The sequence below is a fragment of the Halomonas sp. AOP22-C1-8 genome (genome assembly GCF_052378905.1).
Classification (GTDB): domain Bacteria; phylum Pseudomonadota; class Gammaproteobacteria; order Pseudomonadales; family Halomonadaceae; genus Vreelandella; species Vreelandella citrativorans.
Genome location: NZ_JBQSYD010000006.1, coordinates 1 through 115,343 on the forward strand (window position 1 = coordinate 1; position 115,343 = coordinate 115,343).

The 115,343-nt window shown below is 54.6% G+C and carries 98 protein-coding genes and 2 pseudogenes (1 of these 100 running past the window's edge); 36 read left to right on the plus strand and 64 right to left on the minus strand.

Annotated elements, in window-relative coordinates; genetic code table 11:
- A partial coding sequence (locus ACT3TY_RS04725) for an integrase core domain-containing protein (RefSeq protein WP_444627490.1) occupies positions 1-384 on the plus strand: 384 nt, incomplete at its 5' end.
- A gap of 444 nt (positions 385-828) precedes the next feature.
- Here the strand turns inward: ACT3TY_RS04725 and ACT3TY_RS04730 are convergent.
- The gene (locus ACT3TY_RS04730) at positions 829-1,485 is read right to left on the minus strand and encodes an SOS response-associated peptidase (RefSeq protein ID WP_096277108.1); all 657 of its coding nucleotides are present in this window, start codon (positions 1,483-1,485) and stop codon (positions 829-831) included.
- Between the two features lie 427 nt (positions 1,486-1,912).
- Between ACT3TY_RS04730 and ACT3TY_RS04735 the strand changes: the two genes are divergently transcribed.
- A complete protein-coding gene (locus ACT3TY_RS04735) occupies positions 1,913-2,362 on the plus strand; it encodes a LexA family protein (RefSeq protein WP_225734540.1) in 450 nt (149 codons plus the stop codon).
- Positions 2,359-3,633: a Y-family DNA polymerase gene (locus ACT3TY_RS04740; protein WP_096277112.1), complete on the plus strand. Its 1,275-nt coding sequence runs from the start codon at positions 2,359-2,361 to the stop codon at positions 3,631-3,633. The genes ACT3TY_RS04735 and ACT3TY_RS04740 overlap by 4 nt, the downstream gene beginning before the upstream one ends.
- A 467-nt stretch (positions 3,634-4,100) precedes the next feature.
- Here the strand turns inward: ACT3TY_RS04740 and ACT3TY_RS04745 are convergent, their stop codons facing one another.
- Genes ACT3TY_RS04745 through ACT3TY_RS04755 form a run of 3 tightly spaced genes read right to left on the minus strand, consistent with a single transcriptional unit; the run spans position 4,101 to position 6,513 of the window.
- Positions 4,101-4,544 (minus strand): TIR domain-containing protein, encoded by a 444-nt coding sequence (locus ACT3TY_RS04745; protein ID WP_096277114.1) that lies wholly within the window; start codon positions 4,542-4,544, stop codon positions 4,101-4,103.
- Positions 4,545-4,553: 9 nt separating this feature from the next.
- On the minus strand, positions 4,554-5,984 hold the full coding sequence (locus tag ACT3TY_RS04750; RefSeq protein WP_192526915.1) for an SIR2 family protein: 1,431 nt from the start codon (positions 5,982-5,984) through the stop codon (positions 4,554-4,556).
- A 34-nt stretch (positions 5,985-6,018) separates the two neighbouring features.
- On the minus strand, positions 6,019-6,513 hold the full coding sequence (locus ACT3TY_RS04755; protein WP_096277120.1) for a toll/interleukin-1 receptor domain-containing protein: 495 nt from the start codon (positions 6,511-6,513) through the stop codon (positions 6,019-6,021).
- 295 nt (positions 6,514-6,808) lie between these two features.
- On the opposite strand from ACT3TY_RS04755, the gene ACT3TY_RS04760 reads away from it, so the two are divergent.
- Positions 6,809-7,138 (plus strand): hypothetical protein, encoded by a 330-nt coding sequence (locus ACT3TY_RS04760; RefSeq protein WP_086961195.1) that lies wholly within the window; start codon positions 6,809-6,811, stop codon positions 7,136-7,138.
- Positions 7,139-7,451: 313 nt separating this feature from the next.
- Here the strand turns inward: ACT3TY_RS04760 and ACT3TY_RS04765 are convergent, their stop codons facing one another.
- The gene (locus ACT3TY_RS04765) at positions 7,452-8,444 is read right to left on the minus strand and encodes an IS30 family transposase (RefSeq protein WP_096277122.1); all 993 of its coding nucleotides are present in this window, start codon (positions 8,442-8,444) and stop codon (positions 7,452-7,454) included.
- A 231-nt stretch (positions 8,445-8,675) separates the two neighbouring features.
- On the opposite strand from ACT3TY_RS04765, the gene ACT3TY_RS04770 reads away from it, so the two are divergent.
- Both ACT3TY_RS04770 and ACT3TY_RS04775 read left to right on the plus strand, forming a co-directional pair.
- Positions 8,676-9,674 (plus strand): DNA-processing protein DprA, encoded by a 999-nt coding sequence (locus ACT3TY_RS04770; RefSeq protein WP_086961193.1) that lies wholly within the window; start codon positions 8,676-8,678, stop codon positions 9,672-9,674.
- A gap of 38 nt (positions 9,675-9,712) precedes the next feature.
- A complete protein-coding gene (locus ACT3TY_RS04775) occupies positions 9,713-10,849 on the plus strand; it encodes a hypothetical protein (protein WP_192526916.1) in 1,137 nt (378 codons plus the stop codon).
- Positions 10,850-10,952: 103 nt separating this feature from the next.
- Here the strand turns inward: ACT3TY_RS04775 and ACT3TY_RS04780 are convergent, their stop codons facing one another.
- From ACT3TY_RS04780 to ACT3TY_RS04810, 7 genes and pseudogenes are all read right to left on the minus strand, one after another.
- Positions 10,953-11,240, minus strand: a complete 288-nt coding sequence (locus ACT3TY_RS04780; protein WP_096277124.1) for a hypothetical protein — start codon at positions 11,238-11,240, stop codon at positions 10,953-10,955.
- 112 nt (positions 11,241-11,352) lie between these two features.
- Complete coding sequence (locus ACT3TY_RS04785) at positions 11,353-13,137, minus strand: hypothetical protein (protein WP_096277126.1); 1,785 nt, start codon at positions 13,135-13,137, stop codon at positions 11,353-11,355.
- Positions 13,138-13,224: 87 nt separating this feature from the next.
- A pseudogene (locus tag ACT3TY_RS04790) lies at positions 13,225-14,073 on the minus strand (YifB family Mg chelatase-like AAA ATPase); the annotation flags it as partial.
- A 137-nt stretch (positions 14,074-14,210) separates the two neighbouring features.
- Positions 14,211-15,092, minus strand: a complete 882-nt coding sequence (locus ACT3TY_RS04795; RefSeq protein ID WP_193054106.1) for an ABC transporter substrate-binding protein — start codon at positions 15,090-15,092, stop codon at positions 14,211-14,213.
- A gap of 141 nt (positions 15,093-15,233) precedes the next feature.
- Positions 15,234-17,351: a TonB-dependent siderophore receptor gene (locus ACT3TY_RS04800; protein ID WP_444627492.1), complete on the minus strand. Its 2,118-nt coding sequence runs from the start codon at positions 17,349-17,351 to the stop codon at positions 15,234-15,236.
- Between the two features lie 111 nt (positions 17,352-17,462).
- On the minus strand, positions 17,463-18,386 hold the full coding sequence (locus ACT3TY_RS04805; RefSeq protein WP_444627494.1) for a helix-turn-helix transcriptional regulator: 924 nt from the start codon (positions 18,384-18,386) through the stop codon (positions 17,463-17,465).
- Between the two features lie 199 nt (positions 18,387-18,585).
- Positions 18,586-18,960: an accessory factor UbiK family protein gene (locus ACT3TY_RS04810; RefSeq protein WP_444627495.1), complete on the minus strand. Its 375-nt coding sequence runs from the start codon at positions 18,958-18,960 to the stop codon at positions 18,586-18,588.
- A gap of 352 nt (positions 18,961-19,312) precedes the next feature.
- On the opposite strand from ACT3TY_RS04810, the gene ACT3TY_RS04815 reads away from it, so the two are divergent.
- The 3 genes from ACT3TY_RS04815 to glnK all read left to right on the plus strand — a co-directional run bounded on the left by ACT3TY_RS04815 (position 19,313) and on the right by glnK (position 21,447).
- Positions 19,313-19,651 carry a P-II family nitrogen regulator gene (locus ACT3TY_RS04815; protein ID WP_172116897.1) on the plus strand — a complete coding sequence of 113 codons (339 nt, stop codon included), beginning with the start codon at positions 19,313-19,315 and terminating at the stop codon, positions 19,649-19,651.
- A gap of 46 nt (positions 19,652-19,697) precedes the next feature.
- Complete coding sequence (locus tag ACT3TY_RS04820) at positions 19,698-20,945, plus strand: ammonium transporter (protein WP_193057139.1); 1,248 nt, start codon at positions 19,698-19,700, stop codon at positions 20,943-20,945.
- 163 nt (positions 20,946-21,108) lie between these two features.
- Positions 21,109-21,447, plus strand: a complete 339-nt coding sequence (glnK, locus tag ACT3TY_RS04825) for a P-II family nitrogen regulator (protein ID WP_027337179.1) — start codon at positions 21,109-21,111, stop codon at positions 21,445-21,447.
- Between the two features lie 155 nt (positions 21,448-21,602).
- Here glnK and ACT3TY_RS04830 read toward each other — a convergent pair whose 3' ends face one another.
- Positions 21,603-22,379, minus strand: coding sequence for a ferredoxin--NADP reductase (locus ACT3TY_RS04830; protein ID WP_087110558.1), 777 nt, complete (start codon positions 22,377-22,379; stop codon positions 21,603-21,605).
- A 166-nt stretch (positions 22,380-22,545) separates the two neighbouring features.
- On the opposite strand from ACT3TY_RS04830, the gene ACT3TY_RS04835 reads away from it, so the two are divergent.
- Positions 22,546-23,472, plus strand: a complete 927-nt coding sequence (locus tag ACT3TY_RS04835; RefSeq protein WP_087110560.1) for a LysR family transcriptional regulator — start codon at positions 22,546-22,548, stop codon at positions 23,470-23,472.
- Positions 23,473-23,476: 4 nt separating this feature from the next.
- Here the strand turns inward: ACT3TY_RS04835 and ACT3TY_RS04840 are convergent.
- From ACT3TY_RS04840 to phnD, 8 genes and pseudogenes are all read right to left on the minus strand, one after another.
- Positions 23,477-25,323: pseudogene (locus tag ACT3TY_RS04840) on the minus strand (methyl-accepting chemotaxis protein).
- 96 nt (positions 25,324-25,419) lie between these two features.
- Complete coding sequence (locus ACT3TY_RS04845) at positions 25,420-27,531, minus strand: methyl-accepting chemotaxis protein (protein ID WP_444627496.1); 2,112 nt, start codon at positions 27,529-27,531, stop codon at positions 25,420-25,422.
- 50 nt (positions 27,532-27,581) lie between these two features.
- Complete coding sequence (locus tag ACT3TY_RS04850; RefSeq protein ID WP_444627497.1) at positions 27,582-29,453, minus strand: methyl-accepting chemotaxis protein; 1,872 nt, start codon at positions 29,451-29,453, stop codon at positions 27,582-27,584.
- Positions 29,454-29,572: 119 nt separating this feature from the next.
- A complete protein-coding gene (locus ACT3TY_RS04855; RefSeq protein WP_172116903.1) occupies positions 29,573-30,004 on the minus strand; it encodes a host attachment protein in 432 nt (143 codons plus the stop codon).
- A gap of 65 nt (positions 30,005-30,069) precedes the next feature.
- The gene (gene phnE / locus ACT3TY_RS04860; protein ID WP_172116904.1) at positions 30,070-30,879 is read right to left on the minus strand and encodes a phosphonate ABC transporter, permease protein PhnE; all 810 of its coding nucleotides are present in this window, start codon (positions 30,877-30,879) and stop codon (positions 30,070-30,072) included.
- Entirely contained in the window at positions 30,873-31,685 is an 813-nt protein-coding gene (gene phnE / locus ACT3TY_RS04865) for a phosphonate ABC transporter, permease protein PhnE (RefSeq protein ID WP_193054097.1), read from the minus strand. The genes phnE (ACT3TY_RS04860) and phnE (ACT3TY_RS04865) overlap by 7 nt, the downstream gene beginning before the upstream one ends.
- Complete coding sequence (gene phnC / locus ACT3TY_RS04870) at positions 31,672-32,469, minus strand: phosphonate ABC transporter ATP-binding protein (RefSeq protein ID WP_172116906.1); 798 nt, start codon at positions 32,467-32,469, stop codon at positions 31,672-31,674. Before phnC ends, phnE (ACT3TY_RS04865) begins: the two co-directional genes overlap by 14 nt.
- A 53-nt stretch (positions 32,470-32,522) precedes the next feature.
- On the minus strand, positions 32,523-33,509 hold the full coding sequence (gene phnD / locus ACT3TY_RS04875) for a phosphate/phosphite/phosphonate ABC transporter substrate-binding protein (RefSeq protein ID WP_172116907.1): 987 nt from the start codon (positions 33,507-33,509) through the stop codon (positions 32,523-32,525).
- Between the two features lie 182 nt (positions 33,510-33,691).
- Between phnD and ACT3TY_RS04880 the strand changes: the two genes are divergently transcribed.
- The gene (locus ACT3TY_RS04880) at positions 33,692-34,288 is read left to right on the plus strand and encodes a histidine phosphatase family protein (protein WP_193054096.1); all 597 of its coding nucleotides are present in this window, start codon (positions 33,692-33,694) and stop codon (positions 34,286-34,288) included.
- 20 nt (positions 34,289-34,308) lie between these two features.
- Here ACT3TY_RS04880 and ACT3TY_RS04885 read toward each other — a convergent pair whose 3' ends face one another.
- The 19 genes from ACT3TY_RS04885 to ACT3TY_RS04975 all read right to left on the minus strand — a co-directional run bounded on the left by ACT3TY_RS04885 (position 34,309) and on the right by ACT3TY_RS04975 (position 53,845).
- On the minus strand, positions 34,309-35,037 hold the full coding sequence (locus ACT3TY_RS04885) for an amino acid ABC transporter ATP-binding protein (protein WP_193054108.1): 729 nt from the start codon (positions 35,035-35,037) through the stop codon (positions 34,309-34,311).
- A 95-nt stretch (positions 35,038-35,132) separates the two neighbouring features.
- Complete coding sequence (locus ACT3TY_RS04890) at positions 35,133-36,233, minus strand: amino acid ABC transporter permease (RefSeq protein WP_193054095.1); 1,101 nt, start codon at positions 36,231-36,233, stop codon at positions 35,133-35,135.
- 20 nt (positions 36,234-36,253) lie between these two features.
- Positions 36,254-37,444, minus strand: a complete 1,191-nt coding sequence (locus ACT3TY_RS04895) for an amino acid ABC transporter permease (RefSeq protein ID WP_193054094.1) — start codon at positions 37,442-37,444, stop codon at positions 36,254-36,256.
- Between the two features lie 88 nt (positions 37,445-37,532).
- Positions 37,533-38,558 (minus strand): amino acid ABC transporter substrate-binding protein, encoded by a 1,026-nt coding sequence (locus ACT3TY_RS04900; protein ID WP_193054093.1) that lies wholly within the window; start codon positions 38,556-38,558, stop codon positions 37,533-37,535.
- A gap of 236 nt (positions 38,559-38,794) precedes the next feature.
- Positions 38,795-39,793 carry a hypothetical protein gene (locus ACT3TY_RS04905; RefSeq protein WP_444627498.1) on the minus strand — a complete coding sequence of 333 codons (999 nt, stop codon included), beginning with the start codon at positions 39,791-39,793 and terminating at the stop codon, positions 38,795-38,797.
- A gap of 533 nt (positions 39,794-40,326) precedes the next feature.
- Positions 40,327-41,235 carry a hypothetical protein gene (locus ACT3TY_RS04910; RefSeq protein WP_444627499.1) on the minus strand — a complete coding sequence of 303 codons (909 nt, stop codon included), beginning with the start codon at positions 41,233-41,235 and terminating at the stop codon, positions 40,327-40,329.
- Positions 41,236-41,291: 56 nt separating this feature from the next.
- On the minus strand, positions 41,292-41,459 hold the full coding sequence (locus ACT3TY_RS04915) for a hypothetical protein (protein ID WP_441678099.1): 168 nt from the start codon (positions 41,457-41,459) through the stop codon (positions 41,292-41,294).
- A complete protein-coding gene (locus ACT3TY_RS04920) occupies positions 41,452-42,165 on the minus strand; it encodes a hypothetical protein (protein ID WP_444627501.1) in 714 nt (237 codons plus the stop codon). Before ACT3TY_RS04920 ends, ACT3TY_RS04915 begins: the two co-directional genes overlap by 8 nt.
- Before the next feature lie 209 nt (positions 42,166-42,374).
- A complete protein-coding gene (locus ACT3TY_RS04925; protein WP_444627503.1) occupies positions 42,375-43,157 on the minus strand; it encodes a hypothetical protein in 783 nt (260 codons plus the stop codon).
- Positions 43,158-43,455: 298 nt separating this feature from the next.
- On the minus strand, positions 43,456-44,238 hold the full coding sequence (locus tag ACT3TY_RS04930; protein WP_444627505.1) for a hypothetical protein: 783 nt from the start codon (positions 44,236-44,238) through the stop codon (positions 43,456-43,458).
- 263 nt (positions 44,239-44,501) lie between these two features.
- A complete protein-coding gene (locus ACT3TY_RS04935; protein WP_444627506.1) occupies positions 44,502-45,512 on the minus strand; it encodes an amino acid ABC transporter substrate-binding protein in 1,011 nt (336 codons plus the stop codon).
- 83 nt (positions 45,513-45,595) lie between these two features.
- The gene (gene speE, locus ACT3TY_RS04940) at positions 45,596-46,456 is read right to left on the minus strand and encodes a polyamine aminopropyltransferase (protein ID WP_172116912.1); all 861 of its coding nucleotides are present in this window, start codon (positions 46,454-46,456) and stop codon (positions 45,596-45,598) included.
- Complete coding sequence (gene hemE, locus ACT3TY_RS04945) at positions 46,456-47,568, minus strand: uroporphyrinogen decarboxylase (RefSeq protein WP_193054090.1); 1,113 nt, start codon at positions 47,566-47,568, stop codon at positions 46,456-46,458. The genes speE and hemE overlap by 1 nt, the downstream gene beginning before the upstream one ends.
- 221 nt (positions 47,569-47,789) lie before the next feature.
- Entirely contained in the window at positions 47,790-48,197 is a 408-nt protein-coding gene (gene mnhG, locus ACT3TY_RS04950; RefSeq protein ID WP_444627507.1) for a monovalent cation/H(+) antiporter subunit G, read from the minus strand.
- Positions 48,194-48,472, minus strand: a complete 279-nt coding sequence (locus ACT3TY_RS04955) for a K+/H+ antiporter subunit F (protein WP_444627509.1) — start codon at positions 48,470-48,472, stop codon at positions 48,194-48,196. Before ACT3TY_RS04955 ends, mnhG begins: the two co-directional genes overlap by 4 nt.
- Positions 48,473-48,484: 12 nt before the next feature.
- Positions 48,485-48,982: a Na+/H+ antiporter subunit E gene (locus ACT3TY_RS04960; protein ID WP_444627510.1), complete on the minus strand. Its 498-nt coding sequence runs from the start codon at positions 48,980-48,982 to the stop codon at positions 48,485-48,487.
- Entirely contained in the window at positions 48,979-50,598 is a 1,620-nt protein-coding gene (locus tag ACT3TY_RS04965) for a monovalent cation/H+ antiporter subunit D (RefSeq protein WP_444627512.1), read from the minus strand. Before ACT3TY_RS04965 ends, ACT3TY_RS04960 begins: the two co-directional genes overlap by 4 nt.
- Positions 50,598-50,939: a Na+/H+ antiporter subunit C gene (locus ACT3TY_RS04970; protein WP_172116917.1), complete on the minus strand. Its 342-nt coding sequence runs from the start codon at positions 50,937-50,939 to the stop codon at positions 50,598-50,600. The genes ACT3TY_RS04965 and ACT3TY_RS04970 overlap by 1 nt, the downstream gene beginning before the upstream one ends.
- Positions 50,939-53,845: a monovalent cation/H+ antiporter subunit A gene (locus tag ACT3TY_RS04975; protein WP_444627513.1), complete on the minus strand. Its 2,907-nt coding sequence runs from the start codon at positions 53,843-53,845 to the stop codon at positions 50,939-50,941. Before ACT3TY_RS04975 ends, ACT3TY_RS04970 begins: the two co-directional genes overlap by 1 nt.
- 345 nt (positions 53,846-54,190) lie before the next feature.
- On the opposite strand from ACT3TY_RS04975, the gene ribA reads away from it, so the two are divergent.
- The 3 genes from ribA to trhA all read left to right on the plus strand — a co-directional run bounded on the left by ribA (position 54,191) and on the right by trhA (position 56,128).
- Entirely contained in the window at positions 54,191-54,826 is a 636-nt protein-coding gene (gene ribA, locus ACT3TY_RS04980) for a GTP cyclohydrolase II (RefSeq protein WP_087110611.1), read from the plus strand.
- A 176-nt stretch (positions 54,827-55,002) separates the two neighbouring features.
- Positions 55,003-55,266 (plus strand): hypothetical protein, encoded by a 264-nt coding sequence (locus ACT3TY_RS04985; protein ID WP_444627516.1) that lies wholly within the window; start codon positions 55,003-55,005, stop codon positions 55,264-55,266.
- Between the two features lie 190 nt (positions 55,267-55,456).
- The gene (gene trhA / locus ACT3TY_RS04990) at positions 55,457-56,128 is read left to right on the plus strand and encodes a PAQR family membrane homeostasis protein TrhA (protein WP_444627518.1); all 672 of its coding nucleotides are present in this window, start codon (positions 55,457-55,459) and stop codon (positions 56,126-56,128) included.
- 14 nt (positions 56,129-56,142) lie between these two features.
- Here trhA and ACT3TY_RS04995 read toward each other — a convergent pair whose 3' ends face one another.
- Together ACT3TY_RS04995 and djlA are read right to left on the minus strand one after the other, a co-directional pair.
- Positions 56,143-56,763 carry a glutathione S-transferase family protein gene (locus tag ACT3TY_RS04995; protein WP_444627519.1) on the minus strand — a complete coding sequence of 207 codons (621 nt, stop codon included), beginning with the start codon at positions 56,761-56,763 and terminating at the stop codon, positions 56,143-56,145.
- A 153-nt stretch (positions 56,764-56,916) separates the two neighbouring features.
- Positions 56,917-57,684: a co-chaperone DjlA gene (gene djlA / locus ACT3TY_RS05000; RefSeq protein ID WP_172116922.1), complete on the minus strand. Its 768-nt coding sequence runs from the start codon at positions 57,682-57,684 to the stop codon at positions 56,917-56,919.
- A gap of 663 nt (positions 57,685-58,347) precedes the next feature.
- On the opposite strand from djlA, the gene cheZ reads away from it, so the two are divergent.
- Entirely contained in the window at positions 58,348-59,031 is a 684-nt protein-coding gene (gene cheZ / locus ACT3TY_RS05005) for a protein phosphatase CheZ (RefSeq protein ID WP_192527760.1), read from the plus strand.
- A 125-nt stretch (positions 59,032-59,156) separates the two neighbouring features.
- On the opposite strand, the gene dxs is transcribed toward cheZ, so the two are convergent.
- Genes dxs through ACT3TY_RS05020 form a run of 3 tightly spaced genes read right to left on the minus strand, consistent with a single transcriptional unit; the run spans position 59,157 to position 62,251 of the window.
- Positions 59,157-61,079 carry a 1-deoxy-D-xylulose-5-phosphate synthase gene (gene dxs / locus ACT3TY_RS05010; RefSeq protein WP_444627520.1) on the minus strand — a complete coding sequence of 641 codons (1,923 nt, stop codon included), beginning with the start codon at positions 61,077-61,079 and terminating at the stop codon, positions 59,157-59,159.
- Positions 61,080-61,970, minus strand: a complete 891-nt coding sequence (ispA, locus tag ACT3TY_RS05015; RefSeq protein ID WP_444627521.1) for a (2E,6E)-farnesyl diphosphate synthase — start codon at positions 61,968-61,970, stop codon at positions 61,080-61,082. It abuts the gene before it with no gap.
- On the minus strand, positions 61,964-62,251 hold the full coding sequence (locus ACT3TY_RS05020) for an exodeoxyribonuclease VII small subunit (protein WP_172116926.1): 288 nt from the start codon (positions 62,249-62,251) through the stop codon (positions 61,964-61,966). The genes ispA and ACT3TY_RS05020 overlap by 7 nt, the downstream gene beginning before the upstream one ends.
- A 262-nt stretch (positions 62,252-62,513) precedes the next feature.
- On the opposite strand from ACT3TY_RS05020, the gene serA reads away from it, so the two are divergent.
- A complete protein-coding gene (gene serA, locus ACT3TY_RS05025; protein WP_172116927.1) occupies positions 62,514-63,758 on the plus strand; it encodes a phosphoglycerate dehydrogenase in 1,245 nt (414 codons plus the stop codon).
- Between the two features lie 142 nt (positions 63,759-63,900).
- Here the strand turns inward: serA and ACT3TY_RS05030 are convergent, their stop codons facing one another.
- Complete coding sequence (locus tag ACT3TY_RS05030; protein ID WP_444627523.1) at positions 63,901-64,590, minus strand: pirin family protein; 690 nt, start codon at positions 64,588-64,590, stop codon at positions 63,901-63,903.
- 240 nt (positions 64,591-64,830) lie between these two features.
- Here ACT3TY_RS05030 and trhO point away from each other — a divergent pair, with 240 nt between their 5' ends.
- The 4 genes from trhO (at position 64,831) to ybiO (ending at position 69,805) form a co-directional block, all read left to right on the plus strand.
- Complete coding sequence (gene trhO / locus ACT3TY_RS05035; RefSeq protein WP_444627524.1) at positions 64,831-65,790, plus strand: oxygen-dependent tRNA uridine(34) hydroxylase TrhO; 960 nt, start codon at positions 64,831-64,833, stop codon at positions 65,788-65,790.
- Positions 65,791-65,967: 177 nt separating this feature from the next.
- Positions 65,968-66,789, plus strand: coding sequence for an IclR family transcriptional regulator (locus ACT3TY_RS05040; RefSeq protein WP_444627526.1), 822 nt, complete (start codon positions 65,968-65,970; stop codon positions 66,787-66,789).
- Between the two features lie 18 nt (positions 66,790-66,807).
- Positions 66,808-67,245 (plus strand): YqaA family protein, encoded by a 438-nt coding sequence (locus tag ACT3TY_RS05045; RefSeq protein ID WP_444627527.1) that lies wholly within the window; start codon positions 66,808-66,810, stop codon positions 67,243-67,245.
- A gap of 172 nt (positions 67,246-67,417) precedes the next feature.
- Complete coding sequence (ybiO, locus tag ACT3TY_RS05050) at positions 67,418-69,805, plus strand: mechanosensitive channel protein (protein WP_444627528.1); 2,388 nt, start codon at positions 67,418-67,420, stop codon at positions 69,803-69,805.
- A gap of 108 nt (positions 69,806-69,913) precedes the next feature.
- Here the strand turns inward: ybiO and ACT3TY_RS05055 are convergent, their stop codons facing one another.
- Positions 69,914-70,660, minus strand: coding sequence for an SDR family oxidoreductase (locus ACT3TY_RS05055; RefSeq protein ID WP_444627529.1), 747 nt, complete (start codon positions 70,658-70,660; stop codon positions 69,914-69,916).
- A 160-nt stretch (positions 70,661-70,820) separates the two neighbouring features.
- On the opposite strand from ACT3TY_RS05055, the gene folK reads away from it, so the two are divergent.
- The 5 genes from folK (at position 70,821) to hglS (ending at position 78,116) form a co-directional block, all read left to right on the plus strand.
- Positions 70,821-71,267 carry a 2-amino-4-hydroxy-6-hydroxymethyldihydropteridine diphosphokinase gene (folK, locus tag ACT3TY_RS05060; RefSeq protein WP_444627530.1) on the plus strand — a complete coding sequence of 149 codons (447 nt, stop codon included), beginning with the start codon at positions 70,821-70,823 and terminating at the stop codon, positions 71,265-71,267.
- Between the two features lie 104 nt (positions 71,268-71,371).
- Entirely contained in the window at positions 71,372-72,190 is an 819-nt protein-coding gene (locus tag ACT3TY_RS05065) for a flagellin N-terminal helical domain-containing protein (RefSeq protein ID WP_444627532.1), read from the plus strand.
- A 190-nt stretch (positions 72,191-72,380) separates the two neighbouring features.
- Positions 72,381-73,640, plus strand: a complete 1,260-nt coding sequence (locus ACT3TY_RS05070; protein ID WP_444627533.1) for a 2-aminoadipate transaminase — start codon at positions 72,381-72,383, stop codon at positions 73,638-73,640.
- Entirely contained in the window at positions 73,637-76,753 is a 3,117-nt protein-coding gene (gene ydiJ / locus ACT3TY_RS05075; protein ID WP_444627535.1) for a D-2-hydroxyglutarate dehydrogenase YdiJ, read from the plus strand. Before ACT3TY_RS05070 ends, ydiJ begins: the two co-directional genes overlap by 4 nt.
- 1 nt (position 76,754) lies before the next feature.
- Positions 76,755-78,116, plus strand: a complete 1,362-nt coding sequence (gene hglS, locus ACT3TY_RS05080) for a 2-oxoadipate dioxygenase/decarboxylase HglS (protein WP_444627536.1) — start codon at positions 76,755-76,757, stop codon at positions 78,114-78,116.
- Here the strand turns inward: hglS and ACT3TY_RS05085 are convergent.
- The 5 genes from ACT3TY_RS05085 to ACT3TY_RS05105 all read right to left on the minus strand — a co-directional run bounded on the left by ACT3TY_RS05085 (position 78,105) and on the right by ACT3TY_RS05105 (position 85,089).
- Complete coding sequence (locus ACT3TY_RS05085; RefSeq protein WP_444627537.1) at positions 78,105-79,058, minus strand: LysR substrate-binding domain-containing protein; 954 nt, start codon at positions 79,056-79,058, stop codon at positions 78,105-78,107. The genes hglS and ACT3TY_RS05085 overlap by 12 nt on opposite strands.
- A gap of 71 nt (positions 79,059-79,129) precedes the next feature.
- Positions 79,130-81,025, minus strand: coding sequence for a TRAP transporter permease (locus tag ACT3TY_RS05090; protein ID WP_444627571.1), 1,896 nt, complete (start codon positions 81,023-81,025; stop codon positions 79,130-79,132).
- A 121-nt stretch (positions 81,026-81,146) separates the two neighbouring features.
- Positions 81,147-82,142: a TAXI family TRAP transporter solute-binding subunit gene (locus ACT3TY_RS05095; RefSeq protein ID WP_444627538.1), complete on the minus strand. Its 996-nt coding sequence runs from the start codon at positions 82,140-82,142 to the stop codon at positions 81,147-81,149.
- 394 nt (positions 82,143-82,536) lie between these two features.
- The gene (locus ACT3TY_RS05100; protein WP_444627539.1) at positions 82,537-84,093 is read right to left on the minus strand and encodes a BCCT family transporter; all 1,557 of its coding nucleotides are present in this window, start codon (positions 84,091-84,093) and stop codon (positions 82,537-82,539) included.
- 261 nt (positions 84,094-84,354) lie between these two features.
- Positions 84,355-85,089 (minus strand): DUF481 domain-containing protein, encoded by a 735-nt coding sequence (locus tag ACT3TY_RS05105; RefSeq protein WP_444627572.1) that lies wholly within the window; start codon positions 85,087-85,089, stop codon positions 84,355-84,357.
- 133 nt (positions 85,090-85,222) lie between these two features.
- On the opposite strand from ACT3TY_RS05105, the gene ACT3TY_RS05110 reads away from it, so the two are divergent.
- From ACT3TY_RS05110 to ACT3TY_RS05130, 5 genes are all read left to right on the plus strand, one after another.
- A complete protein-coding gene (locus tag ACT3TY_RS05110; RefSeq protein ID WP_444627540.1) occupies positions 85,223-86,914 on the plus strand; it encodes an ATP-binding protein in 1,692 nt (563 codons plus the stop codon).
- 26 nt (positions 86,915-86,940) lie between these two features.
- Positions 86,941-87,672, plus strand: a complete 732-nt coding sequence (locus ACT3TY_RS05115) for a response regulator (RefSeq protein ID WP_172116947.1) — start codon at positions 86,941-86,943, stop codon at positions 87,670-87,672.
- A gap of 181 nt (positions 87,673-87,853) precedes the next feature.
- Positions 87,854-88,852 (plus strand): Bug family tripartite tricarboxylate transporter substrate binding protein, encoded by a 999-nt coding sequence (locus ACT3TY_RS05120; protein WP_444627541.1) that lies wholly within the window; start codon positions 87,854-87,856, stop codon positions 88,850-88,852.
- Positions 88,853-88,952: 100 nt separating this feature from the next.
- Positions 88,953-89,435, plus strand: a complete 483-nt coding sequence (locus ACT3TY_RS05125; RefSeq protein ID WP_087110671.1) for a tripartite tricarboxylate transporter TctB family protein — start codon at positions 88,953-88,955, stop codon at positions 89,433-89,435.
- Between the two features lie 84 nt (positions 89,436-89,519).
- Complete coding sequence (locus tag ACT3TY_RS05130) at positions 89,520-91,013, plus strand: tripartite tricarboxylate transporter permease (RefSeq protein ID WP_087110673.1); 1,494 nt, start codon at positions 89,520-89,522, stop codon at positions 91,011-91,013.
- A 64-nt stretch (positions 91,014-91,077) separates the two neighbouring features.
- On the opposite strand, the gene ACT3TY_RS05135 is transcribed toward ACT3TY_RS05130, so the two are convergent.
- The 3 genes from ACT3TY_RS05135 to atzF form a co-directional block, all read right to left on the minus strand.
- A complete protein-coding gene (locus tag ACT3TY_RS05135) occupies positions 91,078-91,773 on the minus strand; it encodes a GntR family transcriptional regulator (protein WP_087110675.1) in 696 nt (231 codons plus the stop codon).
- 67 nt (positions 91,774-91,840) lie between these two features.
- Positions 91,841-95,473 carry an urea carboxylase gene (gene uca, locus ACT3TY_RS05140; RefSeq protein WP_444627543.1) on the minus strand — a complete coding sequence of 1,211 codons (3,633 nt, stop codon included), beginning with the start codon at positions 95,471-95,473 and terminating at the stop codon, positions 91,841-91,843.
- A gap of 14 nt (positions 95,474-95,487) precedes the next feature.
- The gene (gene atzF, locus ACT3TY_RS05145) at positions 95,488-97,329 is read right to left on the minus strand and encodes an allophanate hydrolase (RefSeq protein ID WP_444627544.1); all 1,842 of its coding nucleotides are present in this window, start codon (positions 97,327-97,329) and stop codon (positions 95,488-95,490) included.
- 371 nt (positions 97,330-97,700) lie between these two features.
- Between atzF and urtA the strand changes: the two genes are divergently transcribed.
- The 5 genes from urtA to urtE all read left to right on the plus strand — a co-directional run bounded on the left by urtA (position 97,701) and on the right by urtE (position 103,407).
- On the plus strand, positions 97,701-99,020 hold the full coding sequence (gene urtA, locus ACT3TY_RS05150) for an urea ABC transporter substrate-binding protein (RefSeq protein WP_140398999.1): 1,320 nt from the start codon (positions 97,701-97,703) through the stop codon (positions 99,018-99,020).
- Between the two features lie 84 nt (positions 99,021-99,104).
- Positions 99,105-100,715 carry an urea ABC transporter permease subunit UrtB gene (gene urtB / locus ACT3TY_RS05155; protein WP_087110683.1) on the plus strand — a complete coding sequence of 537 codons (1,611 nt, stop codon included), beginning with the start codon at positions 99,105-99,107 and terminating at the stop codon, positions 100,713-100,715.
- Positions 100,716-100,718: 3 nt separating this feature from the next.
- Positions 100,719-101,867, plus strand: coding sequence for an urea ABC transporter permease subunit UrtC (gene urtC, locus ACT3TY_RS05160; protein WP_087110685.1), 1,149 nt, complete (start codon positions 100,719-100,721; stop codon positions 101,865-101,867).
- Positions 101,864-102,700: an urea ABC transporter ATP-binding protein UrtD gene (urtD, locus tag ACT3TY_RS05165; RefSeq protein WP_087110687.1), complete on the plus strand. Its 837-nt coding sequence runs from the start codon at positions 101,864-101,866 to the stop codon at positions 102,698-102,700. The genes urtC and urtD overlap by 4 nt, the downstream gene beginning before the upstream one ends.
- Positions 102,700-103,407 carry an urea ABC transporter ATP-binding subunit UrtE gene (gene urtE, locus ACT3TY_RS05170; RefSeq protein ID WP_087110689.1) on the plus strand — a complete coding sequence of 236 codons (708 nt, stop codon included), beginning with the start codon at positions 102,700-102,702 and terminating at the stop codon, positions 103,405-103,407. The genes urtD and urtE overlap by 1 nt, the downstream gene beginning before the upstream one ends.
- A gap of 107 nt (positions 103,408-103,514) precedes the next feature.
- Here urtE and ACT3TY_RS05175 read toward each other — a convergent pair whose 3' ends face one another.
- The 7 genes from ACT3TY_RS05175 to ACT3TY_RS05205 form a co-directional block, all read right to left on the minus strand.
- On the minus strand, positions 103,515-105,617 hold the full coding sequence (locus ACT3TY_RS05175; protein WP_303393867.1) for a TonB-dependent receptor: 2,103 nt from the start codon (positions 105,615-105,617) through the stop codon (positions 103,515-103,517).
- 248 nt (positions 105,618-105,865) lie between these two features.
- Positions 105,866-106,837: a siderophore ABC transporter substrate-binding protein gene (locus tag ACT3TY_RS05180; RefSeq protein ID WP_172116955.1), complete on the minus strand. Its 972-nt coding sequence runs from the start codon at positions 106,835-106,837 to the stop codon at positions 105,866-105,868.
- Positions 106,834-107,610, minus strand: a complete 777-nt coding sequence (locus ACT3TY_RS05185; protein WP_087110694.1) for an iron ABC transporter ATP-binding protein — start codon at positions 107,608-107,610, stop codon at positions 106,834-106,836. The genes ACT3TY_RS05180 and ACT3TY_RS05185 overlap by 4 nt, the downstream gene beginning before the upstream one ends.
- Positions 107,607-108,554 (minus strand): iron chelate uptake ABC transporter family permease subunit, encoded by a 948-nt coding sequence (locus ACT3TY_RS05190; RefSeq protein WP_087110697.1) that lies wholly within the window; start codon positions 108,552-108,554, stop codon positions 107,607-107,609. The genes ACT3TY_RS05185 and ACT3TY_RS05190 overlap by 4 nt, the downstream gene beginning before the upstream one ends.
- Positions 108,554-109,495 (minus strand): ABC transporter permease, encoded by a 942-nt coding sequence (locus ACT3TY_RS05195; RefSeq protein WP_087110699.1) that lies wholly within the window; start codon positions 109,493-109,495, stop codon positions 108,554-108,556. Before ACT3TY_RS05195 ends, ACT3TY_RS05190 begins: the two co-directional genes overlap by 1 nt.
- Positions 109,495-111,255 carry an ABC transporter ATP-binding protein gene (locus ACT3TY_RS05200; RefSeq protein WP_225733845.1) on the minus strand — a complete coding sequence of 587 codons (1,761 nt, stop codon included), beginning with the start codon at positions 111,253-111,255 and terminating at the stop codon, positions 109,495-109,497. The genes ACT3TY_RS05195 and ACT3TY_RS05200 overlap by 1 nt, the downstream gene beginning before the upstream one ends.
- Before the next feature lie 2 nt (positions 111,256-111,257).
- Positions 111,258-113,060 carry an ABC transporter ATP-binding protein gene (locus tag ACT3TY_RS05205; protein ID WP_087110703.1) on the minus strand — a complete coding sequence of 601 codons (1,803 nt, stop codon included), beginning with the start codon at positions 113,058-113,060 and terminating at the stop codon, positions 111,258-111,260.
- Between the two features lie 201 nt (positions 113,061-113,261).
- Here ACT3TY_RS05205 and ACT3TY_RS05210 point away from each other — a divergent pair, with 201 nt between their 5' ends.
- Positions 113,262-113,879 (plus strand): TetR/AcrR family transcriptional regulator, encoded by a 618-nt coding sequence (locus tag ACT3TY_RS05210; RefSeq protein WP_087110705.1) that lies wholly within the window; start codon positions 113,262-113,264, stop codon positions 113,877-113,879.
- A gap of 63 nt (positions 113,880-113,942) precedes the next feature.
- Here ACT3TY_RS05210 and ACT3TY_RS05215 read toward each other — a convergent pair whose 3' ends face one another.
- Together ACT3TY_RS05215 and ACT3TY_RS05220 are read right to left on the minus strand one after the other, a co-directional pair.
- On the minus strand, positions 113,943-114,863 hold the full coding sequence (locus tag ACT3TY_RS05215) for a metal ABC transporter permease (RefSeq protein WP_087110707.1): 921 nt from the start codon (positions 114,861-114,863) through the stop codon (positions 113,943-113,945).
- Positions 114,860-115,343 carry the 3' end of a metal ABC transporter permease gene (locus ACT3TY_RS05220; protein ID WP_087110709.1) on the minus strand. The gene runs 608 nt beyond the window's last position, so only the last 484 of its 1,092 coding nucleotides appear in the window; its start codon lies off the right edge, out of view; it ends in the stop codon at positions 114,860-114,862. The genes ACT3TY_RS05215 and ACT3TY_RS05220 overlap by 4 nt, the downstream gene beginning before the upstream one ends.

The window sequence follows — 115,343 nt, forward strand, 5'->3', positions numbered from 1 at the left end:
GGGATGTTGATGTCTTACAGTCGACCGAGAGTAAGCAACGACAACCCTTACTCGGAAGCGCTGTTCCGTACCGTCAAATACTGCCCAGCATGGCCCACCAAGGGCTTTACATCGCTGAGCGCGGTACGAGAATGGATGTTGGTGTTCGAGCGGGCTTACAACGAACAGCACCTTCACAGTGGCATCCAATATGTCACGCCAGCTGACCGGCATCGTGGCGTTGATCGAAAACGCCTTGAACGTCGTAAAGCGGTTTATGAAAGCGCTAAGCGTCGCTATCCGAAACGCTGGTCGGGCAGCACCCGAAACTGGGAGGTCACTGGTTCAGTGTCGCTTAACCCAGGGAAAGTGCAGGAAATCGAGCGTAATAAAAAGGCTGCTTAAGTGCAGCCATTTGGACAACTGGGTTGAAAATCACCGCTATCACCACGTGAGCGGACGCCTGGCAACTGCAATATCTCATCGACAGTTAACCAATCGCCGCTTTCCATCACGGCTCGACGCGCTCTTGCTTCCATCTCAGCTTCGCGCAAACTAGTTGGCGTGGTCATAATCTTAGGCACCCTTATTTTGGGTATGTACTCTGGTCCATTATCCTGGGGGCTATACTAATAAGTTAGCCGTCGCGGAAGTGATCGTCGTGGTACTTGAGGCTAGCCATGCATAAGCGGCCGATGATGGATAACGTCTAACCACCTTACGGTGTTCAACCTACCAGTGAGATAGCTTTGTTGGCTCCTCACTTTGAATTTGTTCTTCCTTCCTATGGCTACAACCTAGCGGATAGATAAAAGCGCTGGAAAACTATCAATCTCAAGATCAGAAACGCTAGAGAGGATTGATCAGCTCATCACCTTGTCCCTCGGAAGGTTTGTTAACAGCCGTGCTAACCGGCCAATGTTCAACTAGTCCCGCATCGATATGCCGCACCATGCTGCGGATTGTCTCTTTATCCGTCAGGTCAGTAGCAAGCCAGTGTTCAAGACTGTCGTCGTCCAAAATTAACGGCATCCTGTCATGCACATCGGCAGCACTGCCTCGAGCTGGCTCGGTGAGAATGGCACATCCTAGACCTCCATCATCCCGTTCTGCGTAGATAGCGGCGAAGTATAGGGGCTCTCGATCCCTTCGGCACAGATAATGAGGCTGCTTAGGGGGCGTGTTCTTGATCCATTCGTACCATCCGTCAGCGAGTACGAGGCACCGGTGTTTAGCAAATGCCGATTTGAAAAAGTTATTAGTCGCAACGGTTTCAACTCGCGCATTTATGGGTTGCGTGCCTTTCCCTTTGGCCCACGATGGGCGAAATCCCCACCACACCTCTTCAAGCGTGGGAGCAGAGTCCTCAGACGCCTGCCGTATGCTCGCGATCCAGGTACCCGGCGCCACATTGTAGCGCGGTCGAATGTCGCGCTCAGACATAACCGCACCGACCTTTTTGGTCAGCTCAGGTATCGGGGTGAATAAAGCAAATCGTCCGCACATAGCTGCAGGATAGACGAGAATTGGCCATCCAAGTCAGCCTACGCACCAAAATCGCGGTGCCCTCATCTAACCACCGTCAAAATAAGGTGGGCTTGCCAACACGATAAGACCAACGAATGAAGAAGAGTGCTTGCGATTCACTAGGCTGATCGCTTATTGTCAGCCCTTAATACTGTATATATTAACAGCTATATAGGGAGGCGCTTATGAGCAAGAAAACTTACCCACGGTCTATGCAACGGCCATTCAGTAGTCCCCGTACTCTTCCAGTTATCGTTGGAGGATTTCCTCTTCAACGGGATGATTTGAGAGAGGAAGGTACGCAGTTGTTGGCGGTTTGGGGGACTGAACAAGACGCGCTACTCGCACCGCTTGAAAACATTGAGGTGCATCTACCAGGCACATGGCGAGCGATGGGGAGCATGGCATGAGTATGCATTTCACCATTCTTGGACGCGTCGACACCATGGCTCGACCGCTAAGGCTGCCTTTAGCGGGTGGCGAAGTCCGCGCTGGTTTCCCGAGTCCCGCAGACGATTATGTCGAGGTCGAATTAGATCTTATTGCCCATTTGATTAAGCACCCTAGTGCAACGTTCTTTCTGCGAGCCAAAGGCACCTCCATGGAAGGCGATGGCATTAAAGATAATGCGTTGTTAATTGTCGACCGGTCTATCAATCCTCAGCCAGGCCATATCGTGATCATGAGCGTGGACGGCGAGCTGACGTGTAAAAAGCTAAGCATCATGGGCAGTCGGCCGTATTTGGTGGCCTCTAACCCAGAGTTTAAGCCCATCCCTCTCACTGGGCATGATTGTCACAATTGGGGTGTGGCCACCCATAGCATCCAACCGCTAGCACCCGGTTTCACCGTATGATTGCCTTGGTCGACTGCAATAATTTCTATGTCTCCTGCGAACGAGTCTTTGCTCCCAGGTTGGAAGGCCAAGCTGTCGGCGTTTTGTCGAATAACGACGGCTGCGTGGTCGCGCGTTCGCAAGAAATCAAAAACTTAGGTGTGGCAATGGGAATGCCTGCCCATCAGATTGATCCGCATATTCGTCGACAATGCACATTGCTCAGCTCAAATTATGCGCTTTACGGTGATATGAGCAGCCGCGTTACTGATGTTCTCTCACAGCATACGCCTCACGTGGATGTATATAGCATTGATGAGTCATTTCTATCGTTTGAGGGCTTTGAACCAGACACATTAGAAGAACGATGCCAATTAATGCGACAGCAAGTTAAGCGAGATACAGGTATTCCGGTTAGCGTTGGCTTAAGCACTAGCAAAACGCTTGCAAAAATTGCCAATCACCGCGCTAAAAAAGAAAGTGTTTTCAATGGCGTGGCCATGATGGACCCTAACAGCAGCGACACCCGGGAATTCCTGGAGCAGCTACCCGTTAATGAGATATGGGGGGTAGCAGGTCGCAGTGCAGCGCGGCTTCATACTCTAGGCATAGAGAATGCTTGGCAGCTGCGCACCGCCAGCTCTAAGCATTTGCGGCGCCATTTCAGTGTGGTCATGGAACGTCTGGTTTATGAGTTGAGGGGCGAAAACTGCATATCACTCGACGACATGAGCCAACCAAAAAAACAGATCATGGTGTCCCGCTCCTTCGGCCGGCTCACGACGAACAAAACCGATCTGCACGAAGCCCTACGCGTGCACGCATCACGTGCTGGTGAAAAGCTACGACGACAAAACGGCTTGGCGCAGGCATTGATGGTGTTTGTTCACACCAATCGCTTTCGGCAAGATCTGCCGAGCTACAGTAAACGGTTAGTAATACCGCTACCTCACCCCACCGATGATAGCCGCGAGCTCATCAAAGCTGCCATGGCAGGGCTAGAAAGAATTTTTAAAAAAGACATCTGGTACCAAAAATGCGGGATTATGCTCATTGATTTGTGCGATCACGACAATGAACAACTAGGGCTGCTCGCCGAACCGATCAGTGACGAGAAACGTGCTCGTAATGAAAAATTGATGGCCACGCTCGATAAGCTCAATCGCGAACACGGAAAAAATACCGTCCGGATTGGCATGCCTCGCAAACAGAATGCTTGGGAATTGCGTTGCGAGCACCGTACACCACGCTACACCACACGCTGGGAAGAGCTAGCAGTGGCCAAAACCTAGAAAAGAGCTGCCATCCCTGGCACTCCTACCTCTTTTCACTACCAATAATCACATCCCTGTTGTGACGCATTCGACGTGCTAAAGCGGCGATCCTGGGCGTCACACTTTCACCCTAGCCTTTATCAAGCCATTTTTATGTAAGCGATTGACCACAGCGTTTGTAAGCAATGGCTTACAACAATCCGTTATGCAATGAAACTAAAAACGATTGGCGATATGTGTGCCACTAACCCAATTGGCAGCAACTAAGCCAGTGGTACTTCAGCTTATTCTGATGGATGGCAAAGACACCTGATCCGATTCAGGATAATTCGAGCAGTTAGCACGTGACATTTTTCCGCTAAAACAAGGGTTCAAACGCAGGATCGCTTGGTGAATAGGTCCCCTGGTAGCCTGTATGATTTCAGGCGGGGCATCAGAATTCATCTTCGTTAATTAGCTCAAAGGTGTGGTCGCTTAAATATCGCTCAAGGTTTTCCAGCAGCCTTGGCGGCTTCTTCAACCCATACTCCAAGGTTTTCACGACCATTATCTGTATTCCAGCGGTAGTGCTTGTATCCTTGGATCTTCATGCCGCAGAAGTCACTTGTTTGTTTATTGAAATCTGGGATTTTACTAATATCTATAGTCAACAATCCGTTGCCCCGTTTGATACTTTTCTCTATTTCGTATTTTACCCATTTACTTTTATCAGTATTGGCACCTATAAGTACGACTGTCACAGTCGTACCGATAAGCTGGGCATCTATCCATGCTTTTACCGTGCTATCACCTGTGCGCTCTAACTTCTCGAACTCTGCTTTGTCGATGAATCCAACTTTAGGGTTGGCATTGATCACGTTACTGTTACGGACATTCATCGCTCTCAGAACGTCGTCGTACTGGAAACTAAAGAAAACCTTTCTAGCCATGGGGACACCTTAGATGAGCCGTAAGAGGAGGAGGATGACTTCTTGAGCGCGTTCAAGTGATGTAGATTTATCGCCTAGTTCACCCAACAAGGGTGTAATCTTTTTACCATTCTCGTGCTGAGATTCTTGATAAGACTTCATAACCTCATTCCACAGTAATTTCGACATCGAGCCTGTAATACCTACAGGAATTACAAAAACGCCTTTCGCTACAGCGATATCGAATTCTTCACGCATTCCGTCAGAAAGGATTAACTCGCCATTTTCCAGCTTATTGCCAAACATAAAAATAGCAACGCCTGCATGAGCGAGCATATTGCGTCGATATTCTGTCCACAGTTCCTTCAGAGGCCTTTCCCCAGTCTTGCTTTGTGGAAAGGGCCTAAGAATTAACTGGTCGTTGTCGAGACGGCCACCATTCATAACAGTTTGTTCAAGCACGCCAGTGATGATTGCGCTACCTATACCGAGGCCAAACCCTGAGATCACTCGGTACTGTTCTTTGCAAATGGCCCTGCTCAGATGATAAACGAATTGCTCTGATTCAGCCTTGCACCACGGGTTATAGTCATGAGCAGCACCAGAGATAAAGATTGTATTTCTTTTGTGGCGATGCTCGATGGCACGCAGAATGTCAGTAATTTCAGAAAACTCATCAACATAAACGGCTTTGATCCCTACACGGAGCAGCTCTCCTGTGAAAAGCTCTTCCTTACGTTGGCGATACTCGAAGTCAGCAAGGTCTTCATTCTCTCCCTTGCTAGCTCTTCTCAGGATGCAGTAGTGCTGTCGTTGATCTCGAGTAAACTGAATCCTGACGCGGCTAAGAATATATTCTAGATTAGGGTCGGTGAAGCTGAAGCCGAGAAAGAGGAAGGTTTTAGAAACCAAGTCACCGCTTAAAGCTGTAATGAACGGCTGCATATTGACGTGGTAACGCTCATAGTCATCGCGAGTCAACACCGCGTCAGCGGCATGCTCGATGTCACCATGCATCTTATAAACAATTGCATCACGTTTCGGCCGTGTCGTTGCCAATTGCTTATTGGTATGTTTGATGTCAGCTATCTTTTCGTTTTTTTCAAGCGCCGTTTCGATCAAACGATCATAATTGGTTGTCCAGTAGGTCGGAATAGGCAGCCTTGCCAGAATCGCGTGGTTTTCAGTGGGCTCCGCCGTCATTGAGAACTCAGTCACCAGTAGCTGATTGAGTTTTGCTCGGTTGGTCGCATTGACGTTTGTGTGGTATTGCGCCAACGTAACTAGATCCCATTCTTTATCGACGTCTAAATCAAGCTCATCAGCTATTGGCTTGAGCAATGACTTCCAGTCGACATAACCTGCTGCTCTTGAAAAGCCTGCACCCGCAAAAATAGCCAGATTTCCTTCTTCTAGCTCTTTTGAAAGGGTGTCAACGAGCCGTAACTGATCACGTTTCATTCTGAGCTTCCCGTCAGGTTTTTGTAAGGCATAATCAGATATTTCTCAGCCAACGACTGTGCCCTTGAAGGTCGTATAGGGCTAATGCTCCGTTTGGTGTGGTGTCGATACGGGAATAAAGCTGTAAATATTCATTGCCATGATGACGACCTGATGAGTCGACGGTAGGAACGATGACGATGTTATTGAGATTCTTCTTTCCATCAGCGTAACCAATCTCCCAAGGGCACCATCGTGATGACATGGAGTTCTCAGTAGCCAGGAAAAGGAACCAATTGGCATGCACAATGGCATTCTTGATTCGCCTTGCGGTTTCTGCATCAGGGCGTTCCGGCATCTTTTGGTCTTGCCAATCGATGTAGATATCCCACCCTTGTTCAATGAGCATTTGCTGAAGGCCTAATGCTTGCTGGTTATCTTTGTGACTATGGCTCAAGAAAGCAGTCGGTCGACCGATGCTTGGTGATGAAAAAACCCGTTGTTGCTTACGAAATGAAGCATTGCTGAGCTCATATTGGTAAATTGCCATACGTTACCATTCCCTACTATTTCTTAGTGTTTCAAGGGAAAGTGTCATTATTTTCATTCATTCGCAAGCCGTTTCTGAGCGTATTCTGATAGCGGAAGCGTTCAGCGTAATAGGCGGCGATGAAAGGCTTAGTGAATCCTGTTAGGCCTAACCGGGTGCTGTACGAAATAGCGACTACCACCCTCATTGGGGTTCCATCATGATCTAGTGGCAGCCAATGGTGTAACCGGATCATTCAATTCTTCAGATTATTGGGCCTGGGAGATAGATGATTGAATAATGTAGGAGAATCAAAATGAAAATTATTGAAAAGGTGGAAATCGATTCCGTCACCGATGTGATGTGCGATGTATGCCTATGCTCCACTCGGGTAGCGAATGTTGGGCTTGAATTTGCGACGCTCCAAGCTCATTGGGGATACGGGGCTAAGCACGATGGCGAGCGCTACGAACTACATCTCTGTGAGAGTTGCTTTTTTGGCACAGTTGCGTACCTAAAACAGGAGCGACGTATACAAAATTTATTCAGTGAGGAGGTTGGGATAGAGGCTAACGAGCCGAACAGCACATTTGGCCTAGTTGCATCAGAGGATTATTTTCGTGACGACGTCGGAAGCAAACTCTAATCATGATCTGCTCTGAAGTGGCCAATAAAGCGCTTTTAGCGCGAGGCTGTTGGACATTTTTGAGCAAGATGTGTCGTAAAAAAGAGTCAGGGCGGGCCTTGATCAAAGGCCATTGTCACTACCGGATGCGCCTTCTTGGCCTGGGTAACATGAACTAACTAGGCCGTATTGTTGTAGGCATGAAGCTGCCTTCGTCATTTAACAATATTGCTAATATCTGTCACCCATGGGGGCTTATGGGCTAGGGTCATTACTGGCATTGCCAAGAATACAAAAGTTCTAAATTGCAGTGGAATGACCTTCAGTCCTGGATTCAACTAATAAGTGCAGCACCTGCGGTTTCTAGTGCTCCTGAGTATTCACCTAAGAACACCTGGGCTGGGGTTCGGTATCCCAGCCGCTTTCTTGGTCTATCGTTTAGCTTATTGACGACACTTCGTAGCTCGGCATTGGTCACTTTGCGGAAGTCAGTACCTTTAGGAAAATACTGCCTAATCAGACCATTGGTGTTTTCATTAGTACCACGCTGGCATGAGCGGTACGGGTCGCAAAAATAGGTCTTAGCCGAGACGGCCTTGGCAACTTTCCGGTGCTCAGCGAATTCCGACCCATTATCCAAAGTGATGGTGTGCACTGCCCCTCGGCGTGGTGCCAATAACCGCGTCATTGCCTGAGCCGTTCTAGTGGCGGTGATTGTTGGCAGCCGCGCTGCCAAGAGGTAGCCACTGCGTCTTTCGACCAGGGTCACCAGTCCAGATTCTTTGTGGCCCTTAAGCACCGTGTCGCCTTCCCAATGTCCGATATGGCGCCGTTCTTCCACCTTGGCAGGGCGCTGCTCAATGCCTACTCGGTGCGGGATTTTGCCTAACCCCGCCCGCTTAGCCAATTGGCGCTGGTAGCGCCGCTGGCGTGGCAGTCGGAGCCGTTTCCATAATGTTCCACCGTGCTTCTTGTCGTCCCAGATTAACGCATAGATCCATTGATGGCTTACGCAGGCCCCGTTGGCATTGGCCATGAAGCCACTGATTTGCTGAGGGCTCCATTCGTCCATCAATTGGTCAGTGACCCAGCGAATCAGGCTGGGCAGCCGCTTCGTCACTTTCCAGGCAGTGCGTCGGCGCTGATCACTTGCCGATTGAGCCTGTTCAGGCGCATAACCACTGGTCAGACCGTTGCGCTTTATCTCGCGACTAATGGTGCTGCTATGGACACCAATGGCCTTAGCTATCTTTCGCTGGCTAATGCCGGTCTCAAGATAGGCAAAAATTTGGTATCGTTGGATCTGGGTCAGTTGTCGGTATCCCATGCTCTGCTTCACTTTGGTAGGTAAGGCAGAGAGGGTACCGGCGCTGGCCCTCCTGCCTCTACCTTGTGGTCCAAAGTGCTGCGCTTATTCTATGAATCCAGGGTACGTGCTTAATAAGAAAAAGTGACGTGAAAGGTACGACTGGCGTAGGCAGGTTCTTCTGCGCGAACCCGAATTCAAGTAGTCTCTACTATGGATAACGAAAAAAGCGGCTAACTGGGAATGTAAGGCATGGATCGTGGTGCCAATTTTTGGCGTAATGAAGTCGTAGCTTTTCTTGCGCTATCGACTATCAAAGGTGTTGGGTACTGGACGCTATTTCGTCTGATGTTGCCCGGGAAAGGGTTCAAAGACTTTCTCAAAAATTCACCGATTTCTGTTCTTGAAAAAGAGCTGAAGGTATCACTTTTGCTGGACGGTGAAAGTCCTGAAGAGTGGCAGCATAGAGTCTGGGAGGCTGGCCTTCAGCTAGCCAGGGAACTGGCCAAATATAGAGCACGGCTAGTCTTTCGGGATCAGGAGGAGTTCCCAGGCAGGCTTAAAGAAATTGAAGATGGGCCGCGCTGGCTATTTATCCAAGGGGATATTCGAACCCTTTATAATCGTCCAATTGCTGTTGTGGGCACTCGTAAGCCTTCAAAGGATGGTGAGTTCTTGGCTCGCTACGTTGTCGCAACACTTGCACATTCAGAGAGAACGGTAGTATCTGGCCTCGCTTTTGGCATCGACCAAGTTGCTCATCAGGAGTCTCTCAGGTATGGCTTGCCCACAGTGGCGGTTTTAGGAAATGGAATATTCCTTGATTACCCCAAAGGCTCTCAAGAGATCCGTGAGAAAATTTTGATGAATGGCGGGGCAGTCATAACAGAATACCTGCCACATCAATCTTATTCTGGTGAGAACTTTGTGAGGCGAAATCGAATCCAGGCAGGCCTTTCTGAGTTTGTTATTCCAGTTGAATGGAAAATAAAGAGCGGCACAGCTCACACTGTTGAATATGCTTCAAAATACCAAAGAAAAGTGGTCAATATATTCCTGCCAGGAACAGCAAAAGCCCGACCAGAAATGGTTTTTTCGGAGCGTGCACGTGGCGCAACATCGTTTGAGATACCTAGAGAAACCGAGCAGCTTATAGCGCTACTGGATTTGGATACCTCCTCATTGCAAGTGGATTCCGAGCAATCAGAAGATATCGCGACCGAACCAGTGCAACAGAATTTAGAAATTTAGGTAGTTCCTAGTCACTTTAACAATATGAAAAGAAGCCTATGTTGATAGTAACCTCTCCCAGTGCGCTGCTAATTAATGGTGACCCCGATCCCTCTATTGCACAGGTTTTGATAGAAGCAGCTCAAAATAATCATAAGGTTGGGATTGTCTCAAATAACGCCAAACCGGGTTGGTTTGATGAGTTATTTGCCGAAACCGGTGTAATATTTAAGCAAGAGCTAGGACGGCAAAATGGAGGGATTATTAAAAGAACTGCCGAAAAGCTAAAAATCGCGCCGCAAGATGTCTTAGTGCTAGTTGGATCGCAAGCTGACATTGCCATGGGTAAGAATGGTAAAGCGGTTATGGTTGCAGCCGGTTGGTCAAATGACCCAAGAGTGTCTGAGCTCGGTATTCAAGTGGATTGTGCACGTTCTCTTAAGGAAACCCTTCGATTAACTTCGGAGTGGGATGGCAAGTGGTGGTTCAATGGCCAAGGCGCTTCGTATTCTGTACATGCTCTTTCAGATCTATCTACTTTCGGAAAAGACTTTGATCAAAAACAATTTCGCGCGCATCTAACTAGTACTATAAAACAAGGGGGGCCTCGATTGAATGCCTTACTTGCAATGGTTGCGAGATCTCTGCTAACTCAGGGTGTTGACTCGTTTCCAAAGCTTTTTTGGGGAGTGTTTCCTTCGTCAGCTAGCGATAACAGTGATAGCGAGGTACTCAGCGATTTTACGCATCGCTTAAGGACAACTGTATCAAAAGTTCGTATGGCGAGAAAGGGAGAGCCCTTGTTTGTGCGTCATAAACCATCAACTAAGCGGTCGTCAGCTGGTTCAAGAACAGATCGACTTGATCCCACCGAACAGATAGAAACTATTCATTTAAACCCTAAATATCGCGGTAACCTCACCGGGCGTAATGTCATAGTGGTAGATGACTGTACTACTCATGGGGTGTCTTTCGGTGTAGCCGCCGCACTTTTGCGTAAAGCAGGCGCTAATTCTGTCACATGCATTGCACTGGGTAAGTTTGGTAGATCTCTGAGGGACTATCAGATTGATATTACCTCAGATCCATTCCAACCACTCAATCTAGCGAAAAACGCTGTTATAAAAGATAATCCTTTTTTTGTGGGGCACGAAAATAATGCTGCACAAGAAGCGCTTAAGGGCTTGTTGGGCTAGATAGGTCATTAACTTTTTTGTAAAGTAATTATAACCTTACTGTGACCTGCCACTTGAAGGTTTAAATCTAGGCAGGTCACTTACTCTTATCGAAACAAGGAAGTTACCCGCTGACCGGCGTAACTCGTGTTGCTTGTCTCGAAGCAATCATGTTCGCGGGACGCTGAATTTCACTCAGCGTAGCGTCGTCTAAAAGCCCTTCTTCGCGTACAAGATCTAGTACTCCTCGCCCGCTCTGTAGTGCCTGTTTGGCGATTCGTGTTGAGTCGATGCATCCCACATAGCTTCGCTGGATATCTGTCTCTTCTGGCACGCAGAGGCTGACCAAATCGTCGCATAGTGAATCTGGCAGGATTGTTTGAAGGTGCAAGAGGGCAATGCTGTTTAGCATGAATTGCGGCTTTCGGAAGGGCTGCTAAAGTAGCCTCTTACAAAAACCGCCCTCTGGATGACGTCTTTCGGTACGTTTCACCTAGCTTATATATTTTAAATTACTTTAGTCTTTATTCGCCTGTGAGCGTTCTTAAAGCTTTGGTGAAGCTTACATGGTTAAGTGGCTTTATAGATGAACTGCTATCTTGCTTTTTATTATATGCGTGTACCCATGTTTTCATATCTAAAACACCCGAAGAAGCTCGAATTTTACTTTCAGCTCCTTTTAAATTTCCACGGAAAAATGCTATGTGGTTTATAACTTTTTTGATAGTCGCTTGATGGTTTTCTTCTGTTATCTCAAGCAGTAACGCACAGTACCCACCCTCATTTTCTCTACATTCAATTTCAAGAAGAAATACTCTACTTCCGCTGTAGTCAAAATGATAAACTAAAACGCTTCTATGTTTTGAAAGTGTTAACGTGGTCCATTTGTCCCTTCTGTGTTTTTTTTGATACTCGTCTATAACTCTTTTGGGTAATGGCCAAGTCAGAATGTTATCTCTAAACAGACCGCCTTCTTGTGGCTGATAGCAGAAAAGATTACTTATTATTTTTTTATTGCGAAGCAGATTCAACATTTTCTTTAACTGCAAAAACCTATAAGGCATGTTTGTTTGGCCGACCTGTTCCGCAGAAACCTCCTTTGTTTCTGTATTTCCATGCGTCGGTAATCCAGAAGTGCCATACTTGAAAAATTGATTTTCAATAGGCGTTACTTTTCCTGTAAGGTATTTATAACTAACCTCTTTTTCAATTTTTTTTAATTCTGGTTTGTTTTTCCAAGCAACCCCTAAAGAGCTGATTTCATCAAGCCCAGAATTCGCTGCAGGATCTTCTTTAGAAGAAATCGCTAAATCATCATTTGGGCTGCTGTTGTTCTGACTGCCATTTGGCCAAGGCTTATCTTTATCTGAATCTATAGTGTCTTTGCCTGTCTCGCCACTATTGTCGCGACCATGGTGGATTGTCAAGTTACTAAAAGGCCACGTTGCTGAGATTATCTCCAAGCAAAGATATTTGTTAGGTTCTGATTGTATTTGAACTGCACGTACAGAAAATTTAAAATTGTTAACTAGAAAAGGAATGCCTGCATATATATAAGACTCACCAGTAGCCCTTAAGGCATTAGCATAAATAGCATTAGCTGCTTGAATGCCATGTTCAGAAATAGTGAGATTCGCTGCATTATCAGCAAACTTATCCTTAATTCTCTTTCTTAAAATTACCAACCATTCGTCATCGGAAATTGTTCCAGTTTTTTGTATATTAACAATTCTTTCCCTAGTTGTTGCCCATGGCCCCGTTGTTAATGCTAGTGCGAACTCAGAAGAGGGTGCCATGAGGGCCCTAAAAACTTCGTGGCAAGGGATTATATAGGTACTTTGTGCTTGCTGAATTACAACGCAGTAGCTGTTAGAAAAGTCTTTTCCAAGATTGTATTCTGACTGCCCTATCCAACGGTATGGGAATTCATCTTTCCACCAACTTGGCCTTTCAGGCATGATATCGTTTGCTTTAACAATTCTAGAACTGTTATCTGTTAAATCTGCATTAATATTAATAGTTTGAGCATTAGCGCGACCAATTAGGCGCCCATTTTTGTATATGGTACCTAAAACAAGCTCTGGAACTATTCCCGTATGTGCGCGTACCAGGATCTCTTCACTCAGGCTGGCAGGCTTGCAGATTTCTTGTTTGTTTGGGTTCGAGCTTACTGGACAAAGCTTGACGCCAACAGAGGGGGTTGATGTTCGTCCCTCATGCGATTGGTACCCATCTACCCACCGTATCATCCAGTGGCGACCATCGTGAGGAAATTCTTCAAAATTAGTGATTAGATTTCGACTAGCCATGCAAATATTAGCACCTATTTTTTTCTTAAGTGCAGTATGCCAGTCGTGCAGTTTTTTGTTTAGTCGTTTTTATTAATGTAATTCACAGCCACCGCCCACCAGCGCAGCGGCGCTGGCGCTATGATGCGGTTGGCGAAATGGGCGCTTGCCCCAGTCAGCATCCAGCGACAGCCCACATACCGAGCGCACGGCGGCGACCGCCAAGGCGTCTTCTTCTGAAAGCGGCGGTAGAATGCCCGGCAGGCGGCTGGCCAGCATGGTTTTACCCGTGCCAGGCGGGCCTGCGAACAATAAATTGTGGCCTCCCGCCGCGGCGACTTCCAGCGCGCGACGCGCCTGTTGCTGGCCGCGTACATCGGCTAAATCGGCCATTGGCGTGGTGGTTTTTACTGAGGCGGGTAGGCGGTGGGGCAGGATTTTCTCCTGCCCAAGTAGGTGAGCAACGACCTGCCAAAGCGTATCCGCTGGTAGTACCGATAAGTCACCGGCTAGTGCGGCTTCGTCGGCGCAGGCGCGAGGAATGATCAGAGCGTTTCCGGCCCGGCGCGTTGCCAGCGCGAAAGGAAGCATACCGGGTACGGCGCGCAGCTTGCCGTCCAGCGCCAATTCGCCCGCGCACTCCATGCCTTCTAGCGCGTCTACTGGAATCTGGCCTGAGGCCGCAAGAATGCCGAGTGCGATGGGCAAATCGAACCGGCCTCCCTCCTTGGGAAGGTCCGCAGGCGCCAGGTTGAGCGTAATGCGCCGGGTGTTGGGAAAATCAAACCCGGCATTAACCAATGCGCTACGCACGCGTTCACGACTTTCCTTGACTGCTGTTTCGGGTAACCCAACCAGCGTAAGCCCCGGTAAGCCGTTGGCAAGATGTACTTCTACATGGACGGCTGGTGCATCCAGGCCCACGCCCGCACGCGTGGCCACAATGGCTAAGGTCATTCCGCTTCCTCGCTTATTTCCTAATTCTACTTGACGTTAGCGGTTAACTTAACGCAACTAAGAAAACTTTGATAGCAGGCAGGGTTTTCAGCGTTATGATTTTGGCGGGAATATGACGCGAAGTGCGAACGTCATTTCTAAGGAGTGGGCTGGTTGTGGCGGGAAAAGTCATCCAGGGCGGTAGCCAACACACGGGCAAAGCGCTGGGCTGAGGGCAGTGCGCCAAAGCTCCATACGGGTGGCAGGCGCAAAAAGTTGCCGCTTTGCACAACGGGCAGCTGTTGCCACAGGCCACTTTCTGCCAGCTCTTCTTCTACGCCCATGGGCACCGGGTCAACAATTACCAGCGTCGCTTCTGAATAGCGGGCAAGCACTTCGATACCTGCTAAGGCGAACCCCCAGGCGTTGGTGGGTTGGTCCCAGGCATTGTCCAGGCCAAGCTGCTCAAGCACCGCATTGTAAAGGCTGTTATCCCCGAAGATCCGCACATGGCGTGCATCCATAAACTGCACCATCAATAGCGGTGCGGTGTCAGGTTGCGCTTCACGTAGTGATGCCATTAGCGTCTGTGTGTCGGCAATTAACTGTTCTGCCTGGGGCTGTCGCTCGGTGAGCTCACCCAGTTGGCGCGTTAATGCCTGGATTTCCTGCCAGGTATCGGCGCCGGGAGAGTAAAGCGGAATGGAGGTTACCGGTGCGATGCGCTCCAGACGAGGCGTGAGTGCAGCAAACATCGGCGAGATCAATATCTGCTCGGGAGCCAGCTGGGCCAACAATTCAAAATTGGGCTGGGTGCGCAGCCCAAGGTCGGCCACACCTTCTGGAAGTCGCGGCTCGCCGACCCAGTCGTAGTAGTCCTTCTGTTGGGCCACGCCGCTGATCGGCGCGTCGATAGCCACCAACGTCTCGGCAATGGTCCAATCCACCGTGGCAAACTGGGCATGGGCGCTGGTAAATGCTAGCAGGCTGGTGAGCAGAAGCGCGGCTCGGGCGAAAAAAAGCGTCACGGTACGGCGCATGAGAAAGAGCCATTTTGAAAGAAGAGCTTTATTTAAACGATAATCTTTCTTGCTTGCAACGCCGTGCAGGCTTGTCGTTAGCTAAACCCCGACGACGTGTGGTTAAACAGGGCGACGGGGCTCAGCGGCTCTCTTAAGTGTTTAGAAACGGTAGTGAACGCTTGCTGTAATCCCGCGCTCAGCGCCAAAGTAGCAGTAATCCAGCGAGTTGCATGACGCTACGTAGGATTTATCCAGTACGTTGTTGACGTTAAGGCGGGTTTCGACGTCGTTAACGCCCACATGGCTGAGGTCGTAGCCGATGGTGGCATCGACCAGCGTGTAGTCGGGTACGCTTTCGGTATTTGCGCGGTCTGCGGCGATATCCGCGTAATGCCTCACACCAACGCCTACATCCACGCCGTTTAGCCAGCCGCTGTTCGCTTCATAATGTCCCCATGCCTGTAGCTGGTGCCGGGGCGAGTAAATCGCATTGTTGCCCTGGTTGCCGTCGTCACTTTTAGCGTAGGTAATATCGGTAAAGCTATAGCCTGCCTGAAGCGAGAGCGTTTCGGTCAGTTGGGTCTGGGCTTCCAGCTCAAGTCCTTGGGATTCAATTTCACCCACGGCGCGGTAAGGGTCAGAGGGCTGCTCTTTGGTGGCTACGTTTTCCTGGCTGATATGGAAAATGGCCGCGCTGTACTGGTTGGCGCTACCGCTGGGTTGGTACTTCACCCCGGTTTCCCACTGCTCGCCTTCCATGGGCGAGAGCAAATCGCCGCTTTCATCCACAAAGCTTGTGGGCGTAAACGCGGTGGAGTAACTCAAGTAAGGCGCTACGCCGTTATCGAATAGATACACCACGCCCGCACGGCCGCTAAGTTGAGTATCGTTTAACGAGCTTGAAGCGTCGGTATCCTTGTTCGTGTTATCAATGCTTACCCAGTCATAGCGTCCGCCCAGCGTGAAGCGCCAGTTATTAAGCGCAATTTGGTCCTGTAGATAAACACCGGTCTGTTCAATGTTATGTTGTTCCCGAGTAGGGGCATAAAATGCGACGGGATCATCGCCATAAACGGGCTCAAAGGCGTTAATGGGCTGGAAGGCACCGGAAGGCCATGACACGTTGTTTTCGCGCTGCTGGTAGTCCACGCCAAAGAGCAGTGTATGCGCCATAGCAGCGCTATCAAATCGAGCTTCAAGCTGATTGTCGATGGTCCATGCTTCAAGGGACTCGTCGCTGCCGGAGTAATAGCGGGTTAACTCATTGGAAGTGGGCGATGTCCAGCCAAAGCCATATACCTGATTGAGTACTACGTCCGAATTCAGGTAACGCAGCATCTGACGGCCAGTGACCTGGTCATTAAAGCGGTGCTCAAGCGAGTAGCCGAACATACGCTGGGTGCGCTCGTAGGCGTCGTAATCTTCTTCTCCGTCAAAGAAATTATTGCTGATTTTACGCCCATTGCGGGGTGTTACGGCACCTTCATAAGGCACGCCGGAGTGATAGCCGCCTTCAGGTTCATCCTGCAGGTAGGCTTCAACCGTTAGGCTGGTGTCGTCGGTCATGTCCCATGTCAGGCGTGGTGCGATGGCGTAGCGCTGCTCTTCGGCGGACCCGAACTGGGTGTCCGCACCGCTGGCAATACCCGTTAAGCGAAATGCTATGCGCTGCTGCTCGTCAATCGGCCCGGTGAGATCGAACGCAGCGCTACGCTGGTTATTGTTGCCCACTCGCAAGCGCAGCTCGCCGCCTTGCTCAAACTCAGGACGCTTGCTGTTCAGCGCTACCATGCCGCCCGGAGAGGCGCGGCCATAGAGCACGGAGGCAGGTCCGCGAACGACTTCGATGCTTTCCAAAAACCAGGGGTCGATACGCATCGAACTGTGGGAGTTGGCATCGCCCATCACTTTCAGGCCATCCAGAAACGTATTGCTTAAGCTGCCATCGGAAAAGCCGCGCAACACTAAATAGTCGAAGCGGTTTGAAGCGCCCACCTGATTGGAGTAAACGCCTGGCGTGTAGTCGGTTGCGCGCTGGACGGTCGTTACGCCACGCTCTTCCATCTGCTTCTGGGTAATGGTTGACACACTTTGCGGCGTCTCGATAAAGGGTGTTTCTACCTTGGTGGCAGCCTGCTGAGCAGTGACAGTGACCGTCGTTAACTGATGAGCAGCATCCGGTGATGTTTGGGCGTAGGCGGCAGATACCGAGCCGCCTGCCAAGGCAATGGACAGCGCAAGGTGGCGATAGGAAAAGCGGTGCGGGAGCATAAGCATGACAATAATTCTCTACCGGTTATAGTAATGAGAATTATTGCTTTTTAAGGGTCTGTTGAGCTATGCAATATGCCAAATCAGCTATGCGTTATGCCAGTGTTGATGATGCGCTTAATGTGTTTTGGCCCTGCTGCTCACTTCTGTTGGCGCAACACCGAAGTGGCGTTTGAAAGCCGTCGTAAAATTGGTGGCATGGCGATAGCCACAGGCATGGGCTGTCTGTTGAACACTATAGCCTTTTTCCAAGTGGCTGTAGGCTTGTTGAAGCCGACAGTGGCGTAAGTGATCAAAAATTGAGCAGCCGTAAAGTGCACTAAATTTCTGGCGCAAGCTGCTGGAGCTCATCGCCGCACGACGAGCCAGGCCGCTCAGGCAGTAATCGGTCATTGGGTTATTGCGCAGCTCGGCATGCAATTGAGCAAGCTGTTCGCGTTCGCGGGCTTTGATGCCTCGTGCAGGTTTACCCTCTCTGGCAGGCGGCGCGGGTAAGCCGTGCCCAAGAAGCTGTAGGGCAAGCCCCTGCCAGACTAGTGAATGCCGCCAGTCGTCCAGTGGCGCTTCGCAACTCGCGCGTAGCTGAGCAAAGAGTGTGGAAGGTGGCGCCCAGGCATGCAGCTGAGGCGCTTGAGCGCTAGGCAACGCATTAGGAATTGTGGCCAGTACCGCAATATTGAGGGTACGCAGCCGTGGCTGTGCCGGTTGTTCAACGATCAACGGCGCCTGCGGGGTAAAGTGCGCGCAAAGTCCCTGCCCCGCGCCTATAGTCAGCCGCTTCTGGCCTTGGGCGATGTCAATCCAGCCTTCCAAAACAACACTTAGAAACCAGGGCACTGTCTGCGTGGAACGTGAGGCGTAGCGTTGGCGTACTTCAAGGTCGGAGAGTGTGAGATGCAGCGCAGAAGAGAGCGGCAAATCACTGACGCTGCCTTGGGCAATGGGATCGTCAATTCCCTCCCCGGCATACAGGTAGTCAATGCCGAACGTTTGGCCCAGTTGGCTAAGTGTCGATGGCGTTAACGACGTAAAGGTTGGCATCAATAAGGACCCTGCGGCTTGGTAATCCAGTGATCAACCCAGCGAGAAAACGCCGCCCAAAAGAGCGACGCTTGAAAAGAGGAGCGGTTCGTGGGTTATCCAGAGAACGCGTAAATCATCGTGATCCTACCATCAGTAGATTAAAACGCAATGATAGGTGTTCTCATTTTGGTGGCGGCAGGCGTTACCAGTGCTGTGCTTATGTATCGCTTTTCTTATCGTCGTTCAGTGTTCTGCTGGCAGCCGGTTTTGGGGCAGCGGGCGTATCGGCGTTGGGCTGAGCGCTTTCAGCGGCCTTAGTGGCGACTGGCAGGTGCTTCTCAGGCTGATTCGCTTCCATCGTAGCTTCCAACTGCGCTACTTGCCTCTCCAGGGCTTCTACCCGCGAACGCGTGCGCTGTAGAACGTCCATCAGGATATCGAAGTCTTCCCGCGATACGAGCTCCAGCCGATCAAAGGCACCACGAACCACCTGTTGAACGCCTTTCTGAATATCTTCGGGCGCTTGTGACGCATTTTGTAAGCGGTCGCCAATCTGTTGTGCCAAACGGCTAATACGATCCTGGGGCGTCATGGTTCTCTCCTTAAATAATGATGCTTTAAAAGTGGGCACTATTTTAAGGATACGCAACCCGCCGCCAGTACGCATGTATTGCGTATGGCATTGGCGCATTTATTCGTTTATCTCGTCGCCCAATCATGGTGCGCCAACCGTTCGTGCCGGTTCTTTTTTGGTGCAATCGGTTGCGCCCTACGCCTTTCGCGATCTTGGGGTGTGCGTAAAAGCGCCTTATTTTTTGTTAAGCCACTAAAAATTAAAAAGAAATTGGCTAATGGCACGGTATGCGCATTAGTAGAGCATCGCCATTTTCAGCGGCAATGCCGCTAGCCATCTAGCAGGACTTATCCAGCAGGAGAGATATGGGATGAAACTCATCACCGCCATCATTAAGCCATTCAAACTTGACGATGTTCGCGAAGCACTGGCCGACAACGGCGTGCAGGGCATTACCGTGACAGAGGTAAAAGGTTTTGGGCGTCAGAAAGGGCATACCGAGCTCTACCGGGGTGCTGAGTACGTGGTCGATTTTCTGCCCAAGGTAAAAGTAGAAGTAGCGGTTGACGATGCGCGCCTGGAAAGCGTGATGGATGCCATTTGTAATGCCGCTAACAGTGGAAAAATCGGCGATGGCAAAGTATTCGTCACGCCGCTCGACGATGTTATCCGAATTCGTACCGGTGAACGCGGCGTTGATGCCGTTTAAACAGGGGCTTACCGGGCTACTTCGTAGTTCAACGGGGAACTAACAAATGAACGAACTGGCTGATCTGAGCTACGCGCTCGACACGTTTTACTTCTTGATGTGCGGTGTATTGGTCATGTGGATGGCCGCAGGCTTCTCCATGCTTGAAGCAGGCATGGTGCGCGCTAAAAACACCGCTGAAATTCTGACGAAAAACATCGCGCTGTTTGCGATTGCCTGCACCATGTATCTGCTGGTGGGGTATCACCTCATGTACTCCAGCGGCGAAGGCGGCTTCTTGCCAAGCCTGGGCTTTCTGCTGGGTACTGAGAACAGCGTCGATTCAGTGCTGGCGGGTGGCGAAGATGCGCCGTACTACTCCATGCGCGCTGATTACTTCTTCCAGGTTGTCTTTGTGGCTACTGCCATGTCGATTGTTTCCGGTGCGGTCGCTGAGCGCATGAAACTATGGGCCTTTTTGGCCTTCGCTGTGGTCATGACCGCCTTTATCTATCCGGTTTCTGGCTACTGGACGTGGGGTGGCGGATGGCTGAGCAGCGTGGGTTACTCGGATTATGCTGGCTCGGGTATTGTTCACATGGCAGGCGCTGCCGCTGCTCTGGCAGGCGTGCTGATTCTGGGGCCGCGTAAAGGTAAGTACGGTAAAGATGGCGCTATCCATGCCATTCCCGGTGCCAACATGCCGTTGGCAACGCTGGGTACGTTCATTTTGTGGATGGGTTGGTTCGGTTTCAACGGTGGCTCTGAGCTAAAAGTCTCGGATATCGAGTCGGCCAACAACGTCGCCCAGGTGTTTGCCAATACCAATGCGGCCGCTGCTGGCGGTGTGATTGCCGCGCTGGTCCTGGCCAAACTGTGGTTCCGTAAAGCGGACCTGACCATGGCGCTTAACGGTGCGCTGGCTGGCCTGGTGGCGATTACCGCTGACCCGCTCTCGCCAACGGCATTAGGTGCCACCATTATCGGTGCGGTGGGCGGTGCTATTGTGGTCGTAGCGATTGTATCGCTTGATAAGCTCAAGCTGGATGATCCGGTCGGTGCTATTTCCGTTCACGGCGTGGCGGGTATCTGGGGCGTGCTGGCGGTGCCTATCACCAATGATGGCGCGTCCTTCAGTGCTCAAATGATGGGTATTGCGGGTATCTTCGGTTGGGTGTTTCTGACAAGCCTGGTGGTCTGGCTGGTGCTGAAAGCCATCATGGGCATCCGGGTGAGCGAAGAAGAAGAGTATGAAGGCGTGGATATCGCAGAATGCGGTCTTGAAGCCTACCCTGAGTTTAGCGTTAAGAAATAAGCATAATACTAAGCAAGTGAGCTGGCGTGCTCCTTATGGCCTTCCTTTCGGGGAAGGCCTTTTTATTCTCCGCCTGTAGCGGTGTATGCTTAGCACCAGAGGTGGCTGGCTTTCGCCGCACCCAATAGACAAGACAATGGCCACCAAGCTAGAGGATGTCTCAATGAAATTGATCTCAGCCATTATCAAGCCGTTTAAGCTTGATGACGTACGCGAATCGCTCTCCGATATCGGCGTGCAGGGCATTACTGTCACAGAAGTAAAAGGGTTTGGTCGTCAAAAGGGCCACACAGAGCTTTATCGTGGCGCTGAGTACGTGGTGGATTTCCTGCCCAAAGTGAAGCTGGAAGTCGCTGTCGATGACGATATGGTTGAGCAGGTAATTGATGCGATTACCCAAGTCGCCAACACGGGTAAAATCGGCGATGGTAAAATCTTTGTGATGCCGCTTGAGCAGGTCATTCGTATTCGTACCGGCGAAACGGGTAAAGACGCGGTTTAAGCGGGTGAAGGGTGAGTCGTGAGGGATAAGTAGTAAGTCATGAATCAAAGCCCTGCGGAGTATCTCCGCAGGGCTTTTTATCAGCGAGTGACGTATGAGAGGGCAGTGATCAGGTTCGGCTATTCATACCTCGCTCTTCACGCCTCGCCAATCCATCACTTCTCAACAAACGCACGCTCAATCACGTAGTCACCAGGCTCACCCATGCGCGGTGAGATATTCAGCCCCAGCTCATCCAGCAGCGCGCTGGTGTCATCCAGCATTGCGGGGCTGCCACAAATCATGGCGCGGTCCTGGCGCGGGTCGATCGGCGGAAGGCCGGTATCCTCGAAGATTTTACCGCTGCGGATATGGTCGGTTAAGCGACCCATGGTATGGAACTCTTCACGGGTTACCGTGGGGTAATAGACCAGCTTATTGGTGATATCTTCGCCCAGATACTCGTGGGCAGGCAGCTCTTTGGTAATAAAATCAGCGTAGGCCAGCTCAGACACTTCACGCACACCGTGTACCAGCACGACTTTCTCATAGCGCTCATAGACTTCCGGGTCCTGAATCAGGCTCATAAACGGTGCAAGGCCCGTTCCGGTCGAGAGCATATACAGGTTGCGACCCGGCAGCAGGTCGTCGCACACCAGCGTACCGGTCGGCTTACGGCTGACCATGATTTGATCGCCTACTTTCAGATGCTGTAAGCGTGAGGTCAGCGGGCCATCGGGCACCTTGATGCTGAAAAACTCAAGGTGATCTTCATAGTTCGGGCTGGCGATGGAGTAAGCACGCATTAGCGGTTTGCCGTTCACTTCCAGACCGATCATGACAAACTGGCCGGTTTTAAAGCGCAGGCTGCGCTCACGTGTAGTGCGGAAGCTAAACAGGGTATCGTTCCAGTGGTGAACGCTGAGAACTTCTTCCAGAGCAAACTTACTCATACCAATGTCTCCCTATAGCGATGCTGGCAGGAAATCACAGCATCTATATTCTTTAAAAGAATAAAAAATCATGAAATATGTTGTCATCAATTCTAAGTAAAGGTGGTATATCTGTTAAGCGAATTATATTGATAACACTTATCTTTAAAATCGATATAGGCCCTGTATGCACTATACCCTCCGGCAATTGGAAGTCTTTGTCGCGGTCGCTCAGCACGAGAGCGTCTCGCAAGCGGCGCGTGCGCTGGCCATGTCTCAATCGGCCACCAGCACGGCGCTTGCCGAGCTTGAGCGCCAGTTCGACTGCCAACTGCTTGACCGCATGGGAAAGCGGTTAAAATTAAATGCGCTGGGCTTTCAACTGCTGCCCAAGGCGGTAGCACTGCTTGATCGCGGCGAGGAGATCGAAGAGCTTCTTCGTGGCCAGCAGGGCGTTGGGGCGCTGGACGTGGGGGCCACACTAACCATTGGCAACTACCTGGCAACGCTTCTGATCAGTGATTTTATGCAGCGTTACCCCGGCAGCCGGGTGCGCCTTTCGGTGCGTAATACGCGCCATATTATTGAGGGCGTGCGCCAGCACTCGCTGGATCTGGGCCTGATTGAAGGCCAGTGCGATGACGAAATGATCATCAGCCAGCCTTGGGTTGAGGATGAGCTGTGTGTTTTCTGCTCGCCGCGCCACCCACTGGCGGGAAAAGAGCACCTCGAACTTGAACAGCTGCTGCGCGAAGACTGGATCATGCGTGAAGAGGGGTCAGGCACCCGCATGACACTAGAGCACGCCGCACGCCACCGGCGCAGCCGGTTTAATACGTTGCTGGAGCTGGAGCATACGGAAGGGATTAAGCGGGCGGTAGAGTCGGGGCTTGGCATCGGTTGTGTCTCGCGGCTAGCGCTACGCGATGCCTTCCGGCGAGGAAGCCTGGTACCGCTTCCCACGCCGGAGCTGGATCTAAAGCGTCAGTTCACCTTTATCTGGCACCGCCATAAATACCTCACCACGGGCGTGCGTGAGTTCCTGCGCCTGTGTCGTGAAATGACCGCAGGCGCTAAACGCAGTGACGATATTGAGCTGCCGCCGGTGCCTTAAGTGCTCAATGCTCGGTCACCGCGTTGGGCGAGTGCAATGCCAGGGGCGCTGATGCGTGCTGCGATAATTTAAAGCTGCCAATGGTGGTGGCTAAATGATCGGCCTGCTCTTTTAACTGCTCGGCGGCGGTGGTGGACTCCTCCACCATAGCGGCGTTCTCTTGGGTCATGCGGTCCAGTTCGGCAACCGCGATGTTGACCTGGTTGATACCGTCGCTTTGCTCGCTGGTGGCCGCTCGTATCTCTTCCAGTACGTCCGAGACGCGCGTGATGTGGGCCACAATATCCTTCATGGTGGTCCCCGCATTACGAACAAGCGTAGTGCCGTTATTGACTTTGCTTTGTGAATCTTCAATCAGTTTTTGAATATCGTTGGCCGCTTCGCTGCTGCGCCTGGCAAGCTTGCGTACTTCCTCGGCGACCACTGCAAAACCTCGTCCATGTTCGCCTGCTCGGGCGGCCTCCACAGAGGCATTCAGCGCCAGCAGGTTGGTCTGGAAGGAAATGCTGTTCATCAACGTAACGATATCACCGATTTTATCGGACGCTTGGGTAATATCTTCCATGGTGGTGACTACATTCGCGACCACTTGGCCGCCTTCATTAGCGACTTCAGAGGCGGTTTGCGAGAGCTTGTTGGCTTCTTGAGCCGAGGCAGCGGTGTGCTGTACGGTACTGGTGATCTCTTCAATAGACGCCGACGTTTGCTGCAGGCTGGCCGCGGTGTTGTCGGTGCGGCGGGATAGGTCCTGACCACCCATGGCGATTTCATTCGCTGCATGATGCACCGATACGCTGCTGGTGCGTACATCGATCAACACAGCCTCCATTTTGCCGACAAAACGGTTGAAGGCACCACTTATCTGGGCGACTTCATCACGCCCATGTTCTGGCAGTCGGCGGGTCAGGTCTCCTTCGCCGCTGGCAATATCGTCCAGTGCATCCCGTGCCCGCTCAAGGCCAGAAAAGGTGCGTTTGAGCCACAGGCTTAGCAGCAGCGTCGTCACGGCGATGATGACCAGCAGGGTGATCAGCGAAGAGCTTAGAATGGCGCGCAGGCCAGAGGTCGCTTCATACTCATCAAGCGCGACACCTAGTTCCCAATCGGTACCGGCGATTGATGTTGCAGACAAGCGTTTGGTCTGGCTGCTAACGTCAATAGGCTCCCAGATGCCCCGGGTAGCGCTCAGCCGTTGAAGGGTACTAGGCGTTAAGGCATTGCTGATTTGGCTTAGCGGTTCAAGCGTTAGCGCTGCATCAGGGTGCGCAATCACCGTCTCGCCACCGCTACTTAGAAAAGCGAAGCTTGAGGGGGTGGGTTGAATAGCGTTGACCTGGTTAACCAGATTATCAATCACCACATCACCGCCGATGACACCGTAAAGACGGCCGTCGCGTTTGACCGGTGTTGCGAACGTAACGACCAATTGATTGCTGTTGGCATCCACGTAGGGTAGCGAAACGATAGTGTCATCCTGGGCCACCGCCGTCTGGTACCAGTCGCGCTCGCGTGGGTCATAATCATCACCGGGTATCCAACCATCGGACGAGAGAAGGCTGCCATCAGGCTGGCCAAAAAACGCCGCCAGAAACCCGCCAGATTCCGCTAGTTGCATCAGCGGCGCTTATCCATCACCGGCGTGCGCGCTGCCTCCAGCATGGCTACACGGGCGGTCACCCACTCCTCAATGGCCAGCGCGTTACCCTGTGCGATGGATTCGAGCTGTTGGGCAACCTGCTCATCGTTATGAGCTTGTAGGGTCGAATAGTTGACAAAAGCGTTGATGGTTAAGGCCAGAGTGATCACAACCAACGTAATCACCAGAATGCGCAAGCGCAGGGACGACAGCATGAGTAGAGCCTCATTAATAAGGAAGACAAGGGAGAAGGCTTCGTGCATCCATCCAATACGGCGGCGATATAGCAACCTATCGCCGCCGCTGATGGGTTAGTCGGACGAAGAGGGTGGAGACGGCAACTGATGGCGAGAAGAAGTATTGCTGGCTTCAAGCGTAAAGCCACCGACGAGTGCCGAGAGCCGTTCAGACTGATCCTTGAGCTGCTCGGCAGCCGTGGAGGACTCTTCTACCAGCGCCGCGTTTTGCTGGGTCATCTGGTCCAGGTCGGTCACCGCGATGCTGACCTGGCTGATACCGTCGCTCTGTTCGCTTGCTGCGGTGCTTATCTCGGCCAGCATTTGGGTGACGCGTGTGACGCTTTCCGCCAGCTCATGCATGGCCGTTTCAGCACCCTTGACCAGTTGGGTGCCACTTTCCACCTTGCCCGTTGAGGCATGAATGCGCTGGCGGATATCGGCGGCGGCGTCGCTACTGCGAGACGCCAGTTTGCGAACTTCATCAGCCACCACCGCAAACCCACGGCCATGTTCTCCCGCACGTGCTGCTTCTACCGATGCGTTCAAGGCCAGCAGGTTGGTCTGGAAGGCGATGCCGTCAATCACGGTCACAATTTCCTGAATTTCAGCCGACGTCGTGCGGATGTCATCCATGGTGACCACCACCTGCTCAAACGCCGAGTTGGTCCGCGAGGCCAGCTGTGATGCCGTTTGAGAAAGCCCGCTGGCTTCCTGGGACGCACTGGAGGTATGGCCGACGGTGCTGCTGATTTGCTCCATGGCCGAGGACGTTTGTTGCAAGCTGGCCGCGGCCTGGTCGGTGCGCCGTGAAAGGTCCTGGCCGCCCTGGGTAATCTCACTGGCGGCATGGTGAACGGATTCACTGCTGGCGCGTACATCCACCAGTACATCGTGGATCTTGACCGCAAAGGCGTTGAACTGAATGGCAAGTTCGGCGCTTTCATTGCGTCCACGCACTGGTAGGCGTTGGGTTAAGTCGCCATCGCCTGAGGCAATGTCACGCATACGCTCGGCGAGGGTTCGCAGCGGGCGAGAAATGCTGCTGCCCAACACCCAACTGGCCAGCAAGCCCAGAAACGCGATGACAAGGCCCATGCCCAGCATGCTCAACATGGAGGCCGTGCGTTGCTCATGCATCTGCTCCTGCATGTTGTTTAAGCCAGCAAACACGGCTTGCTCAGGTAAGCGAAGCATCAATACCCAGGGCGCTTCAGTACCGCCGATGGTAAAGGGCCAATAGAGTTCGATCATTCCCTGCGCTTGGTCAACGTTACGGACCACGTCGCCCTGTTGGGCGCTGCGAATATGTGCCTGTAGGGAGGGGGTAAAGGCTTCGTTTGCTGATTTTCCAACCAAGGAGGCATCGCCGGTGTAGGCCGTGACGCCTCCCTGTGAGGCGATAAGTGCTATTTCGCCCGCGCCGTTGTATAGCGTTTGGTTGGCCTCGTTAAGTATCGACTGAATAAAGTCGACCGTATAATCAACGCCTGCAACGCCACGAAACTCTCCATCAACAACGATAGGGGCATTGAACGAGGTGACCAACGTGAGCTTGCCGTCGTAATCGAACTGCGCCGGGTCAACGATACAGGGGGCTAGCGTTTCACGCGGGCATAGATAGTACTCGCCGCTGCGCACGCCGCTTGCCTGAATAGCCTCACTCTCCATAGTCTCTCCTAGAGGAAGCGCGGCTAAATCACCGTTCTCGGTGCGATACCACCAAGGGCGGAAGCGCCCATCGTCACCATAGCCAAGTCCCTCGCGCCCGGCAAAACGCGCGTCCAGACCAAAGGCGTTTGGCTCCCAGCCGATATAGGCATCCAATATTTCGGGATTGGTGATCACCGTTTGGCGTACCAGCAGCGACATTTCGCGGCGGCTGAGGTTCAGTGCCGGTCGGCCGTTGTCATCCAACTGGCCCAACATGGCATTGGTGGCGGCCAGGCTTTCGGCAATCTTGAGGGTTTTTTCAAACTGACCCTGAATACGCTCGGCCTGTGCTGAGGCGACCGCCGTTAGGCGCTCTTCAATGTTGCGCTCAAGCAGCTCTTTGGTTTGGTCTTCTACCAGCGCCTGAGAGCGCTCATTGGCAACCAGTGAATAGACCACCAATGCCGCCACCACCAGCAGGATACAGCCGCCTACCAGGAGGGTAATTAACGTACGGACTGACTTGAAGTTCATGTTTTTATTGCTCTCAGTACTTGGTTATGCCGTGATTAGCTATGGCGTGATTAACTATGGCGTGACGCGAGGGTGGGAGAGGGCGGTATAAGCCGACCATGTTGGGATGCTGAACCGTTTGATAGGGTGAAACCGCCAACGACATCGGCAAGGCGGAGTGACTGCTCTTTTAGATGCTCGGCGGCGGTAGTGGACTCTTCCACCATCGCGGCGTTTTGTTGGGTCATGCGGTCAAGCTCAGCCACCGCGATATTAACCTGATGGATGCCGTCGCTCTGCTCGCGCGTGGCGGCACCAATCTCACCCAACACATCGGTGACACGGGTAATACTCTCCACAATGTCACGCATGGTGGCACCGGCGCTTTGAACAAGTTCGGTGCCGTTGGTGACCGTCTGGTGTGAGGTATCGATCAGCGTTTTGATGTCGTTGGAAGCATCGCTGCTGCGCTGTGCAAGCTTACGAACCTCATCCGCCACGACCGCAAAGCCCCGACCATGTTCACCGGCACGGGCTGCTTCAACGGAGGCATTCAGGGCTAGCAAGTTGGTCTGGAAAGCAATGCCATCCATCAGTGACACAATATCACTGATTTTATGCGACGCTGCCGAGATGTCGCCCATGGTGGCCACTACCTGATCAACTACTTGACCGCCTTTGTTGGCCACTTCAGAGGCATTCATCGAAAGCTGGTTGGCCTGTTGTGCAGCCTCTGCCGTGTGTTCAATGGTGCTGGTAATCTCTTCAATAGATGCCGAGCTTTGTTGCAGGCTGGATGCGGCATTATCGGTGCGGCGAGACAGGTCCTGCCCGCCCATGGAAATTTCATTGGCGGCGGTCTGTACCGACTGACTACTATCGCGAATGGTCAGCATCACCTCATCCATTCTGGCGACGAATCGATTGAAAGAGTGGGCGATTTGGGTGACTTCATCGTTGCCTTCTTCAGGCAGGCGTTGGGTCAGGTCCCCCTCACCAGAGGCGATATTGTCCATGGCGTTACGCACACCCAACAGGCGGCGCAGCAGCAGCGACAGCAGTAGGCCAAAGGCGAGCGCCGTTATAACCGCGACCACCACCAGGATAATAAGGGAAGAGGTAGCAATGGCGCGTAATCCTGCGGTGGCTTCGTACTCGTCCAACGCGACAATAAGGCGCCAGCCGTTTTCACCGCCAATCACGTGGCCTAGCAATAGCTTGTTGTCGCCTTGCAGGGCAAGAGGCAGAGGCGTGGTAGCGCCCATTAATTGATTGATGGAGCCTGCCGTAAGCTGTTCGTTAATGGCTGACACAGGCGTCAGTATCAAGTCAGCATCGGGGTGGGCGACCAGCGTGCCATCGTGGGTGGTGAGAAAGCCAAAGCTTGAAAGGGTCGGCGAAATGCCTGTCACTGTCTCGACGATGTTGCTGATAGGAATATCAGCACCTACCACGGCAGTCAGTTCACCATTCAGGTAGAACGGGCGAGCGAACGTGACCACCAGCTCGCGAGTTTGAGCGTCAATATAGGGCGCGGTAATAATCGCTTCTTGTGTGCTTACTGCCGCTTTGTACCAAGGGCGTTCTCGTGCGTCGTAGCCGCTTGGGGGCTGAAAGTCGTTATCATAGGTAATCTCTCCCGCCCCAGGGTAGCCAATATAGGTGGAAATAAACCCACCTGAAGTAAGGAGCTGACGAAGTGCCGGGCCGGGGGCGTTACTGGTGGCTGCTGTTTCCATGCTTTCCAGCATATCCAGTCGAGCGTTAAACCACTCGTTCAAGGCTTTGGCATTGCCGCTGACCACCGCTTTAAGGTTACGTGCTATCTGTTCATCGTTGTGATGTTTTACCGTTGCGTAGTTGACCACGCCATTGATTATCAAGCCAAGGGTGATCGCTGCAAGAGCGGCCAGAAGAATACGTACACGAAGGGAGGAAAACATGATCGCTCTCTTTGTCGATAAGCAACCGTATGCGCTGCTGCATACGGAGTAAGGGTGATTAGCTTATCGGCGAAAGCGACCACTACTTTAGTAGAAACCCCATCATTGCCAGAAATTATTTACCGCATGTCGCTAACGGCTTCCTGGATGTCGTTAAGTGATGCTTTGCTAAGATCTTTCGAGAGCGTATGGAGTACCAGTTTCTGGGTTGGCGCATCAAGCTTTTCGCGCAGCAGGCCCAGGAATTTGGGCGGTGCGACGATAATCAGTTTTTCCATACTGTTATTGACGCGGGCATTATAAAGGCATTGAGCCACCTCTTTGGCAAACAGCTCGTTCTCATGTTTTAACGCTGTCCCCCCTTCGGCAGACGAACGTGAACTCGATGACATGGACTCATGTACATCCGCGCCTGCACTGTCTGTAATCAGATCCCCCTCATGCAGGCGCCCTTCGGCATGAACCAGGCTCTCTTTCTCCTTCAGATGAAGAAAGTCACGAGTGAAAATGCGTGCTCGAGCGGCATCCGCTACCACGATATAGGTTGTCATCAGTCAACGTCCTCCATGCCGTTAGGGATATATTAACCATGGCAAGCGTTTGGCATTCGGTCAAACTAGAGCACTTTACGTCGTAAGAGACTGGTTATTGCTTCACCAATCAGCACTAGCACAATAATTGCGATCAGAATGGTCGCCACGGTAGGCCAGGCAAAGGTATCAATGGCACCCTGCAGAATGACGCCGATCCCGCCTGCGCCCACCAGTCCCAGCACGGTAGATTCGCGAATGTTGATATCCCAGCGCAGGATCACGATGGCGAAAAACGCTGGCATCACCTGGGGCACGATGGCATAGACAATTACCTTGGCCTTGGAGGCGCCGGTGGCTTCCATGGCTTCGACCGGTCGCTTATCGATTTCTTCGATTGCTTCGCCCATCAACTTGCCGATAAACCCGATAGAGCGAAACACAATGGCGAGAATGCCTGCCAGCACGCCGGGGCCGAAGATCGCCACGAACAAGAGCGCCCAGATGATGGTGTTCACCGAGCGGCTGGAAACCAGAATGAACCGCCCCAGCCACAGGCAGGCCCGGTTGGGCGTAGTATTCTGTGCGGCGATATAGGCCACCGGCAATGCCAGAAAAATGGTCAGGAAGGTGGCAAGCGTGGCTATGTGTACCGTTTCGATCAGGGCATTTACGATATTGCCAAGCCCGGCAGCGCTGGGGGGCCACATGCGCGCGCCCAGCCCGGAAATCTGGTTGGGCGCATCCCACACCCAGGGCCAGAAGATATCGATATCGCGAACCGCCCATACCACCACCATCAGAGTGATGAGCAGCACGGCAAAGCGAATAAGACGTTCCTTGCGATCAAAACGTTGCCAAACGTGGTCGGCGAGTTTCTGTGCATGATCTACCATATTTTTTTCCTCACCCAGCCGCTGATACCTTCACTGAGTAAAATGACCGCGATGATGACCAGCAGGATCGCAAAGGCGAAGTCATAGTCATAGCGCCCGAAGGCGTTCATCAGCGTGCCGCCAATGCCGCCGGCACCCACGATACCCACCACGGCAGACGCCCGCAGGTTGCTGTCCAGCTGGTACATGGAAAGCCCTACCTGGCGCGGTAGAATCTGCGGGAATACGGCGTAGAAGAGCGTGGCCAGATACCCGGCGCCAGCGGCGCGCATGGCCTCTACTTGGCCCCAGTCTATCTCCTCGATCTCCTCGGCCAGAAGCTTGCCGACAAAGCCGATGGAGTAGAGCGTGAGCGTCAAGATGCCCGCCAGTGGGCCAAACCCCACGGCGGCAACGAACAGAATCGCCACGATCACCGGGTGAAAGCTACGCGAGATAATGATGACTGCACGGCCAATCAGGTAGATCGGCATGGGCGCAATATTACGCGCCGCCATCACGGCAAAAGGGATCGACAGGAAGACGCCCAGTAGCGTGGCCAAAATGGCGATCTGAAAACTCTCCTTGAAGCCGGTCAGGAGAAGTTCGTAGCGCTCGAGGTTGGGTGGAAAGCCGCCGCTGAAGATACGTGCGGCGCGGGGCAATCCTTCAGAGATGCGCGCCCAGTTGAACGGTAGCGAACCAAATGCCCACACCAGATACACTGCCACGACGATGATCAGCCCGTAGCGAAGTAGAGGATTGGCAATGAACGGCGGTTTCTTCCAGGTGCGCGGCGTGCTGGATGAAGCCTCAGGCGGGGTCATGGGCGCGCTCCTCTGATGGGGCGTCGCTTATCGCATCGTCCGGTGCTTCGATGCCGCCGTAAATGGCGTCCAGCGCGTCTTTATTGAAATCACTTGGCACGCCATCAAAAATCATCTTGCCGTGGCGCAAACCCACAATGCGCTCTGTGTAGGTTTTGGCCTGGGCCACGTTGTGGATATTGATCAGCACCGGCAGTGAAAGCTCGCTTGCCAAGCTCTGCAGTAGCATCATGATCTGCTCGGAGGTGCGCGGGTCAAGCGAGGCGGTGGGTTCGTCGGCCAGCAACACGTCGGGCTCCTGCATCAGCGCCCGTACCACGCCTACCCGCTGGCGCTCGCCACCGGAAAGCTCATCGGCGCGCTTGTTGGCGTAGTGGGCAATGCCCACACGCTCCATCAGCATAAATGCGCGCTCAATATCCGCCTGCGGGTAGCGGCGGGTAATTGCCTGATAGAGATTCACGTAGCCCAGCCGCCCAGCCAGCACGTTCTCCATTACCGTCAGGCGGTCCAGCAGGTTGAAGCCCTGAAACACCATGCCGATCTTGCGGCGCGCACGGCGCAGGTCAGCGCCCCTGAGATGCACAAGCTCGGTACCGTTGAGAGTAATGGAGCCGGAGGTCGGCTCCACTAGGCGATTGATACATCGCAGCATGGTACTTTTACCGGCGCCGGAGGCGCCCACAATCGATACCACGCTATTGCCCTCAACCTTCAGGTCGAGACCTTCCAGCACGGCTTTGTCGCGGCCATACCGTTTGACCAGATTCTTGATTTCCAGCATGTTTTCGCTTCCATCGGTAGCTAACAAACCGCGCCACGCGGGCGCGGTACGTTTTACTCTTCCAGATTGTCAGGCGTATAGCTCACGCCATTGGCAGCCTGGATGGTGCGAATTACCTGCCAGTTATCCTTGTAATTGATGGGAATGAACTTCTCGACACCCTCAAACTCTTCGCCAAGCTCTGTGCCTTTAAAATCGAAGCTGAAGAAGGCCTCTTCGATCTTCTCGACCAGGTCCGGGTGCAGATTGTAGGCGTAGTTATAGGAGGTGGTGGGGAAGCGGTCGGATTCAAAAATCATGCGGACGTCGTCGGTGTCGTAAAGCCCGCGCGCGGCCATTCGATCAACCACTTCCGAGGCCACTGGGGCGGCGTCGTAATCGCGCGCCACGACGCCCAACATGGATTGGTCGTGGCTGCCAGAGTAGACCACTTCGTAATCTTCGTCAGGTGTTATACCCAGTTCAGGCAGTAGTGCCCGAGGCGCCAGATTGCCTGAATTAGAAGTGGGTGATGTATGGGCAACCCGTTTACCTTTCAGGTCTTCCAGTTCATGGATGTCGGAGTCTGCGTGGGTGAAAAGCTGTAGGGTATAGCCAAACTGGCCGCTATCTGAGCCCATTAATGCAAAGGGAACTGCCCCTGCCAGGTTGACTGCAAAGGGCGTGGGACCGGTAGAAAAGCCCGCGATATGCAGTCGCCCGCTGCGCATTGCCTCCACTTGGGCCGCGTTGGACTGAACGGCGAAGAAGCGCACATCGCGGCCGGTCACCTCTGACAGGTGGTCGATAAAGGGCTGCCATATATCGGAATAGATGGCTGGATCTTCCACCGGGGTATAGGCAAAGATAAGCGTGTCGGGATTTAGCCATTGCGCCTCATCGGCGGGACGGTCCGCGACCATATCGGAGTTTTCGTCACAGTAAAGCGCATCAAGGTCGCCGCGTTCGCATTCGGCGTAGGCATGACTGGAAAGCAGTGCCAAGAGCGTAGTTGTGGTCAGTAGGGCAAGCGGACGCTTGCAAAACGTCATGGAAGTCATAAGGGGCCTCATTCATGAATTATTTTTGTGTTCTTGCAGTTGCTCAGCAGGCTAATGATGTTCTTTTATATACTTTGTGCCATGATCAAAAGGCGTCAAGTGTTTCGAAAATGTACATTTAGCCATCAAAATATTTATTTTTCGAAAATCGACACTCTCAATCTAGGGTTTGTTACAAAGTTATGTCAAACACTTTTCTTGCCGCCTCCTACCATTGGCGTAATCGTTACCTGTTGATGCGTCATGGTCATAGCCAGGCAAACCAGCAAGCGTTGATTATCAGTAGTCCCGGGCGGGGTGTTGAAGCGTTTGGACTCTCCACTATCGGCGAGCAGCAACTGGCGAGCGCCGTGCATGCATGGGCCTGGCCGGTGCCAACGCAGGTGGTGCATTCTGATTTTTTGCGCACCACCCAAACGGCTGCCCGCGTGGCCGAGGCCTTTAAGCTTACGATGACGGCCGACAGGCGCCTTAGAGAGCGTTCCTTCGGTGAGTTGGAGGGCGGCTCGGACGAGCGTTATCCGGATGTGTGGGCGCTGGATGCCCAGAATGCCGACCACACTTCACACCAAGTGGAGGCTGTGAGCGCGGTGGCTGCGCGCATGATGGCGGTGATAGAGGAGCGGGAGCAGCAGTGCGAGGGAGAAACCATCCTGGTCGTTAGTCACGGCGACCCGCTACAGATACTGCTGACCGCCTTGCAAGACAGGCCACTCACCCAACACCGTGAGCAGCCTGCTCTGTTACCGGCCAGCATTACCCAAGTGGGCGCGCCTTAGATCGCGCCTCCCCGTATGCCTTAGTGCCCCAGGATCTGGCTCAGGAACAGCTGGGTGCGCTCGGACTGCGGGTTATTGAAGAGCGGCTCCGGCGCATTTTCTTCGATGATCTGCCCCTGATCCATGAAAATCACTCGGTCGGCGACGGTTTTGGCAAAGCCCATCTCGTGGGTCACGCAGAGCATGGTCATGCCCTCTTCGGCAAGCTCGACCATGACGTCCAGCACCTCTTTGATCATCTCCGGGTCGAGTGCCGAGGTAGGCTCATCAAATAGCATCACATCCGGGTGCATGCACAGCGAGCGGGCAATCGCCACGCGCTGTTGCTGGCCGCCGGAGAGTTGGCCGGGGTACTTTTGAGCCTGCTCGGCGATGCGTACGCGCTCCAGGTAGCGCATGGCCTGCTCTTCGGCCTCCCTGCGCGGCTTCTTTTGAACCCACATGGGCGCGATGCAGCAGTTCTCCAGCACTGTCAGGTGGGGGAACAGGTTGAAGTGCTGAAACACCATACCCACGCTGCGGCGTATCTGCTCAATACGTTTTACGTCTTGGGTCAGCGGCACCCCGCCGACTACGATATCGCCCTGCTGGTGCTCTTCCAAGTGATTAATGCAGCGAATCAGCGTTGATTTACCCGAACCGGACGGGCCACAGATAACGATCCGCTCGCCGCGTTTTACTTCGAAATCTATATCGCGCAGTACGTGAAAGTCGCCATACCACTTGTTAACGCCGCGCATTTCGACCATTAGGTCAGACGTGCTTTTAGACATGCTGTTGCCAGAGAGGTTGGTGGCTGCTTGTGTCATGATTAAATCCTGCTCAAATTCTTGAAAAAGCGGCGTTAGCGCTTGTGGCCGGTGTTCAACTTGCGTTCCAGATACTGGCTATAGCGCGACATGCTGAAACAGAAAATCCAGAACACAAACGCGGCAAACACGTAGCCTTCCAGCGAAAAGCCCAGCCAGTTGGAGTCGGAAAGCGCCGCCTGCACGATCCCCAGCAGGTCAAACAGCCCAATGATCATGACCAGCGTGGTGTCTTTAAATAGCGAGATAAACGTATTCACGATGCCTGGAATCATCATCTTCAGCGCCTGGGGCAAAACGATCAGGCCCATGCGCTTCCAGTAGGTCATGCCCAGTGCCGCGGCGGCCTCCTCTTGGCCCTTGGGGATCGCCTGAAGACCGCCACGAATGACCTCGGCCATGTAGGCACTTTGAAACAGCGTTAAGCCAATCAGCGCCCGCACCAAGCGGTCAACGCTAATACCAGAGGGTAGAAACAGCGGCAGCATCACCGAGGCCATGAACAGTACGGTGATTAGCGGTACACCGCGCCAGAACTCAATGAAAATCACACAGAAGCTTTTCACGATGGGCATGTTAGAGCGCCGCCCCAGAGCCAGCACGATGCCAATCGGCAGCGCCCCGATCATGCCTACAGATGCCAGCAGCAGGGTCAACATCAAACCGCCCCAGCGATGGGTAGGTACGCGTGGCAGGTCAAAGTAGCCGCCGTGAAGCAATACGTAGGCCGCGATGGGAAAGCCCACCAAGGCAAACACGGCTACCCAGCGCTTGAATGGCAGGCGCGGGATAGCAAGCCAGGCGATCAGGGAGAAAAAGCCGCCAAACACAATATTGGCGCGCCAGATCTCGTCACGCGGGTAAAGCCCATAGATGAACTGCGTAAAGCGCGCATTAACGAACACCCAACAGGCGCCCTCTCGCGAGCAGTCGTCCCGGGTGGTGCCTACCCAATCGGCGTTGATGAACGCCCACTGAATGGTCGGTACCAAAAGCAGGTAAAGAACGTACAGCCCTACCAGCGTAAACAGCGTATTGAGCGGGCCGCTGAACAGGTTGGCGCGCAGCCAGGCCACGGGCCCCAGGGTATTGCTGGGGGCAGGCCGCTGATCAATCATTGTTTGATTATGAATCATAAAGCTATCCTCACCGGCGCCTAGCGCTCAACCAACGCTACGCGGGCGTTGAACCAGTTCATGAACATGGAAACCAACAGGCTGATGGTCAAATACACCGCCATGGTCATGGCGATTACCTCAATGGCCTGCCCCGTTTGGTTAAGCGTGGTGCCCGCAAACACGGAGACCAGGTCGGGGTAGCCGATGGCCGTGGCAAGTGAGGAGTTCTTGATCAGGTTCAGGTACTGGCTGGTGAGGGGCGGAATAATGACCCTCAGCGCCTGCGGAATGACCACTAAGCGCAACACCAGGTTACGCGGCAGGCTCAGTGCCTGGGCGGCTTCGGTCTGGCCATGGGAAATGGCCTGAATACCCGAACGGACAATTTCAGCAATGAACGCGGCGGTATAGATGGAAAGTGCCAGCCACAGCGCCAGAAATTCCGGGATCACGGTAAAGCCACCGCGGAAGTTAAAGCCGCGCAGTTCCGGAATATCCCAGGTGATCGGTACGCCGGTGGCGACCGTAATCAGCAGCGGCAGCCCCAGAATCAGCGCAAGCGATATCCACCCGGCTGGGATGCGTTTACCGGTTGCCTCTTGGCGACGCTTGTTCCACACACACAGCGCAATACTGGCGATAATCGCGACGATAAAGGTCGCTGGAATCATCCCAAAGCCTGACTCAAAAAGCGGCTCAGGCAGATACAGACCGCGCACGTTAAGAAAAATAACCTCGCCAAACGAGAGGCTGTCCCTTGCACTGGGTAGCGTGCGCAGCACGGCGAAGTACCAGAAAAAAATCTGTAGCAGTAACGGGATATTGCGGAAAGTTTCGATATAGGCGGTGGCCAGGCGTGCCAGTAGCCAGTTGGGCGACAGGCGAGCAATGCCGACAATAAAGCCAATCAGCGTCGCGGCCACCACACCCAAGGCGCCGACCAATAGCGTATTGAGCAAGCCCACCAAAAAGGTGCGGCCGTAGGTATCCTGAGAGGAGTAGTCGATCAGGCTTTGTACGATACCAAAGCCTGCGGTGTTATTTAAAAAGCCAAAACCGGTGGTGATACCCCGGGCGGATAGGTTGTCCTGAGTATTGCCGACGATATACAGCAAAAATACGACAACGGCTGCCGTTAAAAGCAGCTGAAAAACAAGTGCGCGTTTGGCACGGTCTCGCCAAAACGGTGGCTTGTGGCCAGCGGGGCGAGTGTTGGGTCTTACGGACATGGGTGGCGTCTCCGCTACACGGAAGGTCAATCAAATGGCCCGTCGGCACTCATCTGCTAAGCGCGACGGGCCGGGTCAAGCGAGACGCTTAGCGAATCGGCGGTGCGTACTGGAAACCACCCTGGTTCCATAACGCGTTGGCACCGCGTTCAATCTCAAGCGGTGAGTCCATGCCAACGTTGCGCTCAAAGCTTTCGGCGTAGTTACCGACCTGGCTAATAATGTTGTAAGCCCAGTCAGCGTCAAGCCCCATGCCTTCACCGTAGTTACCGTCTTGGCCAAGCAGGCGGGCGATGTCGGGGTTTTCGGAGCTGGTCATTTCCTCTACGTTTTCACTGGTCACGCCGTACTCTTCAGCATTAAGCATGGCAAACAGTGACCATTTCACGATGTTGAACCAGGTGTCATCGCCCTGGCGAACCACCGGGCCCAGCGGCTCCTTGGAAATGATATCGGGCAGAATGACGGCGCCATCCGGGTCATCTAACTGAATGCGCAGCGCCGCCAGCTGAGAAGTATCCGAGGTTAGAACGTCACAGCGGCCAGCCTGGAAGCCGCCCACGGTCTGCTCTGAGGTATCAAACACGATAGGATCAAATTCCATATCGTTGGCGCGGAAGTAATCGGCCACGTTAAGTTCGGTGGTGGTGCCCGTTTGGATACAGATCGCCGCACCGTCCAGCTCATCAGCACCGCCGATGCCCAGGTCACGGCTAACCATAAAGCCGATACCGTCGTAGAAGTTGACGCCTGCGAAGTTCAGGCCCAGCGTGGTATCGCGGGTGGTGGTCCAGGTCGTGTTACGAGAAAGCAAATCGACTTCGCCAGACTGCAGCGCAGTGAAACGCTCAACGGCATTGAGAGAGATGTAGTTGACGGCATCCGCATCACCCAGCACGGCAGCGGCGACCGCACGGCAAACATCGACATCCAGCCCTTGCCAGTTGCCATCACCATCGGGTGCTGAAAAGCCTGGCAAACCGTCGCTGACGCCACACTGCACGGCTCCACGTTCAATGGTTTCTTCAAGTGTTGCTGCGTTAGCGTTAGTGGCGCCTGTCAGTGTGATGGCGCCTGCAGAGGCCAGTAATACCCAGTGTTTCTTGTTCAACATGGTAATTCCCTTCCTCGATTAATATTGTTATGCATGCGAAGGCATGACATATAAAGCTAGCAAGGAAGATGCCAATGTGGGTACAACGCCAAATTCAGCGCTTTTCAACGCAAAATGATTCTGCTTCTACGAAAGTTTAGGTGCAAAAAATAAGAAGTGGTTACTGCGCGCCCCGTTTTGGTGCGCGCCATGTTATTTGTTTACTTTTTTTTATAGATGGTGGCTGTTTTATCTTACTAACGCTCTTGCGAGTCTTTCTGCTCAAGATTACGCAGCGCCATCTTTAACAGGCTCATGCCTTCTTCTTCGTTTTTAATCAGCGTTTGGATATCGATACTGCGCAACACGCCCCCGTCCTCATCGCCCATGACGACGAAAACACTGTCCGGCGATGTTTTAACGCCATTTGTATAGGCCGGTAATTCAGCAAGATTCCCATTAGCTGCTTGGGCAAGCGTAGCCTCTTCGTAAGCAGCCGATACGCCGCGCCAGGCTCTCTCCGCCTCTGTCATGCCAGAAACCAATTTGGCATCTACTCGCCTGGCCATGTGACTAGGGTCGGCGCCAGCGTGGCCATCTTCCGCTACATAGGCGTTGTCACGCAATTCAAACGCCTGGTTTCTGAAATCAGTATCGTTTTCCGTCATCTGTAAAAACGCCAGATAACGCTCTGCCGACGTAAAATCACCAGAGTCATCAAAGGCGATTGTGGAGAGCGAGTGTCTATCCAGTGTGGCAAAAGGGTTTTCGGAAGATGTTTGCGGGTACGGCTCTTCGCTATTATAAAATTTCGACATCAAGTGGTTTGCCGCCTGCTCGGCGATAGAACGCCGAGTTGTGTCGGCGCTGTTCGGGCGCTCCAGCAGTATCTCCGCTATATTGCCCGCTTCCTGCTCGACCATTTCCTGAAGTTGCCCATGTATTTCTTCCAGGAAAGCGTCAAATTCGGCGGGCGAGACGGTTGCTGCATTCTCCTTTGAAAGGAGCCTGGACATCTCCGTCGCCAGGGAGGAAAGATTGACCACGGCGCTTTTTTCTTCACCCTTGGTCAGAGAAAGGCTGTTGCTAATCCTGGATGAACCTTGTACCAAAGGAGAATCGCCAGCCTGTAATCCATAATAACTTGGTGAATTGATGTGGCTGGCGCTCATGATGCCGCGCCCTAGCACTTTTTCGTTGTAATGGTTATTGGTATTCAAAAGGCTGCTGGCATAGGTATAAGAGAGTGTTTTCATAATTTGTTTTCGCTTAAAAATTAACGACGAATAGTGCCCTCGGCTTTACTAAGCCGAGGGCAGTCGGTTATCAGTAGACCGTAAACGTTGCGTTATATTGGTAAGGCTCAGACCATGTTTCCCTACTCAGTCTATCTGTGCAACTAGAGCCGCCTCCCACTCTATTGGAGCTACTTTAGCGCGGTAAAACACGTTGCGCTGGTTTTCCAAAGTATTTTTCTTTCACCAATACTAAACGGCTCGTTGAGCGATCAAGACGTCGACTATTTCTTGATGCCTACATAAAGTATCGGCAGGCAAGCGATAAAGTTAAGTAAATATTGTCATTTTTATTGGCTGCCGCTAATTTTATTTTAATTCTCCGCATTCAATATTAGCGCCTGTGAACGTTTCACTTAGGTAGCTGCTGCTCGCTCATTTACTGTAATTGATGGCAGGCCTGGTTTTAAAACGCGCTTCTGCAATATCTCCGCTGCCTTCTATTCTTTCTCAACCGTTTCCTTCATAAGCTATTCAAGAGTTAGTAGTTACAGTTATTTAGTCGCTGGAGGTTTCAGCCAATCAAACATTTTCATTATAAAGCCACGTTCTGTGGGTTTTTCATCGCTCTTGCCAATAAAAGCCTCAAGCAGGCTTTTATTAAGCTGCTGAGGGAGTGCTTTGGCATCGGCTACGAGTGCTTCGCGTGACGTATCTTTCACCGCATTGGAAGTGTCTCGGGGAATATTGAGCGTCACCTCATCCGCTGTATGCATGATGTAGTTGTTTTCGTTATAAGCAAAGGTGGAGAACTTCGGGTCGAGTGGGATGGTGTCGTTGCCCTTGGTTGAAAATCTAGAAACCATTTGCTCAAGAAACTCAAAATCGCTGCTGTGAGTAAAGCCATAGCCTGGATCAAGAATGTAATTCAGAAAACCTTTGTCTAACCTTGTAGAGCTAATATCGCCGCTGCTTTGAATGCGTTCTACAGTAGCCGCATCTTCATCGGTAAAGCTGGCGGTTCTTACTCGGCCTTCGAGATCATAGCTACGGCCATCGTTAAAATTTGCTACCGCTTCGCCATTATTACGTTGGCGATATAGTCCGATATCCCAGGCTAGCCGATCCACGTGCTTTAAATCTGCCCCTTGTTCCTGAGAAAACTCATACATGTCTGCCAGTAGATTTCGATCATCCTGAGTCAGGAAGTTATGAGGGAGCATCATCCCGTATTCATTCATACCTTTAGAGCCAGATAGTACAGATGGCTCACTGGTGATGTCTTCAGTAAGAAAAAGCCGTGACAATAATAAGGCTTTTCCACTTAGGGAGACGCTAGTGCTTTCGCTAGGCTGGGGCATCCTAACGTCATTGGTACGCTTAACGACACCGGTACCATCCTGGGTGTCGGATACTTGCTTAGCTCCTTGATTGTATGTAGAAATCGGGCCTTCGACTTTCATCGTTCAATCTCTCTGGCATGCAACCTCTCCGTATTCGGGGAGACTGGTATGAGTTCTTAATAAGCATAATGGAAGCTAGCTATAATTTTGTCTGCAAGTTGTATAACATTTCTTCCACCATTAACTTGATGAGAAATAGTTACTTTAACACCATTGCCAAATCGCCGGTTATTGAAGTTATTAATTGTTCCAGATGAATTTGGCGGGTTAGCTTCTTCAAACATTGTCTATCTCACCGTTATCACTAATCCGCTTGGCTTTTGCTGCGTCTTCCAGCTCCTCCAGAAGAAGGGCCAGTTTCAGCTCTTCGGGCAACTCAATCTCTTTCTCTTCCCGCCCTGACAGTTGCTTGGCAAGTTCAGAAAGTTCGACATGAAAGCTTTGGCTATCCCCCTTTGCAACGGCCCTATCCAAATCCTGTTGTGCAAAGACTTGGGAAGAGACAGTTTCGCCGGTGATGGGGGAAGCATTAGCGATAGCTGCCACCAGCTTCATTGCGCCAATCGCGATATGCCGCGTTGCAGGTAAATCAGCATATTTGGGTAGTGTTTGCCGCTGATACTCAAGTTGGTTGTACTTAACGTCGCGGTTGATTTCATTGCCTCCGATTGGAGAGGAGAACTCCGCTGGCCCAAGGCTTGTACCAATCACTCCCTGTGGAGTCTCTAAGCCAGCCTCACGCAAGCGACGACTCATGGTCGACATCTCGCCAATACTGGCATCCTTGACGTTGAGATCCTTCACGATACCCATGAAAGTGTCATAATCTTTTTGGCTAAGCACGCCGCCCAGTAAACCTTCATCCCCTGTTTTTTCACCTACCTTGATGGTGAAGTTTTCATATCTTGCAGGGTCAAGCAACGTTCCATGACTCATGCTCGCATTCAAATTGCTGAGCATTGAGGCAACAGCCGATGTATTTGAGATCATGGTTGTTTTCCTAGGTTAACAGTATATCTGTTTGGTGCTTTTCATTAATAACTTAAGGCTCATCGGATAGGAAAAAAGCTAATAGTAGGAATACTCCCAGTCATAGACCAATTTCGCACTGTATTATCTTCAATCCGATATCTATATTTACCGGTAGGCATGGGCATGAAGGCTCGTGTGGCTTGCCTCGCATTTACTATTATCTCTTTTCAACTAATCGTTGAGTTTGCAAAGCGTTTACCAAGGTTAGCGAAGTCTTCACTTGACATTAGTATGTCAAAAATATCTTCAGGTGCCCCTTTGCCTTCGGCGCGGTGAGTCATAAAGTTGAAGTCCAACTCAATTAAGTGTTCAAGGCGCGGCGCATAGAAATCGGGGTATTGCGCCTGCATGATAGGGGGCAGCTCGTTATAATTCCCCAGCACTTCTTTGAAGAAGTTGGTCATCTTACCTGTTTGGCTGTACTCCAGCTGGCCTCGAGCAACAACAGCCTGTTTCCATACCTGTCGCTGGTCATAATCTTCTTGCCAAGCTGCGTGCCGCTCATTGGCCGTAAATGTGCCGCTATCGTCATAAATAATCAGTGCTAGCTGATCTTGTGATAGGCCGCTAAAGGGGTTGCTGCCCCTGCCATTGGCAAAGGAAGTGGCCTGTTTAGCCCGCTCCAATAGTTCGGGGTCGTCTGTATTGGGGACTTCAGCATCATATTTGGCACGGTGAAGATGAAAGTCCCGGACAATTGGCTGGAGCAGTGCATCGGCTTTTTGCCCTAACGCTTTACGATCCAGGCTGGCATCACGCTCTTCCGCACGCAGTGCGCTGTCGCTTAACTGCTGGGCCAACGTGGAAAGTTGGCTTGATGGCTTCGAAGAACCAGAAGTAGGCGTTGTGCTTCCGCCTTGTTCAGTTCCCTTGGTTGATACATCCTGGGTGCGGCTACCAGATGTTGTCTGTGGTGTGGCCGGAGTGGATGGTCCAATACCGATTCCCATTCGAGCACCTCCTTATCGTTTTTTGAACCGCCATCAATGATGTGGTCGGTGATAATGATCGAGTCACTGCCTCTTTCTCGATGCCTCTATGAGTTATCGGCATTGAAAACTAAAAATTAAGTAAATATTGCTTTTTTGTGCATTTTTAACATAAAAAGTTTTTGCTACGAATTATTTTATTTTTATCGAGTTACGATAAGAGGGGCTTGTTGGCTACTATTTTTTGATATGTTGATAAAAAGCTCCGCTTAGCAGCGTTTTCGTTATTTATACGATTAAAGTCTTCAGTAGACTCTGATTAAACTTTTGAGTTAACAAAGCGTTTACCAAGGTTAGCGAAGTCTTCACTGGACATTAATATTTCAAAAATATCTTCAGGTGCTCCTTTGCCTTCGGCGCGATGGGTTATAAAGTTGAAGTCCATCTCGATCAGGTGTTCAAGGCGTGGGGCATAGAAGTCGGGGTATTGTGCCTGCATGATAGGTGGCAGATTATTGTAATTCCCCAGCACTTCTTTGAAGAAGTCGGTCATCTTGCCGGTTTGGCTGTACTCCAATTTACCTCGAGCTACGACGGCTTGATTCCATGCCTCCCGCTGATCATAATCTTCTCGCCAAGCTGCACGTCGCTCATTGGTCGTAAATGTTCCGCTATCGTCATAAATAATCAGTACTAATTGATCTTGAGATAAGCCGCTAAAGGGATTGCTACCTCTGCCATTAACAAAGGAGGTGGCCTGTTTTGCTCGCTCCAAGAGTTCTGGGTCATCGGTGTTGGGCACTTCGGCGTCGTATCGTGCTCGGTTATTATGGTAGCCTTGGCCGGTAATCTGGCTGAGCAGCGCATCGGCTTTTTGCCCTAACGCTTTACGATCCAGGCTGGCATCACGCTCTTCGGCACGCAGGGCGCTGTCGCTTAACTGCTGGGCCAACGTGGAAAGTTGGCTTGATGGCTTCGGTGAGCTAGAAGAAGGTTCTGTGTTCTGCCCCTGCACGGCTTTAGTCGCTGACACGCCTTGAGTACGGCTATCAGACGTTGTTTGAGAAACCACCGGAGTAGATGGCCCGATACCCATTGTCATTGCGAGACCTCCTTGCCGCTTTGTTTAGCTGCCATCAATATGTGGCCGATGGTAGTGTCTTGGATGCTTACTATTGTTTGATGCTTAGAATAATAATCGGCGGTAGGAATCAAATCATTAATTATATTTCGTTTTTTTCGGCTTCTTGGGTAATCCTCCCTTTCTAACGAGGTGCAAGAGTAGTTCTCAGACCACGATGGACAGCACCTTTCACATTGCTAAATGGCATTGGCCGCCCTTGGGGTGGCCAATGCCAGAAGATGTCAGCGAATGGGCGGGGCGTACTGAATGCCGCCATCGCGCCACAGAGCATTTAAACCACGGGTAATATTGAAGTTAGAGTCCACGCCCACGTTGCGATCATACATTTCGGCGTAGTTGCCCACCTGTTTGACGATTTGGTAAGCCCAGTCGTCATTGAGTCCCATGCCTTCACCAAAACTGCCGTTCTGGCCCAGCAGGCGGGCAATATCTGGATTATCGGAATCCGCGTGTTCATCAATATTGGTGCTTGAGATGCCCAGTTCTTCAGCATTGAGCATGGCAAACAGCGACCATTTCACGATGTTGAACCACTGGTCATCGCCCTGGCGTACGGCGGGGCCAAGCGGTTCCTTGGAAATAATCTCGGGCAGCACTACCGCCATGTCGGGGTTGGCAAGCTGCATGCGTTGGGCATACAACTGAGAAGCATCGGAGCTTAAGACATCGCAGCGCCCGGCTTCAAAACCGGCAATCGACTGTTCGGGAGAATCAAACACCACTGCGTCATAGTGCATGTCGTTAACACGGAAATAGTCTGAAAGGTTCAGCTCGCTGGTCGTGCCTGACTGCGTGCACACCGCCGCGCCGTCCAGGTCTTCGGCACTTTGTACGCCCAGGTCGCTTGCGACCATGAATGCTTGGCCATCGTAATAGCTCACCCCGGTAAAGTGCATACCTTGGGTGGTATCGCGGCTAGAGGTCCAGGTCGTCGTGCGCGAGAGCAGATCCACTTCGCCGGACTGCAGGGCGGTAAAACGCTCCACCGAATCGAGCGGTACGAAATCAACCTTGCTGGCATCGCCTAATGCCGCCGCGGCAATCGCGCGGCAGACATCGGTATCCAGGCCGCGATATGTATCGTTATCGTCCAGTGAGGAGAAGCCGGGCTGGGCGGCGTTCACCCCGCAGCGTACGCTATCGCGGGATTGAACGGTTTCTAATGTGGTGCCCAAGGCAACCGTCGGGACCAGGGCGCACGCGCCAATGCTTATCCATTTAAGGGTTTTCATTGTTGGTTCCTTAACGTGGTGACACAAAAAAGGCCGAGCAGTGCCCGGCCTCATCGCTTGCTGGCGTGCTATTCAAATAAACGTCAGCTGAACGCTTTACGCATGAACGGTGGCAACGCCAGGGCGCCCCGGTGGGCATCCACTGTGTAGTACTGTAGCGGCATTTCGTGACTAGCGGCAGCCTCTTCGCGGAAGGTTTCCACGTTGGTGCCTTTACCGGCAAGCGTCACGCTCCACCAGCCGGAAGGATAAACCGGCTGGGGGAAGGGCAACGTGGCGACACTGGCAAAGCCCGCTTCGCGCATGTCATGGCGCAGCTCACGAATAATCGAGCCACTGTGATAAAGCGGTGATTCGCTCTGCTGCACCATCACGCCATCGGCTTTCAGAATGCGGTGGCAGCGCTTAAGGAAGTCAGTCTTGAACAACCCTTCGGCGGGGCCGACCGGGTCGGTAGAGTCGATAATCAGCACGTCGATGCTTTCATCGGCAGCGTCATCTACCCACTTCACACCGTCGGCGAACAGCAGCTCGGCGCGTGGGTCGTCGTTGGCTTCCACCAGTGCCGGGAAGAAACGCTCGGAGGCCTTGGTGACTTCTTCATCGATATCGATCTGGGTGACTTTTTCAACGCCCGGGTGACGCAGCACTTCTTTCAGTGTGCCGCAGTCGCCGCCGCCGATAATCACCACGCGCTTGGGCGCCGGATGAGTAAACAGTGCCGGGTGGGCGATCATTTCGTGATACAGGAAGTTGTCGCGGTCGGTGAGCATCACGCAGCCGTCCAGCACCATTAGGTTGCCGTAGGTCTCGGTGGCGTACACTTCCAGGTGCTGGTACTCACTCTGCACATCCAACAGCTTTTCAGAGATCTTCAGCGAGAAGGCACTGCCGTGGCTATCAAACACTTCGGTAAACCACTGGTCGTCGCGTAATTCGCTCATCAATTGGCTCCTGGTTGTGATGGGGTGGATTGGGCCGGAATGCCTTGGTGATACTGCGGGCTTAACTCGTGCAGCGCTTCCATAAAGGCGGTGACGTTATCCGGATTGGTAAACTGGCTGATGCCGTGGCCCAGGTTGAACACGTGGCCCGGCCCGTGACCGTAGCTTTCCAGCACGCGGGCGACTTCGGCACGAATCGCCGACGGGCGTGCAAACAGCACGTTAGGGTCGAGGTTGCCCTGAAGCGCAACCTTGTGGCCCACACGGGCACGGGCGCTGGAGAGCTCGGTCGACCAGTCGATACCCAGTGCATCAGCACCAGCGCAGGCGATGTCTTCAAGCCACTGGCCGCCGTTTTTGGTGAACAGAATCACCGGTACGCGGCGCCCGTCGTGCTCGCGGATCAGCCCGGAAACAATTTGCTCCATATAGCGTAGCGAGAACTCCAAGTACGCGGGGGTGGAAAGCGCCCCGCCCCAGGTGTCGAAGATCTGCACCGCTTGGGCGCCTGCGCGAATCTGCGCGTTCAGGTAATCGGTTACCGATTGCGCCAGGGTATCCAGCAGTTGGTGCATGGTGTCTGGCGTATCGTAAAGCATGGTTTTCAGGTGACGGAAGTCTTTGCTGGAACCGCCCTCCACCATGTAGGTTGCCAGCGTCCAAGGGCTTCCCGAAAAGCCGATCAGCGGCATGCGCCCGTTCAGCTCACGGCGAATGGTCGATACCGCACGCATGACGTAGTCCAGGTCGCGCTCGGCGTTGGGCACGCTTAGCGCCGCCACTTCTTCCGGGGTGCGCACGGTTTTGCGAAACTTGGGACCTTCACCGGTTTCAAAATAGAGCCCCAGACCCATGGCATCGGGGATCGTCAAAATATCTGAAAACAGAATCGCCGCATCCAGCGGGTAACGCTCCAGCGGCTGGAGCGTTACTTCGCAGGCCAGGTCCTGGTTGCGGCACAGGTCCATAAAACTGCCCGCATCGGCGCGGCGCTCACGATACTCAGGCAGATAGCGGCCTGCCTGACGCATCATCCATACCGGCGTGCGGTCAACGGGCTGGCGCGCCAGGGCGCGGAGAAAACGATCATTTTGCAACGGTGTGGAAGTCATAAACACGTGCCCTTGGGAAATTTACCTGTAGTGTATTTTAAAGGGTATACAAACCAGTGCTGATACTTTATTTGAAACATGATTGAGAAGGCGCTTGGCTCGGGTTTCTAAACGTTAAGGCAGAGGTGAGAGTGTACTTGAGAACGCCCCACTAAGCGGCATGCCGACGTGTAAAACGTGCCTAAACCTATCCGCTACGCAGAGGCTGGCGTGTCACGAAGCTACGGTTCTTCCTTCGCAGAAAAGGGGTAAACCTCGGTCGTTGTCTTGCTCTTGTTCGCGTTCGCGCTAACGGTTGGGCGGCGGTCACGAGCACGCAGGTCACGATAAACAGCGGTGCGCATCAGCAGCATGGCCACCACCGGCGCGGTGAGCATCACAAAGGCAGTGATCAATAGCTCATGAAAGACCAGCCGTGACTGTAGCGCCGAGAAGTAGATCATGGAGGCAATCAGAATGGAGCCGGTGCCTAGCGTAATCGTAATGGCGGGGCCATGAATGCGCTGGAAGAAGTGCGGCAGCCTAACCAAGCCCAATGCACCGATCAGTACAATCGCGCTTCCAAGTAGCAATAACAGGGTAATGGGCAGGCTGGCCCATAGCGGCAGTGACTCCAGCTGTGGGTTCATTCAATTACCTCGCCACGCATCAGAAATTTGGTAAGCGCGATGGTTGATACAAAGCCCGTCAGGGCAATCAGCATCGCGGCCTCAAAATAGATCACGCTGCCAAACCGGATGCCCAGCGCTAGGGAAAACAGCATGGCACACATCCATAGTGTATCGAGTGCCAGTACACGGTCTTGTGCGGTTGGCCCTCGCAGTAAGCGCACCGTACACAGCAGCATGGCTAACAAGACGCTAAGTAGCGTGATATTAATTGCCAGAGAGAGCAGCATAGTCATACAGAACGCCTTTTATTCATGTTCAAAGATCTCGATTAATGGCTGTTCGTAGCGCGTTTTAATCGTGTCGATCCACCACTGTTCATCGTGAAGGTCAAACACATGTAGTGCCAAATCATTGGAGTCTGGCAGCTGTTCTACCCACACGGTGCCGGGAGTTGAATTGATCAGACACGAAAGCAACGCCAAGCCGTACGGGTCTTTAAGATCCAGCGGCACTCGGATGAACTGCGATTGCACGTCCTTGGCATTGAACAAGATGATGCGGCTGACGTTAAAGCAAGATCGTATGATTTCGATCATCGACATCAACAGCAGACGTGCCAACACCTGCGGTTTACGTAGTGGCGCTGGGGCGAGCGGACGCAGTGGCCTGGCGAGCAGCGGTGCGGCAATGGCCAGAACACTGCCCAGTAACACCTGCGCAGGCGCAATGCTTTGATTCAACAGCAGCCACATGATTAACAAGGCGCCCGATAAGGCAGGAGAGGGAAGCCAGCGCAGCGTCATTGGTCCGACTCCCCGAACGTACCGCCCACCGCAGCGGTTAAGCCTAGACGGTTCAAATAGACCTCAGGCTGGTTGAGCGCGTCTGTACTGCGCTCCAGGTACGCCATCGTCGGGCCTGCTTGAACGGTGAGCAGCAGGCAGGCCAGTAGTAGGGTGATGACAGGCATGACTTCGGAGCGCTGCAGATGAGGCGGGACCGGGTTCTGGACGGCCCAGAAGGTCCGGACCCCAAAACGCATTAACGAAATAATACCTGCCAACCCGGAAAGCACTACCAGCGCAATAACGACCCAAGTGACGACTCCCCGCTCAATCAGCATGTCGGTAGGATTCAACAGCCTATGAAAAAGACTGAATTTGGCGATAAACCCTGACAGCGGCGGCAACCCGGTAATAATCAGGGCGCAGCAGGCGAAGGCCAGCCCCAAAAAGGCCAGCGCGCCAGGAATCGCCTTGCCGACGGGTTCCTCCGGCGTATCCTCCACCGCGAAAGCCTCCATGGTTAATGCCAGCATCGCGGCTCCCGGTGTGCGGATACGCTCAATTAACTCTATCAGCAGCAAAAACGCGGCAACTGCCAGTGTCGAGCTGATCAAGTAAAACAGCGCCACATTGATAAGCGCCGGTTGGCCATAACCAACGGCGGCCAGCAGCGTGCCTGATGAGATGACCGCTGCATAGCCTGCCATGCGGCCAGGTTCCTGGCTTGCAAGAATGCCTATGGTGCCGAAAGCAAGTGTCACAAGCCCTCCCCAGAGCAGCAGGTCAAAGCCGAAACCGGCGGCAGGGCCTTCCGAGAACAGCAGTAGCCACAGCCGAATCAGCACGTACACGCCGACTTTGGTCATCAGCACCATCATGGCAGCCACCGGCGGCGAGGCCGCCGAGTACGTCGTGGGTAGCCAGAACCCCAGTGGCCACATGGCACTTTTGGTGAGAAAGGCTAACGCCAGAATAGCCACGCCAATTTTTAACAACATGAGGTCTTCCGGCGATAGCATGCTCAAGCGCATCGCCAGGTCGGTCATGTTAAGCGTGCCGGTCGTCGCGTAAATCAGGGCCACGCCCATCAGGAAGAAAAACGACGCTAACAAATTCACCACAATGTACTGCATGCCTGCTCTTATACGCACGCTGTTATAGCCATGCAGTATCAAGCCATACGAGGCCGCCAACATGACCTCGAAGAACACAAACAGATTGAACAGGTCATTGGTAAGAAAGGCCCCGTTAATGCCCATTAGCAAAAACTGGAATAACGAGTGAAAGTGCACACCAATGCGGCTCCAGCGGTTCATGGCAAAGATCAGAGAGGCGCTCGCCAATATTGACGCAAGCAGCAGCATCACCGCCGTTAGCCGGTCAACCAACAAGACAATGCCAAAGGGGGCTGTCCAGTTAGCAGAGAGGTAGAGACCAATGCCATCGGGCCAGTATTCGTGGTCCGCCAGCAAAAGCAGTGCGACCGAGGTCGCCAGCATCGCCAGCGTGCTGGCCAGGTTAATAAAAAACTTTTTTTGGTGATGACGTTCATTTACCAGGATCAGCCCTGCCCCGAATATCAAGGGCAGCAAAACAGGAGCCAGCATTAAATGGTGCAGCCAGGGAAGACTCATCAATGGGGCTCCTTGCCATCAACGTGGTCGGTGCCGGTAAGCCCGCGAGCACCAATCATCACCACCAGATAAAGGGCTGTGGTGGCAAAGCCGATCACGATAGCCGTTAAGACCAGCGCCTGGGGCATCGGGTCGGCATACAAAGCGGGGTCAATAGTGCCCTCGGCAAGCGTTAAGGGGGGCTGGTTGATGGAGAGACGCCCCATGATGAAGATAAATAGATTAACGGCATACGAAATAAGCAATAAGCCCGTAATGACCTGAAAGGTACGTGGACGCAGCAGCAGCCACACCCCGGAGCCAAACATGATGCCCATTGCCATGGCCATAACAGCTTCCATTAGCGGGTCTCCTGTTGAGGGTTGAGGGGCGCTGGTGCCGTGGTAGCGGGTAAGCGGTGGCTGCGTACGGATTGGTGTGCCAGCGCCACAAGAATGAGTATCGAGGAGCCAACGACCACGCCAAACACACCTAAATCAAATATAAACGCACTCGGCAAGTGCACCTCGCCAAGCACAGGAAGCGTGAAGTGTGCGGTGTGGGTGGTCAGGAAAGGATAACCCAGCAGCCACGCGCCCAAACCCGTTGCGCAGGCCGTCAGTAGGCCAAATGCAATCCAGCGGTGAGGGCGAAGGCGTAGATGCATTTCAACCCACTGAGTGCCTGCCAGCATGTATTGAACAATAATCGCAACCGCAAAGATCAAACCGGCAACGAAACCGCCGCCGGGCAGGTTATGGCCCCGAATAAAGAAGTAGGCCGCGATGACGCCCATCACGGGCAGCAGCAAGCGTAAATAAACGCTGGGGATTTTGAGGTAACCTGTTGTCACTTGCTGGATAGGTGTTTGTCCTGCCGCAGGATCAACGCTGTTGGTCTGCTGAGCGGGAATGGGCAGGCTTTCAGGCGCGGGTCGAAAGCGCCGCAGCAGTGCGTAAACGGTCAAGGCGACAATGGCCAACACCGCAATTTCGCCCAGCGTATCGAAATTACGGAAGTCGACCAGCAGCACATTGACCACGTTACTTCCCCCGCCTTCACTTAAGGCATGGGTAAGGAAAAAGTCAGAAATGCCTCCTTCAGAAGGCGTGCGTAGCAGTGCGGTATAGCTGATCAAGGCCATTGCCAACCCCGCACACACCGCAATAACGATATCGCGTGAGCGACGAAATAGTGCGCGTTTAGTGGCGGTAATGTTCAATTCTCGCGGCGTGATACGCGGGGGAAGCCAGCGTAGTCCCAGCAGGATAAGCACCGTGGTAATGGTTTCCACCATTAGTTGGGTAAGCGCCAGGTCGGGCGCCGATAGCCACAAAAACGACAGGCTGGTAATAATGCCCACACCGCCCACCAGGCTAAGCGCTGCCAAGCGATGGTATTTTGCCTGCCAGGCCGCCGAGACGGCGCAAATCGCCCCCATCAGCCATAGCCCGGCAAAGAGCCAGGAAAATTCCCCATTGGTAGGCAGAGCAAGCAGCGAGATGGGGCGTATCAGCAAAATGGGCGCCGCCAGAAGCATCACCACCATAAGCAAGAGCTGAGGCTGCAAGCGCCGTGTGCTGAGTATTTTTTCCAGCAAAGAGGCGATGGATGAGATCCGCAGCATGGTATTTTCGTAGGCTTGCTTGCCGTTAAAGCGCCCCAGCAACGGCACATGGGTGGCTTGAATTAGCCCATAGCGGACACGTAGCCAAATATAGAACCCCACACCGCCGATTAACGCGACGAAACTCATTGCCAAAGGCAGGTTGAAACCGTGCCAAACGGCGAGGCTGTAGTAGGGCGTTGCCTCGCCTAATACAGAGGTAACGGCGGCGTTCAGGAAGGGGCCGATACTCAGGCCTGGAATAATGCCCACCACCAGGCAGCAAAGCACTAAAAACTCGACAGGAAAGCGCATCCAGCGCGGCGGCTCATGCGGTTGGCGAGGCAAGTCATCAGGCAGTTTGCCGAAAAAGACGTAGGTAAAGCGAAGCGAATACGTAACGCCAAAGACCCCCATCAACACCGCCGCAATGGACATCCCCCAGTTTTGCGCGGAGCCAACGCCTAACGCTTCGGCAAAGAACATCTCCTTGGAAATAAACCCGTTAAGAAACGGGACGCCGGCCATCGCCGCACTGGCGACAATCGCCAGCGTCGACGTATAGGGTAGCGCTTTATAAAGGCCGCGCAGGTGGCGCATATCTCGGGTGCCCGTCTCATGGTCAATAATGCCTGCGGCCATGAAAAGCGAGGCTTTAAACGTGGCATGGTTAACGGTATGGAAAATCGCGGCTACCAGCGCCAAGGGGGTGCCAATGCCCAGCAGTACGGTAATCAACCCCAGGTGGCTGATGGTTGAGTAGGCCAGCAGGCCTTTCAAATCGTGTTGGAAAATAGCGGTGAAGGCACCAATCAACATGGTGCATACGCCAGCCCCCATGATGATCCAGCTCCACTCAGGCGTTCCTGACAGCGATGGCCAAAGCCGCATGAGTAAAAAAAGCCCCGCCTTGACCATGGTGGCGGAGTGCAAAAACGCCGATACCGGTGTCGGCGCTGCCATGGCATGCGGCAACCAGAAGTGAAAAGGGAACTGCGCGCTTTTGGTCAGCGCCCCTAACGCGACCAATAGCAGCATGGGCCGGTAAAGCGCGTGGTTACGGATGAGGTCACCCGATGCCAACACGACATCAAGCGAGTAGCTGCCTACCATATGGCCAAGCATCAAGACACCGACCAGCAGGCAAAGCCCCCCGGTTGCTGTCACGGTGAACGCCATACGTGCGCCGCGGCGGGCGTCGGCGCGATGGTGCCAATAGCCAATCAACAAAAACGAGGTAATGCTGGTTAACTCCCAGAACAGCACCAGCTGTATGAGGTTGCCCGATAGCACCACCCCCAGCATTGAACCCATAAACGCGAGCAGAAACGAAAAAAAGCGAGGTACGGGATCAGCAGGCGACATGTAGTAGCGGGCATAGATAATCACCAGCAAACCGATACCCTGGATCAGCATGGCAAATAACCAGGCCAGGCCATCCATACGCAATACGACGTTTAGGCCGACACTGGGTAGCCAGCCAAATTCACTCCGTACAACCTCCCCGGCGCCTACCTGGGTATAAAGAAAACCGGTAATCAGCAGCCCTAAAAGCGTTACGCCGCCCGCCAGCCACGCCTCCCGGTTGCGGGCATTGGCGGGCATTAATGCGGCCATTATGCTGGCGATAAAAGGCGCTGTGATAAGTATAAGTAGCAGCATAATGTTCCGTCAGATGGTGAAAATTCTGGTGTCTCAGCGGTTATCACGCTGCGGGTAAATGGTCTGACTGTTAATTAAGCGAGCTTGTGAAGCACCCGCGTTGTTGCATTATTGCAACCCTATAGGGTTTTACATCGTAAAACCTGCGTGCATGAGGGCGTTGCATTATCTTAATCCACGCGCGGTAAATGTATATGCTAGAACAGGGTGAACCACGCTCACTCTTCTCTGCTTTAATTTTAGCGAGTAACAGCCGTGAGGCATGGCTCGCTTCCTGATAAACTACCCGCCCACTTTGCCCATACTGTTGTGGTTAACTGGTTTGGTTAATCTGCGAGGTAACCTGTGACCATTCGCTTCATTGCTGCTTCCCGACTGCCCACTCCCTGGGCCACGTTCACCATGCACGGTTTCGAAGACAACGCGACCGGTAAGGATCATATCGCCCTGACGCTGGGCGACCTCACGGGTGACGCGCCGGTACTGGGGCGCGTTCATTCCGAATGCCTGACCGGCGATGCGCTGTTCTCCATGCGTTGCGACTGTGGCTATCAACTGCAGGAAGCGCTTAAGCGTATTGCGGAAGAGGGCCGCGGCGTACTGCTTTACCTGCGCCAGGAAGGCCGCGGCATCGGGCTTCTAAACAAGATTCGCGCCTATCACCTGCAAGACCAAGGGGCGGATACGGTAGAAGCCAACGAACAGCTCGGGTTTGGCGCCGATATGCGCCGTTATGACCTATGCGTGCCAATGCTCAATCATCTAGGCGTTACCGCGCTTAAGCTGATGACCAACAATCCCCGTAAAGTTGATGCGCTGACTCGGGATGGCGTTAATGTGGTCGAACGGCTACCCATCACCACCGGTTTAAATCCGCACAATGAACAGTACCTTGCCACCAAGGCGGGCAAGCTTGGCCATATGATGGCGCTGGGAGATTTTACTCAGGCAAGCGATGTCGATATTGAGCGAAAGGGCTGAAATAACGCTTTATTGCTGCTAAAACCTCGAAAAATTGCTTTTCCTTAAACTTTTTTGCCTAACGTCTGAGCTATGTTGATAAAGGCCGACACTGATACATAGCAGGATGCTAATTATCTGCAAAAGAGTAAGGAGGAGCAACCACGAAAGCACGTTGCTGGCACGGAAAAAACGACGTGCGCTACGATACGGTTCCCGATCCCGAAATAGAGCATCCCCGTGATGCGATTACCAACGTAAGCAGTTGTGCGATCTGCGGCTCCTACCTTCATCTTTACGATCACTTTATGCCCGGCATGATGACCGCCGTGGATATCTGCTGGGCTCAAGCTTTCACCAAGCGGCACGCCTACCGGCGGGTATCACGCCGGATTGCAGCCACCGCAGGATTTGAAGCGCCCCGTGGAATAGAAAACGCGCTGCCCTATCCTCCCATTTAACCTATTTATTTAACTGCCTATTCACGGCGCTCATCAACATCCAAACAAAACCCAAGCGCTGTATCTTCCGTGTTTGGGTTTTGTCATATTTCAGCGCTATGGTGATGACTCTATTGTCCAGAACTCTATTATCCAGGTTAGCCGCGTCGTTCGCTGCTACTCATGACCGTTAACACTCGGTGGAGGGGATATGAGCCACACAGCCAGCGTCAAGTCTGAAGAGTTCAGCGAGTTAGAAGAGCGCTTACATAGCATCAGCCATGGGGTGGGCGCATTGTTAAGCGTCGTTGGGGCAGTGGTGCTGCTGGTGATGGCGAGTATTGCCGCTCAGGTAGACCCATGGAAACTGACAAGCCTTGGCTTGTACGGCATGACGCTGGTATTGCTATATACCGCCTCTACGCTTTATCACGGTATCCCGCATCGGCTTTGGAAGCAGCGCTTTCAACTGTTGGACCACTGCGCGATTTACTTGCTGATTGCAGGCACCTATACGCCTTTCTTACTGGTGAATATGCGCGGCCCAACGGGCTGGACACTGTTTGCCGCCGTGTGGTCGCTGGCGCTGATAGGCATTACCTGCAAGCTGCTGTGGCCGCAGCGGCTGTCGATTTTTCGCGTGGTTATTTATTTGCTGATGGGGTGGATGATCCTGCTGGCATCAGAAGAAATGGCGGCGAAGCTCTCGGTAACCGGCATCGCCTTACTGGCCGCGGGCGGCATTACGTATACGGTGGGCGTCATCTTCTATGCCGTGCGTGCGATTCCCTACAATCACGCTATTTGGCACCTCTTTGTGGTGGGAGGAAGCATCTGCCACTACTTTGCAGTAGTGGCAACGGTACTGCCTCATACGGTGTAAAACGCGGTGCTGGCTTACTGAGCGGCGGCTTGCTCGCGCTCACCGGCTTTTGCCAAGCCCGGACGCTGCGTATGGCGTTTGTGGTAGATCAAGAACGGCTCGGGGAGGCGATGCTTCATGCCGATGGCCCAGGAAAGCGTATGGGTGAGAAACAGGTCGGCCAAGGTGAAATCGCCTCCAAGCAGCGTTTCCTGGCCCTGAAAGCGGCGTTCAAGAGCGCCCAATGCGCGCTGAAACTCCCACTCTGCGGTAGGAATCACGGCCGGTACGCGTTTGTCTTCAGGTAGCGCAAAGGTGTGCTTGGCTTGGGTCCAGAGCGGCTGTTCGACTTCGGTCACAATAAAGCTTAACCACTGGTCGACCTGGGCACGCTCGGCGGCGTTAGTCGGCAGTAGTTTGCCGTTACCGTAGTGCTCGGCCAGGTAGCGGCAAATGGCCGACGATTCAAACAGGGTAAGTTCGCCATCCTCCAGCACCGGTACTTTGCCATCCGGATGACGTGCCAGATACGCCGAGGTTTGGCCTCCCCCTTTCTCCAACGCAACATGCTGGCACTGGTATTCAAGGCCCAGCTCTTCAAGCGTCCAGGCGGCACGTAGCGAGCGCGAGCGGGGGTAGGTGTATAGCGTGATCATGGCGCGCTCCTGACAAGGTGCCAGCCGAGGCTGGCGAAAAGAAGACGCTTTCAATTTAGCGGCCTGGTGTCAGGATGTCGATATTGGCAGGATGATGGACGCGGCCTTTGCGGGGCAGCGTGCTCTTGGACTGACCTTCATCTTATAAGCAGCTTACGCTTGGTTATCGCGCGCCTTGCGAATGCGTTCGTAGGCATTGCCGATTTCACTGGTGCGCGCCTGAGCCACTTCACGCATGCTTTCAGGCAAGCCTTTACCGGCCAGCTTATCCGGATGGTTTTGGCTCATTAAGCGACGGTAGGCTTTCTTGATCTCGGCATCGCTTGCCTCTTCACTCACACCCAGCACGCGGTAGGCGTCCTTAAGTGCCTCTTCACTGGCTCCTTGGGAGTTGGCGGCTGCGCCATGCAGCATGGCTTCAATCTGCTGTACCTCTGCTTCACTACAGCCAATGCCCCGCGCTACCCGCACGATCATTTCATGCTCTTCAGGATGCAAGACACCGTCAGCGGCGATAGCCGATAGCTGAACCTGTAAAAACACTTGGCGCATAACCGGTTGATGGCGGGTTAGACGCCCGACGTTGGCAAGCTCAGCGTCCAGATCAAAGTTATCCGCACGGCCTCGCTCAAAGGCAGCGCGTGCCTTGGCCCGCTGCGCCCCCTGCAAATGCATCTGGTCAAACAGCTTTTCGGCAACGCTAAGCTCGCCTTCGGTCACTTTGCCATCGGCCTGGCAAAGGCAGCCCATAACGGAAAAAATCGACTCTAAAAAGCCTTCCTGAAGGCGCATGCGCGCCTCTCTTAACCGCTTGGCGAGGCGTCGTGCTAGCCACCAGCCCAGTACACCGCCAATTAATAGGCCAGTGGCGCCGCCGATGGCATAACCCACCAGGGCAAAAAATATAATCAGTAGTAACATGGCTCTCTCTAAGCGTCAGAAGTCGTGGGTTTGCAGCTGAGGGCGGGCATTCTCAGCTATTGTCGCTTGACCAAACGGTGTTTTTCGCTGAACGTAAGGCGGTAAAAGAAAGCGTGCTAACTTTTGTTGCCAGGCTTTCTGCCCTTTTGTTTGGAGAAGCGCAATGCCCTCGTTCCACCCGGGTGCCCCAAAAAAACTCTACGGTACACGATCTCAGGGTTTTTGAGTATCACAACCCGGCAGGCGGCCAACGCCCGTGCCCGTTCACTGTTTTAAGCTCAACCAGCCCGATGGGTTCGATTGCCCCGGCTGCACATGGGGCGACCCTGATATAGAACTCCTGGTTTGAGTTCTGCGAGAACGGGGTAAAAGCCGCTTGAGATGCTGCATAACGGCAGCCATGGGATCACCTCGCACTACGTCTTCCCAAGCTGGGTGGCGCGTGCTGGCGCTGCGTGAGTGATCCCATCCGTTGAATAGATCTAAATGCGTCAGGCAAGGGCTTTCAAATAAAGCAAACGCTCAAGTTTTAGGAGGGTACGCCGAAGATAGTTAACGGGCTTTAACGCTTGTCTGTCTGAAAACCATAGCGGATACGTATATTGATGGTGACCAGATCATCAACAGCGACATTCAACAAGTTTTTTCCACAAGAGGATTGTCATGAGCACTGTTAACAACGCCCACGACACGACCATGCCGTCGGTGCTGGGTAAAAAAGACAGTAATGATGAGATGGTGCATCGTATAGGCCACTTGACCCGCCTGCTGCGGGATAGCATGAAGGAGCTGGGCCTGGATCAGCAGATCAGCCAGGCAGCGCAGGCAATACCCGATGCCAATGACCGGCTTAACTATGTGGCCTCAATGACGGAACAGGCGGCTGAGCGGGCACTGAATGCCGTTGAACGTGCGCAACCCGTGCAAGACAAGCTTGAGGAGGAGGGCGCCGCGCTTAATACGCGCTGGCAGGCAGCGGCGGCTCTAGCCGTTGTAGAAAGCGACCCATCGCTTATCAAGGACACGCAGCTCTATTTGAGTGATTCGCTTCCGACCGCCACGGGGTCCACGCAGAAAGAGCTGCTTGAAATCATGATGGCTCAGGACTTCCAGGATCTAACCGGCCAGGTGATCAAGAAGATGATGGAGGTCATCCAGCTAATTGAAGAGCAGCTTGTTCAAGTGTTGGTCGACAATGTTCCTAACGTCACCGATGGGGTGAACATTGATGATAATCGCGATGAGCATGCCAAACTGCGCAATGGCCCGCAGGTAAGCGAAGGCAAAGTGGATGCCGTGTCAGGGCAGGACCAGGTGGATGATTTGCTGGATGAACTCGGTTTTTAAACCAGCATCTCTTTCCCGGTGGCTTGGCGCCCATTGTCTGGCACTTGCTTTGCGATGGCCGCCCGTAATAGGGCGGCGCTTATCTCGCTATTGAGGGTGCTTGTCGATCCGTCGCGGTGTTGCTTTTAACTTGAAAGTGAAGGCAGCCGCTGGCGAATGGCGGCTTCGATGCCCTCTGCGTCCAGACCACAGTCCCGCAGCAATTCATCCGGTGTGCCGTGCTCTACAAAGGTGTCGGGCAGGCCGAGATTGAGCACTTCTACCTGCACTCCTTCAGCGTTGAGCAGTTCGTTAACAGCGCTTCCCGCGCCACCCGCAACGACGTTCTCTTCAAGGGTTATTAGAAGCTCATGCTCGTCGGCCGCGTGGAGGACCGTGTCGCGGTCCAGCGGCTTGATAGAGCGCATATTGATATGCGTGGTGTTGAGCTTTTCGGCAACGTCAGCGGCTGCGGTGTTTAGGCTACCAAACGCGAGTAGCGCAATGCGCACGCCATCGCTTTGTGACTGACGGCGTACCTCCGCCTTGCCAATCGGAAGCGATTCCAGGTGCTCAGGAATTTCCACGCCGGGGCCAGTGCCGCGCGGGTAACGCACTGCCGCAGGGCCGGGATGATGATAGGCCGCACTCAACATGGCGCGACACTCGGCTTCATCGGCAGGTGCCAGGATGACCATGCCGGGTACGCAGCGTAAAAAGGACAAATCCATGCTGCCATGGTGAGTAGGGCCGTCTTCACCCACAAGCCCTGCCCGGTCGATGGCAAAGGTGACGTCCAGCTCCTGTACCGCTACGTCATGAATGAGCTGGTCATAGCCGCGCTGCAAAAATGTTGAGTAGATCGCCACCACCGGCTTCATGCCTTCGCAGGCCATACCCGCCGCGAGCGTCACGGCGTGCTGCTCGGCAATGGCTACATCAAAGTAGCGCGCTGGGTACTCTTTGGAGAAACGAATCAGGTCGGAGCCTTCGCGCATGGCGGGGGTAATCCCTATCAGGCGTGAATCGCTTGCGGCCATATCGCACAGCCAGTCGCCGAATACGTTGCAGTACTTTCTCTTGGGGGCGGATGGCGCTTTGAAGGGTGGGGCGGGCGCCACGCTGGCTTTCTCAAGTTTGGTGATGGCGTGGTAGCCAATCTGATCCGCCTCGGCGGGTAAAAAGCCTTTGCCTTTGCAGGTTTTGATATGCAGAAACTGCGGGCCATCCAGCTCGCGCAGGTTATGCAGCGTCTCGGTCAGTGACTCAAGGTCGTGCCCGTCAATCGGGCCGATGTAGTGAAAGCCCATTTCCTCGAACAGCGTGGCGGGGCTCACCATGCCTTTCATGTGCTCTTCGGTGCGCTTGGCAATTTCCAATGCGCCGGGCAGATGAGAAAGTACTTTTTTGCCCTCTTCGCGCATTTTTAGATAGGGTTTGCTCGACATCATCCGGGCGAGGTACGTCGCCAGGCCACCGACGTTTTCCGAGATCGACATCTCGTTGTCGTTGAGTACGACCAGCATGTTGGCGTTGACGTGGCCGGCATGGGCCAGCGCTTCAAAAGCCATGCCCGCCGTGAGCGCGCCATCACCAATAATCGCACAGACACGGCGATTATTGCCTTTGGCCTGAGCAGCCAACGCCATGCCGAGCGCTGCGGAAATCGAGGTGCTTGAGTGGCCCACGCCAAAGGTGTCGTATTCGGATTCAGCGCGGCGCGGAAATGCCGCCAGGCCGCCGTGCTGGCGAATGCTGAGCATCGCTTCACGGCGGCCGGTGAGAATCTTGTGCGGATAGGCCTGATGGCCCACGTCCCACACCAGGCGGTCCTTGGGCGTATGAAAGGCGTGGTGCAGGGCCACGCTCAGCTCTACTACCCCCAAGCCTGCGCCAAAGTGGCCGCCGGAAACGCCCACGCTATAAAGCAGGTAGGCACGCAGCTCGTCAGCCAGTTGGGCAAGCTGCTGGGTATTCATGGCCCGCAGCGCAGCGGGATGATCAAAAGAGTCGAGCAGCGGCGTTGCCGGACGCTCGCGGGGAATCTCGTCGAACAGCTTCATGGGCATCTAGTGGTCGCGCTCGATCATATAGTGGGCTAATTCGGCCAAGGGGGCGGCTTGCTCGCCTAATGGGGCGAGAGCGGCAGTGGCCTCGTCAATCAGGGTGCGCGCTTTTTGTTGCGCGCCTTCCAGCCCCAACAGGCTGGGATACGTCGGCTTGGCGCGCGCAGCGTCAGCGCCGGATGTTTTGCCGAGTGTCATGGTGTCACCCGTCACATCAAGGACATCATCATGAATCTGGAAGGCTAGACCAATGGCGCGCGCGTAGCGAGTCAGGGCGTTTATACGCGGGTCGCTCTCGTCAACGGCAATCAGCCCGCCCATACGCACCGCCGCCACAATCAGCGCACCGGTTTTATGAGCGTGCATGTGCGCCAGGGCGTCCACGTCAGGGTGGCCGCCGATAGCTGCCAAGTCCAGTGCTTGGCCTGCCACCATGCCCTTACGGCCAGACGCCGTGGTAAGCGTCGTGATCAGGCTGCCAAGCCGTGGGTGAGCGGTGCGTGCCAGCACGTCAAAGGCCAGGGTTTGTAGCGCGTCGCCTGCCAGAATCGCGGTCGCTTCGTCATAGGCGATATGCACGGTCGGCTGGCCACGGCGCAGATCATCGTCATCCATGGCGGGCAAGTCGTCATGAATCAATGAATAGGCGTGGATGAGTTCAATGGCGGCAGCCGGGGCGTCGAGGTCTTCATCGCGTGCCCCCAGCGCCTGCCCAGCAAGATAAACAAGCAGCGGGCGCAAGCGCTTACCGCCCACTAAAAGACCGTGTCGCATGGCGTTATCAAGCCGCGGGACCACGGCGTGCTCGTCAAAAAGCGCGTTTAGCGTGGCATCTACCCGGGCATTGCTGGCCTGACGTAAGGCGGTCAATGAGGGGGCGTTGGTCGCTACCATGGGGGCGTCTCCTTACCCTCGTCAGTGGCATCCTTGGGCGATTCACTATCAGCAAACGGCGTGACGTTTAAACGGCCTTCGCTATCTTCGCTCAGCGCGCGGACTTTTAGCTCGGCGCTGTCCAGGCGTTGCTGGGCATCGCGCGTCAACCGTACGCCCTGCTCAAAGGCGCCCAGCGCATCTTCCAATGACAGCTCGCCTGACTCCAGGCGTTCTACGATGGTTTCCAGCTGGTCAACCGTGGCCGCAAAATCCTGCGGTGAAGGTGTGGTATCGCTCATTGGTCAATGCCTACTGTTTTCTGGCGCCCCATCAAAAAGGCTGCGCGTGTGCCTGCCATGACAAACGCACAGTATACACCGAGGGCAGGGGGTGGCGTCTGCCCCAGGCCGCTTTGTGCGTATGACTTGCACTGTTTTCATCTTGATAACGCACACATTTCATCAGTTCGTATCGGCCCGCTGGGCGTGCGTATGCTACTATACGGCCTTTTCGTGAACCGATACACGGCGCACGCCGCCGACCATAGAGGTTGATTCAGCCATGGCTAAAACGTCCCTGGAAAAGAGCAAGATCAAGATCCTGCTACTCGAGGGCGTCCACCAAAGTGCGGTGGACAATTTTCAAAATGCCGGATATGAAAATATCGAGCATCTGCCGACATCGCTAGATGAAGCATCGTTGATCGAAAAGATCCGTGATGTACATTTCATCGGTATTCGCTCGCGTACCCAGCTTAATGAGCGCGTATTTGCAGCGGCAGAGAAGCTGGTCGGCGTTGGCTGCTTCTGTATCGGAACCAACCAGGTGGACCTGAATGCGGCGCTAAAGCGTGGTATTGCCGTGTTCAACGCGCCTTACTCCAACACCCGTTCGGTCGCTGAGCTGGTATTGGCAGAAGCGATCATGCTGTTGCGTGGCATCCCTGAAAAAAATGCCCGTGCTCATCAGGGCGGCTGGCTGAAATCAGCCAAAAACTCGCACGAAGCACGCGGTAAAACGCTGGGTATTGTTGGCTACGGCAGCATCGGCGCGCAGCTTTCTGTGCTGGCCGAGTCGCTGGGCTTTAACGTTATCTACTACGATATCATCACCAAACTAGGCATGGGTAATGCAAGTCAGGTCACCAGCCTTGAAGAGCTGTTAAACCGCTCGGATGTGGTGAGCTTGCACGTACCGGACTTGCCCTCTACCCGCTGGATGATTGGCGCGAAAGAGATTGCTGCGATGAAACCAGGTGCCATCTTCATCAATGCCTCACGCGGCAGTGTCGTGGAAATTGAACCCTTGGCAGATGCCATCAAAGCGGGCCATCTCAACGGCGCTGCGGTGGATGTGTTCCCGGTGGAGCCCAAGGGCAACGATGAAGAGTTTGAAAGCCCGTTACGTGGTTTGGAAAATGTGATCCTGACCCCGCATGTGGGTGGTTCTACGCTCGAAGCCCAGGAAAATATCGGTATTGAAGTGGCCGAAAAGCTGACGACCTACTCGGATAACGGCACCACGATCACCTCGGTCAACTTCCCCGAAGTGGCGCTGCCTGCCCACCCCGATAAGCACCGCTTGCTGCATATTCATGACAACGTGCCGGGCGTACTGTCGGAAATTAACCGCGTGCTGTCCGAAAACGGCATTAACATCTCGGGCCAGTACCTGCAGACCAACGATAAGGTCGGCTATGTGGTCATTGATGTCGACAAAGCCTACGGCCCGCAAGCGCTGGAAGCATTGAGGCAGGTAGAGCACACGCTGAAAATCCGTGCACTTTACTCAGCGCACAATAGCTAGGATTGGCAGCAGCGAGGCTTGGTGACAACGCAAAACACTTGGCTGATGGCGTAAAAAAACGGCTCCCGACAGGGGGCCGTTTGGGTTGTTAAAGCAGTTGGCTCTATTCAGAAGAGCTAAGCAAGAGAGCTAGGCAAGAGGGCTAAGCAAGGTCAAACAGCAGCACTTCACTTGCATCCTTGCCGGTCACGCTAATGGCATCGCCTGGCTCAAACGCAGCGGCATCGCCGGTGCTGAGCTGTTCACCATTAACCTCGACCGCGCCCTTTACCACGTGCAGCCAGGCATAGCGCGTAGCCGGTGTCTTGACGCTGTCGCCTGCATCAAACGAGCCTGCATAAAGATTAACGTCCTGGTTCAGGCTCACTGAGCCTTCACGACCTTGCTGTGATGCTACCAGGCGCCACTGGCTTTGGCGGTCTGCGGCTGGAAATGCTTTCTGCTCGTAACTGGGCTTAATGCCAAGTGCCTTGGGCTCAATCCAGATCTGCAGGAAGTGCAGTCCGTTCTCTTTGGAGTGATTAAACTCGCTGTGCACAACGCCGGTGCCCGCTGACATGCGCTGTACATCGCCCGGGCGCATGACCTCGCCATTGCCCATGTTGTCCTTGTGCTCCATTTCGCCTTCCAGCACATAGGAGATAATCTCCATGTCCCGGTGCGGGTGGGCACCAAAGCCATGACCACCGGCGACGCGGTCTTCGTTGATTACCCGTAGGGCGCGAAAGCCCATATGCTTGGGGTCATGGTAATTGGCAAACGAGAACGTATGGTAAGAACGCAGCCAGCCGTGGTCTGCATAGCCCCGCTCATCCGCACGACGAATTTTCATGGTGTGCTCCCAGTTGTGTTGAAGGAGTAGCTATTGAAGGAATGCGCTCAATATACGCCTGAAATCGCACGGCGTGGGGTGAAGGTTTCTGCACGATAACGTCGATTAAATCGACGAATTTTTAAACCGCGAGTGACCTGCGTCAATCTGGCAGGATTCAAGCGCTGCGCCGTTTGCGCTAGACTATGCGCGTTTATTAACCCGGTCCGCCCTTTACGAGGGTGACTACTGGAGCTTGTTATGTCTGCACCTGTTTCTGAAGCTGGCGATATGCCGCGTATTGTCGTGGCGGCATTGTATAAATTCGTTACGTTAAATGACTTTGAAGCGCTGCGTGAGCCGCTGCGCCAAACCATGGTCGATCATGATGTTAAAGGCACGCTGCTGCTCGCTAAAGAGGGCATCAATGGCACCGTCGCGGGGACTCGCGAAGGTATTGATGCACTGCTTGGCTGGCTGACCGCTGATCCGCGCTTGATCGATATCGACCATAAAGAGTCTTACTGCGACGAAACCCCGTTCTATCGCACCAAGGTTAAGCTCAAAAAAGAGATCGTGACCCTCGGCGTACCGGGCATTGATCCTAACGACACCGTTGGTACCTACGTTGAGCCTGAAAACTGGAACGACGTGATTTCAGACCCCGAAGTGTTGGTGATCGACACTCGCAATGATTACGAAGTGGCGATTGGTAGCTTCGAAGGCGCGGTTGACCCAAAAACCACCACGTTCCGTGAGTTTCCCGACTACGTGCGTGAGCATTACGACCCAGAGAAGCATAAAAAAGTCGCCATGTTCTGCACCGGCGGTATTCGCTGTGAAAAAGCCTCTAGCTTTATGCTCAAAGAGGGGTTTGACGAGGTCTACCACCTCAAGGGTGGCGTTTTGAACTACCTGGAGAAAGTCCCGGAAGAGCAGTCGTTATGGCGTGGCGAATGCTTTGTGTTCGATAACCGCGTCACCGTGCGTCACGACTTGAGTGAAGGCCTGTTCGAGCAGTGCCACGCCTGTCGTATGCCGATTTCCGAAGACGACATGCAGTCGTCAGCCTACGAGCCTGGGATTAGCTGTCCTAATTGCATCGATTCACTGCCCGAGAAAACGCGCGCCGCGGCCCGTGAACGTCAGCGCCAAATTGATCTTGCCAAAGCGCGTGGCCAGCCGCATCCGCTGGGTTATAACCATCGCGAGAAGGCCTGATAGCGGCGCCAAGGAGTGGCGTAATGTCGGCGGCCACGCCTGTGGCCGTTTTCTATCTATAGCGATGTTCTGCCATTCGCTAGCTTCCTCCATTAGTGGAATTCGTTTCCGTAAACGCGACAGCGGCCTTTGCGGCACGTTATCCTGTTACTCTTTACGCCTTTAGGAGAGAGCAGGGTGAGTGAAGCCAAGCGTAGGACGGTCGGGCGTCCGGCAAATGCCGCTAAAGCGAGTGGCGGGCATAGCCAGTCGCTGGTACGCGGCTTAACGTTACTGGAGTTTTTAGCGGCAAGCCCACTAGGGCTTGCGCTGTCAGACGTGGCTGAAAAAGCCGAGTTAGCACCTTCTACCACCCACCGCTTGCTCCAGGCTCTGCAAAGCCAGGGGTTTGTTAGCCAGGAGAACGAGCAGGGCTTATGGCGTATTGACGTCAAAACCTTCCGTATCGGTAACAGCTTTTTAGAAGCTCGCGATGTGGTGGCATCAAGCCGCCCCTTTCTACGCCGCTTAACCGCTGAAACCGGCGAGACTGCCAATTTAGGGATCCGCGATGGGGATACGGCGGTATTTCTGGCCCAGCACGAATCGCCTCAAATGATGCGCATGATTACCCGCTTGGGCTCACGCGCCCCGCTGCATGCCTCTGGCGTGGGTAAAGCGCTGTTGGCATGGATGCCCACTGACGAACGCGCTCGCTTTTTGGATAACCGTGAACTCACCCGCGTTACCGACAATACACTGTGCAGTCCAGACGCACTGACCGCCGAAATGCACCAGGTGTGTGATCAAGGCTTTGCCTGCGACCGCGAGGAGCACGCCATTGGCCTGCATTGCGTCGCGGCCTGTATCTTCGACGAGCACGCCACGCCGCTGGCGGCTATTTCTGTTTCAGGCCCCATGGCGCGTATCCCTGAAGCACGCCTGCTGGCGTTGGGTAAGCTGGTGCGCCAGGTCGCCGATGAAATTACCGCTCAACTGGGGGGCCAGGTGCCGCATTAACGTTCGGCTACCCGTTACATGCTGAGTCTTTTCCTTGTTGCGTTTGTTAGTGCGACCCTGCTGCCTGGCGGCTCTGAAGTATGGCTTGCCAGGCTTTGGTGTCTGGGTGAGCCAGCTATTTTACTCTGGGTGGTAGCGACCACTGGTAATACGCTGGGCAGTCTGGTCAATGTGGCGATGGGCCGCTATGCACGTCAGTTTCAGGATCGCCGGTGGTTTCCCGCATCGCCTAAACGCCTTGCCCAGGCCGAGCGCTGGTACCACAAGCTTGGCGAGGCCAGCCTGCTGCTTTCCTGGCTGCCGGTGGTGGGCGACCCACTGACGGTACTGGCCGGATTGTTTCGGCTTCCCTGGTGGCGTGCCTTTTTATGGATTTTAGTTGCAAAAGGCGCCCGCTACGCGGTTGTACTGGTTCTGGCACACCAGTGGCTATTGCCGCTTTGTCAAATTAAGTAACGCGCTGCCTCTTCTCATATTCGTAGTGTTAACGGTCAAATCATCTTACTGTTCCCATGTTACTCTGTGGGCTTTGTATGTTATCAACATGCTCGGTGAGCACATTTGTGTTTGCATAAAGCGGGCTAACAATTAAATTTAATAAAGCATTTATCTAAATGGAGGTTAAGGCGTGACGCCATTACGTATATTTCCCTGGCTAGGCATTTGGCTAATGACACTGCTTGTGTTTTTTGCCACGCCAGCATTAGCCCAAACGACGACGGCTGAAAGTGATCCTGCATCGTCTCCAGCACAAGTGCCCGCTTCTTACGAAGCGCTTGCTGATCTCCTCGAAAATGAGCAGTCGCGCCAAGAGCTAATTGATGTATTACGTCAACAGGCATCCGCGTTGCCCGCCGGTGTAGAGGCTGAGTTATCCCCTGAAGCCGCCGCTCAAGGAAGCGATTTGGCTCCAGAGGATGTCTCATTGCCACGCCAGTTGGCAGAGCTGACAAGCGATGTTGTCAGTAATATTGGCCTGCAGATTGAGCAAGCTTTTTCCATCATGGGTAACCTGTTTACCGGGCAAGGCGCGAGTGCTTTTGATTCGTCAGCTTTCGTCCAGGCCGCGATTAATCTGGGCCTCGTGATCGTTGCGACCTTCGTGATTTTCTTCGCACTGCGTCGGATGGCCAAGTCTGCCTTTACCCGGGTGAGCAAATGGTCGCTCAATGGCACCGGAATGACGCCAGTGCTGCGCTTGATTTGCTGCGTCATTATTGCGGCACTTATTGACTTTATATTGGTGGGACTTGCGTACGTGGGCGGTAACCTGGTGGCCACGTTCGCGATTGGTGAAACGGGCGAGCTTTCCACACGGGCCTCGCTGTTTCTCAATGCCTTCCTGATCATTGAGTTGATGAAAGCAGTGATGCGGATGCTGTTTTCCTCACACTACGAAGGTCTGCGCTTGCTGCCGATTTCAGCCGGTGAAGCCTCCTACTGGAATCGGTGGATAGCACGTCTTATTGGTATGGTCGGTTATGGGCTAATGGTTGCCGTGCCGCTGGTCAACTTCTACCTGGCTGCCAGCGTAGGCCAAGCGGTTGGCACGTTAATCATGATTGTGGCCTTTATTTACGCGGTCAGCGTAGTGCTCAAGAACCGTGTTCGCATCCGAGGGCATCTGAATGACGCGGCTGCCAAGACCACGATGGTAGCAAGCCGCGTATCGCTTCAACTCTTTGCGCGTACCTGGCACTTTTTCGCGCTGATCTACTTCCTAGTGGTTTTCGTTTTGATGTTAACGCGTCCTGGCGAGGCGCTGCCGTTTGTACTTTTTGCCACACTGAAAACGTTGGCGGCAGTGGTGATTGGACTTCTGTTATCGACCTTCCTGACCCAAACGATTGGGCGTCGTATTCGGCTGTCGGATGATTTGCGCCGCAAGCTGCCGCTGCTGGAGCCGCGTCTTAACAGCTACGTTCCTAATGCGCTGCGTGTGCTACGCACCATCATCCTGATCGCCGTTGTCATGGTGGTACTGGATGCCTGGGGGGCGTTCAATTTAGCCAATTGGTACGCTTCTGAACGCGGAACGATGCTGGTAGGACGACTGGTCAGCATTGTCTTGATTCTGGTTGTTGCGCTGGGCGTGTGGTTAGGACTTGCGAGCCTGATTGAGCATAAACTCAATCCGGAAACCGGCGATGGTGAGCCCTCTCCTCGGGCTAAAACGCTATTGAGCCTGTTCCGCAACGCGCTGGCTATCGCCATGCTCACGATTACCGGGATGATCCTGCTGTCCGAAATCGGCATTAACATCGGCCCGCTGATTGCCGGTGCCGGGGTACTGGGTTTAGCTATTGGTTTCGGTGCGCAGAGGCTGGTACAGGATGTCATTACCGGGGTCTTCATTCAGATCGAGAATGCCATGAATACAGGCGATGTGGTAACGCTGGGGGGCATCACCGGGACGGCTGAACGATTAAGTATTCGTTCGGTAGGCATTCGGGATCTTTCGGGCACCTATCACATCATTCCCTTCTCAAGCGTTGACACCGTTTCTAACTACATGCGCGACTACGGTAACCATGTTGGGGAGTACGGCATTGCTTATCGTGAGAGCATTGACGATGCGATTGAGCAGCTCCAGCTTGCCTTTAATGACCTGAAAACCAGTGACGAGCATGGCTACAAGATCCTTGCTGATCTAACCGTGGCCGGTGTTGTAAGTCTGGGCGACAGTTCTGTCAATATTCGTGTGGTCATCAAAACCACCCCAGGCGATCAGTGGGGTGTTGGTCGGGCTTATAACCGTTTGGTCAAGTTGCGCTTTGATCAGGCGGGCATTGAGATACCGTTCCCGCATACCACGATGTACTTCGGTCAGGACAAGTCCGGTTCAGCGCCGCCTGCCAACCTGCGTATTATGCAGCAGGACTTCACTATCGATGGTAGCCCTGCTGGGCAGCCAAAGTCAGGTGAAAGTGAGGTAGATGACCGTTTTTCACCTCGCCGGAACGATAAAACGAGTGAGACGATTGATCAGAATCTACCCACAGGTGACGATGTCTAATGCTTAAGCGTTAGCACCACCTACTTTGCGTTTTGGGGCCGCCTTTGGGCGGCCCCACTGCGTTCTACGTTGTTAAAAATGTTCGTGGAGTGGCTGTTAATTTGGTTGTCACTCTAGATAGTTCTCCGAATGCCGGCCTTCCAGGTAGATCGACTCACCGCCATCGACACATAACACTTGGCCGGTAACAAAGTCGTTTTCCAGCAGGTAGTACAGCGCCTTTGTTAAGTGGGCGGGCGTTCCCTGCCGGTTAAGGGGAATGCCTTTCAGACGCCATGCAATATAGTCGTGGCTACGCTGGGAAGTGGGCAGTACTACGCCGGGAGAAATACCATTGACCCGGATATGTGGCGCGAATTCGAGTGCAGCCATGTGGGTCATCTCTTCCAGCCCCTTTTTAGACAACAAATATGCCGCATAAGGGTACTGATGATAGGCCACTTTATTGTCAATGATATTCACCACACAGCCTTTAGACACCGCGTTGGCAAAGTGCTGAATTAACAACAGCGGGGTAAATAGATTGACGCGAAACTGCGTCTCGAGGAGTGCCATGTCCGTTTGAGCAATGGGGGCGGCCTGGTAAGTGGAGGCGCTATTAACCAGCACCGTTAAATACGGAAAGCGACGTATGGCGGCTTCAATCAGTGTATCCAGCGGGTCGTGCAAGAAATCACAGGGTAGTATTTCGCACTCGCGCCCTTTACTGCGGATCGTGCGTGCTACCTCTTCAGCTTCATCTCGTGAGCTATTAGCATGGAGTGCAATATCGTAACCTGCATCTGCTAACGCTTCTGAAAAATGCCGTCCCAAACGGGTCGCGCCTCCGGTCACTAATGCCGCTTTAGTCGTCATTGTTATCCCTGTCTTTAATCATTATATGGCGTGCTTCGTTTATCTTGCGTTTGTTAGTAGTTGTCTGGTTGCTTGCACACTTAGAGCATAGCGCTAGTCTGAGGTATGGTCATTACAGTGATTAAGAATATTTCAGCTTCTCTCTAGTTGAGTGATCGTTATGTCAACAACGGCGTTACGAGCAGGGCGAGATACACGGCTGCATGAATGCCTAATCTCGATAGGCTCGAATATTGAACCTGAGATGAATGTCACGCGAGCGTTGTCTCTTTTAAACAGCGAATGCGACCTGGTCACGCACTCTCAGCCAATCCGTACCTCCCCTGTCGGCTTTTTACAGCAGCCCGATTTTCTCAATGCCGCGCTATTGGTGCGCACGCCGCTTCCCTATGCAGCGTTTCGGCTGTATTTAAAAGCGGTCGAGAACCGCTTGGGTCGCGTACGAGGTCTGAATAAATCAGGCCCACGCACCATGGATCTGGATATTGTGGCGTGGAATGGCGAGTTAATGGATCAGGGATACCTTGAGTATGATTACGTCAGGCTCCCTATCGATGAAGTGTTGGCCGCTAGTGGGCGCTCATTAACGATAAAGCATGAGCGGTAAAAATAATTAATGCTTTACCCGTTCAGGCCGATAAATACGTCACTGACGTTGTTATTGGCAAGTCAGACCTGCGTATTGCGCCTTGCACTTAATGAGGGCCTGAATTGTTCAGCCTAAATACCAATGTGACCTCGCTACGGGTGCAGAGCAATTTGCGCAGTAGTCAGCAAGCGATTCAGACCTCTATGCAGCGGCTATCGTCGGGCTTGCGTATTAATAGCGCCAAGGACGACCCGGCCGGGCAGGCGATTGCCAATCGTATGAACGCACAAATCCGCGGCATGAATCAGGCCATTCGTAATACCAACGACGGAATATCGCTGGTGCAGACTGCCGAAGGCGCGCTGGATCAAATCAACGATAATTTGCAGCGCATTCGTGAACTGAGCGTGCAGGCCGCTAACGGTACTAACAGCAATGATGATTTGGTTTCCATTCAGGATGAGATCGACGGGCTTCTGGATGAAATAGATCGTGTAGCTGGGCAAAGTAACTTCAACGGTATTGCTCTGTTCGAGAAGCGTGACCTTAATATCCAGGTAGGGGCCAGTTCAGGCAATACCATCAGCATCCGTATGGAGAGTATGGACCGCAATGCTCTGGGGCTTAGCGGCTTCAGCGTGTTGGCTGATGGTGCCGGTACACCCAACCCGATGGAAGCGATGGACGACGCCATTAAGCAAGTGGATCGTCAGCGCAGCTATCTTGGCGCCGTGCAGAATCGCTTTGAGAGCGTCATCGACGGACTCAACAACAATATCGTCAATTTGTCAGCGGCTCAGTCGCGCATTCAGGATGCGGATTACGCCCAGGAAGTTTCCAACTTGATCCGCGCACAAATTCTCCAGCAGGCGGGCATGGCGATTCTCGCCCAGGCCAACCAGCAGCCGCAGATGATCCTGCGTTTGCTGGAAAGCTTGTAGCGTTACTCTGCCATTTTATAGACGTTATCCATTCCTTTTTTTGACCTGCCTTTCGATATTACTTTTTAGAGTGCATGCTTCTCTGCTTATACATTCCAATTTGGCATGCGTTAAGCGTTTTTTTTCGTTTGTAGTCTTGTCTGGTAATTTGCTTTGATAACGCCATTCACCCCTGAATGGCAGGAAAATAATGGCGATGGAACTTCCTCATGTGAGTGCTGCGTTAGGCGTTTTGCACCCGATTTGTATAGCCCGTGGGCGTAATGCGGAGGTTTGGGATGAATCGGGGCAGCGTTATATCGATTTTATCGGCGGTATTGGTGTTCTTAACCTTGGTCATAGCCATCCGGCAGTAGTGGAAGCCGTTCAAAGCCAGGTAGAAACGTTAATGCATTCTGCCTTTAACGCAGTGCCACATCGCGGTTACCTGTCGGTAGTAGACGCATTAAACCAGTTTGTACCGGTTTCTTATCCGCTCTCTTGTATGCTCACCAATAGTGGTGCGGAAGCAACCGAAAATGCGCTTAAAGTTGCCCGGGGTGTCACTGGACGACAAGCAGTTATAGCCTTCGACGACGCTTTTCATGGTCGAACGCTGGCTGCCTTGAACTTAAATGGCAAAGTGAAACCGTACAAGTCGGGTCTTGGCGCCTTGCCGGGCCCGGTTTACCACCTGCCGTTCCCAAGCCGTGATAGCGGCGTGACCGATGAACAGGCGCTGGCCGCGCTGGAACGGCTATTTGAAGTTGAAATACCCGCCGATGAAGTGGCCTGCATGATCGTTGAGCCTATCCAGGGAGAAGGTGGTTTTCGTCTACTGTGCCCTCAGTTCGCCAAGGCAATGCGCGAAACCTGTAATCAACACAATATCATACTGATATTTGACGAAATTCAATCAGGATTCGGGCGTAGCGGTAAGCGCTTCGGCTTTTCACATTTAGGCGTTGAGCCAGATCTGCTGTTGATGGGCAAAAGCATCGCCTCGGGGTTGCCACTGGCGGCGTTAGCGGGGCGGGTAGAGCTGATGGATGCGTTACCCAAAGGTGCACTGGGTGGTACATACTCAGGCAATGCAGTGGCATGCGCAGCAGCACTGGCCGTCATGGACATCATGCAGGAGGAGGCGTTTGCCTGCTGGGGAGAGCGGCAGGAAGCGCTGATAGTTGAGGCTTACCAAACATGGCAGTCAAGCGGCCGCTTTCCTATGCTGGGAGCCATGACGGGCGTTGGCTCGATGCGGGGCATTGTTTTTAATGATACGCAAAATGCCACAGGGGCTGAGCATCTGGCGGCTCTATTAACCGCTGGACGTAACGCCGGTGTTTTGCTGATGCCCAGCGGACGCAAACGCAATATTCTACGTTTATTACCCCCGCTCACCACCGAGCCAGAAATATTAAAAGAAGGTCTAAGCCTTATTGAACAGGCGCTGGAGACGCTAAGCGCATGATCGCCATGGAAGCCGGTGAAGGTGTTAGCGCGGTATACCAGCGCTTTCTGGAAGCCCTTAAGACACGCGGCTTCGATGGTGAGATTGCCCCTGACTACGCCCACCGCACGGTGCTGGCAACCGACAACTCGATCTATCAGCGTCTGCCCCAGGCGGCGGTGTTTCCCCGCCATGCCGAAGACCTGGAATGCCTGGCCAAACTGGCCGCTGAAGCGCCTTACCGCGAGGTGGTGTTAACGCCGCGAGGCGGCGGCACCGGTACCAACGGTCAGTCGCTCACCGATGGCGTCGTGGTGGATATCTCCAGGCACATGAATCAGGTGCTGGACATTGATGTTGAGAACCGTCGCGTACGCGTTCAAGCGGGAGTGGTGAAGGACCAGCTGAATGCCGCCTTAAAGCCCTATGGGCTGTTTTTTGCCCCGGAGCTCTCGACCTCCAATCGAGCGACCATCGGCGGCATGATCTCGACCGATGCCAGCGGCCAGGGTAGCTGCGCTTACGGAAAAACCCGCAATCACGTACTGGAACTCGACACGGTACTGCTGGGTGGCCAGCATCTACATAGCCGGGCACTCAGTGCCGATGAGGAACAGCAGGCCTGCCAGCAGGACGGTATTGTCGGGCAGGTGCACCGCACAGCGGCCAGCATTATTGATCAGCAGCGCGATCTGATTAAGGCCACCTTTCCGCCGCTTAATCGCTGCCTGACCGGTTACGACCTGGCCCACCTGCGCAACGACCAGCATGCGCTTGATCTCAACAGCCTGCTGTGTGGCTCGGAAGGCTCGCTGGGGTTTCTGAACGAAGCCGTGTTGAACGTACTGCCCATCCCCCAACACGCCACCCTGGTTAACGTGCGCTATACCCGCTTTATGGATGCGCTGCGCGATGCCAAGACACTGATGGCCAGCGCCAGGCCTGTGTCGATCGAAACCATCGACGATACGGTGCTCACGCTCGCCATGGCCGACTTTGTGTGGGACAGCGTGGCCGAGTTCTTCCCCGAGAGCGACACACCGATTCGGGGTATCAACCTGGTCGAGTTTAGCGACGACGACCCGGCTGCGTTGGCCGAACAGGTTGAGGCCTTTACCCGTCACTTGAACCAGGATGCCACGGTCACGCGATTGGGCTATACCCTGGCCGAAGGCCGTGAGCAGATCAGCACGGTTTACGGCATGCGCAAACGCTCGGTGGGCCTTTTGGGCAATGTGCAGGGTGAGAAGCGCCCACTGCCGTTTGTTGAAGATACCGCCGTACCACCAGAACATCTGGCCGACTTTATTAGCGAGTTCCGCGCCGCGCTGGACGCGCGAGGGCTCGCTTACGGCATGTTTGGGCATGTTGATGCGGGGGTACTGCATGTGCGCCCCGCGCTGGACATGAAAGACCCGGTCCAGGAAGCGCTGATTCGGGACATCTCCGATGAAGTCGCCGCCCTGACCCAAAAATACGGCGGGCTGTTGTGGGGTGAGCACGGTAAAGGGGTACGCTCCGAATATGCGCCCAGGTTTTTTGGCGAGCTCTACCCCAGCCTGCAGCGGGTCAAGGCCGCGTTTGACCCGTTTAACCAGCTTAACCCTGGCAAGATCGCTTCACCGGCAGAAGACGGCGCGCTGATCGCCAAAGACAGCGACCCGAACCTGCTAAGGATTGACGCCGTGCCGATGCGCGGCCAGTTGGACCGCACCATTGATGAGCGCGCCTGGCAGGCCTATGACGCAGCGGTGTACTGCAACGGTAACGGCGCCTGCTACAACTACGATGTGGACGACCCCATGTGCCCGTCGTGGAAGGCGACCCGCGACCGTATTCACTCGCCCAAGGGGCGCGCCAGCCTGATGCGTGAATGGCTGCGCCTGCAGTCCCAGGCGGGCATCGACGTGGTTGAGGAGTCGCGCAAGAAAAAGGCGGAAGGCCGATGGGGCTTTGTTAAACACTTCCCGAAACGCCTGGCGAACACGCTCAGCCGCCAGCAGCATCATGACTACTCTCGCCAGGTCTACGACGCCATGGCAGGCTGCCTGGCGTGCAAGTCCTGCGCGGGGCAGTGCCCCATCAAGGTCAATGTGCCGCAGTTCCGTTCGCAGTTTTTAGAGGTCTATCACGGACGCTATTTACGCCCCCTGCGCGACTACGTGATGGGCAGCACAGAGTTCATGCTGCCCACGCTGGCCCGGGCAGCGCCGCTGTATAACGCCGTGATGGGCCAGCACTGGGTGGAAACGCTGATGCGTCGTAGTGTGGGCATGAGCGACTCGCCACTGCTCTCCCGCGCCAGCGTTAAAAAGCAACTGCGTGCCTGGGGCGTGGCGGAAGCCACGCCCACCTCGCTTGCTCTGCTCACCGACCCGCAGCGCGCCCAGAGCGTGATTGTGGTTCAGGATGCGTTCACCACCCATTTTGAAGCCAAACTGGTCATGGACGTGGTCGAACTGCTTTCACGGCTCAACCTGCGCGTGTTTGTGATGCCCTATAGTGCTAACGGCAAACCGCTACACGTCCAGGGCTTTTTGGGCGCGTTTGAGCGTACGGCCGAAAAGCAGGCCAAGCGGCTGCGCGCCTTAAGCGAGTTTGAGGTACCCATGGTGGGGATCGACCCGGCGATGACGCTGACCTACCGTCAGGAGTACGTGAAAGCGCTGGGGCCAGACGCCGTGCCCGAGGTATTGATGCTGCAGGAGTGGCTGGCTATCCGGCTGCCCTCCCTGGCGCCCCGACCGCTAACGCCCAATGCCCCCGGCTTTAAGCTGCTTTCGCACTGCACCGAAAAAACCAACGCCCCCGGAAGCCCGAAGGCATGGCAGCAGGTGTTTGCCGCGTTCGGCCTGCCGTTGGAGTTGGTCAATACCGGCTGCTGTGGAATGTCCGGCACCTACGGTCATGAGACGCGCAACGCCGAAACGTCCAAAACGATTTACGCCCAATCCTGGCAACCCCAGGTCGAGGCAGAGGAAAACACCGACAGGCTACTGGCCACGGGGTATTCGTGCCGCAGCCAGGTGAAGCGTTTTTCGCATATAAGCTTACAACACCCCCTTCAAGCACTATTAGTGCAGCTGAAATCGAGCATTCCTTTTCACCGTAACAATATGCATAGAGAGCTGTGAAATGACCCAGTCCGTGTTTTTAGCCACCAATGCTATTCGAGACCGTTTCTCCAAAGCCATGTCGGCGATGTACCAAACGGAAGTCCCCCAATACGGCACGCTACTAACGTTGGTTGAGCAGGTGAATCAGGAGACGCTTAGCCAGCAGCCAGAGTTACGCCGTCGACTGGAGACCCAGGGCGAGCTTGCGCGCCTGAGCGTAGAACGCCACGGAGCGATTCGCGTGGGTTCAGCCGCAGAGCTATCCACGCTGCGCCGCTTATTTGCCGTGATGGGCATGTATCCGGTGGGCTATTACGATCTTTCTGAAGCTGGGGTGCCGGTTCACTCCACCGCGTTTCGCCCTATTGAGGATGATGCGCTGGCCTGTAACCCGTTTCGTATTTTTACCTCGCTGCTGCGCCTGGAACTTATCGATAGTGCGCTGCTGCGCCAGCGTGCTGAGGAAATCCTCGCCCAACGGGATATTTTTACGCCCAACGTGCATGAGCTGATTGAACGCTTTGAGTCTCAAGGCGGATTAACCTCTGAGGAAGCAGATCAGTTTGTTACCGAGGCCTTGGAAACGTTTCGTTGGCACCAGGATGCCACGGTCGATCTGGATACTTATCAAGCGCTGAGCGATGAACACCGCCTGATCGCCGATGTAGTGTGCTTTCGTGGGCCGCATATCAACCATTTAACGCCGCGCACGTTGGATATCGATGAAGTGCAGCGCCGCATGCCAAGCGTCGGTATGAACCCGAAGGCCGTCATCGAAGGCCCGCCGCGCCGTGAAGCGCCCATTTTGCTGCGTCAGACAAGCTTTAAAGCGTTAGAGGAGTCGATCCGCTTTGCAGGCGATACCCAAGGTACACATACCGCCCGCTTTGGTGAAATTGAGCAGCGCGGTATGGCATTAACGCCGAAAGGGCGCGCGCTTTATGATCAGCTGCTTAACGAAGGCCGCAAGCAAGCCATCGGGCTGGATAACAACGCTCACCAAGCCGTTATGGATAAGGTCTTTACCACCATGCCGGACAGCGATGAGGCAATGCGCCGCGAAGGTCTGGCCTACTTCCACTATCACCTCACAGAAGCCGGAAAAGCTGCTATAGGTGATGCCAGTACCGATATAGACGCCCTAATTGCCAAAGGTCTGGTGGAAGCACAGCCGATTACCTATGAAGACTTCTTGCCGGTCAGTGCGGCGGGTATCTTCCAGTCAAACCTGGGCGGCGGCGAAAACGAAGCCTATGCTGGCAATGCCAATCGTGAAGCGTTTGAAGAGGCGTTAGGCACCCCGGTGACTGATGAACTGGCGCTTTATGCCGAGCGGGAACAGGCTTCCAAACAGCGCGTGTTGGCGTCATTAGCGATTTAATCCGCTTTTCAGTATGCGGTGATGCTCAGGCTGCCTAATCGGTGGTCTGAGTTGTTGATACACGGTCGCCGTTATATGCTCCACAAACCGGCGTACTTTACCCAGCTCACCCAGGTGCTCAGGGTAGACAAGATAATACGCGCTGTCGCTGCGTAGCCGGTGCGGCCAAGCGAGGATTAACTGCCCGGCGGCCAACTCTTCATCCACGGTAAAGTGAGGCACTAAGGCAACGCCGCCGCCGGCCATGGCGGTGCGTACCAGCATGGGAAAGGTTTCAAAGCGGGTGCCGTGGTAGCTGCGATCAGTGGCGATCTCTTGACCTGCAAACCAGTGGTGCCAGGCATCCGGACGGGTAGACAGGTGAAGTAGTGGCAGCTGGGCCAAGTCGCTCGCAGTATGGATGGGGTGTCGAGCCAGAAGCGATGGGGCGGCAACCGCGACCATCTCCTCATCCACCAGCTTATGGCAGGCAAGGTTAGGCCAACTACCGTGACCGTAAAACAACGCAATATCAATATCCTGCTGCTCAAGATCAAAGTCTTCCACCCGGTCGTGAAATTCCAGACTAATGCCCGGATTGGCGGCTAAAAAGGGGGGAAGCTTGTCCGCTAGCCAGCGGCTGCCAAAGCTTGGCAGGGTGGCCACTTTAAGTACTTCACTGTTGCCGCTATAGGTCATGATGGTGTGGGTCGACATCTCAATCTGGGCGAGCACCTTGCGCACGTCGCTTAAAAAGATGGCGCCCTCTGGCGTGAGTACAAGCGTGCGTCTTACGCGGCGAAATAGCTTATGTTGCAATGCTGATTCAAGGTGGGCGACCTGCTTGCTGACAGCACTTTGGGTCAGGCTCAGCTCATCGGCCGCCCGGGTAAAGCTCATATGACGTGCTGCCGCCTCAAAGCACTGCATGGCGGCGGTTGAAGGAAGGTTGCGTGAGGCCAAGGGGATGCTCCTGATAACCTGTGAATCACCCCGGTGGCCAAGCACCGGAGTGATGTAAAGATGATCATAACTCATGAAGCGAGTGGCTGGGCATCCTGGAAAATATCCTTTCGGCGTGATTGCCACCAGCCAACGGCTGCCATGGCAATTAAGCCCAAACCGCTGGTCATGAGTTCGGGCACGACCATGGCAAGCCCGGCTGCCAAGAGTACTAGACGCTCCCATACGCGTGAATCGCGTACAAAGTAACCCAGCAAGGCGCTGCTGACTCCCATGATGCCTAACAATGAGAAGGCCAACGCACTGATCAGCCCAAGCGGTGTGGGGTCTACCAATACCAGCATAGGGTTATAGATAAACGCGTAGGGGATAATAAAGGCCCCAATGGCCAGTTTAACGGCAGTAAACCCAGTTTTCATCGGGTTAGCTTGGGCGATGCCTGCGCCAGCAAAGGCAGCCAGGCACACCGGCGGGGTGATGTCCGCGATGATGCCGAAGTAAAATACGAACAGGTGCACCGCCATGGGCGGCAGGCCAAACTCGTTGATTAATGCCGGTGCCGCGATGGTGGCGGTAACCACATAGTTGGCTGTGGTGGGTAGTCCCATGCCCAGCACGATACAGGCGATCATGGTGAACAGCAGGGCGAGTATCAACACACCGTCAGCTAAACTGATAATACCAGCGGCAAATTTCGCACCCATGCCAGTCATGCCCACTACGCCTGCAATGATGCCCGCACAAGCCACGGCGGCAATGACCGGTAAAGCCACGCGAGCCCCTTGTTCGAAGATATTTAGAATACCTTTCAATGAGGGCCTGGTCTCTTTACGCACAAAGCTCACCGCAAAGGCGCAAGCGATGCCCAGTAACGCCGCTCGCTGAGCCGTAAACCCAATGCTGATCGTGGTTACAATAACGAGCAGCGGCAGCAGCATATAGCCTTTTTCCAGCAGCAGTTTACGCTTGCTGGGCAACTGGTCTTTGGGAAGCCCCAGAATGCGGTGACGTTTGGCTTCAAAGTGAACGCCAATAAAGATACCGGTAAAATAGAGGATGGCAGGAATTAGTGCGGCGAACATGATCTCTCGGTAAGAGACGCCAACGTATTCCACCATAATGAAGGCGGCTGCCCCCATTAGCGGCGGCATAATCTGTCCTCCAGTGGAGGCAGAGGCTTCAATAGCGCCTGCTACTTCAGGCTTGAAGCGTGCATTCTTCATCATGGGGATAGTAAACGAGCCAGAAGCTACGGTATTACCAATCGAGCTGCCGGAAATCATGCCTTGTAGTGAGCTAGCCATGACGGCTGCTTTACCTGCTCCGCCGGTAAAACGGCCGGTGGCTGCAAAAGCCAAATCATTAAAAAAGCGGCCTACGCCGGTATGCATTAACACAACGCCGAAGAATAAAAACAGGAAGATAAAGCGCGCCGATATTTGCAGAGGTGTGCCAAACACACCGCTTTCTCTAAACCATAAATACGGCGAGATTTGCTCAAGTGCAAAACCCGGATGGGAGAGTAAAGGGCTCGGAATCAGGTTGCCAAATAGCGCGTACAAAATCGCTAATGCTGCCATGATAACAATAGGCATGCCGACTGTACGGCGGGTCGCTTCCAGAACAAACAGTACGCCCAGAACGGCTATGATGAGATCAAACGTAGAGTAACCAGTAATGCGAGCGCGCAGCACCTCTTCGTAAAAGATGATTTTATAATAGGCCGCAAACGTCGCTGCAAAGGCCAGCACGATGTCGTACCAGGGCACGCCATGGCGAGGACTAGTGCCACGTGTGGCAGGAAATAGGATGAATATCATCCCAAGGGCCATGCCTAGGTGAACAGCACCTTGCTGCTGCGAAGGAAGCGTGCCGAAATAAGCTGTGTACAGATGGAAGCAGGTGAGTGATACGCCCATTAATGTAATGAGCCATGCCCATTTGCCTAATTGTAGCGGCGAGCGTATCTGAGACTCACGATCATATTTCTCTAATAGAGATGCTTCGTCAGGAGTTTTTTTTTATCCACGATTAAGCCTCATGCGGATGACGCCGCTGGTTTACCCAGCGGCGGGAAGGGGTCACAAATTAATCAGTCAGATCGCTCAAGCTTTCAATCTTGGAGCGCTCGCGAGTGACAATCTGGATGACTTCTGGATAGATATGGCCGATAAACGCGACATTACCGATAGCGCCACCGTCGAACTCTCCACGGCCTTCTGCTGCATCTTGAGCGGGCGCGTGAACTGTCATTCCAAGATCCATACTATTGTCGCGAATGCTCACCAGGTTCTCGATCGAGGCTCCGGTTTCGATGTTGGTGAAGTTCTGGCCTTCGAGGTAACGGTTCCAGATAGTCGCCATCTCGCCACCCAGCGGGTAGTAAGTACCGCCTTGACTACCGGTACCCAAGACGAATTCACTTTTAGGCTCAATATCGCCCAGTTCAGCCACGGGGTTATCGACAGTCAGCCCTTGCTCTTCATAATAGCGTTTGGCGCCAGGATGAATAGGCAGGCCCTCAGAACCGTTTAAGGCATTTTCCAGGGTCATGAATGCCGATTGAGCGTGTGTGTTCTCTTCAGCATGCTCATGCATCAAACGCGCCAGCTCATAGCCTAGTTCTTCATCAATAGTCTGAGTATTGCCGACCAAAACAGCATAGGCCGTGATGGTTTCTACATCCTCATCCTGAAAGTCGTAGCTGCCTGCCGGAATGGTGAAGCGTTTATAGGCACTATTGGCTTCGATGTAATCAATTGCCTCATCACTTAAGCTCAATAATCGCGCATCACCACTCGAGGCTTGCAGGTTTTCAATGCTGCCTGAGGGTAAGCCAAGAATGCCAATCGAAATATCAATGTTGCCGTCTTGTACGCCATCAAGTGCCGCGCCAAAGCCCTCTTGATACGTGCTGTATTTTTCGCTGCCTATACCGTAGGCATCAAAGAGCAGCTGGGAAACGCCTTGCGTTGTACTGGCAGGAGGCCCAATAGCGATATTAGGCTTACTGTCGCTACTACATCCCGCTAGTAAAAGACCGACGCTTAAGCCACAGCAAACCTTGGACAGTGGGGATTTCATATTAACTCCTGCTAATGAAATTATTTTTAATAGTTAAGTAACGCCCCATTGCCAAGTCGAATCTTCGATTAATGAGTGAAGAGCGACTAAACGAAAACGTGGGCGAAAATAGACTGGCTATTGTTCACATACCTGGGGCAGCAGACAAAAGAAATTAAGTTGCGTACGCATTCCTTTTTTTCATAGTAAGAGTAAAAATGGCTTGTCAGCTAATTAGAAAAATGTCAGGTAGGTGAAATTAGATTATATAAGCCACATACATATTAGGGAAAGGTGTGAGTTGATCGTGGTAAACGTTAAGGTTACTTTGCATTCTTCGTATTCAGTGAGGGAATGCATGGCCTTATATAAGACCATGCATATTTTTGTCGGATAAGCAGGATTTGCTATGAAACTAGCCGTCAATAATCCCTTGCTCACGCGCCATGGCAAACGCTGCTTTGGGGCCATCCCAGAGTGAGGGTAGCAGAATCAGCGATACCGGCACGGCGGTAATCACGATGAATTGCTGCAGCGCGGCGATCTGTCCTTCACGCATGGCCAGCAGCACCGCAGCCATGATCGTCATGATCACGCCCCAGAAGGCGCGTAGAAATGGGCTGGGCTCGTCGTGGCCAGCACCGACCATGGCAATGGAATAACTCATGGAGTCGCCGGTGGTGGCCACGAAGATGGTTGTCAGCAGCAGGATCGCCAGCGCCATCCAGGTGCCGCCGGGCAACGCCTGGGCCAAGGTAAGCGTGGCGATGTCGAACTGAAAGTTCGTCAGCGCATCGGTCAGATCGATCGCGCCGGTCAGCTGGTAGTAAATACCCGAGCCGCCCAGCAGCGTGAACCAGACCGTGGTGGCGATGGGGGCGATGACCGCCACGGCCAGAATCATCTCGCGAATGGTGCGCCCGCGGGAGATACGCGCCACGAAGATCGCCATCAAGGGCGCAAAAGCGATGAACCAGGCGTAGAAAAACACGATCCACCACTGCATCCAATCCGCCGGTGCGGTTTCCGCGGTGGTGGTGACCATCTTGAAGAAGTCGTCCAGATACGTGCCCATGCCGGCAAAGTAGCTGTTGAACAGAAACAGTGTCGGCCCGAACAAAAAGATGCCCGCGCCGATGCCCAGCGCCAGCATGACATTGAAGCGGCTCAAGAGCTGCATGCCCTTGTGCACACCGCTGACCGCAGAAAGCACGTACACCATGCCCAGGGTTGCCAGAACCAAAAGCCGGGTAACGAAGGTGTTGGGCAGCCCGAACAGCACCTCGAGGCCATGGCTGACCTGGGTGGCCAGAAAACCGACCGGCCCGACGGTACCCGCCACCACCGCCAGTACGCAGCAGGTATCCACCACGCCACCCAACGGACCACGCATCACGCGCTCGCCGAATAACGGGTAAAGCAGGGTACGTGGTTGCAGCGGCTGGCCTTTCACGTAGTGGGCATGGGCCAGCACAATCGCGGTGAGCGAACCCAGAATTGCCCAGCCGACGAACCCCCAGTGGGTGAACGACTGCGCCAGCGCCCCGGGCACCGCGGCGGCCACGCCCGGGGCGGTATCGAAGGTGGGCGGCACGTTCACGAAGTGATAGATCGGCTCACCGGCGGCGAAAAAGACGCCACCACCGCCCAGCAACGTACACAATATGATCGAAAGCCACTTGAAAGTACTCAGCTCCGGTGCATCCAGGTTGCCGATCTTGGCGTTGCCGGCCGGGCTCAGCGCAAGCCCGATGGCGATAAAGAACGTCAACAGCATCAGAAACTGGAAGTAAGTACCGAAGGTCAGCGCGCTCCAAGCAAAACCCTGGCTGATCGAGTCGGCGACAAGGTCCAGGTCGTAAAAGGAAAGCGCTAGAAAAAGCACGATAAAGCCAATGCTTAGCGTGAGTACGATGGGATCGCCAAGCGAAGAATGCTTATGGCTTTCAGCACCGGAGGTTGGTTGGTTCATCAATAAGAACACCTTGGGTGGGACATGAGGAAACAGCGCAAATGCGGAAAGCGCAGCAAAAAAAAAGCGCCATTCATTGAATGGCGCGAGGACAGGAAACTGGCGCTAGTATATCGTGCCACTAGACTAAAGTCGAACGCGATTAAGGGGGAGACTTAAAACGGGAGCTGGAAAACAGGCCAATGCCCCCTATTGAAGCACTGCAAAAACCGCGACGGTGCTTCTATTGGCGGGCCATTCACACCCATCGTCGCTTTTTTGCTACCAGTGGTACAGCAACGAGGCGCTGGTGGTGTTATCGGTACGTTCGCTGGCATCATCCGGCGGTTGAGAGTTGTGCTTAACCTCATGCGACAAGCGTAACGACATGCGAGCGTTGAGCCGTGCAGTGAGCGCCGTTAGCGATCTGCCTGTGGTGTTTTTATCGGTATATTCCACCGACATTTCCTGATCAATATCGGCGTAGTCCGAAAAGCTCCAGTGATAGGCCAGGGCGGTATAGGCAACCGCGAGCTGTTCGTTATCATCGTCGCGCAGGCGGTCATTACGGTAACCTGGGCCTGCCTCAAGTGAGAGTGAATGGCGCGAGCCTTCTAACAGCTGGCGCCCATACCCGCCAATCACGGAAAGTTGCTGGTCGTAGCCCGCAAAGCGATCTTTCTCCCAGCGGGCAAATCCAAATACATAGTGCGGGCCTTTAAAATCGTAGCGCTCGCGGGCAGCGAGCAAATATTGCTCGGCGCTGGTTTCGCCATCCTTACTCACGTTCCGCACCTCGCCGCGGAGCGAGTGAATAAAATTGCCGGTTAGCCAAGTCAGGCGGGTTTTGCCAATCAGTGTCTGGCTATTGGTGTTGCCAGAAAGGTGCGTAAAGCCAAGTTCAGCGTCGCCGCTAAAAATCGGCGCGTCGTCGGTAGGCGGCGGAGGTGCATAAAAAGGATTAGCGACCGCAGGACTGATAAGCACAACGCTTAAAAAAGCAGTACTGGCAAACAGGTAACTGCTCGACGAAATAACGCGTTTAAATATGCTGAACACCCAGCGCCTCCCTAATGACATAAAAGATGGCGATTAACGCCCCCTTACCGCGCATGTCATAATGACGCTGTCGCGCACTTTGAGTTCCACCATGACTAATTCCCGCCCCCGTACCTTAGCTGAATTACAGCGCTGGCGCCGTACGCGTACTAAACGGCGTTGGTATAAACGCAGTTTCCGTTTGCAAGTGATGTTGCTGGTGGGGTTGCTGCTGGCCGGCATGCTACTGGCTCAGGGGGCATATCTCAATCATCGTAAGGCCGATATCATCAATCATCAAATGGGTGAGCGGGCGTTGGCGGTGGCGAAAACAGTGGCCGGTATACCCCAAATCGTTAGCGCCTTCGCGACGCCCGACCCGGCGATGATTATTCAGCCACTGGCAGAACGGGTGCGTATAGAAACCGGAGCGCGCTATGTGGTCGTGGGTAATGCGCAGTCGATCCGCTATTCACACCCCGTGCCTGAGCGCCTTGGCGAGGCGATGGTGGGCGGCGATAACGACCAGGCGCTGATTTATGGGCAGTCCTACGTGTCCGAGGCGACCGGCACGTTAGGCACCGCCATGCGCGGAAAAACACCCGTTTGGGATGACGAGGGCAATATTATCGGGCTCGTTTCCGTCGGCTTTATGATGGATCGGGTCGAGATGGATGTTGCCCGTTACACAAGCTTTGGTTGGGCACTGGTCGGGCTGATGATTGTGCTGGGGTTTGCCGGGGCATACTGGCTTTCCCAGCATCTTAAAAAGGTCATTCTGGGTCTGGAGCCTTATGAAATCGCCCGCTTGGCGATGGAAAAAGAGGCGATCCTGCAGTCCATTCACGAGGGTATTCTGGCCGTCAACCGGGATGGCCACATCACGCTGGTCAACCAGCAGGCCAAGCGCTTTCTCAACCTGCCCGATGAGCACGTCATACTGGGGCTGCCGATTCAGGACGTAGTGCCTAACACCCGTTTACTGGAAGTGCTGAAGCACGGTGAGCAGGAGTTTGACCAGCAGATGTGGCTGGGCGATCACCCGGCCATCGTCAATCGGGTGCCCATTCTGCATGAGGGTGAAATTGAAGGGGCCGTGGCCACGTTTCGTAGCCGCCGCGAAATCGTTGATCTTTCCCAGGCGCTTACCCAGGCAAGCCGCGATGTGGATATGCTGCGTGCCCAGGCGCATGAGTTCTCCAATAAGCTCTATACCATTTCAGGGCTCCTCCAGCTTGAGCGCATCGATGAAGCGCTGGCGCTGATTCATCAGGAAACCGAGCGGGCTCAAGCTCAAATGAGTTTTTTGATGCGCCATGTTGCCGACACGGTGCTCAGTGGTACGTTGCTGGGTAAGCTTACCCGGGCGCGCGAGCTGGGCGTAACGCTTGAGATCGACGAGCAGAGCTCGCTCTCCTGCCCACTCACGCCCACTGGGCAAGAAGTCATGATGAGCGTGGTCGGTAATCTACTGGATAATGCTTGCCATGCCGCGCTTAATGGCCCGAATAGCAGTATGCCCAGCGTGCGGCTGTTTTTCACCGATCTGGGGGAGCAATTGCTGCTCGAAGTAGAGGATAATGGGCCAGGCGTGCTCCCCGAACATGCTGAATCAATATTCGAGGAGGGCTTTTCTACCAAAACGGGCAAGCACTGCGGTATCGGCCTGGCGCTGGTGGCAAGGTTGTGTCGCCAGCATGGCGGAGCCATCACGCTTGAGGAGAGCGAGCTGGGCGGAGCCTGCTTTATTGCGGTACTGGACCGCTCGCTATGCGCTGAACCTGATACGCACGACTCACCATAATAATGACGACCGTAAGAGGAGTGAGCATGTCTGCAGCTCAATACGGCATTCTGATTGTCGAAGATGATTTTCGCATTGCCGATATTCATAAAGCGTTTATTGAACAGGACGAAGGCTTTTATATCGCAGGCGTTGCTCGTAACGGCAGCGAAGCCAAGGCGTTAATGGCGGAACAGGCTGCCGCTATCCACCTGGTATTGCTGGACGCCTATCTGCCTGATGTAGAAGGGCTGGAGCTTCTATGGGCGATCAGGCGTGACTACACCCATGTGGATATTGTGATGGTCACTGCCGCCCGCGAGGTAGAAACCATCAGCGAGGCGCTGCGTGGAGGCGTATTTGATTATCTGATCAAACCGATTGAAGCTGCCCGCATGGAGCAGATGCTGGCTCGTTTTCGTCGCGAGCGCGAAGTGCTTTCAGGGCGTAACGAGATGAACCAGGACGAGCTGGATCACGTGTTTAAAAGACTGCAGCCAGGCGAGGCGCCGCGCCCGACGCCCAGCGCGCTGCCCAAAGGCATCGACCGGCTAACGCTGCGCCGAGTGGGGGAGGCCATGGCCGCTGAGGCGACGCCGCTAACCGCCATGCAGGTTGCCCGCATTATGGGGGCTAGCCGCTCAACCGCTCGACGCTACCTGGAGTTTCTGGTGGCTGAACAAAGAGTCAGTGCCGAACTTGGCTACGGTGATGTGGGTCGGCCAGAGCGGCGCTATCAGCTGCTTGAGGCCGCCCATAGCTGGCTTAAGTCGCTTTAGGTTGGCTGGTTAACGTGTCTGTGAACAAAATGAACAAAATGAACAAAATGCCCACAAAGAACATTTTGTTTTTTATGTTCACAAGCTTGTCGTAAAGGCCCAGCGCTTCTAACGTTCGCGGCGTAACCACGACATAATAACAGTGGACCACACAACAACATTTATATGTGGAGAACGCCAAATGACCGTACTTTCCTTGAAGCGCTTAGCCGTGATCGCTCTACCGATGGCTGCCCTGGCAGGCATGACGACCTCCGTTCAGGCACAAGAGTGGACACCGAGCAAATCGGTTGAGTTCGTGGCACCCGCCAACCCGGGTGGCGGCTGGGATACGCTGGTACGCACTGTATCGCGCGTTATTCAGCAAGAAGGGCTTGCTGACGAGAACTATGCTGCTATCAACGTACCAGGCGGCGGCGGTGCCGTGGCTTGGGCGCAAATCGCTCGTGATAGCGGCAATCCGCACAAGCTGTTTGCCACCAGCCCGCCGATCATTCTGGTGCCTCTGGCCGGTGCCTCACGCTATGACCACACTGATTTCACGCCGGTTGCTCGCCTGATCACTGACTACTCCATTGTGCTGGTGTCGGCGGACTCTGAGTACGAGACGATCAATGACCTGTTTGATGCGCTCAAGGAAAATCCTGGCTTAAGCGTAGGCGGCGGCAGTGCACCTGGCTCCATGGATCATATCTCTATTGCGGGCCTGGCATCCGCAGCGGGCCTTGAGGCATCAAGTGTCAACTACATTCCGTTCTCCGGCGGTGGCGATGCCATGACCAACCTGATGGGCGGTCATATCGAGGCGGTGATTACCGGTGCCGGTGAGTCGGTGGGGCAACTGGGTGAAGGCAGCCAGATCCGTGCGCTAGGTGTCTCTTCACCGGAGCGCCTGGGTGGCGGTCTGGCCGAAGTGCCGACCTATCAAGAGCAGGGTGTGGATTACACCTTCGATATTTGGCGCGGCATAATGGGCACCCCGGATATGCCGGAAGAAGCAGTGACCTACTATCAGGACCTGTTTGCCGAAATGCTCGAAACTGATGGCTGGCAGGAAGCTCGCGACCAGTTGGGTTGGATCGATGCCTACCAGAACAGTGAAGAGTTCGGTGTCTTCCTTGATGAGCAGCAAGCGCAGTTCAGCGGCGTGTTAAGCGAATTGGGCCTACTGCGTCAATAAATAACCTATAGTGCTATAGCGTGTTATCCCGGTGGCCTCGTTGTGCCGCCGGGAATGCCTGTTCGTGACGATTAGGTACGTGCTCCTCGGAGAAACTCCAATGACGAAATTAAATACCAATCAGTGGTTAGCGCTGGTGTTGGCATTAGTGGCGGCTGCGTATATCGCCATGGCATGGCAAATCCCTACCTTTCCCTTGCCGCGGCCGGTCGACTCTGACCTGTTCCCTAAAGTGCTCGGCTTTTCGCTGCTGATTCTCTCCGTGTTTCTGTTTTTCGAGAAACCCTCACCGCTTGCCGGTGCCGATGAGATTGATCACGACGCGCAACAAGGCCCGCTGCTGATGACGCCATGGGGACGCGTGATTGTTACGTCACTGGCCATTGCCGCGTATGCGCTACTGCTGGTGCCATTGGGGTTTGTACTGGCCTCAACGCTTTTGTGCACGGGGTTAACGGCTTACTACGGCTATCGTCGTCATGTGGTCAATCTGGTGACATCGCTAGGGGTGGTGCTGGCGCTGTATCTGACGATGACACAGGTGATGGACGTTTACTTGCCGACCGGTGTTATCCCTTTCTAACGCCGACTTGCTAATGCCTCCTGCGCCGTTTCTGGGCTGGTTTTTAAGCTGGTTTTTAAGCTAGTTTTTAAGAGAGTAGATCCCATGGATGCCTTAAATAATTTGATGTACGGCTTCGGCATCGCGCTTGAGCCTATCAATATCGCTTACGTATTTGCCGGTGTGTTTGCCGGTACGATTATCGGCATGCTGCCCGGCCTTGGGCCGATCAGCGCGCTGGCTTTAATGATTCCTATCACCTTTGCCATGGAGCCTTCATCCGGCTTGATCCTAATGGCAGGGGTGTACTATGGCGCCATTTTCGGTGGTTCCACCTCCTCTATCCTGCTCAATGCCCCGGGCGTTGCAGGTACGGTCGCCACGTCTTTTGATGGCTACCCAATGGCCAAAAAAGGCATGGCGGGTAAAGCGCTGGCCATTGCCGCCTACTCCTCGTTTGTGGGGGGGACCATCTCGGTTATCTTCTTGATGCTGGTCGCGCCCTTGCTCTCCAAGGTAGCGGTCAGCTTTGGCCCTGCTGAGTACTTTGCATTAATGGTGCTGGGCTTAACCGCCGTGGTCTCATTGTCGGATAAGTCGCTGATCAAAGGCCTCATCGCCGCTGTGGTCGGGGTGATCATCTCGATTGTGGGCATCGACCTGCAAACCGGTACCGAGCGCTTTACCTTTGGCTCTATTCAACTGCTGGATGGCATCGACTTCCTGGTCGTGGCATTGGGTATCTTTGCGTTAGCCGAAGTGTTCTACATGCTGCTGCGCGGCGGTGGCGGTAAAGAAGCCCCGCGTAATGCCATTGGTTCGTTAAAACTCACTCGAAGTGAAGTAAAAGAGATTGCAGGCCCTGTCAGCCGTAGCTCTGTACTTGGGTTCTTTACTGGCGTACTGCCGGGCGCGGGGGCGACGATTGGCTCGTTTCTGGGCTACAGCATGGAAAAGCGTCTTGCCAAAGACGGTGACACCTTCGGTAAGGGTAATATTAAAGGCGTTGCGGCGCCGGAAGCAGCCAACAACGCGGCGTGTACCGGCTCGTTTGTACCGCTTTTAACCTTGGGTGTACCGGGCTCGGGCACCACGGCGGTACTGCTGGGTGCGCTACTGGTGATGGGGGTTACACCAGGCCCGATGATGCTTGAGCAACGCCCGGATGTGTTCTGGGGTGTGGTAGCCAGTATGTATATCGGCAACATCTTCCTGCTGGTCTTGAACCTGCCGCTGATCCCGCTGATTGCCAAAATCCTCGACCTGCCCAAGCCGCTGCTGCTCTCACTGATTCTGATTTTCTGCATGATCGGCGTGTATGGCATGAGCTTTAGCGTGTTTGATCTGTTGCTGCTGTTGGGCTTTGGCCTGTTGGGCTTGGGCATGCGTCTGTTTGGCTTCCCGGCGGCGCCGCTGATCCTGGCGTTGATTCTGGGCAATATCATGGAAGAATCCATGCGCCGTGCGCTGCAGATCTCTGGCGGTGACTGGATGACGTTTATTGATAAGCCAATCTCGCTCTCTCTGCTGCTGATTGCCCTGCTGTCGCTGGGTCTGCCGCTGCTGAAGAAGCGTCGCAAGCGCGCTATTGCCGAGTAGACGGTATCGTCTCAACATTGGACGCGTGGCTGATAAGCGCCCTGGGTAACCCAGGGCGCTTTTTTTAAGCGCTAGCGCTGCGTTGGCGCTGCTCTTCGGCAGCTTCACGAAGGCGCTCCATGGTGATTTCCTGAACGGCGCCATGGCTGCTTCGGATATGCGACCCCAGGCGTTGGGCGGCGAGCTGAGCATCGTTTTCGTCAAGAGCCGTCAGAATGGCGGCGTGTTCGCGATAGGTGGCATCAACCCGGTCATCGCGGGTGAAGTCCAAGCGTCGAATGACGCGCAGGCGCTCGGTAATTTCACGATGAATACGGCTCATCTCCTGATTGCCAGCGGCCACCACTAAATCGCCATGGAAACTTTCATCCAGTGCACGAACCGTACTGCCCACCGCCCGATCAGCGTGGCTGGCGGGATTCCAGATATCGCGTAAAGTTCGCAGCACCAGCGGCTTTTCAGGCAGGGCACAAAGCTTGTGAACGGCCGCCTGTTCCAGAGTAATGCGTAGGTCGTAGAGTTCAGCGATCTTCTGGAAGTCCAGCGGCTTCACCTGCCAGCCGCTGCGAAAGAGCACATCGACATACCCCTCTCGCTGGAGCTGAAAAAGCGCTTGGCGCACCGGGGTTCGGCTTGCCTCCAGCCGGTCACCGATATCGCCTTCGCTAAATTTATCGCCGGGAAGAAGGCGAAACTCGAAAATATCGTCTTTCAACGCATCGTAGACACGGTCAGCGATGGATGATTTACGCAACGCCATGGCAATAGGCCTTATTGAGAGAGGCCGCCGCATGATGCGGCGGCACGCCAGCAGCAATGTGAATGCCTTAAACTTCAATACTCAGCAGCGGCTCCCCTGGCGTTACCGCTCGGCCCGTGGTGACGTGCATAGCGCTTATTGTGCCAGAGTGTGTCGCCATGACTTCAAATTCCATCTTCATGGCTTCAACAATCACTAACGGATCGCCTTTGATGACGTTATCGCCGGGTTGCACAAGGCACTTCCAGATATTGCCCGCAATCTCGGCACTGATCAGCTCGCCATAGCCAGCCAGGTCATCCGCCTCTGCGGGGGGCGGTGCTTTGGCCAAACGGTCCAGAGCCTTCTCTTCGCTTTCACGCCATAGCGCCACCTCTTTCGCGTAGGCATCCTGTTGAAGGGCGCGAAATTCGGCGATGGCCTGCTGGTTGACATCTAAAAATGCCTGGTGTGATTTCAGGTCAAACGTATCTTCCTCGATCTCGATAGCTAGCTTACCCGCCCTAAACTGATCGCGCAGGTTATCCAGTTCATCCTCGCTGACCGGGTAGTAGCACACTTGATCGAAAAAGCGCAGTAGCCAGGGAGCGCCTTCTGAAAACTGTTTGTTTTTTAGATGCTTGTTCCAGATGGGCAGGGTGCGCCCCACCAGCTGGTAGCCGCCGGGCGAGTCCATGCCGTAAATGCACATATAAATGCCGCCGATGCCGACCGTGCCTTCGGCGGTATAGGTGCGCGCCGGGTTGTATTTGGAGGTCAGCAGTCGATGCCGAGGGTCCAGGGGCACGGCGCAGGGCGCTCCCAAATACACATCGCCTAGCCCCAACACTAAATAACGCGCCGAATAGAGCACATCCTTGACCTCGTCACGGTTGGCGAGGCCGTTGATGCGCTGCATGAAATCCACGTTGTTGGGCAGCCAGGGAGCGGTATCGCGCACCGACTGGCGATACTTTTCCACCGCTTCCAGCGTCGCGCTATCTTCAAACGCCATGGGAAGATGAATCACCCGGCTGCGTACTTTCAACTCGTCGGTAGGTGGCAGGGTGGCTTCCAGGTCGAGCAGGTAAGTCATCAACGCCTGCTGGGTCAGCGTCAGCGGGTCGTAACGCAGTTGCAGCGAACGCACACCGGGGGAAAGTTCCAAAAGGCCGCGTGGCTGTATATCGGCAATCGCCTCCATCAGTGCGTGGATACGCATACGCGCGCCTAAATCCAGCACATTAGGGCCGTATTCCAGCAAAATGTACTGATCGCCTGCCTGACGGTAGGTAACTTCCGGGCGCTCCTGCGTCGCCTCAAGGTGGGCCAGCACAGTGGCGGATAGCCCGTTAAGCGGCGCCAGCTCGGCGCTGTTTAGGGTCACGGCAGGCGGCGCGGACAGGTACTTGACGGCCAGCTCCTGGCGTTCTGCGAGCTTGACGGCGGTGGCGTTGTCGATGGCGACAAAGCGGATAGTATCGCCGGGTTTGACCTGACCCACTTTCCACAGCTCGGCCTTGGCGATGGTAACCGGGCAGACAAACCCACCCAAGCTGGGGCCATCTCGGGTCAGAATAACCGGCATGTCACCCGTGAAGTTAATCGAGCCGATCGCATATTCGCAGTCATGAATATTTGAAGGGTGTAGCCCCGCTTCACCGCCATCTGCCCGACTGAATTCAGGTTTAGGGCCATTCAGGCGAATGCCCAGCCGGTTGGAGTTGTAATGGACTTCCCAGTCCTGTTGAAAGAAGCGCTCAATGGAGTCTTCGGTAAAGAAGTCGGGCGCGCCGTGCGGGCCGTAGAGCACGCCTATTTCCCAGTGGCTCGGGTAATTCGGGATGAGCGCCGGGTCAACGGGGGCAGGGTCGTGGGTGGGCGCTGGCGTGGTGCAGGCAGGTAACCCCGGCTGGCTGATGCCGAGCAGATCGCCCGGGCGTAGCGGTCGTCCGCCGTGACCGCCAAACTGGCCGAGGGCAAAGGTTGCCCGGCTGCCAAGATACACTGGTACATCGAATCCGCCACGCACGGCAAGGTAAGTGCGGCATCCCTGGCTGGCCTTGCCCACCACGAGCGTTTGGCCGACGTTGACGTGGATAGGCGTCCAGAAATCCACTGGGGTATTGTCGAGCGTAGCGTCGGTAACGGCGCCGGTCAGCGCCACGACGGTTGCCTGATGAAACGTAAGGCTTGGGCCTATCAGCGTAGCTTCCAGCCCGGCAGCCTCCGGGTGGTTACCGACAATCCGGTTGGCGAGGCGAAAGGCGAAGTCATCCATCGGGCCGCTGGGCGGCACACCGATGTTCCAGTAGCCGACCCGTCCCGGGAAGTCCTGCACCGTGGTGTAAGTGCCTGGGTAGACCACTTCGGCAACGCAGGGCTGAAAGTGAAAGCTTTCCAACGCGCGAGTCGAGACCTTGCCTTCGGCAAAGCTCGCCTGGGCAACCACCTGACGCAGGTAGTCAAGGTTGGTGGCAATACCCATCAGGCGGGTTTCATCCAGTGCTTTACGCAGCTTGGCCAGAGCATCCGCGCGGTCGTTACCATGCACGATCAGCTTGGCGATCATGGGGTCGTAGTGAGCGGATACCTGGCTGCCATTTTCGACCCAGGTGTCGATACGCACGCCATCACCGGGCCAGTGTACGTCGGTTAGTTCCCCGGGCGAGGGCTGAAAATCCTTTAACGGGTTTTCGGCATAGATGCGCACTTCCATGGCCGCACCGTTCAAGCTGAGCGTAACATTAGCCAGGTCCAGGTGGTCGCCCGCGGCAATCTTGAGCATCCATTCGATCAGGTCAAGGCCGGTCACGGCTTCGGTGATAGGGTGTTCTACCTGCAGTCGGGTGTTGACCTCCAGAAAGTAGAACTCATCACGCTCGGCGTCGTAGATGTACTCAACGGTACCCGCTGAACGGTAGTTGACCGATTCACCCAGCGCCACGGCCGCATCCAGCATCTTTTGGCGGGTGGCCGCGGGCAGGTTGGGGGCTGGCGTCTCTTCCACGACTTTCTGGTTGCGGCGTTGCAATGAGCAGTCACGCTCGCCTAATGCCACCACGTTGCCGTGGCCATCGCCGATAATCTGGACTTCCACGTGGCGGGCACGGGCGATAAAGCGCTCAAGGAAGACGCCGCTGTCGTTAAAGAAGTTTTTGCCCTGGCGTTGAACGGTTTCAAAAGCGTCTTGCAGTTCTTTGGCGCTATTGCAGCGCGTCAGGCCAATCCCGCCGCCGCCCGCGGTGCTTTTGAGCATTACCGGGTAGCCCAGGCGTTCAGCGGTGGTAAGCGCCTCTTCTACGCTGTCGAGCAGGCCGCTGCCTGGGGCTAGCGGCACGCCTGCCGCTTCGGCCAACTCACGGGCGCGGTGCTTTAGTCCGAACTCGCGCATTTGTGTAGGCGTGGGGCCGATAAAAACGATACCTTCACGCCCACAGGTTTCGGCAAAGTCAGCGTTTTCAGACAGAAAGCCGTACCCGGGAATAATGGCCTGCGCGCCGGTCTTTCGGGCGGCATCAAGAATCTGGCGCTTGTCCAGGTAGGTTTCACTGGCGCCGTTGCCCGTAAGGGCCACGGCTTCGCTGGCGCTTTCCACATGCAGGCTGTGGCGGTCTTCATGGGAATAAACGGCAACGCTGCCGACACCGAGCGCTTTTAAGGTGCGGTTGGTACGTACGGCGATTTCACCGCGGTTGGCAACTAATACTTTATTGAACATGGGTCATAGCCTCGTTATGCGTGGGAGGTTTGGGCCTTGATGTAGGCACGCCAGCCACCAAACTCGGTGACATCCTGAGCATCCGTGGTTCCATGCCCTTCGCAGATAAAGCCGTTGACCCAGCGGCCGTCGGCAAGCTCGACACTCCCGATACCCAGCGGCGGGGGAATCAGATCAACAAACGAGCCAAATTCCGACGCGGCCATTTCCCATACTTCAACAATGATGGCGGCACCATTTTCGTGAACGCGCTGCAGGCCGGGCTTGGGCGGTACCGTGTTGGGCAGGGCAAACAGGCGGTAATTGGCGGACGTTGTCGTGGATGCCACGCGCCAGGCATAGCGCTCGGTCAGTTGGGTATTCAGCGGCATGCCGGAAAGATGAGCACCTACCACAGCGACTTGAACGGTGGGGACGGCAAAGGTGGTATGAACGGTCTCCGGCGGGCGTGCCTGGTCAGTGGCACCCAGCGGCGTCGGGTGGGCATTTAGCCAGCGGCTGGCCAGTGCCTGTAGTTCCCGATCCTTCCAGGCGCCGCTCACCAGGGTGACGCCAAAAGGTAGTCCATCGTCGCGGAACCCGGCGGGTACCGCCAATGCGCAAAAATCGGCCAGGTTAACGAAATTGGTATAGGTGCCGAGCTGGCTATTGAGCGTTACCGGGTCGGCATTCACTGATGCGATAGTGGGCGCGGTAGGGGCGGTGGGGACTAACAGACCATCGATATCATCCAAGAGGCTATCGATCACCCGAACCAGCTCTTCCTTGCGGTATTGCGCCTTGAACGTATCGGTGGCGCTGAATTTACCCGCGTTACTAATAATGCCGCGCACCACGTCATTCATGTTCTGGGCATGTTCGGCCATGAAGGTTTCCACGGCGGCGTGGCGCTCCGCTACCCACGGCCCTTCGTAAAGCAGGGCTGCCAGTTCAAGCATGGGGGCAAAATCAAGTTCTACGAGCGTTACCCCTTCAAGCTTTTGCCATTTCTCCACTGCCGTTTGCCAAGCGGTTTCGGCCGCCACGTCGCCGAAGAACTGAGGCGACTGGGGGATGGCAAGCCTGGTTAGCGGACCAGGGCGGCGCATGGCCGGGGCATCCGGGGGAAGGGCGCTTGGCGCCTTGCGTGAGAAAGCGTCGGCAGGCTCGAAGCCGGCCATCAGCTCGGCGATCTGCCCGGCATCATTGACAGTCAACGAGAAGATGGAGACACAGTCCAGCGAACGGCACGCCGGTACCACCCCATCGATGCTGAACAGGCCTTTGGTGGGTTTAAGCCCGACCAGGTTATTCAAGCCGGCGGGCACGCGACCGGAGCCTGCCGTGTCGGTACCCAGTGAGAACGGCACTAGCCCGCGTGCCACCACGGACGCCGACCCAGAACTTGAGCCGCCGCTCACCACTTCAGGATTGAAGCTATTGGCCACGGCACCAAACGGAGAGCGGGTACCCACCAGGCCGGTGGCAAACTGATCCAGATTGGTCTTGCCGATGAGTACTGCGCCCGCGGTGAGCAGCTTATCAATCAGAGCAGCGTCACGGGTGGGTTGATAGGCATAGGCCGGGCAGCCCGCCGTGGTGGCAAACCCAGCGGCATCAATGTTGTCTTTCGCCGCAAACGGAATGCCGTAAAGCGGCAGCTTGTCTATCTTGCCGCCCGCCTCGTCCAGGCGTGTTTGAAGTGCTGCCAGGGCATGAGCCAGCCCCTCTTGGTCGAGAAGTGAAATCCAGGCATTGTCGGTACTGTCAGGTTTGGCGAGTTGCGTGATCAACTCACCGAGTAAGGCTTCCGGGGTTGCGCCCTCGTTATATGCCTGCCGCCATTGTTCGAGTGTCCAGCCGCGTGTGGTCATCATGTTTGGCCCTTGGTTATTCATGGTCTTGTATACAAGGCATTTTGCAAACCACAGGCCAAGAAAACGCTAAATGTTTTAAAAACAGAAGCTTGGCGATAAAAGGATAAAAATGAACAGTTTTTATGCACTTTTATCGTGCGAATCAGACCGCTTTAGCACCAATGAAGCGCTTTAAGACCCTGAATCAAAGATGGAAAACTCCTGTAAAACAACTTGTATACTTTTTATATGGTTGAATTTTTTATGTTTTTTTAAAGTGTGGAACGCATCGTGCAATGTGCAGGACGAGTTACAGGCGCTTTCAGGCAATTGAGTACACCTGATTAATGACAAATATCTAGCTGCCCGCTTGCAGCTTGGGGATGCGAAACATGAACTTGAAAAAACAGGCACTGCTGGGTCTTTCTGCACTGGCCCTTTCGGTATCGTTTCATGCGTCAGCCAATGATGACCCTATCAAGGTGGGTATCCTTCACTCCCTTTCCGGCACCATGGCTATCAGTGAGTCGACGTTAAAAGACACTGTTGAAATGCTGATCCAGCAGCAGAACGAAGCCGGTGGTCTGCTGGGTCGTCAGCTGGAAGCCGTGGTAGTGGACCCGGCCTCCAACTGGCCGCTGTTTGCCGAACGCGCCCGCGAGCTGCTGGCCCAGTATGAGGTAGACGTGGTGTTCGGCAACTGGACATCGGTATCACGTAAAGCGGTGCTGCCGGTGTTTGAAGAACTCAATGGTCTGTTGTTCTACCCGGTGCAGTACGAGGGAGAAGAGTCGTCTGCAAACGTCTTCTATACCGGTGCCGCGCCCAACCAACAGGCGATTCCCGCTGTCGAGTATTTGATTAACGAAGTCGGCATTGAGCGCTTTGCTCTGGTGGGTACCGACTATGTCTATCCGCGCACCACCAACCGCATTCTCGAAGCGTTTCTGAAAGATGAGCACGGCGTGGCAGGCGACGACATCATGGTCAACTACACGCCCTTCGGCCACTCCGACTGGCAGAACATCGTCTCCGAGATTCGTCGCTTCGGTGAAGAGGGCAAGTCTACCGCGGTGATCTCGACCATCAACGGCGACGCCAACGTGCCGTTCTACCGCGAGCTTGCCAACCAGGGTATTGATGCCGCTGATATTCCAGTGATTGCGTTTTCGGTAGGTGAGCAGGAGCTTTCCGGTATCGACACTGCGCCGCTCGTTGGCCATCTGGCTGCCTGGAACTACTTCATGAGCGTGGATACCGATGACAACTACGACTTTATCGACGCCTGGATTGAGCACACCGGTAATGAAGAAGCGGTCACCAACGACCCAATGGAAGCCCATTACATCGGTTTCAACATGTGGGCCGAGGCGGTGCGTAAAGCGGGTACCACCGATGTAGGCGCGGTGAAGGATGCCATTATCGGCGTGAGTGTGCCCAATCTCTCGGGTGGCTATGCGGCGATGATGCCCAACCACCACATCACTAAGCCGGTACTGATTGGCGAAGTGCAGGACAATGGCCAGTTCGATATCGTCTGGCAAACGCCCTCAACCGTTGCCGGCGATGCCTGGTCCGACTACTTGCCCGGCTCGCGCGACCTGATTGCCGATTGGCGCAAGCCCATGGAGTGCGGCAACTTCAACGTTGTGAACGGCTCATGCGGTGGCAGCACCGCTACTGAAGAAGCCGAAGCGGCGCTCGCCGAATAATACTGGCCACCCCTTGCCGCCCGCCTGATCGGGCGGCAAGGGAGCACGCTAACTCTCCACCTTGACCACCAAAGGAACAACCCCATGAGGCGTTTCCTTTCCTGGGGGTTTTTGTGCGCTGTGTTGTTGGGCATAACACTCAACGTACAGGCACAGACAGGCCCCGATACTTCTGATAATGACGCCGCGCTTGAGCTTCTTGAGGCGCTGGATGTCGATTCCTACCGCGATAAAGGCGAGGCGATTACCGCCATATTGCAAAGCGACGACGAGCGCGCCCGTGATTGGCTGCAGGCTCTGCTGGATGGCCGCTTGCAGCGTGCCGACGATGGTCAGTTTGTTGTCGTACTCGATAACAGTGGCCGAGAGTGGCCGGTGGCCGACGCCTTGACGAATGAACCGCTGGGTGAGATGTCACGCCGCGACCTGGACCGCGTGGGCATCAATAACGCCCTGCGAAACCAGCTGCGCAGCGCGATTGCTGTGGTGGACCTTTACTCGCCCAATCTGGATCGCCGCCGTATCTCTGCCGAACGTTTGCTGGGTGAAGTCGATGGTGAGCTGCTTGAACCCATCAATGCGCTCATTCTGGAAGAAAAGGATAGCCAGGTACGTTATCGGCTGAGCCAAGCGGTCGCCATTTACCGTGCTGAGCAGGGTGAAATGGCGGGTATCGAAGCGCTAACCGGAAGCCTTCATCCACGCGCTAGAGTTGCGCTAAGTCGTGCGGCCAATGGCGACGACACCGTAGCTGCGGATGCCGCCCGCGCCGCGCTTGCCAGCGTGGAACAGAACCTGAAAATCAACCGTGGGGTTGAAACGCTCTACTTTGGCTTGAGCCTGGGGTCAGTGCTGGTACTGGCCGCCATTGGTCTTGCGATTACCTTTGGCGTGATGGGCGTCATCAACATGGCCCACGGTGAGCTGATGATGCTGGGCGCCTACACTACCTGGATGATGCAACAGCTGTTGCCCGGCCAGCCGGGGCTGGCGTTGATTCTCTCTATTCCGGCAGGTTTTCTGGTCGCCGCATTGGTGGGGGTTGCCATTGAGCGCAGCGTGATTCAGTTTTTGAAAGGCCGCCCGCTGGAGACGCTCCTCGCCACCTTCGGTATCAGTCTGATCCTGCAGCAGCTGGTGCGTACGGTGATCTCGCCGCTCAACCGCACGGTAATTACTCCGGAGTGGATGAGCGGGTCGCTCATTATCAATGACGCGCTGTCGCTGACCATAAACCGCATGGTGGTACTGGGTTTTGCGCTGGTGGTGTTTGCCGGTTTGATGCTGATCATGCGCCGCACCCGCCTGGGCCTTGAAGTACGTGCCGTGACCCAGAACCGCGCTATGGCACGCTCCATGGGAATTCGCGCGACCCGTGTGGATATCCTGACCTTTGCACTCGGCTCTGGTGTAGCCGGCCTTGCCGGCGTGGCGCTTTCCCAGCTTACCAATGTCGGCCCGAACCTCGGCCAGAACTACATCATCGACTCGTTCATGGTGGTGGTGTTCGGCGGTGTGGGCAATCTCTGGGGGACGCTCGTGGCCGGGCTGTCATTGGGGGTGATCAATCAGGTGCTGGAACCCTGGGCGGGCGCGGTACTCGCCAAGATTATCGTGCTGGTCTTTATCATTCTGTTTATTCAAAAACGCCCGCGTGGACTCTTCCCGCAGAAGGGCCGGGCTGCGGAGGGCTAACCCATGATGTCACAACTACCTTCAAGCCAGTTTTGGCTAACCCGCCCGTTTGGTGAGCGTGCCACACAGGTCTTTTTAGGAGTACTGTTCACCGCGCTGCTGGTCGTGACGGTACTCCACGTGGCACTGCCTCAAGGCAGCCCGCTGCATGTGAACGCCTACACGGTGAACCTGTTTGGCAAGTACCTAAGCTACGCGCTGCTGGCCGTGGCGGTTGATCTGGTGTGGGGATATCTCGGCATTCTTAGCCTGGGCCACGGGGCGTTTTTTGCGATTGGCGGTTACGCCATGGGCATGTACCTGATGCGCCAGATTGGTGACCGGGGCACTTACGGCCACCCGGTGCTGCCGGACTTCATGGTGTTCCTAAACTGGGAAAGTCTGCCCTGGTACTGGCAGGGCTTTGATATGGCTTGGTTCGCCTTTGCCATGGTGCTGCTGGCGCCGGGTATGCTGGCGCTGGTGTTCGGCTTTTTGGCGTTTCGCTCGCGGGTGACGGGGGTTTATCTCTCGATCATTACCCAGGCGTTGACCTTTGCGCTGATGCTGGCATTTTTCCGCAATGAGATGGGCTTTGGCGGCAATAACGGGCTGACCGACTTCCGCGAACTTTTGGGCTTCAACCTGCGCAGCAACGATACTCGTCTGGGACTTTTTCTGGCCACCGGCGTGGCGCTGGCGCTGGGTTATATCCTCTGTCGGGCGATCGTGACCAGCAAGCTGGGGCGTGTGTGCGTGGCCACTCGCGACGCCGAGGCGCGCACGCGCTTTATCGGCTACCGGGTAGAGCGCTTTCAACTCTTCGTGTTTGTGGTGTCCGCGATGCTCGCGGGCCTGGCAGGCGCGCTTTACGTACCTCAGGTGGGCATCATCAACCCTAGCGAATTCTCGCCGCTGTTCTCGATTGAGATCGTGCTATGGGTGGCGCTGGGTGGTCGGGCCACGCTGTACGGCGCGGTGATCGGCGCAATTCTAGTCAACTATGCCAAAACTATTTTCACCGGTGTCATGCCTGATGCGTGGCTGTTTGCTTTGGGCGCAATGTTTGTACTCGTCACGGTACTGCTGCCCAAGGGCGTGGCGGGGCTGTTGCGCAAGCGCCGTCGCGCTGTTGAATCCGATAACGCAGGCACCAAGGAGGCTATTGCATGAGCTTGCTGCAGTCATTCAAAACCCGCGACCGGGTATTTGACTTTATAGCGCCAGCCGCCTCCCCGGTGGACGTACGCCACGGCCCGATTCTGTATATGGAAGACGTCACGGTGAGCTTTGATGGCTTTAAAGCGATCAACAAGCTGAATTTGACCATCGACGACGGCGAGCTGCGTTGCATTATTGGCCCCAACGGGGCGGGAAAGACCACCATGATGGATATTATCACCGGCAAGACGCGGCCCACTGAGGGCAGCGTATGGTTTGGCAGCCGTCATAACCTGCTCAATATGAACGAGCCGGAAATTGCCAGCCTCGGGATCGGGCGCAAGTTTCAAAAGCCCACGGTGTTTGAAGTACTGAGCGTGTTCGAAAACCTGGAGCTGGCCATGGCCGCCGACAAACGGATCTTTCCCACCCTGACTGCGCGTATGACCGGTGAGATCAAAGACCGCATCGACGAAGTGCTGGAGACCATTGGTTTGACTCAGTTGCGCTTTCAGCCTGCGGGCATTCTCTCTCATGGTCAGAAACAGTGGTTGGAAATCGGCATGCTGTTAATGCAGCGCCCACGGTTACTGCTGGTGGATGAGCCGGTCGCCGGTATGACCGAGCAGGAAATGGAGCGTACAGCCGAACTGCTGACCGGTTTGGCGGGTAAGCAGTCGGTGGTCGTCGTGGAACACGATATGGGCTTTGTGCGCTCAATTGCCCGCAAAGTGACCGTGCTTCACCAAGGCAGTGTGTTGGCCGAAGGCAGCATGGATCAGGTCTCAAGCGACCCCAACGTAGTCGAAGTGTACCTGGGTGCTGACGATGAGGAGGCTGCCTGATGCTGGCAATTGAAAAGCTCAACCAGTTTTATGGGGAAAGCCATACACTTTGGGATCTGGACCTGGACGTACCCGCTGGCCAGTGCACCTGCGTGATGGGCCGCAACGGAGTGGGTAAAACCACGCTGATGAAAGCCATCATGGGTGAAGTGGCGGTAAAAAGTGGCCAGTTGCGCTACCAGTCGAGCAGCGAAGCGGTTGAGTTAACCCAAAAAGCCGTGGAAGCACGTTCACGGCTGGGCATTGGCTTTGTACCGCAAGGGCGGCAGATTTTCCCGCTACTCACCGTAGAAGAGAATCTGCGTACCGGCCTTGCTGCACGCAGTGACAAGCTGAAAAAAATCCCCGAGCGTATCTATGAACTGTTTCCAGTGCTCAAGGAGATGAAGCACCGCCGCGGCGGTGACTTATCCGGCGGGCAACAGCAGCAGCTTGCCATTGGCCGAGCGCTGGTAATCGAGCCCAAACTCTTGATTCTGGATGAGCCGGGGGAGGGCATTCAGCCCAATATCGTCGCGCAAATTGGCCAGGTGATTCGCCAGCTGATTGCCGAAGACGCCCTAACGGTGCTGCTGGTCGAGCAGAAGCTGCCCTTTGCGCGCAAATACGCCGACCGCTTTGTGATAATGGACCGCGGCCGCCCGGTGGCCAAAGGTGATATCAGCGAGCTTTCCAACGAGCTGATCAAGCAGCACCTAACGGTTTAAGTTATCCACACCTACGCCCGCTCGGCGAGCGTAGGTGGGGAGGTTTTACGGAGTTAGTAGTGAAAAATATTCGGTGTTATGGCATTAGCACCGCTTGTTACAGTCGTCTAGAAGTCCAGTGAGGCCGAAAACATAAAGGTGCGGGGGGCGCCTAATGCGAGGCTTGAGAGTTGTGGCATTGCCCAGTACGTTTTATCGGTCACATTGTTAACAGTGGCACGCAGTGTGAGTGGATAGCCGGAAAGGTTAGAGGCGTAGCGTGCTCCAACGTCATAAATAGTGTGTCCGGGTACTGATAGGGAGTTGTCACTATTAATGTACTGCTCTGACATCGCGGTGGCATTAGCGGTCAGTGTCAGCCCTGGTGCTACGGATAGATCCCATTCAGTGCCTAGCTTGGCTTGCAGGTCTGGTACGCCGGTTGCCTGATTGCCTTGTTCTTCATCGCTCGCGGCGCGCGTGATTTCTGGGTTTACATAAGCGATGCCCCCCATCAGGCGCAGGTTGCTGAGAGGACTGCCGAAGAAACTCCACTCCACTCCTCGGTTCCGCTGCTCGCCCCCAACCGAGAAGATATTGGTTGCCAGGTCGGTGTAGCTGCTGGGCCGCTTTATTTCATACAGGCTAAGCGTGTGTGAAAAATCACCCAGATCAAGTTTCACGCCAACCTCGCTCTGTTTGGTCTTGTAAGGCTCGAACACCTCACCAGCGTTGGCGGCAGTCATAGGTGCCGTGGCCCCCTGGCTGAGCCCCTCGATATAGTTGGCGTAGAGCGATACCTGGTCGGTCGCTTTGAAAAGTAGTGCTGCGGCGGGTGTGACCGCGCTTTCATCATAGCGGGAGATACGTGTGCCGGTCATCACGCTGTAGGTGTCGCTCACCACTTCCTGGCGTCGGGCGCCGAGCGTCAGCTGTATGCGATCATCGGCAAACGAGAGCGTGTCTGCCAAACCGTAGCTGTTCAAGCGTAGCTCTGTATGCATGATGTGCGGTGTAATGAAATCAGCGGCGGGGCCCCATTGCGGATTGTATAGGTTGGTGATCCAGTCCGCATCGGGAACGCTTCTGCGCCCGTAATCGTGCTGCTCGTGCTCATAATGGGTGGCATTGACGCTGATGTCGTGACTGACAGCGCCGGTCTGGAAGTGACCGCGAACCCCGACTTCCGCCGATGTTTTTTCGACATCGAAGGCAAGCTGACCAACGCTTGTGCGATAGTTGCCTTGATCATCAAGCACCTGGGCTGACATGGCACCGTTGTAGGTGTAATTGGTTTCGCTTTGACCTATTGACGCGTACCCCATGATCTCGTCGGTAAAGTCGAATTCGCCACGCAATATGGCCCCCTTGTCGCGCGTGTCGGCAAAGGCCCAGTCCGGGTTGATCAGTGTATCGGGGGCGGGAGGCGTCGGAACTGCCAGGCCGGGGGCCAGGTTGATACCTCGAGCGGGTCCATCAATATGGTCGTCCGCACTGTACAAGTCGGCTGATAGTCGAGCGTGATCACCGCGCCAGTCCAACCCCAGAGAGCCCATTTGAACCTTTGGTGTCTGGTTATCCACAGCCCCCTCGCCGTCGCGGTATACGCCGTTAACGCGAACGCCAAACTGCTGGTCGTCACCCAGGCGTCGGCCGACATCAAGGTGCCCGCCAATCTGGGCGTCGGACATATACGTGGTGGTGAAACGCGTCAACGGTTCATCGCCAGCCCGTTTGGGAACCAGGTTAATGGCACCGCCAACGGAGCCACCTGGCGGCATCCCGTTGAGTAGTGCCGAAGGCCCCTTGAGCACCTCGATACGCTCGAACATTTCTGGAGACGTACGGTAGTAGGGGGCCATCCCGGCCAGACCACCGAACGTGACGTCACGTGTGCTGGCGTCAAAACCACGGATCGAATAGGTTTCGCTCCAGGCACTGGTGACGCCGTTGCTGAAGACACTCGGATCCGTCGCTGCAATTACATCGGTAATACTCTGAGCTTGTTGATCCTGGATAAAGCGATCCGTATAGCTGATGGCATTGAAAGGCGTCTCCATGAAGTCTCTTTTCCCCAGGAAGCCCGCCCGGTTGCTGTAGGTGACTTGGCCGCCGGCATACGTATCGTTAACGGATGTCGCTTCTCCGTGTACGGTGATGGGTGCTAGGGCAGTAGTACTGCGGGTCTCGGTCTCCTGGGCCTGTGCGAGAGCTTGTGAAGACAGCAGCATGACAGCACTCGCGCTCAGAGCGAGCAGAAATGCGCTCCTGACGAGCGATAAAGGGTTTGAGCAAGAGGCGCAATGTAGTGCTCTCGTCGGCTGTAGGGGACGGTGGTGGCAATGTAAGGGCATGTCGATCTCCATTTTTAAACACAGAGGAACTACACCGCTTCAATTGAGCGCCTGTTAAAAGGCGCATTGAAGCAGTCGATGAAAGCGTTTTTTTAGGTGCTTTAGTGCTTTAGTGCTATGGTCTGCTAGTGCCGGTAGCCGTCGATAATGTCATCCGCGATGATCGCCAGAGCGCTGACGCTGGCGGCGGTGACATACCAGGCTTCGGGGTCGACAAAGACCACCCGGTCATTTCGCCAGGCGTTAGTTTGGCGTAATAGGGGGTTGGCCAGGCTGTCGGTACTCATGGTGGGCCGGTGCTCCATTACGGCAGTACGATCCACGACATAGATGATGTCGGGGTCGGCCTGCTGGATGAATTCGCTAGAAACCGGCTGGCCGTGCAGGCCGGTATCGATGTCGGGAGCGGCGGGGGCAACGCCGAATTCAGTGAAGATGAAGCCGTAGCGTGACTGCACGCCAAAGGAGTGGAAGGCCCCATTATTATGCAGCAGGATAAGGGCTTTCTCAGGGCGGCCTTGGGTAACACGCCGGACCTCCTCGACGGTATGAACCAGCTCGGCTGCCCGCTGACGGGCCAATTTCTGTTTGCCAAAGATCTGCCCAAGATCCATGAGATGATCCATGACAACGTCAATGTGGTTGGTCTGACTGTTGCGGTAATCCACGTCAAAGTGCAGCGTGGGTGCGATCTGAGTCAGCTCGTTATAGTCGTTGGCCTGTAACGACGTCATAAGAATGAGGTCAGGGTTAGCGCGATGCACTCGCTCAAGGTTAGGGCGTACGATAGCGCCCAGATCTTCAATCGTCGGGTCGTCTCGATACTTCTCCAGAAAATGGGGAATAAAGTCCTTTGGCATGCCCACCACCGGAACGTCCAACTGATCCAGAAAATCGACTTCATTCATGTCTAATGCCGCTACCCGGTGTGGACGGTGATCGATCACGGTGCTTCCCAGCGCGTGGTGAATCGTGATCGGTGTTATGGCCTCCTGTGCGGACATATTGTTGGCTGAGGGCTGATCGCACCCTTGTAGCAACGCCACCAAGGCGAGTGGGAGAAGGCGTGCCAAGCGGTTGTTTAGAGATCGTTTCATTCCAGGTTTCCTGAGGGCTTGAAGTAATTACATAGATAACCGCGTTCGTTATGGGCGATGTCGAACTTCAGTCCGTAAAGCTCACTCAAGCGCCGTTCGGTGATGACGTCGGTGACGTTGCCATCGCAGTGCACTTCCCCATCCTTCATGGCGACGATGTAATCGGAGTAGTTGGCGGCAAAGTTGATGTCATGAACGACCAGGATGACCGTTCGTCCATGCTCGTCGCAGAGACGGCGAAGAGCCTGCATGATCTGAACGGCATGTTTGATATCGAGGTTATTCAGTGGCTCGTCGAGCAGCAGGTAATCGGTTTGCTGTGCAATGGTCATGGCCAGGAACGCCATCTGGCGTTGGCCGCCGCTGAGCTCGTTCAGATAAGCACCGCGTAGTGCCGTCAGCGATAGAAACGACAGGGCGTCGTCAATCACACGATGGTCGTGCCGAGTGAGTGTGCCACGGCTATAGGGAAAGCGGCCAAAGGCGACCAACTCCTCGACGGTCAGGCGTAGGTTGAACTCAGGCGTCTGGCGTAGCGTGGCCACCTGCCTGGCATACTCGCTGATGGGAATGCGCGTTACCTGGGAGCCGTCGAGTCGAATATCCCCCCGAGAGGGCTTAAGTAGTCTCGCGAGCATCATCAGAAGCGTCGTCTTACCCGCGCCGTTGGGGCCCACCAGGGACGTCAACTGACCTGATGGAAAGCAGAGATTGATCGCCGATAGCACCGAACGGTCGCCGTAGGTTTTATGAAGGTCTTGAACCGTGATCATGCTGCGCCTCGCGTACGCACCATCAGCGACAGGAAGTAAGCCCCACATACGAGGTTGACGAGGATGCCGACGGTGGTTGTGTAGTTGAAGAGATGTTCGACCAGCAGTTGGGCGAGGATGAAAAGGGCGATGGCGAGGGCACAACCCACCGGTAGCGTGACCCGATGACGGTAAGTGCCTGCAAGCGCATAGGCCGTATTGGCCACGAAAATGCCCATGAACGCCGTGGGGCCAAGCAGGCTGGTCGATACAGCCACCAGCGAGGCGATCAGAAAGAGCTGGTGTTGCACGCAGCGTCGATAATCGATGCCAAGTGACATGGCCTGCTCTCTGCCCAGCAAGAGCACATCTAGCATTGGGAGGCTTTTCAGTCCCACCAGACAAATCGCGGCCACGATCAGTGTGGCGTATAGCAGTTGTGTGGTGCTGGCGTTACCGAAAGCGGCTTGGCTGTAACCCATCAGAATGGAAAACTCGCCTGGACTCATTTTGAGCTGAACGAACTGTGTGAAAGTGGTAATGACCATTGTCAGTACCAGTCCTACCAGCAGCAGGAAATAGACATTGTCTCTGCCGTCTCTAAACAGCCATCGATGCAGCGTCCAGGAGTAGCCAAGCATCAGCAGGACCGAGAGTGCGGCGTTGCCATGCTCGCCGAGCACCATCAGACTGTGGGTGCCCAGCACCAGCATCAACAGGGCCTGAAACAGCAGATAGACGGCCTCATAGCCCATGATGGCAGGCGTTAATATCCGGTTACCGGTAAGGCTCTGAAACGTAATGGCGGACCAGGCGACACAAATGCCACCGATCACCATGGTGGCCAAGCGCTCAAGTCGTTTCGGTATCACATACTCGAAGTCGAAACCGGAGCGTACAAAGACAAAAGCGAGCGCAAGAGCGATCACGGCCGCCCAAACGGTGTGGCGAGCTTTGATAGTCATCACTGTGCCCTCCTGACAATCAGGATCAGAAACAGCACGCCTCCGACACAAGCCGACGTTAAGCCGATGGGCACTTCAAAGGGATAGATCAGCAGGCGTCCCGCAATGTCGCAGACCAGCAGCAGTGTTGCCCCCGACAGTGCTACGGCGGGTAGGGTGCGAGCCAGGTTATCGCCGTAGTAGAGCGCTACCAGATTGGGAACCACTAATCCGACAAAGGGGATGGCGCCCACCGCGATGACCGTGACCGAGACAGTAATGGCCACCAGCATCAGCCCAATGGCGGAGGTGACGAGATAGTTCACGCCTAAACTCGTCGCCATGTCTTCGCCCATGCCCAGCACCGTGAAGCGATGAGCGTAGACGTAGGCGAGCACAACGACCGGCAGGATTAGGTAGATGATTTCGTAATGGCCCTGGACGATCTTTGAAAAATCTCCCAGCAGCCAGCCCTGCATGCTTTGCAGGATGTTATGGCGGTAGGCGTAGAACTCGGCTAGGGCGCTTAGCACGCCGCCGTACATCAAACCGATGACGGGAACCAGTACCGTGTTGGTGAACTTGATGCGGCGAACGATAGCGATAAAGACAACATTCGCAGCGAAGCAGAAGAGCAGGGCTGCAAGCATTCGTGATCCAGCGCCAGCCGTAGGCATTAGAGACAGCGATACGAGAATGCCCAGTTTGGCGGCATCAAGCCCACCCGAGGTGGCGGGCTCCACGAACTTATTGCGCACGATATGCTGCAAAATCACACCGCAAATCGCGAGGCCCACTCCGGTCAAGGACACCGTGATCAGGCGCGGCAGTCGGCTGGCCGTCAACGTCAACCAAGCATCATCTGACAGGGTGATAAGTTGGTACCCGCTTATCTGCCGCGCGCCTGTCAGTAATGACATCCCGCACAGCAATACAAACAGGAGAGGCAGATACACGCGCATCACTGTGAGGTTTCTCCCGTTTTATCCGGGGTGATGCGCCACCCTTTGGTGGTTTGGCGTTGGTCAAGAAACGTGGCGTATCGCCCCTGCTGAGCGAGCAGTTCATCGGGCGCGCCTTGCTCAATGATGCGTCCGTCATCTAGCACGATGATCTGATCAGCCATGCTCACCGTAGAGAGTTGGTGGGCGATCACCAATAGCGTACGTTGGCCTCTCAGTCGCACCAGCGCCTGGGTAATGATGGCTTGATTTTCCGCATCCAGTGCGGCAGTCGCTTCATCCACCAGCAGAATGGGCGCATTCTTAATGAGTGCTCGGGCGATGGCGATACGCTGCCGTTCGCCGCCGGAAAGGCGGGCGCCTCCCTCGCCCACTGGTGTGTCCAATCCTTGGGGCAGGCGTTCGACGATCTCGATGACACCGGCCAGACGCACGGCGTCCATCAGGTCGGCATCGCTGGCGTCGGGATGGCCAAAGCGAATATTGTCAGCAATGCTGCCGGCAAACAGGTAGCTCTCCTGGAAGATCTGGCTGACGTGATCCGCCAGCTGGGTACTAGACATATCGCGGACGTCCACGCCGCCGACGAGCACACTACCGTGATCTGCATCGAAAAATCTCGCGACCAGGCGCGCCAGAGTGGTCTTGCCTGAACCTGACTCACCGATCAATGCGGTCATGCTACCGGGCGTGATAGATAGGCTAACCCCGTTGAGCACGTCGGGCTCATGCGGCGCATAGCGAAAGCGGACGGCTCTCAATTCGATGGAGGCATCGCGCGGTGGCTGAGGGACCGTTGGCTCGGTTAGGGGGGCAGCGTCGAAAATCGCCTGGATCTCTTCGAGTTGCCCCCTTGCACTACGCAAAATGTCGCTGTGTTGAGCGATGTCCAGCAGCGGTTCGACGAACCGGCTTACCAGTACCAGCGCAATGATGACGCTTATAATGCTCGCTGCCGTCAGTGATCCTTCCAAAAGCGTATTGATCCACAGGGTTGTGACGATCAGCAGCACGGCAAAGACTGTCTGCACTGCCCAGGCATTGAGCAGCGCCGAAAGTGCCGATAGGCAAGCCAGCCTTGTTCCCGAGCGGTGCTGTTGTTCCATGGCCTGTTCTAAGAAGCGTGTGCTGTGGTTGTTCCCACTAAAGGCGCGTAAGACTGTCTGGGCACTGGCGAACTCGACCATGCGCTGACTGGTATCAGAAAAGTGTTGCTGGAAGGCCCTGTCGGCATGCTGGGCAAGCTTGGCGGTGAGTAATAAAACCCCCAAAAGTAGCGGCAGCGCGACCAGCGCCGCAATGCCCAGCGGTGCATGCAACACCAATAGCGCGGCAAGGAGAACGATAGGCGTGACAAGCCCGCTGATCACCGGTGTAAAGACGTGAGCAGGAAGCTGGGCCACCGCCATCATACCCTGCGTGGTTACATGGCTAAGGCGCGCGGTATTTGTCGCGGTAAACCAGCCAACCGGCAGATGGATCACGTGTTCGCCAAGGCGATGGCGGCCCGACTGCAAGATGGCGACGCCGACACGGACGCCTGCCTGCTCCACGTGCCATCGCACTCCCCAACAGATTAGGATGCCGAAAAGCAGCACTACTAGCCATGTGGTGGCCACACTGAGTTGGCCAATCAGGAGGTAATAGAGAAGAGGGATAAGGGCCAAGATGGTCAGACCGCTTAGCACACCATAGACAGTGACCAGACCGAGATAGCGACGCAAGAGCGCGGTGTCTTCGCCAAGCAGTTGATTGAGCATTTTCAGCACGCTGCCACCTTCGATTCCAGTGAGTTTGTTTTCTCTTCCAGTGCCCAAAGGCGAGCATAAAGGTCATTGCTGGCCAGTAGCTGGTCGTGATTGCCTTGCTCAGCAACCGTGCCGCCATCGAGTACCAGAATATGGTCGGCGTGGATGATCGACTTTAGGTGATGCGAAATAATCACAAGCGTCCGCCCCCGGGTTAAACGCGACAGAGCCTGCTGGATGGCCAGCTCATTGCTGGCGTCAACCGCTGCTGTCGGCTCGTCCAGCACCAATAGAGGCGGATCAAGTAACATGGCGCGGGCAATACTGACGCGCTGTTGCTCGCCACCTGACAGTTGAATATCCTCGCCAACCATCGATCGATAGCCGTTAGGGAGTGCGGCGATACGTTCGTGAATATTCGCCGCGCGAGCGGCATCCTCGATTTCCTGTTGGCTGGCCGAAGGGCGGCCCAACGCAATGTTGTCTCGAATGCTGGCATGGATCAGACGCACGTCCTGCAGAACAAAACCAATCCGCTGGTAGAGCGTTGACATCTCAAGATGGCGCAGATCCACCCCGCCTAACGTAATGCGCCCATGGGTGGGGTCAAAAAAGCGCAGCATCAGGCGTGCCAGGGTGGATTTGCCTGCCCCCGAAGGGCCAACAATCGCCGTAACGCTGCCAGGTGCAAGAGTAAAGTGCAGGTTCGATAGCCCGTTTTGGGCATTGTTATAGACGTAACTGACATTTTCAAAGCGAACTTCATGATCGTTGGGGAGCTGGCACTCACTGGAGGGGATTGATGGCAATACCGGCGTTTCAAGCAGTGCCATGACGCGTTGGGCGGCGCCAACGGCACTGCCTAAGTCGTGCAGCAAGGTATGCAGCAGCAGTAACGGAGCACAGATACCGGGGGCTACTAGAATGAATGGCAACAGATCGACCGGTTCTGACCAGCCGTTGGCGACGCAAAATATGCCAACCGTGAGCGCCAGTCCCAATATCGTCACCGTTGTCACCATCGCATGAACATGTGCCATAGAAGCGACCAGAGGGCGGGTAAATTGCTCAAATGCATGGGCAAAGCTATCCACTGCTGCTTGGTAGCCACGATAGGCTTGTCCGGTCGTACCGAAGGCCTTGACGACGGGAATGCCGCAGACAAATTCATTAATGGCGTTATTCATGCGCTCAAGCTGGGCAATAAACTCACCCATATTGGCTTTGCTGGCTTGCATGAGTCGGCGCAGGAAAAGAAAGAAACCGGGAAGAGGCAGTAACGTAATAACGGCGATTTTCCAATCCAGCATGATCAGGTAGACCACCGAGATCAGTAAGGCGCCAAACGCGCGTCCTACCGCCGTGTAAAAGTGCGCGGTCAGGCTGTGCAGCGTCGCAATATCGTCTTGCATCGCCTGTTTTACGTCGCCGGATGCGCGGCTGGTAAACCAGCCAAGCGGTGCTTGGGACAAGCGTCGCATAACAGCCAAGCGTAGCTGGTAGGTGAGTTTGTTATCCGCCAGGTGCGCTACCAGCTCGCCGAGAAACATGCACCCCATGCCGACAAAGAGGCTCACGATGCTGGCTGCTACCACCCAGCCGATTTCACGCATGCTGGCGGTTGATAACTCCCAGGCGGCGCCTGGATCAGACACAAGAATCTTGGCGATATGTGCCATACCGGCAAGCGGCACCATCGTTAATATCGTGCCGATGCCCGCCAGCATTGCCGCGGCAAAAAGCCGTGTGCGTATAGGGGCCAACACTTGGCTGATGGGGCTCTTACCTTGGGATCTCGATGTATCGTGCGTGCTCATGAAGCGTTATGACTCGGCCATAGGGGATTATCGAACCTGCATAGCAGTAGTTTGTAACGAGAATTAGTCGCGTTTAAATAGGCTAATAGATAATTAGTTTCATGGCAATAAACTAATTAATATAATTGCATGCCAATCAACTAATTGACCCTAAAGTGAGTGAGTGGCTAGATAAGGAACGTCAGCGATTAAGGATGCAATATGACCACGCAACAGCCAGTTAAAGCACGCGGGCGGCCGCCTACCATCACGCTTGAGCGTATTGCGAATGCGGGTATCGAAATCGGCCTACCCAACATCACCTTTGTCGGGGTGGCCAGCGCGCTAGGCATCAGCCATATGGCGCTTTATAAGCATGTGCCCAATTTAAAGGCGCTGAAATGCTTAGTGGCCGAAGAAATATTTCAACGTTGGAATATTCCACGAGCTTCCAATGATGCGCCCGGGGAATTGAAAGAGTATCTATCCACTTTTGCCGCATCGATAAGCGAGTTTGTCAAAGCTCACCCAGGATTAACGCCCTATGTGATCCGTCGCTTGGCTGCCACTCAGCCCATGATTGAAAAAATTCGTGCACATCAAAACCATATTGCTGAGGTTTATGATATCTCCCAGGAGCAAGCTCGCTGGCTTCTGGCGACTATAGCTTTTCAATGCTTTTCCGTCGCCGATACGATTTATTCGGTAGTGGGGAAAGAGCCTGTCGAGGGGGCGAGCCGCGGCCTGGAGGAGGCCGAAATGGAGGCGGAATTAGAGGAAGGTATGCGAGCGCTTATTACTGGTGCGCTAGTAATACTGAACGAGCGCTCACGTGGATAGGGCCTTTATAAAAGCGTGCGTCTTCGTCGTTGCAAGTGGCGCCCTGGTCTGGCGTTTAGCCTTTCAAAACAATGAAGGCGGCTCCATCGGCGCCTGCCGCGCCCGGCGGCGCTTCAGCATTTGGGTAATCAGCCCGTAGCGCGGCCCGCCCAAAAAGGCCAGTATCAGAAATACGCCGGTCATTACCGCCATCATGCCACCGATGGAGACGTTGAAATGCACCGCGAGGAAATAGCCGGAAATGCTCGAGGCGATCGAGATCAGCGCGCCGAAAATGAACATCATCCACAGGCGGTCAGTCAGCAAATAGGCGGCGGAGGCGGGAACAATGGCAAAGGCGATGAACAGCACCGCCCCCACGGCGTCGAAGGCCGCCACGGCGGTGGAGCTGGTCAGCATCAAAAGTACATAGAACAGGATCGTCGGCATGAAGCCAAAGGTTTTGGCCAGCGCGGGATCGAAGGTGGCGAGCTTCAGCTCTTTATAGAAGAGCCCGATAAACGCGTAGTTGAGCAGCGTCATTACGCTCATCGAGACCAGCGCCTGGGGAATCGGCAGGCCGAAAAGCTCGACGGTATCCAGCCAGACAAACCCGATTTCACCCAACAGCACGGTGTGGGTGTCGATATGCACGTCGTGGGCGTAGATATTGAGTAGTAACACGCCAATGGAGAAGAGTGCTGGGAACACCAGTCCGATGGCGGCGTCCTGCTTCACCCGCTTGGTATTGGCCAGCGCCTCGGTGAGAAATACTGTCAAAAGCCCGGTCAGCGCGGCGCCGATGAGCTGCACCGGCCCGCTCTGCTGCTTGGTCAGTATCCAGACGATCACGATGCCGAACACGATCGAATGGCTGATGGCATCCGACAGCATGCTGTTGCCGCGCAGCACCAAAAACGTGCCCACCGCTGATGAGGCGATACCCACCATGGCGCCGACCAGAATGATGGGAAGCGCGGTACTGTTGAGAAGCTCTGCGATCATGGCGCGACCTCCTCGAACGTGGCGACCACCTGGCGCGCTTTTGCCTGCCCTGTTGTCGTCAGCCCCCAGTCCGCTTCACCTTGTGAGCGGGTCAGGTAGCCTTGGCGTTTTAACAGGGCAAGGGTGAGCCGTGCGCTCAGCGATAAACGCCGTGATGCAGGCCGGGCCGGGTGTTTATATAGCGTGTAGAGAAGCTGGCGTTTTTGAAGCTCGGCTTTCTGGAGGTAGTGTTTCATGATGCCCCATAAAAGCCCGCGCCCTGGCGCCAGCGCCAGCGACAGCAGCACGATGGCCGTGGCGGTTAGTACGATCAGCGGGCCGGTAGCAAGCCCGCGCGACAGCGTGCTGATCGTCGCGCCGGAGACTCCGCTGACGATACCCACGCCCGCCGCGATGGCAAGCATGGTGCCCAGGTGGCGGCTCCACTGGCGCGCGGCCGCCGCCGGGGCAACGATCATCGCCGCCATCAAAATGACGCCG

Excerpts from the sequence above, each read along its gene's own strand:
- ACT3TY_RS04730 (WP_096277108.1), bottom strand. The coding sequence starts at position 1,485 with ATGTGCGGACGATTTGCTTTATTCACCCCGATACCTGAGCTGACCAAA.
- ACT3TY_RS04735 (WP_225734540.1), top strand. The coding sequence starts at position 1,913 with ATGAGTATGCATTTCACCATTCTTGGACGCGTCGACACCATGGCTCGA.
- ACT3TY_RS04740 (WP_096277112.1), top strand. The coding sequence starts at position 2,359 with ATGATTGCCTTGGTCGACTGCAATAATTTCTATGTCTCCTGCGAACGA.
- ACT3TY_RS04745 (WP_096277114.1), bottom strand. The coding sequence starts at position 4,544 with ATGGCTAGAAAGGTTTTCTTTAGTTTCCAGTACGACGACGTTCTGAGA.
- ACT3TY_RS04750 (WP_192526915.1), bottom strand. The coding sequence starts at position 5,984 with ATGAAACGTGATCAGTTACGGCTCGTTGACACCCTTTCAAAAGAGCTA.
- ACT3TY_RS04755 (WP_096277120.1), bottom strand. The coding sequence starts at position 6,513 with ATGGCAATTTACCAATATGAGCTCAGCAATGCTTCATTTCGTAAGCAA.
- ACT3TY_RS04760 (WP_086961195.1), top strand. The coding sequence starts at position 6,809 with ATGAAAATTATTGAAAAGGTGGAAATCGATTCCGTCACCGATGTGATG.
- ACT3TY_RS04765 (WP_096277122.1), bottom strand. The coding sequence starts at position 8,444 with ATGGGATACCGACAACTGACCCAGATCCAACGATACCAAATTTTTGCC.
- ACT3TY_RS04770 (WP_086961193.1), top strand. The coding sequence starts at position 8,676 with ATGGATCGTGGTGCCAATTTTTGGCGTAATGAAGTCGTAGCTTTTCTT.
- ACT3TY_RS04775 (WP_192526916.1), top strand. The coding sequence starts at position 9,713 with ATGTTGATAGTAACCTCTCCCAGTGCGCTGCTAATTAATGGTGACCCC.
- ACT3TY_RS04780 (WP_096277124.1), bottom strand. The coding sequence starts at position 11,240 with ATGCTAAACAGCATTGCCCTCTTGCACCTTCAAACAATCCTGCCAGAT.
- ACT3TY_RS04785 (WP_096277126.1), bottom strand. The coding sequence starts at position 13,137 with ATGGCTAGTCGAAATCTAATCACTAATTTTGAAGAATTTCCTCACGAT.
- ACT3TY_RS04795 (WP_193054106.1), bottom strand. The coding sequence starts at position 15,092 with ATGCGCCGTACCGTGACGCTTTTTTTCGCCCGAGCCGCGCTTCTGCTC.
- ACT3TY_RS04800 (WP_444627492.1), bottom strand. The coding sequence starts at position 17,351 with ATGCTTATGCTCCCGCACCGCTTTTCCTATCGCCACCTTGCGCTGTCC.
- ACT3TY_RS04805 (WP_444627494.1), bottom strand. The coding sequence starts at position 18,386 with ATGCCAACCTTTACGTCGTTAACGCCATCGACACTTAGCCAACTGGGC.
- ACT3TY_RS04810 (WP_444627495.1), bottom strand. The coding sequence starts at position 18,960 with ATGACGCCCCAGGATCGTATTAGCCGTTTGGCACAACAGATTGGCGAC.
- ACT3TY_RS04815 (WP_172116897.1), top strand. The coding sequence starts at position 19,313 with ATGAAACTCATCACCGCCATCATTAAGCCATTCAAACTTGACGATGTT.
- ACT3TY_RS04820 (WP_193057139.1), top strand. The coding sequence starts at position 19,698 with ATGAACGAACTGGCTGATCTGAGCTACGCGCTCGACACGTTTTACTTC.
- glnK (WP_027337179.1), top strand. The coding sequence starts at position 21,109 with ATGAAATTGATCTCAGCCATTATCAAGCCGTTTAAGCTTGATGACGTA.
- ACT3TY_RS04830 (WP_087110558.1), bottom strand. The coding sequence starts at position 22,379 with ATGAGTAAGTTTGCTCTGGAAGAAGTTCTCAGCGTTCACCACTGGAAC.
- ACT3TY_RS04835 (WP_087110560.1), top strand. The coding sequence starts at position 22,546 with ATGCACTATACCCTCCGGCAATTGGAAGTCTTTGTCGCGGTCGCTCAG.
- ACT3TY_RS04845 (WP_444627496.1), bottom strand. The coding sequence starts at position 27,531 with ATGAACTTCAAGTCAGTCCGTACGTTAATTACCCTCCTGGTAGGCGGC.
- ACT3TY_RS04850 (WP_444627497.1), bottom strand. The coding sequence starts at position 29,453 with ATGTTTTCCTCCCTTCGTGTACGTATTCTTCTGGCCGCTCTTGCAGCG.
- ACT3TY_RS04855 (WP_172116903.1), bottom strand. The coding sequence starts at position 30,004 with ATGACAACCTATATCGTGGTAGCGGATGCCGCTCGAGCACGCATTTTC.
- phnE (WP_172116904.1), bottom strand. The coding sequence starts at position 30,879 with ATGGTAGATCATGCACAGAAACTCGCCGACCACGTTTGGCAACGTTTT.
- phnE (WP_193054097.1), bottom strand. The coding sequence starts at position 31,685 with ATGACCCCGCCTGAGGCTTCATCCAGCACGCCGCGCACCTGGAAGAAA.
- phnC (WP_172116906.1), bottom strand. The coding sequence starts at position 32,469 with ATGCTGGAAATCAAGAATCTGGTCAAACGGTATGGCCGCGACAAAGCC.
- phnD (WP_172116907.1), bottom strand. The coding sequence starts at position 33,509 with ATGACTTCCATGACGTTTTGCAAGCGTCCGCTTGCCCTACTGACCACA.
- ACT3TY_RS04880 (WP_193054096.1), top strand. The coding sequence starts at position 33,692 with ATGTCAAACACTTTTCTTGCCGCCTCCTACCATTGGCGTAATCGTTAC.
- ACT3TY_RS04885 (WP_193054108.1), bottom strand. The coding sequence starts at position 35,037 with ATGGTCGAAATGCGCGGCGTTAACAAGTGGTATGGCGACTTTCACGTA.
- ACT3TY_RS04890 (WP_193054095.1), bottom strand. The coding sequence starts at position 36,233 with ATGATTCATAATCAAACAATGATTGATCAGCGGCCTGCCCCCAGCAAT.
- ACT3TY_RS04895 (WP_193054094.1), bottom strand. The coding sequence starts at position 37,444 with ATGTCCGTAAGACCCAACACTCGCCCCGCTGGCCACAAGCCACCGTTT.
- ACT3TY_RS04900 (WP_193054093.1), bottom strand. The coding sequence starts at position 38,558 with ATGTTGAACAAGAAACACTGGGTATTACTGGCCTCTGCAGGCGCCATC.
- ACT3TY_RS04905 (WP_444627498.1), bottom strand. The coding sequence starts at position 39,793 with ATGAAAACACTCTCTTATACCTATGCCAGCAGCCTTTTGAATACCAAT.
- ACT3TY_RS04910 (WP_444627499.1), bottom strand. The coding sequence starts at position 41,235 with ATGAAAGTCGAAGGCCCGATTTCTACATACAATCAAGGAGCTAAGCAA.
- ACT3TY_RS04915 (WP_441678099.1), bottom strand. The coding sequence starts at position 41,459 with ATGTTTGAAGAAGCTAACCCGCCAAATTCATCTGGAACAATTAATAAC.
- ACT3TY_RS04920 (WP_444627501.1), bottom strand. The coding sequence starts at position 42,165 with ATGATCTCAAATACATCGGCTGTTGCCTCAATGCTCAGCAATTTGAAT.
- ACT3TY_RS04925 (WP_444627503.1), bottom strand. The coding sequence starts at position 43,157 with ATGGGAATCGGTATTGGACCATCCACTCCGGCCACACCACAGACAACA.
- ACT3TY_RS04930 (WP_444627505.1), bottom strand. The coding sequence starts at position 44,238 with ATGACAATGGGTATCGGGCCATCTACTCCGGTGGTTTCTCAAACAACG.
- ACT3TY_RS04935 (WP_444627506.1), bottom strand. The coding sequence starts at position 45,512 with ATGAAAACCCTTAAATGGATAAGCATTGGCGCGTGCGCCCTGGTCCCG.
- speE (WP_172116912.1), bottom strand. The coding sequence starts at position 46,456 with ATGAGCGAATTACGCGACGACCAGTGGTTTACCGAAGTGTTTGATAGC.
- hemE (WP_193054090.1), bottom strand. The coding sequence starts at position 47,568 with ATGACTTCCACACCGTTGCAAAATGATCGTTTTCTCCGCGCCCTGGCG.
- mnhG (WP_444627507.1), bottom strand. The coding sequence starts at position 48,197 with ATGAACCCACAGCTGGAGTCACTGCCGCTATGGGCCAGCCTGCCCATT.
- ACT3TY_RS04955 (WP_444627509.1), bottom strand. The coding sequence starts at position 48,472 with ATGACTATGCTGCTCTCTCTGGCAATTAATATCACGCTACTTAGCGTC.
- ACT3TY_RS04960 (WP_444627510.1), bottom strand. The coding sequence starts at position 48,982 with ATGACGCTGCGCTGGCTTCCCTCTCCTGCCTTATCGGGCGCCTTGTTA.
- ACT3TY_RS04965 (WP_444627512.1), bottom strand. The coding sequence starts at position 50,598 with ATGAGTCTTCCCTGGCTGCACCATTTAATGCTGGCTCCTGTTTTGCTG.
- ACT3TY_RS04970 (WP_172116917.1), bottom strand. The coding sequence starts at position 50,939 with ATGGAAGCTGTTATGGCCATGGCAATGGGCATCATGTTTGGCTCCGGG.
- ACT3TY_RS04975 (WP_444627513.1), bottom strand. The coding sequence starts at position 53,845 with ATGCTGCTACTTATACTTATCACAGCGCCTTTTATCGCCAGCATAATG.
- trhA (WP_444627518.1), top strand. The coding sequence starts at position 55,457 with ATGAGCCACACAGCCAGCGTCAAGTCTGAAGAGTTCAGCGAGTTAGAA.
- ACT3TY_RS04995 (WP_444627519.1), bottom strand. The coding sequence starts at position 56,763 with ATGATCACGCTATACACCTACCCCCGCTCGCGCTCGCTACGTGCCGCC.
- djlA (WP_172116922.1), bottom strand. The coding sequence starts at position 57,684 with ATGTTACTACTGATTATATTTTTTGCCCTGGTGGGTTATGCCATCGGC.
- cheZ (WP_192527760.1), top strand. The coding sequence starts at position 58,348 with ATGAGCACTGTTAACAACGCCCACGACACGACCATGCCGTCGGTGCTG.
- dxs (WP_444627520.1), bottom strand. The coding sequence starts at position 61,079 with ATGCCCATGAAGCTGTTCGACGAGATTCCCCGCGAGCGTCCGGCAACG.
- ispA (WP_444627521.1), bottom strand. The coding sequence starts at position 61,970 with ATGGTAGCGACCAACGCCCCCTCATTGACCGCCTTACGTCAGGCCAGC.
- ACT3TY_RS05020 (WP_172116926.1), bottom strand. The coding sequence starts at position 62,251 with ATGAGCGATACCACACCTTCACCGCAGGATTTTGCGGCCACGGTTGAC.
- serA (WP_172116927.1), top strand. The coding sequence starts at position 62,514 with ATGGCTAAAACGTCCCTGGAAAAGAGCAAGATCAAGATCCTGCTACTC.
- ACT3TY_RS05030 (WP_444627523.1), bottom strand. The coding sequence starts at position 64,590 with ATGAAAATTCGTCGTGCGGATGAGCGGGGCTATGCAGACCACGGCTGG.
- trhO (WP_444627524.1), top strand. The coding sequence starts at position 64,831 with ATGTCTGCACCTGTTTCTGAAGCTGGCGATATGCCGCGTATTGTCGTG.
- ACT3TY_RS05045 (WP_444627527.1), top strand. The coding sequence starts at position 66,808 with ATGCTGAGTCTTTTCCTTGTTGCGTTTGTTAGTGCGACCCTGCTGCCT.
- ACT3TY_RS05055 (WP_444627529.1), bottom strand. The coding sequence starts at position 70,660 with ATGACGACTAAAGCGGCATTAGTGACCGGAGGCGCGACCCGTTTGGGA.
- folK (WP_444627530.1), top strand. The coding sequence starts at position 70,821 with ATGTCAACAACGGCGTTACGAGCAGGGCGAGATACACGGCTGCATGAA.
- ACT3TY_RS05070 (WP_444627533.1), top strand. The coding sequence starts at position 72,381 with ATGGCGATGGAACTTCCTCATGTGAGTGCTGCGTTAGGCGTTTTGCAC.
- ydiJ (WP_444627535.1), top strand. The coding sequence starts at position 73,637 with ATGATCGCCATGGAAGCCGGTGAAGGTGTTAGCGCGGTATACCAGCGC.
- hglS (WP_444627536.1), top strand. The coding sequence starts at position 76,755 with ATGACCCAGTCCGTGTTTTTAGCCACCAATGCTATTCGAGACCGTTTC.
- ACT3TY_RS05095 (WP_444627538.1), bottom strand. The coding sequence starts at position 82,142 with ATGAAATCCCCACTGTCCAAGGTTTGCTGTGGCTTAAGCGTCGGTCTT.
- ACT3TY_RS05100 (WP_444627539.1), bottom strand. The coding sequence starts at position 84,093 with ATGAACCAACCAACCTCCGGTGCTGAAAGCCATAAGCATTCTTCGCTT.
- ACT3TY_RS05110 (WP_444627540.1), top strand. The coding sequence starts at position 85,223 with ATGACTAATTCCCGCCCCCGTACCTTAGCTGAATTACAGCGCTGGCGC.
- ACT3TY_RS05115 (WP_172116947.1), top strand. The coding sequence starts at position 86,941 with ATGTCTGCAGCTCAATACGGCATTCTGATTGTCGAAGATGATTTTCGC.
- ACT3TY_RS05120 (WP_444627541.1), top strand. The coding sequence starts at position 87,854 with ATGACCGTACTTTCCTTGAAGCGCTTAGCCGTGATCGCTCTACCGATG.
- ACT3TY_RS05125 (WP_087110671.1), top strand. The coding sequence starts at position 88,953 with ATGACGAAATTAAATACCAATCAGTGGTTAGCGCTGGTGTTGGCATTA.
- ACT3TY_RS05130 (WP_087110673.1), top strand. The coding sequence starts at position 89,520 with ATGGATGCCTTAAATAATTTGATGTACGGCTTCGGCATCGCGCTTGAG.
- ACT3TY_RS05135 (WP_087110675.1), bottom strand. The coding sequence starts at position 91,773 with ATGGCGTTGCGTAAATCATCCATCGCTGACCGTGTCTACGATGCGTTG.
- uca (WP_444627543.1), bottom strand. The coding sequence starts at position 95,473 with ATGTTCAATAAAGTATTAGTTGCCAACCGCGGTGAAATCGCCGTACGT.
- atzF (WP_444627544.1), bottom strand. The coding sequence starts at position 97,329 with ATGATGACCACACGCGGCTGGACACTCGAACAATGGCGGCAGGCATAT.
- urtA (WP_140398999.1), top strand. The coding sequence starts at position 97,701 with ATGAACTTGAAAAAACAGGCACTGCTGGGTCTTTCTGCACTGGCCCTT.
- urtB (WP_087110683.1), top strand. The coding sequence starts at position 99,105 with ATGAGGCGTTTCCTTTCCTGGGGGTTTTTGTGCGCTGTGTTGTTGGGC.
- urtC (WP_087110685.1), top strand. The coding sequence starts at position 100,719 with ATGATGTCACAACTACCTTCAAGCCAGTTTTGGCTAACCCGCCCGTTT.
- urtD (WP_087110687.1), top strand. The coding sequence starts at position 101,864 with ATGAGCTTGCTGCAGTCATTCAAAACCCGCGACCGGGTATTTGACTTT.
- urtE (WP_087110689.1), top strand. The coding sequence starts at position 102,700 with ATGCTGGCAATTGAAAAGCTCAACCAGTTTTATGGGGAAAGCCATACA.
- ACT3TY_RS05175 (WP_303393867.1), bottom strand. The coding sequence starts at position 105,617 with ATGCTGCTGTCTTCACAAGCTCTCGCACAGGCCCAGGAGACCGAGACC.
- ACT3TY_RS05180 (WP_172116955.1), bottom strand. The coding sequence starts at position 106,837 with ATGAAACGATCTCTAAACAACCGCTTGGCACGCCTTCTCCCACTCGCC.
- ACT3TY_RS05185 (WP_087110694.1), bottom strand. The coding sequence starts at position 107,610 with ATGATCACGGTTCAAGACCTTCATAAAACCTACGGCGACCGTTCGGTG.
- ACT3TY_RS05190 (WP_087110697.1), bottom strand. The coding sequence starts at position 108,554 with ATGACTATCAAAGCTCGCCACACCGTTTGGGCGGCCGTGATCGCTCTT.
- ACT3TY_RS05195 (WP_087110699.1), bottom strand. The coding sequence starts at position 109,495 with ATGCGCGTGTATCTGCCTCTCCTGTTTGTATTGCTGTGCGGGATGTCA.
- ACT3TY_RS05200 (WP_225733845.1), bottom strand. The coding sequence starts at position 111,255 with ATGCTCAATCAACTGCTTGGCGAAGACACCGCGCTCTTGCGTCGCTAT.
- ACT3TY_RS05205 (WP_087110703.1), bottom strand. The coding sequence starts at position 113,060 with ATGAGCACGCACGATACATCGAGATCCCAAGGTAAGAGCCCCATCAGC.
- ACT3TY_RS05210 (WP_087110705.1), top strand. The coding sequence starts at position 113,262 with ATGACCACGCAACAGCCAGTTAAAGCACGCGGGCGGCCGCCTACCATC.
- ACT3TY_RS05215 (WP_087110707.1), bottom strand. The coding sequence starts at position 114,863 with ATGATCGCAGAGCTTCTCAACAGTACCGCGCTTCCCATCATTCTGGTC.